At 65.5% G+C, this 115,343-nt stretch carries 98 protein-coding genes and 6 pseudogenes (1 of these 104 running past the window's edge); 42 read left to right on the forward strand and 62 right to left on the reverse strand.

The annotated features are described in order from the left end of the window. Window positions 1–105 precede the first annotated feature (105 nt). Window positions 106–1,203: a porin gene (locus ACOJB8_RS13215; protein ID WP_475012829.1), complete on the forward strand. Its 1,098-nt coding sequence runs from the start codon at window positions 106–108 to the stop codon at window positions 1,201–1,203. A gap of 284 nt (window positions 1,204–1,487) precedes the next feature. Here ACOJB8_RS13215 and ACOJB8_RS13220 read toward each other — a convergent pair whose 3' ends face one another. From ACOJB8_RS13220 to ACOJB8_RS13275, 12 genes and pseudogenes are all read right to left on the reverse strand, one after another. Next, the gene (locus ACOJB8_RS13220) at window positions 1,488–1,727 is read right to left on the reverse strand and encodes a hypothetical protein (protein ID WP_475012830.1); all 240 of its coding nucleotides are present in this window, start codon (window positions 1,725–1,727) and stop codon (window positions 1,488–1,490) included. Continuing rightward, on the reverse strand, window positions 1,697–1,870 hold the full coding sequence (locus tag ACOJB8_RS13225; protein ID WP_475012832.1) for a hypothetical protein: 174 nt from the start codon (window positions 1,868–1,870) through the stop codon (window positions 1,697–1,699). Before ACOJB8_RS13225 ends, ACOJB8_RS13220 begins: the two co-directional genes overlap by 31 nt. After that, complete coding sequence (locus tag ACOJB8_RS13230) at window positions 1,867–2,016, reverse strand: hypothetical protein (RefSeq protein ID WP_475012833.1); 150 nt, start codon at window positions 2,014–2,016, stop codon at window positions 1,867–1,869. The genes ACOJB8_RS13225 and ACOJB8_RS13230 overlap by 4 nt, the downstream gene beginning before the upstream one ends. 139 nt (window positions 2,017–2,155) lie before the next feature. Continuing rightward, window positions 2,156–3,523 (reverse strand): DUF1254 domain-containing protein, encoded by a 1,368-nt coding sequence (locus ACOJB8_RS13235; protein ID WP_342946142.1) that lies wholly within the window; start codon window positions 3,521–3,523, stop codon window positions 2,156–2,158. Between the two features lie 62 nt (window positions 3,524–3,585). After that, on the reverse strand, window positions 3,586–4,890 hold the full coding sequence (locus ACOJB8_RS13240; protein WP_342946141.1) for a DUF1254 domain-containing protein: 1,305 nt from the start codon (window positions 4,888–4,890) through the stop codon (window positions 3,586–3,588). Between the two features lie 67 nt (window positions 4,891–4,957). Continuing rightward, window positions 4,958–7,072 (reverse strand): acetate--CoA ligase family protein, encoded by a 2,115-nt coding sequence (locus ACOJB8_RS13245; protein WP_475012836.1) that lies wholly within the window; start codon window positions 7,070–7,072, stop codon window positions 4,958–4,960. A 38-nt stretch (window positions 7,073–7,110) separates the two neighbouring features. Beyond that, on the reverse strand, window positions 7,111–8,469 hold the full coding sequence (locus ACOJB8_RS13250; protein WP_342946139.1) for an MFS transporter: 1,359 nt from the start codon (window positions 8,467–8,469) through the stop codon (window positions 7,111–7,113). A 136-nt stretch (window positions 8,470–8,605) separates the two neighbouring features. Then, window positions 8,606–9,523, reverse strand: a complete 918-nt coding sequence (locus ACOJB8_RS13255) for a LysR family transcriptional regulator (RefSeq protein ID WP_342946138.1) — start codon at window positions 9,521–9,523, stop codon at window positions 8,606–8,608. A 241-nt stretch (window positions 9,524–9,764) separates the two neighbouring features. Continuing rightward, the gene (locus ACOJB8_RS13260) at window positions 9,765–10,709 is read right to left on the reverse strand and encodes a SphA family protein (protein WP_342946137.1); all 945 of its coding nucleotides are present in this window, start codon (window positions 10,707–10,709) and stop codon (window positions 9,765–9,767) included. 56 nt (window positions 10,710–10,765) lie between these two features. Continuing rightward, window positions 10,766–12,193 (reverse strand): DUF1254 domain-containing protein, encoded by a 1,428-nt coding sequence (locus ACOJB8_RS13265; RefSeq protein ID WP_342946136.1) that lies wholly within the window; start codon window positions 12,191–12,193, stop codon window positions 10,766–10,768. Window positions 12,194–12,380: 187 nt separating this feature from the next. Beyond that, window positions 12,381–13,853, reverse strand: a complete 1,473-nt coding sequence (locus ACOJB8_RS13270) for a DUF1254 domain-containing protein (protein ID WP_475012838.1) — start codon at window positions 13,851–13,853, stop codon at window positions 12,381–12,383. Between the two features lie 432 nt (window positions 13,854–14,285). Continuing rightward, a pseudogene (locus ACOJB8_RS13275) lies at window positions 14,286–14,689 on the reverse strand (transposase); the annotation flags it as partial. Window positions 14,690–14,922: 233 nt separating this feature from the next. Here ACOJB8_RS13275 and ACOJB8_RS13280 point away from each other — a divergent pair. After that, window positions 14,923–15,273: pseudogene (locus ACOJB8_RS13280) on the forward strand (IS6 family transposase); the annotation flags it as partial. 487 nt (window positions 15,274–15,760) lie between these two features. Further along, on the forward strand, window positions 15,761–15,904 hold the full coding sequence (locus ACOJB8_RS13285) for a hypothetical protein (RefSeq protein ID WP_342946133.1): 144 nt from the start codon (window positions 15,761–15,763) through the stop codon (window positions 15,902–15,904). 565 nt (window positions 15,905–16,469) lie between these two features. Here ACOJB8_RS13285 and ACOJB8_RS13290 read toward each other — a convergent pair. Both ACOJB8_RS13290 and bktB read right to left on the reverse strand, forming a co-directional pair. Beyond that, a complete protein-coding gene (locus ACOJB8_RS13290; protein ID WP_342946132.1) occupies window positions 16,470–17,321 on the reverse strand; it encodes a 3-hydroxybutyryl-CoA dehydrogenase in 852 nt (283 codons plus the stop codon). Window positions 17,322–17,355: 34 nt separating this feature from the next. Continuing rightward, window positions 17,356–18,543 carry a beta-ketothiolase BktB gene (gene bktB, locus ACOJB8_RS13295; RefSeq protein WP_475012840.1) on the reverse strand — a complete coding sequence of 396 codons (1,188 nt, stop codon included), beginning with the start codon at window positions 18,541–18,543 and terminating at the stop codon, window positions 17,356–17,358. Between the two features lie 316 nt (window positions 18,544–18,859). Between bktB and ACOJB8_RS13300 the strand changes: the two genes are divergently transcribed. Next, complete coding sequence (locus ACOJB8_RS13300) at window positions 18,860–19,462, forward strand: phosphatase PAP2 family protein (RefSeq protein WP_342946130.1); 603 nt, start codon at window positions 18,860–18,862, stop codon at window positions 19,460–19,462. Here ACOJB8_RS13300 and ACOJB8_RS13305 read toward each other — a convergent pair. Next, complete coding sequence (locus ACOJB8_RS13305) at window positions 19,451–19,834, reverse strand: carbonic anhydrase (RefSeq protein WP_475012841.1); 384 nt, start codon at window positions 19,832–19,834, stop codon at window positions 19,451–19,453. The two genes, ACOJB8_RS13300 and ACOJB8_RS13305, sit on opposite strands and share 12 nt — an antisense overlap. Before the next feature lie 118 nt (window positions 19,835–19,952). Between ACOJB8_RS13305 and ACOJB8_RS13310 the strand changes: the two genes are divergently transcribed. Next, the gene (locus ACOJB8_RS13310) at window positions 19,953–21,659 is read left to right on the forward strand and encodes a phage integrase family protein (protein WP_475012842.1); all 1,707 of its coding nucleotides are present in this window, start codon (window positions 19,953–19,955) and stop codon (window positions 21,657–21,659) included. Window positions 21,660–21,695: 36 nt separating this feature from the next. Here the strand turns inward: ACOJB8_RS13310 and ACOJB8_RS13315 are convergent. Next, window positions 21,696–22,328 (reverse strand): annotated as a pseudogene (locus ACOJB8_RS13315) (LysR substrate-binding domain-containing protein); the annotation flags it as partial. A 5-nt stretch (window positions 22,329–22,333) separates the two neighbouring features. Here ACOJB8_RS13315 and ACOJB8_RS13320 point away from each other — a divergent pair. Continuing rightward, window positions 22,334–22,408, forward strand: a pseudogene (locus ACOJB8_RS13320) (nuclear transport factor 2 family protein); the annotation flags it as partial. 85 nt (window positions 22,409–22,493) lie between these two features. Here ACOJB8_RS13320 and ACOJB8_RS13325 read toward each other — a convergent pair. From ACOJB8_RS13325 to bfr, 3 genes are all read right to left on the reverse strand, one after another. Next, window positions 22,494–24,245, reverse strand: a complete 1,752-nt coding sequence (locus ACOJB8_RS13325) for a thiamine pyrophosphate-binding protein (protein ID WP_475012844.1) — start codon at window positions 24,243–24,245, stop codon at window positions 22,494–22,496. Window positions 24,246–24,579: 334 nt separating this feature from the next. Further along, window positions 24,580–26,325, reverse strand: coding sequence for a methyl-accepting chemotaxis protein (locus ACOJB8_RS13330; protein ID WP_368728902.1), 1,746 nt, complete (start codon window positions 26,323–26,325; stop codon window positions 24,580–24,582). A 793-nt stretch (window positions 26,326–27,118) separates the two neighbouring features. Beyond that, window positions 27,119–27,595: a bacterioferritin gene (gene bfr, locus ACOJB8_RS13335; RefSeq protein WP_406953507.1), complete on the reverse strand. Its 477-nt coding sequence runs from the start codon at window positions 27,593–27,595 to the stop codon at window positions 27,119–27,121. Between the two features lie 259 nt (window positions 27,596–27,854). Between bfr and chrA the strand changes: the two genes are divergently transcribed. Then, entirely contained in the window at window positions 27,855–29,090 is a 1,236-nt protein-coding gene (chrA, locus tag ACOJB8_RS13340) for a chromate efflux transporter (protein ID WP_069261906.1), read from the forward strand. 10 nt (window positions 29,091–29,100) lie between these two features. Here the strand turns inward: chrA and ACOJB8_RS13345 are convergent, their stop codons facing one another. The 10 genes from ACOJB8_RS13345 to ACOJB8_RS13390 all read right to left on the reverse strand — a co-directional run bounded on the left by ACOJB8_RS13345 (window position 29,101) and on the right by ACOJB8_RS13390 (window position 39,326). Next, window positions 29,101–29,721, reverse strand: a complete 621-nt coding sequence (locus ACOJB8_RS13345; RefSeq protein ID WP_475012846.1) for a DAK2 domain-containing protein — start codon at window positions 29,719–29,721, stop codon at window positions 29,101–29,103. After that, window positions 29,718–30,746, reverse strand: a complete 1,029-nt coding sequence (locus tag ACOJB8_RS13350) for a dihydroxyacetone kinase subunit DhaK (RefSeq protein WP_475012848.1) — start codon at window positions 30,744–30,746, stop codon at window positions 29,718–29,720. Before ACOJB8_RS13350 ends, ACOJB8_RS13345 begins: the two co-directional genes overlap by 4 nt. Window positions 30,747–30,804: 58 nt before the next feature. Then, window positions 30,805–31,809 (reverse strand): ABC transporter permease, encoded by a 1,005-nt coding sequence (locus tag ACOJB8_RS13355; RefSeq protein WP_069261908.1) that lies wholly within the window; start codon window positions 31,807–31,809, stop codon window positions 30,805–30,807. After that, entirely contained in the window at window positions 31,806–33,344 is a 1,539-nt protein-coding gene (locus ACOJB8_RS13360) for a sugar ABC transporter ATP-binding protein (protein ID WP_368617999.1), read from the reverse strand. Before ACOJB8_RS13360 ends, ACOJB8_RS13355 begins: the two co-directional genes overlap by 4 nt. An 82-nt stretch (window positions 33,345–33,426) precedes the next feature. Then, the gene (locus ACOJB8_RS13365; protein ID WP_475012851.1) at window positions 33,427–34,542 is read right to left on the reverse strand and encodes a sugar ABC transporter substrate-binding protein; all 1,116 of its coding nucleotides are present in this window, start codon (window positions 34,540–34,542) and stop codon (window positions 33,427–33,429) included. Between the two features lie 124 nt (window positions 34,543–34,666). Continuing rightward, entirely contained in the window at window positions 34,667–35,302 is a 636-nt protein-coding gene (locus ACOJB8_RS13370) for a class II aldolase/adducin family protein (protein ID WP_342946120.1), read from the reverse strand. A gap of 71 nt (window positions 35,303–35,373) precedes the next feature. Continuing rightward, a complete protein-coding gene (mtnA, locus tag ACOJB8_RS13375; protein WP_368684224.1) occupies window positions 35,374–36,450 on the reverse strand; it encodes an S-methyl-5-thioribose-1-phosphate isomerase in 1,077 nt (358 codons plus the stop codon). Between the two features lie 60 nt (window positions 36,451–36,510). After that, window positions 36,511–37,770: an S-methyl-5-thioribose kinase gene (gene mtnK / locus ACOJB8_RS13380; protein WP_475012853.1), complete on the reverse strand. Its 1,260-nt coding sequence runs from the start codon at window positions 37,768–37,770 to the stop codon at window positions 36,511–36,513. 36 nt (window positions 37,771–37,806) lie between these two features. Beyond that, the gene (locus ACOJB8_RS13385) at window positions 37,807–38,496 is read right to left on the reverse strand and encodes a GntR family transcriptional regulator (protein ID WP_475012855.1); all 690 of its coding nucleotides are present in this window, start codon (window positions 38,494–38,496) and stop codon (window positions 37,807–37,809) included. A gap of 149 nt (window positions 38,497–38,645) precedes the next feature. Next, a complete protein-coding gene (locus tag ACOJB8_RS13390) occupies window positions 38,646–39,326 on the reverse strand; it encodes a MarC family protein (RefSeq protein WP_406953510.1) in 681 nt (226 codons plus the stop codon). A gap of 183 nt (window positions 39,327–39,509) precedes the next feature. Here ACOJB8_RS13390 and ACOJB8_RS13395 point away from each other — a divergent pair, with 183 nt between their 5' ends. Then, a complete protein-coding gene (locus ACOJB8_RS13395; protein ID WP_475012857.1) occupies window positions 39,510–40,613 on the forward strand; it encodes a serine hydrolase in 1,104 nt (367 codons plus the stop codon). 24 nt (window positions 40,614–40,637) lie between these two features. Here ACOJB8_RS13395 and ACOJB8_RS13400 read toward each other — a convergent pair whose 3' ends face one another. Next, on the reverse strand, window positions 40,638–41,255 hold the full coding sequence (locus ACOJB8_RS13400; RefSeq protein WP_133186972.1) for a histidine phosphatase family protein: 618 nt from the start codon (window positions 41,253–41,255) through the stop codon (window positions 40,638–40,640). A 152-nt stretch (window positions 41,256–41,407) separates the two neighbouring features. Then, window positions 41,408–41,608 (reverse strand): hypothetical protein, encoded by a 201-nt coding sequence (locus ACOJB8_RS13405; protein WP_475012859.1) that lies wholly within the window; start codon window positions 41,606–41,608, stop codon window positions 41,408–41,410. Here ACOJB8_RS13405 and ACOJB8_RS13410 point away from each other — a divergent pair. Continuing rightward, a complete protein-coding gene (locus ACOJB8_RS13410; protein ID WP_368617958.1) occupies window positions 41,597–42,016 on the forward strand; it encodes a response regulator transcription factor in 420 nt (139 codons plus the stop codon). The genes ACOJB8_RS13405 and ACOJB8_RS13410 overlap by 12 nt on opposite strands. A gap of 101 nt (window positions 42,017–42,117) precedes the next feature. Here ACOJB8_RS13410 and ACOJB8_RS13415 read toward each other — a convergent pair whose 3' ends face one another. The 5 genes from ACOJB8_RS13415 to cyoA all read right to left on the reverse strand — a co-directional run bounded on the left by ACOJB8_RS13415 (window position 42,118) and on the right by cyoA (window position 46,457). Further along, window positions 42,118–42,315 carry a CsbD family protein gene (locus ACOJB8_RS13415; protein ID WP_069261918.1) on the reverse strand — a complete coding sequence of 66 codons (198 nt, stop codon included), beginning with the start codon at window positions 42,313–42,315 and terminating at the stop codon, window positions 42,118–42,120. Window positions 42,316–42,419: 104 nt separating this feature from the next. Beyond that, window positions 42,420–42,794: a cytochrome o ubiquinol oxidase subunit IV gene (gene cyoD, locus ACOJB8_RS13420; RefSeq protein ID WP_368617957.1), complete on the reverse strand. Its 375-nt coding sequence runs from the start codon at window positions 42,792–42,794 to the stop codon at window positions 42,420–42,422. Then, window positions 42,791–43,402, reverse strand: coding sequence for a cytochrome o ubiquinol oxidase subunit III (cyoC, locus tag ACOJB8_RS13425; RefSeq protein WP_475012861.1), 612 nt, complete (start codon window positions 43,400–43,402; stop codon window positions 42,791–42,793). The genes cyoD and cyoC overlap by 4 nt, the downstream gene beginning before the upstream one ends. A 3-nt stretch (window positions 43,403–43,405) precedes the next feature. After that, window positions 43,406–45,415, reverse strand: coding sequence for a cytochrome o ubiquinol oxidase subunit I (gene cyoB, locus ACOJB8_RS13430; RefSeq protein ID WP_475012863.1), 2,010 nt, complete (start codon window positions 45,413–45,415; stop codon window positions 43,406–43,408). Window positions 45,416–45,422: 7 nt separating this feature from the next. Then, window positions 45,423–46,457 carry a ubiquinol oxidase subunit II gene (gene cyoA, locus ACOJB8_RS13435; protein WP_475012865.1) on the reverse strand — a complete coding sequence of 345 codons (1,035 nt, stop codon included), beginning with the start codon at window positions 46,455–46,457 and terminating at the stop codon, window positions 45,423–45,425. Between the two features lie 172 nt (window positions 46,458–46,629). On the opposite strand from cyoA, the gene ACOJB8_RS13440 reads away from it, so the two are divergent. The 3 genes from ACOJB8_RS13440 (at window position 46,630) to ACOJB8_RS13450 (ending at window position 50,003) form a co-directional block, all read left to right on the forward strand. Then, entirely contained in the window at window positions 46,630–48,024 is a 1,395-nt protein-coding gene (locus ACOJB8_RS13440; RefSeq protein WP_475012867.1) for an aminotransferase-like domain-containing protein, read from the forward strand. Window positions 48,025–48,221: 197 nt separating this feature from the next. Continuing rightward, a complete protein-coding gene (locus tag ACOJB8_RS13445) occupies window positions 48,222–49,118 on the forward strand; it encodes a fructose bisphosphate aldolase (RefSeq protein WP_342946106.1) in 897 nt (298 codons plus the stop codon). 147 nt (window positions 49,119–49,265) lie between these two features. Further along, complete coding sequence (locus ACOJB8_RS13450) at window positions 49,266–50,003, forward strand: transglycosylase SLT domain-containing protein (protein WP_368617952.1); 738 nt, start codon at window positions 49,266–49,268, stop codon at window positions 50,001–50,003. Between the two features lie 213 nt (window positions 50,004–50,216). On the opposite strand, the gene ACOJB8_RS13455 is transcribed toward ACOJB8_RS13450, so the two are convergent. Beyond that, window positions 50,217–51,167, reverse strand: coding sequence for a ProQ/FINO family protein (locus ACOJB8_RS13455; RefSeq protein ID WP_475012869.1), 951 nt, complete (start codon window positions 51,165–51,167; stop codon window positions 50,217–50,219). Between the two features lie 209 nt (window positions 51,168–51,376). On the opposite strand from ACOJB8_RS13455, the gene ACOJB8_RS13460 reads away from it, so the two are divergent. Then, complete coding sequence (locus tag ACOJB8_RS13460) at window positions 51,377–52,153, forward strand: SDR family oxidoreductase (protein ID WP_342946103.1); 777 nt, start codon at window positions 51,377–51,379, stop codon at window positions 52,151–52,153. Window positions 52,154–52,186: 33 nt separating this feature from the next. Here the strand turns inward: ACOJB8_RS13460 and opgC are convergent, their stop codons facing one another. Next, window positions 52,187–53,275 carry an OpgC domain-containing protein gene (opgC, locus tag ACOJB8_RS13465; RefSeq protein ID WP_069261926.1) on the reverse strand — a complete coding sequence of 363 codons (1,089 nt, stop codon included), beginning with the start codon at window positions 53,273–53,275 and terminating at the stop codon, window positions 52,187–52,189. A 577-nt stretch (window positions 53,276–53,852) separates the two neighbouring features. Between opgC and ACOJB8_RS13470 the strand changes: the two genes are divergently transcribed. From ACOJB8_RS13470 to ACOJB8_RS13510, 9 genes are all read left to right on the forward strand, one after another. After that, window positions 53,853–56,213, forward strand: coding sequence for a bifunctional salicylyl-CoA 5-hydroxylase/oxidoreductase (locus ACOJB8_RS13470; RefSeq protein WP_475012872.1), 2,361 nt, complete (start codon window positions 53,853–53,855; stop codon window positions 56,211–56,213). A 2-nt stretch (window positions 56,214–56,215) separates the two neighbouring features. Further along, window positions 56,216–56,995, forward strand: a complete 780-nt coding sequence (locus tag ACOJB8_RS13475) for an SDR family NAD(P)-dependent oxidoreductase (protein ID WP_475012874.1) — start codon at window positions 56,216–56,218, stop codon at window positions 56,993–56,995. Next, window positions 56,992–57,555, forward strand: coding sequence for a MarR family winged helix-turn-helix transcriptional regulator (locus tag ACOJB8_RS13480; RefSeq protein WP_475012875.1), 564 nt, complete (start codon window positions 56,992–56,994; stop codon window positions 57,553–57,555). Before ACOJB8_RS13475 ends, ACOJB8_RS13480 begins: the two co-directional genes overlap by 4 nt. A 35-nt stretch (window positions 57,556–57,590) precedes the next feature. Then, entirely contained in the window at window positions 57,591–58,445 is an 855-nt protein-coding gene (locus tag ACOJB8_RS13485) for an enoyl-CoA hydratase family protein (RefSeq protein WP_475012876.1), read from the forward strand. Between the two features lies 1 nt (window position 58,446). Next, window positions 58,447–59,634, forward strand: coding sequence for an acyl-CoA dehydrogenase family protein (locus ACOJB8_RS13490; protein ID WP_342946097.1), 1,188 nt, complete (start codon window positions 58,447–58,449; stop codon window positions 59,632–59,634). Window positions 59,635–59,675: 41 nt separating this feature from the next. Next, window positions 59,676–60,092 (forward strand): RidA family protein, encoded by a 417-nt coding sequence (locus tag ACOJB8_RS13495; RefSeq protein WP_368606852.1) that lies wholly within the window; start codon window positions 59,676–59,678, stop codon window positions 60,090–60,092. Window positions 60,093–60,144: 52 nt separating this feature from the next. Further along, window positions 60,145–61,782 (forward strand): AMP-binding protein, encoded by a 1,638-nt coding sequence (locus ACOJB8_RS13500; RefSeq protein ID WP_475012878.1) that lies wholly within the window; start codon window positions 60,145–60,147, stop codon window positions 61,780–61,782. Window positions 61,783–61,996: 214 nt separating this feature from the next. Continuing rightward, on the forward strand, window positions 61,997–62,275 hold the full coding sequence (locus ACOJB8_RS13505; RefSeq protein WP_069261934.1) for a helix-turn-helix domain-containing protein: 279 nt from the start codon (window positions 61,997–61,999) through the stop codon (window positions 62,273–62,275). Further along, window positions 62,272–63,507: a type II toxin-antitoxin system HipA family toxin gene (locus ACOJB8_RS13510; protein WP_475012880.1), complete on the forward strand. Its 1,236-nt coding sequence runs from the start codon at window positions 62,272–62,274 to the stop codon at window positions 63,505–63,507. Before ACOJB8_RS13505 ends, ACOJB8_RS13510 begins: the two co-directional genes overlap by 4 nt. 37 nt (window positions 63,508–63,544) lie before the next feature. On the opposite strand, the gene ACOJB8_RS13515 is transcribed toward ACOJB8_RS13510, so the two are convergent. Both ACOJB8_RS13515 and ydiK read right to left on the reverse strand, forming a co-directional pair. After that, a complete protein-coding gene (locus ACOJB8_RS13515; protein ID WP_475012882.1) occupies window positions 63,545–66,235 on the reverse strand; it encodes an ATP-dependent Clp protease ATP-binding subunit in 2,691 nt (896 codons plus the stop codon). Window positions 66,236–66,434: 199 nt separating this feature from the next. After that, the gene (gene ydiK, locus ACOJB8_RS13520; protein ID WP_406953528.1) at window positions 66,435–67,532 is read right to left on the reverse strand and encodes an AI-2E family transporter YdiK; all 1,098 of its coding nucleotides are present in this window, start codon (window positions 67,530–67,532) and stop codon (window positions 66,435–66,437) included. 157 nt (window positions 67,533–67,689) lie between these two features. Here ydiK and surE point away from each other — a divergent pair, with 157 nt between their 5' ends. Then, entirely contained in the window at window positions 67,690–68,478 is a 789-nt protein-coding gene (surE, locus tag ACOJB8_RS13525; RefSeq protein WP_069261937.1) for a 5'/3'-nucleotidase SurE, read from the forward strand. 14 nt (window positions 68,479–68,492) lie between these two features. Here surE and ACOJB8_RS13530 read toward each other — a convergent pair whose 3' ends face one another. Further along, window positions 68,493–68,930, reverse strand: coding sequence for an acyl-CoA thioesterase (locus tag ACOJB8_RS13530; RefSeq protein ID WP_028203609.1), 438 nt, complete (start codon window positions 68,928–68,930; stop codon window positions 68,493–68,495). Window positions 68,931–68,975: 45 nt separating this feature from the next. Next, entirely contained in the window at window positions 68,976–69,566 is a 591-nt protein-coding gene (locus tag ACOJB8_RS13535) for a BPSL1445 family SYLF domain-containing lipoprotein (protein ID WP_069261939.1), read from the reverse strand. Between the two features lie 373 nt (window positions 69,567–69,939). Here ACOJB8_RS13535 and ACOJB8_RS13540 point away from each other — a divergent pair, with 373 nt between their 5' ends. From ACOJB8_RS13540 to ACOJB8_RS13555, 4 genes are all read left to right on the forward strand, one after another. After that, window positions 69,940–70,311, forward strand: a complete 372-nt coding sequence (locus ACOJB8_RS13540) for a DUF2946 domain-containing protein (RefSeq protein WP_069261940.1) — start codon at window positions 69,940–69,942, stop codon at window positions 70,309–70,311. Window positions 70,312–70,505: 194 nt separating this feature from the next. After that, the gene (locus ACOJB8_RS13545) at window positions 70,506–72,809 is read left to right on the forward strand and encodes a TonB-dependent receptor (protein ID WP_428995929.1); all 2,304 of its coding nucleotides are present in this window, start codon (window positions 70,506–70,508) and stop codon (window positions 72,807–72,809) included. A 64-nt stretch (window positions 72,810–72,873) separates the two neighbouring features. Beyond that, entirely contained in the window at window positions 72,874–74,379 is a 1,506-nt protein-coding gene (locus ACOJB8_RS13550) for a PepSY-associated TM helix domain-containing protein (RefSeq protein ID WP_342946090.1), read from the forward strand. Between the two features lie 117 nt (window positions 74,380–74,496). After that, window positions 74,497–74,853 carry a hypothetical protein gene (locus ACOJB8_RS13555; RefSeq protein ID WP_342946089.1) on the forward strand — a complete coding sequence of 119 codons (357 nt, stop codon included), beginning with the start codon at window positions 74,497–74,499 and terminating at the stop codon, window positions 74,851–74,853. A 77-nt stretch (window positions 74,854–74,930) separates the two neighbouring features. Here the strand turns inward: ACOJB8_RS13555 and ACOJB8_RS13560 are convergent, their stop codons facing one another. Both ACOJB8_RS13560 and ACOJB8_RS13565 read right to left on the reverse strand, forming a co-directional pair. Then, complete coding sequence (locus ACOJB8_RS13560) at window positions 74,931–75,641, reverse strand: SDR family NAD(P)-dependent oxidoreductase (protein WP_342946088.1); 711 nt, start codon at window positions 75,639–75,641, stop codon at window positions 74,931–74,933. A gap of 90 nt (window positions 75,642–75,731) precedes the next feature. Continuing rightward, entirely contained in the window at window positions 75,732–76,673 is a 942-nt protein-coding gene (locus ACOJB8_RS13565; RefSeq protein WP_342946087.1) for a sterol desaturase family protein, read from the reverse strand. A 332-nt stretch (window positions 76,674–77,005) separates the two neighbouring features. Between ACOJB8_RS13565 and ACOJB8_RS13570 the strand changes: the two genes are divergently transcribed. The 5 genes from ACOJB8_RS13570 to ACOJB8_RS13590 all read left to right on the forward strand — a co-directional run bounded on the left by ACOJB8_RS13570 (window position 77,006) and on the right by ACOJB8_RS13590 (window position 81,475). Then, the gene (locus tag ACOJB8_RS13570) at window positions 77,006–77,983 is read left to right on the forward strand and encodes a hypothetical protein (protein ID WP_475012886.1); all 978 of its coding nucleotides are present in this window, start codon (window positions 77,006–77,008) and stop codon (window positions 77,981–77,983) included. A gap of 102 nt (window positions 77,984–78,085) precedes the next feature. Next, on the forward strand, window positions 78,086–78,391 hold the full coding sequence (locus tag ACOJB8_RS13575) for an EF-hand domain-containing protein (protein WP_069262388.1): 306 nt from the start codon (window positions 78,086–78,088) through the stop codon (window positions 78,389–78,391). A gap of 16 nt (window positions 78,392–78,407) precedes the next feature. Continuing rightward, the gene (locus tag ACOJB8_RS13580; protein WP_342946085.1) at window positions 78,408–79,121 is read left to right on the forward strand and encodes a response regulator; all 714 of its coding nucleotides are present in this window, start codon (window positions 78,408–78,410) and stop codon (window positions 79,119–79,121) included. After that, on the forward strand, window positions 79,121–80,518 hold the full coding sequence (locus ACOJB8_RS13585) for an ATP-binding protein (RefSeq protein WP_475012889.1): 1,398 nt from the start codon (window positions 79,121–79,123) through the stop codon (window positions 80,516–80,518). The genes ACOJB8_RS13580 and ACOJB8_RS13585 overlap by 1 nt, the downstream gene beginning before the upstream one ends. A gap of 189 nt (window positions 80,519–80,707) precedes the next feature. Beyond that, complete coding sequence (locus ACOJB8_RS13590; protein ID WP_368684195.1) at window positions 80,708–81,475, forward strand: DUF4410 domain-containing protein; 768 nt, start codon at window positions 80,708–80,710, stop codon at window positions 81,473–81,475. A gap of 78 nt (window positions 81,476–81,553) precedes the next feature. Here the strand turns inward: ACOJB8_RS13590 and ACOJB8_RS13595 are convergent. The 4 genes and pseudogenes from ACOJB8_RS13595 to ACOJB8_RS13610 all read right to left on the reverse strand — a co-directional run. After that, window positions 81,554–81,739, reverse strand: a pseudogene (locus ACOJB8_RS13595) (hypothetical protein); the annotation flags it as partial. A gap of 61 nt (window positions 81,740–81,800) precedes the next feature. Next, window positions 81,801–83,345 carry a hopanoid C-3 methylase HpnR gene (gene hpnR / locus ACOJB8_RS13600; protein ID WP_475012891.1) on the reverse strand — a complete coding sequence of 515 codons (1,545 nt, stop codon included), beginning with the start codon at window positions 83,343–83,345 and terminating at the stop codon, window positions 81,801–81,803. Between the two features lie 91 nt (window positions 83,346–83,436). Beyond that, the gene (locus ACOJB8_RS13605) at window positions 83,437–84,924 is read right to left on the reverse strand and encodes a GntP family permease (protein ID WP_475012893.1); all 1,488 of its coding nucleotides are present in this window, start codon (window positions 84,922–84,924) and stop codon (window positions 83,437–83,439) included. Then, complete coding sequence (locus ACOJB8_RS13610; protein WP_475012895.1) at window positions 84,921–85,979, reverse strand: patatin-like phospholipase family protein; 1,059 nt, start codon at window positions 85,977–85,979, stop codon at window positions 84,921–84,923. Before ACOJB8_RS13610 ends, ACOJB8_RS13605 begins: the two co-directional genes overlap by 4 nt. 193 nt (window positions 85,980–86,172) lie before the next feature. Here ACOJB8_RS13610 and ACOJB8_RS13615 point away from each other — a divergent pair. Both ACOJB8_RS13615 and ACOJB8_RS13620 read left to right on the forward strand, forming a co-directional pair. Further along, a pseudogene (locus ACOJB8_RS13615) lies at window positions 86,173–86,790 on the forward strand (uracil-DNA glycosylase family protein); the annotation flags it as partial. 42 nt (window positions 86,791–86,832) lie between these two features. Further along, on the forward strand, window positions 86,833–87,204 hold the full coding sequence (locus tag ACOJB8_RS13620; RefSeq protein WP_368617996.1) for a DUF488 domain-containing protein: 372 nt from the start codon (window positions 86,833–86,835) through the stop codon (window positions 87,202–87,204). A gap of 33 nt (window positions 87,205–87,237) precedes the next feature. On the opposite strand, the gene ACOJB8_RS13625 is transcribed toward ACOJB8_RS13620, so the two are convergent. After that, a complete protein-coding gene (locus ACOJB8_RS13625) occupies window positions 87,238–88,560 on the reverse strand; it encodes a TIGR00366 family protein (RefSeq protein ID WP_475012897.1) in 1,323 nt (440 codons plus the stop codon). Between the two features lie 289 nt (window positions 88,561–88,849). On the opposite strand from ACOJB8_RS13625, the gene ACOJB8_RS13630 reads away from it, so the two are divergent. Beyond that, window positions 88,850–89,686 carry an SH3 domain-containing protein gene (locus ACOJB8_RS13630; RefSeq protein WP_475012899.1) on the forward strand — a complete coding sequence of 279 codons (837 nt, stop codon included), beginning with the start codon at window positions 88,850–88,852 and terminating at the stop codon, window positions 89,684–89,686. A 66-nt stretch (window positions 89,687–89,752) separates the two neighbouring features. On the opposite strand, the gene ACOJB8_RS13635 is transcribed toward ACOJB8_RS13630, so the two are convergent. From ACOJB8_RS13635 to ACOJB8_RS13670, 8 genes are all read right to left on the reverse strand, one after another. Beyond that, window positions 89,753–90,742: a hypothetical protein gene (locus ACOJB8_RS13635; protein ID WP_475012901.1), complete on the reverse strand. Its 990-nt coding sequence runs from the start codon at window positions 90,740–90,742 to the stop codon at window positions 89,753–89,755. A 243-nt stretch (window positions 90,743–90,985) separates the two neighbouring features. Beyond that, window positions 90,986–91,147, reverse strand: a complete 162-nt coding sequence (locus tag ACOJB8_RS13640; protein ID WP_176732820.1) for a hypothetical protein — start codon at window positions 91,145–91,147, stop codon at window positions 90,986–90,988. 158 nt (window positions 91,148–91,305) lie between these two features. Beyond that, window positions 91,306–91,518, reverse strand: a complete 213-nt coding sequence (locus ACOJB8_RS13645; RefSeq protein ID WP_368684188.1) for a hypothetical protein — start codon at window positions 91,516–91,518, stop codon at window positions 91,306–91,308. Window positions 91,519–91,754: 236 nt separating this feature from the next. Then, window positions 91,755–92,186 (reverse strand): Hsp20/alpha crystallin family protein, encoded by a 432-nt coding sequence (locus ACOJB8_RS13650; protein ID WP_368684187.1) that lies wholly within the window; start codon window positions 92,184–92,186, stop codon window positions 91,755–91,757. Between the two features lie 251 nt (window positions 92,187–92,437). Beyond that, window positions 92,438–93,184: an acetoacetyl-CoA reductase gene (gene phbB, locus ACOJB8_RS13655; protein WP_475012904.1), complete on the reverse strand. Its 747-nt coding sequence runs from the start codon at window positions 93,182–93,184 to the stop codon at window positions 92,438–92,440. Next, a complete protein-coding gene (locus tag ACOJB8_RS13660; protein WP_342946076.1) occupies window positions 93,174–93,725 on the reverse strand; it encodes a hypothetical protein in 552 nt (183 codons plus the stop codon). The genes phbB and ACOJB8_RS13660 overlap by 11 nt, the downstream gene beginning before the upstream one ends. Window positions 93,726–94,113: 388 nt before the next feature. Next, window positions 94,114–94,575 (reverse strand): universal stress protein, encoded by a 462-nt coding sequence (locus tag ACOJB8_RS13665; protein WP_342946628.1) that lies wholly within the window; start codon window positions 94,573–94,575, stop codon window positions 94,114–94,116. A 153-nt stretch (window positions 94,576–94,728) separates the two neighbouring features. Continuing rightward, the gene (locus ACOJB8_RS13670) at window positions 94,729–95,715 is read right to left on the reverse strand and encodes a zinc-dependent alcohol dehydrogenase family protein (protein WP_475012905.1); all 987 of its coding nucleotides are present in this window, start codon (window positions 95,713–95,715) and stop codon (window positions 94,729–94,731) included. Window positions 95,716–96,042: 327 nt separating this feature from the next. Between ACOJB8_RS13670 and ACOJB8_RS13675 the strand changes: the two genes are divergently transcribed. Continuing rightward, window positions 96,043–98,478: a phosphoketolase family protein gene (locus ACOJB8_RS13675; protein ID WP_342946074.1), complete on the forward strand. Its 2,436-nt coding sequence runs from the start codon at window positions 96,043–96,045 to the stop codon at window positions 98,476–98,478. Window positions 98,479–98,494: 16 nt separating this feature from the next. Here the strand turns inward: ACOJB8_RS13675 and ACOJB8_RS13680 are convergent, their stop codons facing one another. After that, window positions 98,495–99,472: an acetyltransferase gene (locus tag ACOJB8_RS13680; protein WP_475012907.1), complete on the reverse strand. Its 978-nt coding sequence runs from the start codon at window positions 99,470–99,472 to the stop codon at window positions 98,495–98,497. Between the two features lie 205 nt (window positions 99,473–99,677). Between ACOJB8_RS13680 and ACOJB8_RS13685 the strand changes: the two genes are divergently transcribed. After that, window positions 99,678–101,351, forward strand: a complete 1,674-nt coding sequence (locus tag ACOJB8_RS13685) for a bifunctional aminoglycoside phosphotransferase/ATP-binding protein (RefSeq protein WP_475012909.1) — start codon at window positions 99,678–99,680, stop codon at window positions 101,349–101,351. Between the two features lie 49 nt (window positions 101,352–101,400). Here the strand turns inward: ACOJB8_RS13685 and ACOJB8_RS13690 are convergent, their stop codons facing one another. Beyond that, window positions 101,401–101,805, reverse strand: a complete 405-nt coding sequence (locus tag ACOJB8_RS13690; protein ID WP_083245038.1) for a transposase — start codon at window positions 101,803–101,805, stop codon at window positions 101,401–101,403. A 183-nt stretch (window positions 101,806–101,988) separates the two neighbouring features. On the opposite strand from ACOJB8_RS13690, the gene ACOJB8_RS13695 reads away from it, so the two are divergent. Together ACOJB8_RS13695 and ACOJB8_RS13700 are read left to right on the forward strand one after the other, a co-directional pair. After that, the gene (locus ACOJB8_RS13695) at window positions 101,989–102,816 is read left to right on the forward strand and encodes a DUF72 domain-containing protein (RefSeq protein WP_475012911.1); all 828 of its coding nucleotides are present in this window, start codon (window positions 101,989–101,991) and stop codon (window positions 102,814–102,816) included. Between the two features lie 177 nt (window positions 102,817–102,993). Further along, a complete protein-coding gene (locus ACOJB8_RS13700; RefSeq protein WP_475012913.1) occupies window positions 102,994–104,280 on the forward strand; it encodes a cation:proton antiporter in 1,287 nt (428 codons plus the stop codon). 159 nt (window positions 104,281–104,439) lie between these two features. Here ACOJB8_RS13700 and ACOJB8_RS13705 read toward each other — a convergent pair whose 3' ends face one another. Continuing rightward, window positions 104,440–105,972, reverse strand: coding sequence for an RNA polymerase factor sigma-54 (locus ACOJB8_RS13705; RefSeq protein WP_069261965.1), 1,533 nt, complete (start codon window positions 105,970–105,972; stop codon window positions 104,440–104,442). Window positions 105,973–106,308: 336 nt separating this feature from the next. Between ACOJB8_RS13705 and ACOJB8_RS13710 the strand changes: the two genes are divergently transcribed. Next, on the forward strand, window positions 106,309–106,656 hold the full coding sequence (locus tag ACOJB8_RS13710; protein WP_069261966.1) for a BON domain-containing protein: 348 nt from the start codon (window positions 106,309–106,311) through the stop codon (window positions 106,654–106,656). 106 nt (window positions 106,657–106,762) lie between these two features. On the opposite strand, the gene ACOJB8_RS13715 is transcribed toward ACOJB8_RS13710, so the two are convergent. After that, window positions 106,763–107,815 carry an aldo/keto reductase gene (locus ACOJB8_RS13715; protein WP_069261967.1) on the reverse strand — a complete coding sequence of 351 codons (1,053 nt, stop codon included), beginning with the start codon at window positions 107,813–107,815 and terminating at the stop codon, window positions 106,763–106,765. A 242-nt stretch (window positions 107,816–108,057) separates the two neighbouring features. Between ACOJB8_RS13715 and ACOJB8_RS13720 the strand changes: the two genes are divergently transcribed. Then, the gene (locus tag ACOJB8_RS13720; RefSeq protein ID WP_475012916.1) at window positions 108,058–112,680 is read left to right on the forward strand and encodes an Lhr family helicase; all 4,623 of its coding nucleotides are present in this window, start codon (window positions 108,058–108,060) and stop codon (window positions 112,678–112,680) included. A gap of 33 nt (window positions 112,681–112,713) precedes the next feature. Here the strand turns inward: ACOJB8_RS13720 and ACOJB8_RS13725 are convergent, their stop codons facing one another. After that, window positions 112,714–114,915, reverse strand: a complete 2,202-nt coding sequence (locus ACOJB8_RS13725; protein WP_475012918.1) for a heavy metal translocating P-type ATPase — start codon at window positions 114,913–114,915, stop codon at window positions 112,714–112,716. Between the two features lie 93 nt (window positions 114,916–115,008). Here ACOJB8_RS13725 and ACOJB8_RS13730 point away from each other — a divergent pair, with 93 nt between their 5' ends. After that, window positions 115,009–115,343: the 5' portion of a hypothetical protein gene (locus ACOJB8_RS13730; RefSeq protein ID WP_475012919.1), read on the forward strand. 28 nt of this gene lie beyond the right edge of the window; the window shows 335 of its 363 coding nt (coding positions 1–335); it begins with the start codon at window positions 115,009–115,011; its stop codon lies off the right edge, out of view.

Consider the following 115,343-nt stretch of genomic DNA (forward strand, 5'->3'; position numbering starts at 1 on the left):
ACTGCGAAACAACCACACCCAGAACCAACCTCAACCCCGACATCTGTATTTAGCCGGGACCCCGACATCTGAAAATGGCTTTGACAGCGCTTTCGCGTGCATGGAGTGTGCGGCATTGCACTGGCGCTTTCCGCCGGTGGCGCAGCGGCAGCCGATTCGAGCGTCACGTTGTACGGCGTCGCCGATACCTATCTGCAGTATCTCGGCAACGGCGGCACCCATACGTTCGCCATGAAGAGCGGCGGCTCCACCGGCTCGCTATTCGGCCTCAAGGGCGTAGAAGACCTTGGCGGCGGTCTGACGGCCCAGTTCACCGTCGAGTCAGGCTTCAACATCAACAACGGCGGCCTTTTCGCGGATACGAGCACATTGTTCTATCGTCAGTCGTGGGTAGGGCTCAAGGACGAGCGCTATGGCACGCTCACATTCGGGCGGCAGTATGACGCGAGCTTCCGCGTTGTTTACCCGACCGATCCGTTCAAGGTCGACGAGGCGCTCTCGCCGTTCGCCGCCTTCGTACTCACACCAGACCGCAACACGCTCTCCACGCAGTACGACAGCGGCCGCCTGAGCAACTCGATCCTCTATCAAACGCCCCGGCTTTACGGCGTGCAGGGCTATGCGATGTACGCCTTTGCCGCCACGGTCACGCAGCCCGTTCCGGCAACCACGGGCAACGCGCTGAATGTCGGACTCAACTACACCGGCGCAGGCCTTTACGCCGGATTGGCATACATGTACCAGCATCCGGGTACGGAAACGATTGCGGCACTCCCCGGCCCGCTCGCGCTACTCGGCACGGAGCATTTCATTGCCGCACTTGCTTACCGTATCGGGCCCGTCAATCTTCAAGCGAACTACTCGTATCAGCGTGCGAACGATCCGGCGCCACACACGCTTGCCGCCGTGGTCGGCACGGCGCATTCGGTGAGCATCGCTGAAGTCGGCGCGACGATTCAGGCCACCTCCGTCGACGAAATCCAGCTCGCCGCGCTCTATCGAAACGTACGCGGCGCGCACGACAACACGCCGGGCTTCCAGATTGGCGCCGATCACTGGATCTCCAAGCGAACGAGCTTCTACGTGCGCGCGGGCTACTTCAAGAACAACGGCAGCGCGACCACGAGTTGGCCCGGCGTTAGCGTGACCGAACCGGGCGCCAAACAGTACATGGCCGCGCTCGGAATGACGCACCGCTTCTAGGTTGCAATGTGAGGACAGTTGTGCGACGCGGGAACCGCTGCCGTCAGGCACCGTTCCCACGCTTTTTCCCGTTTACTCTGCTCACCGCAGTCATATTCAGCCGCGCCCCCCAACCTGTACCTCACGACGGGCGAAGGAGACGTCGTCGCAACGCGCTAGAAGCGCTTCTGCAAGCCGAGGCGTAGTGCAATCTGCTTGTCCGTGGCCGAAGGGCTGAAGCGCGTATTGAATGGCCGCGCCCGCGATTTGCGTGGTGCTCGCCGACACATAGCCGCATCGACCGGTTACGACTGCGGCGTGGTAGCCGAGCCGAACGATCCGAGGTTGTTGACCGTGGCGAGGCCCTTGTTCGGCGTGCTGCCGTAGAGCGAGACATTCGGATCGCGCGCGTTGATGTAGCCCGCCCATTGGCCCGTGGCCGTGAGTGGTTGCACGAAACCCGTATAGGTGTCGTACTGGCGGCCGAAGGTGAGGCTGCCCGCGTTCGCACTCGTTAGGCCCACGAATGCCTGGCGCCCGAACATCGCGCCACCCTGCCCCAGAATGCGTTGTTGACCCGGAATCCGTTTTCCAGCACGGAGAGCGCCTTGAGGCCGTCGCCCAGATCTTCGCTCACACGCACGCCCCAGCGGCTGCCCGCCACGCCGTTCGCGCTGCCGTCGCTCATGGCACGCTTGCGTGCACCGCCGTTTGCGTGTTGCTCGCATAGGTGAGACCGACGTCGATCAGCCCGTACAGCGTGACGCTGCTTTGCGCCTGAGTCGCCGTCCAGGCCAGTGCGAGCGCGCTCAATGCGAGATGCCGGCTTTTCACTCGATGCGCCTCTATTTTATATCGTTATCCTGATTATTATTCGCGGAAATGAGCCGCCGGATCGGCACCGGCGGGCATCGTGAAATCGAATAGCAATGCGGGTTGCGGCTTCCGGAGCGCATACTCCGGGCCCTTGCACTCAGGCGGCCTGGCGCGCGATCGGCGGATAGACAAAGGTGCGCGCGAGGTGGGTCTCGCGCGGCACATACAGTCGCAGCGCGAGATAGAAGCGGTCGTTCGGTGCTGGCAGCCAGTTGCGTCGCAGCGTCGGGTCTGATGGCATGTTCGCCGAAATGGCGATACGCAGACCGCCGTCGGCGTCGTACTCCAGGCCTCGCGTGCGGTCGCCGAGCGAGTAACGGCCGATGGCGTTTTCGGCCAGCATATACGTCGCCTTTTCGTAGGCGGTGAGTGACCAGAACGCGTCGACGGCCGGCAGGTTGCTCGGTGCGAAGTGCAGGACATAGGAGGCGTTGCCGTCGAGCGTAGCGCCATTTGCGTCGGTATCGGCGGTGATGTACATCGCTTCCTCGATACCGAGCGCGCCGATATAGCAGAGCGCAACCTGGGCACGCTCGCGGTAGTTTTCGCCGAAGGTTGCGCGCACATCGACTGGCAGCGCCCAACCTCCGCCCAGCGCGAGCGGCGGCTCGCCGGCAAGTTCGTGCGTAGCGTGAGCGAGCGCGCGTTCCAGCGCGTCGCGCTGCGCCGGGTCGAGCACGTTGTCCATGCATGGCGCGCCAATGCCGCATGCAGCAAAGCGCGCCACGACCGCTTGCGCCTCGCGCGGCGGCGGGTGGTCGGCCAGCAGCCGGTTGACGACTTGCGCGAAGCGCTCCGCGTTGCCGAGCATTTCGGTGGGCTGAACGCCGGCGTCGATCAGCTTGGGGATCTGTGCCGCGCTGCCCGGCGCGGGCTCGACCGTCAACTGATCCTGCAGGTGTACGCCCGCTGCGAGATCGGCTTCCCCGTCCACGAGAATGCGGCCGATGAGCCATACCGTATCGGTCGGACAAGCCATTGCGCGCATGCCCGCGGGTACCTCGCCGTGCCACTCGGGCCCGTGCAGGAAGAATGCGCCGGCCTCGTTGCCAGTGGTGCGGGTGCCGATATAGCCGAACGGGTTCGTGTAGAGGTCGAGCAGGCCGAGCACGTAGTACCGCGTGTTCATGGCAGGCACCCGGATCACGAGCGGGCCGTCGCTCAGGTCGAACCATGCGCTCGAATAGAGCGTGTCGTTGTTGGGCGTGACCACGCGACGGTGTTGCGGGCCGAGCAGCACGCGCGTATGGAACCATTCGTTGGCCCAGCGCTTGAGCGTTTCGGGCGAATCACCCGCGTAGCGCCCAGCATGGTCGACTCGCGGACAGGTGGCCGAGCGCATGCGCGCCATTTCGTAGAGCGGCAACGCGAACTGCACGGCTTCGACGGCGAGGTCGTAGTCGGCGTTCTCGGTGCCGGTGGCCGAATTGGCCGGCGTTTCAGGCGATTCGATGGAAGACGTCATGGATTGTACGGTTGGATCGGGTTGAGGGTCGCGCTGCGTGACGAGTGGGGGCGCGGCGCGGTTCAGGCGGCGACGGCGCGCACCGGCGGAATCACATAGCGTCCTTCGAGGAACGACGCCTGCGGATGGTAGAAGCGCAGAATCAGATAGAAGCTGCCGGCTGGCGCAGGCAGCCAGTTCGTTTGCGAGGCCGGCGCCTCATGCTGGATCTCGATGCGCAGGCCCCCGTGCTCGTCGTATTGCAGGCCGTGCGTGCGGTCGCCAATGGCGTAGCGGCGGACGGGGTTGTCGGCGAAATAACGGTCCGCTCCATAGAGCGAGAGCGACCAGAGCGCATGCACCGGCGGCAACTGGCCAGGCGGGAAATAAAGCTCGTAGCGGCGGCCACCGTCGAGGTTCTCACCCGCTTCGTCGAAGTCGGCTGTGGCGTAGACAGCTTCGTCGGCCGCGAGCGCGCCCAGTCCCTTCATGGCGATGCATGCGCGCAGCAGATGCCGGTGGCCGTAGCGGCCAAGGCCGAGGCTGTAGGTCCAGCTACGCCGGGTGCGGCTTGCCGTGAAGGCGACAATGAGGCGCTGCGCGTCGGCGTAAGCCTCGCGCAGGCCCTGCTGCACGGACTCGGGCAGCGCAGCCATGCTGCGCTCGCCCGGCGCGCGAATGCCCACGCGTTCGAGCGCGCTCACGAGCGCGGCTTCGTCATTGCACGGCGGCAGGTCCGCGAATGACTGAAAGACGTTCTGGAAGAAGTCGAGCGCGGCGTCGCCGCTGTCGTGCCATTGCCCCACGCAAACCGGGCCCGCACCGCGCGTGCCGTCGAGACGGAAGGCGCTGGCGGCCTGCTGCGCCTGCGCGAGATCGTCGTCGCCTTTCACGAGCACTCGGCCAAGCATCCACACGAGCTTCGTGGGGCATGCCACGGGCTTACCGTCGCTCGTTGGATGTTGCTCCGGCGTGTGCAGTACGAAGCGGCCGCCACGCGTGCCGGCGTTGCGCGGGCTGAGGTTCACGAAGTTGTTCGTGAAGGCGTCGAGCAGTTCGACCACGTAGTAGCGGTCGTCGTCCACTGCGGGAATGTCGAGCACCACCGGCCCGCCGGAAAGGTCGATCCAGGCGTTCAGGTAGAGAAAGTCGTTGGCCGGCGTGACGATATCGCGGTCTTCGTGCGTCCAGCGGTGCGTGCTCGCATGAATCGTATTGAAGGGCCGGCGCAGCGGGCTCGTGGAGTGCGGCAGCGTATGCAGCGCACAGGTGCGCACGACTTCCACGACAGGATAACGCGCAATGGCCAGCGGACCGGCGCACATGCGGACCAGGGTGACAACCGGGTCCTCACGCAGCTGGTTTGCCTCTGGTTCTACGACTGACATTGTTTGGTTGTACATAGTAATACTCACTGTAACGGATTGCGACAGGCTGAATGCGGAAGCGACGTTACTATGCGTCGCGTTCGAGCGTAATAACGGCGTCGGCGGCGATGAGCCCTTGCGGCGTCACGATGAACGGATTGATTTCGAGCGTTTCCAGCCGGTCGCCGATCGCCGCGCCCACGCGGGTCAGCGCCATCAGCGTGGCGGCGGCTTCGTCGAGCGAGAGGACCGGGTTGCCACGGTGTCCGCGAAAGAGCGCGGCCACGCCGCTCGCTTCGAGCATGGCCAGCGCCCGTTCGCGAGTGAGCGGCGCGAGGCCGAAGGCCACCTTGCGGCACAACTCGACGCCGGTGCCGCCAAGGCCCGTCATCGCGACAGGGCCGAACACCGGATCGCGCTTCACGCCCACGATCATCTCGCCCCACCCCTTTACCATCCGTGCGATCACCACGCCTTCGAATCCGCCCGGCAAGTCTGCCTGCGCGGCAGCGCTTGCGATGGCGTCGAAGCCCTGGCGCACGGCCGCTGCATCGCGCAGGTCGAGCCGCACGCCGCCAATATCGCTCTTGTGCAGCACGTGGCGCGAGCGCAGCTTGAGCGCGACCGGAAAGCCCACTTCCTGTGCCGCGTCGACAGCCTCGCTCGCGCAGCGCGCCACGCGATGCCGCGCGACAGGCACGCCAGCTCGGACAAGCAGTGCCATCGCTTCGGCTTCGTCGAGAGCGGCGGCATCGGGCGGCACGCTCGCGGGAAAGACCACGCGTGCGCTCTCGCCATCAATCGTTGTTGCATCGAGCGAGGCATTCGTCTCGCGCGCACGCAACAGCGCCGCCACCGATTCCATTGCGTGCACCGGCTCGCGGAAGACGAGCACGCCACGCGCTTCGAGCCAATGCCGATTGACATCGTCGACGAGACCCGAGAGCACGAGTGGCACGTTTGCGCCGCTGGTTGCGACACGCTCGACGGCCTGCTCGATCGCGGCCCACGCGGCCGGCGCATTGCCGCCGCCGGCGACGAATGCCACCACGCTGCCATAGGCGCCGCAAGTGACGGCGTCGACGAGCGTGTCGGCCAGCACGCCGGCCTGCGCGACGATCTGGCCCGTCACGTCGACAGGGTTGGCCGTGGAGGCAAACGCAATGCGCTCGCGCAGGCGTGCGCTGCATGCTTCGGGCAGCGGCGGCAGTTCGAGTCCGAGCGCTTCGGCGCGGTCGGCCATCATGATGCCAACGCCGCCCGAAACGGTAACGATGGCCGTGGCGGCCGACTGCGGCCGGCACCCTTTCGAAAGCGCATAGCCGAGGCGAAAGAAGCCGTCGAGCGTATCGGCGCGAAACACCCCGTATTCATCGAACACGGCCTGATACACGGCATCCTCGCCCGTGAGACTCGCTGTGTGCGACTGCGCGGCCCTTGCGCCTGTAGCCGTGGTGCCCACCTTGGTGATGACCACGGGCTTGCCGGCGGCGCGCGCGGCGGCAAGCGCCTGGCGCAGCCTGGGGCCGTCCGTGCAGCCCTCCAGATACGCGAGGATGACCGTCGTATCAGGATCGTTGGCGAGCCAGGCAATGGCGTCCGCGACCTGCACGCCGGCTTCGTTGCCGGTCGTGATCCAGTGGCTCAAGCCGAGCCCTGTTTCGCGGGCGAGCGCGAACGCATAAGCGCCGAACGCGCCGCTCTGGCTCACCAGCGCCACGTCGCCCACGGGCGGCGCACCGGCTAGTGCCACGGGCGAGAACGTCGCGTAGACGCGTTCGCGCAGGTTCATCAAGCCGAGGCAATTGGGGCCGAGCAGCGTGACACCGCCCTGCGCGGCCATGCGCGCGAGATTGCGCTGCACCGCGCGCCCGTCCTCGCCCATCTCCGCAAAGCCCGCCGTGAACAGCACGGCGGAGCGCGCCCGATTGCGCACGAGCTGCGCGATCACGTCGGGTGTGGCGTGCGCGGGCACGGCCACGATCGCGAGATCGACGGGCTCGGGCACAGCGTCGAGCGTGGCATGGGCAGTCATTCCCTGTACCTGGGCAGCCTTTCCGTTGATCGCATAGATGCGGCCCGCATAGCCATGTTCGCGCAGCAGTCGCAGCGGCATGCCGCCGACTTTGGCGGCATCGGCGGAAGCGCCGATTATGGCAATCGAGGCAGGACGCAGCAGTGGCGTGAGATCGATATTCCGCATGGACGTTAGCATTCCTTTTTATGCGATGATCGGGCAGCTCACTGCTCGCCCCGTGCGAGCGGAGGGACAAGACAAGCATCCTGCGCTACGAGCGCACGCGCCGCGAAGCGGCGGCGGTCGGAGGCCGGATCGATCAGGATGGCCGCGATAATGCCGGCCACAACCGAGAACACGCCGGCCAGCATCATGCCGGTGCGATACCCGTCGAGCTGGACTGCGGCATGGTCGATCACCTGGCCCATCACGGCGGGCGTGATGAGTCCGGCGAGCGTCGTGATGCAGATGTTGATGCCTAGCACTCCGCCGCGCTGCGCCGGCGGCACGATCTCGCCGGCGAGAGTCACGCCCGTTACGAACGTGAACGAAGCGAGCGAGAACGCGATCGTCACCGCGAACACGAGCAGTAGCCCGGCCGGGAGCAGCGGCATGAGGGCGAGCGCCACGCCAGATACCACCACGGCCGCCGCGCCCAGCGTGCCGCGCGCATGGCGGCTCGACACGCCGCGCGCCATCAGGCGCTGCGACCACCAGCTGAGCAGCGGCGAAGCCACCATCTGGCCGAATGCGGGCAGCACAACGATCCAGCCGACCTGCGTGAGCGAATAACCTGCCACGCGCACAAGATAGCTCGGCAGCCAGATCGTCGACATTGTGAGGATCACATAGGCGGCGAAGCCGCTGAGATCGCTGCCAATACAGGTTCGCGCGAGCAGCAACGCGGCGAGCGGAATGCGTTGCGGCAACTCAGGCACCGGTGAATGCACGCGCAGGGAATCGGCAGGGTTCGCGGGCCGCCCCCCCTGCGCGGCGTGTGAATCGAGTGCCCCCTCCTTGCCGATCCACAACCAGGCTATGCTCCAGACCACGCCAACCACGGCCAGCATGGCGAACGCAGCGTGCCAGCCGAAATGGACGATCACGGCAGTGATAACCGGCGCAATGAGGCCGGCGCCGAAGGATGCGCCGATCGTAAGTACTGCCGATGGAACCGTGCGCTCGTGGTCGGGAAACCACTTGTAGAGCGCATGCACGGCCACTGGATACGCGGGTCCCTCGCTCGCACCCAGAAGCACACGCGAGACAATCAGCGTAAGCGGCGTTGCGAATACGAGCAGCGGCACCTGCGAAAGCGACCACGTGAGCGCCATCGCCAGCAGCAGCCAGCGCGCCTTCACGCGGTTAGCGAGCAGACCGACGAGCAGCGCGGAAATCGAGAAGAACGTGAAGAAGCTCGCCGCGATGCGTCCGAATTGTGTGTGCGTGAGCCCGAGCTCGCGCATGATCGGTTCGGCGGCGAGACCGATCAGGGCCTTATCCGCAAAGTTGATGGCGAGGAAGAAAAACAGGCCGACGACGATTACCCATCGCTGACGCCTGTAACGTGTCTCTGATGTCATTGTGTCTCCATTTGCGGCTATTCCTTTGCGCGCCGGCGTGAAGCGGTCGCCCAAAATTGCCGTTTCGGGAGATTGAACGACGAAGAGACAAATAATACAACTGCATAATTTGCATTGTATCGATGCGATCAGTGCATTAATTGTCGTGCGGGTAGTGCGCTGCCGCAACCTCCTGAACAACGCGAATGGCCTGTTCCGCTGCGGGCGAAAGCGTGCGTCCGGCCAGATGGATGATGCAGAACTGGAGCCAGAGCGGCTTGCGCGAGGGCAGCGAGAGCGGCACGAGGTCCGCCATGCGCGACGCATTCGGGAACGCATGCGTGGTGAGCAACAACAGTGCGTCGGTCTTGCGCGCGTACTCCTGCAGCACATTCACATCGTTGCAGACGAGATGGAAGTCCAGTTCGTTGCCAGGCGCATAGCGCAGCCATTTGCGCAGCCCATCGCGCATTGCGTCGGGCAGCGGCACGGAGATAACCGGAAATGCCTGCAGCTGGTGGGTCTCCACAGTGGCCAGGCGCGCGAGCGGGTGGCCTTCACGTACGTACCAGCCCGCGCGATGCCTGGGCAGCGGGATTACATTGACCTCGCTGACGGTCGGCGCGCCGCGAATATCCACGATCAGAAAATCGAGTTCCTCGCTGTAGAGCGATTCGAGCGAATTTTTCCAGTTGTCGATGCGCGCGTCGATACGCATCTGCGGATGCTGCTGCGCGAGGTTGTCGAGCACCGCGGGCAGCAGCATGGCCGCCGGATACGGGCCTGCCCCGAAGCTCACCGAGCCGATACTGTGGTCGCGCAGCAAGTCCACGTCGCGCACCAGACAGCGCGCCTCGAACAGCACTTTCTTCGCTCGGCGCACCACGGTTTCGCCCGCGGACGTGATCTGCACGTCCCGGGTGGTGCGGTCGAAGAGCGCCATGCCGAGCTCTTCCTCGATGGACTGGATGCTACGGCTGAGAGCGGGTTGGCTTAGGTGCACGCGCTGTGCGGCGCGGGCGAAACTGCCCTCTTCCGCGAGGGCGACCACATGTTCGAGTTGGCGTAGGTTCATGGCGGACGCGACAGGCTAATCGGTCGGCGCAGGCAAGCCCTGCGCCGCGAAACAGCATAGCCTGGACGGGCACCGCACGGCACGTGTCTTCTGTCGCGGCTCTCTACAGTGTGAAAATACCCACGATCGGCCGTTGCTCCTTCGAGAACGGACGGCGATTCGCGTCTACGCACCAGACCGTTCGGCTGCACATCTGCACTCAAAACCGGACGGCATGTTACCTACGCCGCCACCGGCGGTCTCACTGAAAAGTCGCGTTGACAGTCAATTGGACAGCATTGCCCTTCGGGCGATTGCTCACGTTGAACTCGTTTACCCAACGCAGCGTCGCGGCAACCGGCGTCCTGTCGATCTTGCCAGTCCACGTCACCATCGGCCCGATGCCCACTGCGTGCCCCTGCGCGCCGCCAGTCAGTTGTGCGATTCCGCCCGTATCGTTGCCCACCTGCTGGATGTAACCGCCGATGATGCCGACACCCCAGCCGCCCGCAAAACGCTTGAGTGCCAGGACATCCAGCACGCTGACCGGTGCGTTGTGATATTGCGTGGCACCGTTGCGCGTATAGAACTCCAGTCCGTAGTTGAGCGAGAACTCGATGTTCGCCGCCGGGAAGAGGTGCGTGTATGCGATGGTCGGCGTGAACGTCCAGGTGTTCTGGCCGGCGTTGGCGAGGCGGTCAGGGCTGTAGGCACCCGTGGGCGCGTAGATTTGAACGCTCAGCGCAACGTGATCGAGTTTCGTCAGGTGGTAGCCGGCCACCACAGGCGAAAAGAACACGTCGGCAAACTGCGTACCGTGGTCGTTCGGCAAAAGACCATGGAACGAGGAAACGTCCGTATATTGCACGGGCACGCCGAACGACGTCGCGAAGTTCCAGCCGCCCGCGGTGATGCCCCATGTTTTCACCGCGTTGATCAGCGTGTATGAGATCGTGTAGTCGAGCCCCGCCGTCACCTTCCCCGCGATCGGCAGCGTTTTGCTCGCGCTCACTGAGCCCTCGTAGTAGATCGTGTTGAGCGAGACGATCCAGTCCGAGGTAGGCGGAACGATACCGGCATAGGGTGCGATCTGCATGCCGGTGATCGGGCGGCCGATACCGCCTTCAGTCGCGCCGGCATGAAACGAAGCGCCCAGCGCGCCGAAGCACGTCAGTGCGGCCAGTAGGCTTGTCGATGTTCTACGCACTTTGATCGTTGTTGCCCTGTTCGAATCCAACGTGATCGTGTAATGGCTTCCCGCGGCTAGGTGTTTGCCTGCGCAATGTCGGGCAAGCGCCAGCTACGGTCGAACCACGGCTGCAGCGGCCCGTACAGGCGGAAGATCGTGAACCACGACTTGCCAGGAATCGTCTGCACCCAGTTCGATTCGTGGCCCACCGGCGCACTCGGACCAAAAAACAGATCGACGGAACCGTCGGCGTTCTTTTGCAGACTCTGCTTTTCGCTCGACAGGCTCGGAAACCGCTGGTCGGTCTGCAGCATCGAGCGCGTCTGCGTGTCGTAGATCACCACCGACCAGAAGTCCTCCACGGGCACATTGGGCGGCACGCGCAGCACGTAGTGCTTCGCGCCGTCGAACGGCTTGCCGGCCGCGTCGACGTTCGCCGCCGCGTATTGCGAGCCGATGCCGGGCATGGCCACCGCCATCGCGGGGGTGTCGATGGTTGCGGCGTAGAAAAACATCGTGCGTGCGTCAAAATTGCGCGCGCCCTGGTTCAGCCATTCGTAACTGCCGCCGATGAACGGCGTTGTCCAGTGCCCGTCTGGATAAATCAGTGTGGCAGGATTGCGGTTCGCGAAGTCAATCGTGCGGGCGGTGGCATTGCCCACTGCAACGGCATCGGTCAGGATGGCCTTCGTGTGTGCGTCGGGCGCAAACGGCTTGCCCTTCACCATGCCGATCGAGGCAAACAGTCCCGTCATGTCGGGTCCATAGGCACCGGCCGGCTCTTCCTGAACGATCTGGTTGATCTCATCGTAGAACTCGATGTTGTTCGCATGGACCGTGTTCATGGTCTTGCCCGACAGGTCGATGAACCGCGTGGCGGGCGGATTCGCGGCCTGCGCGAGCGGATAAACACGCAACCCTGCCTTCAGGCTCGCCGCGCCTGGTTTCGGGTCGCCGTTCCTCATGAACGCGCGCCCGAACAGCAGGTTGCCGAAGGTCGGCGACTTCACGATGTAGTAGCCGCTCGACGGCAGCTTGCCCGTATAGTCCGGCGGCACGAACAGATACTTGCCGCCTTGCCCCTTGTCCGGGCCTGCGTTGCCCATGTCGGTGACGTAGCGGAACCAGAAATCATCGACCACGCCGAGGATGTTGGGCGGTGTTTCGACCACCATCGGGCCGTGTTTCAGGTCCATCCAGTTCCAGAAGTAGACAGTCTCCGAGTTCGGTGTCAGAAAGATCGATTTCGAATCCATCAACGACGCGAATACGCCGATAGTACTGCCGGTCGCGCCCGCGTCGCGCAACGCCTGGCGGATTGCCACCATCGACGCGCCTGGTATGCCGTTCAGGAACGCTTCGACGCCACGCATGAACACGAGGTTGTCGTACACCTTCTCGGCGGTTTTCGACGTGGGTACGCCGTCGAAGTACTCGAGCTTGCCGATACGCGTGTCGACCGTGGCTTGCGTGATGATCTGCTCAGGGATCGGAGTCGTCATCGTGTAGCTTGCCGGCGGTGCTGCGCTCGTGCATGCGGCAAGCGTGGCCGCGATGATGGACAGGGAAAACGAACGTGTCATTGCAGGAAGCATTGGATCTCCAGTTACGACAAACTACCTGGCGACGCGCTACGCGCTGCCACGAGAGATATCAGTCACGAAGGTAGAACCCCGTCGCCCGGCTTGTTCATTTCGCTGGCACGAAGTCGCCGGGCTTCCAGCTCTTGTCAAACGCGGCGGCCTCCGGACCATAGATCCGGATATAGGCGAACCAGCCTCTTCCTGGCACAGTCTTGATCCAGTGGTCCTCGTGCCCCTTCGGCGCGGCCGGGCCGAAGTACAGTGTTACTGGCTTGCTCTGATCCACGTCCTTCAGCTCGAACAGCGAGCGCAACGCGGCATTGTCCTGGTCGGTCTGAACCTGCGAGCGCGTAGCGGCGTCGTAAGCGGTTACGGACCAGAAGAGCTTGTCCGGCACAGGCTGCGGAATTACCAGCGTGTAGTTCTTGCCACCATCGAGATACGCGCCTTGAGCGTCTCGAGCGCCAAGCCAGTAGAGCGAGCCCGCCCCTGGGTCGCGCCGGAACATGGCGGGCGAGGTAACAATGGCCTGGGCAAACCAACGATCGCGAGCGTCGAGGTCGATCCCGCCAGGCGTTTCGAACTGGGCACTGCCCGGCACGAGCCCCACCCACTCCCACTGCCGGTCGGGCCAGGCTTTCCGGTCAGGGCGGTCGCTGTCGAATGCGGATACCAGCATCTGGCTGCGTCCCTTGCCCGCGGCATTTACAAGCACGGCCTTCAGCTTGTCGTCGGGATTGAATGGCTTACCCTTCTCGATGCCGAGTTGGGCGAGCAGTCCATACATGGGCAGGAAGGCAGGATTCTGCGGCTCTTCCTGAATGATCTTGTCGAGGACTTCCCAAAACTGAATATTGTCTTCCCAGCGAAGCGACGAACTGTCCATCGCGCGTTTCGTGGTGTCCACGGCCTCGAGCGCCGGGCTGCTGGCGCCGCCTTCGGACCAGCGCCGGATCTTGACGGCGCGCAGCGCATCCATTGCCTTCGGAATATCTCCGCCGACCGGCAATGCGCGAACAGCAAGTAGATTCTTCAGCGTCGGAGAACGGGCAACGTAGTAACCGTCGGGTACCGTGCCCTTCCATCCCGGCGGCAGGATCAGGTGCTTGCCGCCTTTGCCCGCGTCAGGACCAGGAAGGCCGAGGTCCTTGACCCAGCCCTGGTTGTGGTCGTTGACAAGACCAATGTACGGTCCAGGCGGCAAGTCGATCTCGATCGGCCCCTGTGACAAGTCCAGCACCGCTGAGCCGTACGGGGTATCCGAGTTCAGTGTGAAGCCCACTTGCCTTGGGCCCGCGGCCGCGATCCCCCACTCCTTGCCATCCTGAATGCCAGCCGTACGAGTGCCGTTAAATATGCCTTCCACCGATACCGTTGGATACCAGAAGCGATAGGTGACCACTGCCGTTTGCAGCACTTCGTCGGCACGCGTGCGCTCCGACGTTTGCGGCGTGGGATAGCCACGGTCGAAGTCGTATCCCATGTTGTCTTTCGCGTGGGCCGCCGTGCCGGCACAGGCGAGAAGCAGTGCAGCAATCAAGCGTCGATGCATAAAGGCTCCTGTAGGAAGGAAAAGCAATTACGCTGCGGTGCGCTGCAGATCATGCGGTTTTCAGCGTAGGCATTTCTTTATTCTTTGTTCCAGGCGGTTCTTCATGTCACAGGAAAACCCAGACTGCAAGATATGGAGGACGCGGACGGCCGTATTCGGTGCGACCGGATTCGTAGACATGCATCACGCATGTCGCTCGCGCTTTCGCTCGTAAGCCACTGCCGGGTAGCTTTTCAGGCCAATAGAAACTCGGTGGCAATTGTTTGCCCTCTCGGCTTCGTCCACCGATGATTTCCCCCTTTTCTCATAGCCCATTTTCGATGCTTTACTACTTTTAGATTGCCGACCATGCGGAATTTAGCTTTGACGCATCAAAAGAATATCAAGCATCTATAATTTTTGCATCAGTCATTGACTCAATAGTTGTCCCTGAACAATTCGTTTCTCGTGCCGTCGGCGTCACGCGGGGAAGTCGGCGGCAATGAAACAGTTGAACAAGGCAGCGAGAATTAAGGCACAAAGAAGCCGCAGGTTCCTGATCATGCGCAGGTTGTGACCTGCGCCGCACAGCACGGCGTGCATCGCATCGCCGAGCGCCCCCTTTAGCCGGTTCCGGTCGAGCTTCCCATCGGTCTTCATGTGGCCGATAGCTGGCTCGATCGCGCTGCGCCGTCTGATCATTGCGCGTAGTCCGCGTGTGATACCCGGTGGTAGATCTTCACGCCGTCGATGGCGACAACCTTGTAGCCGCGGTCGACGAAGGCGACTTCTGGCGTGGCGTCGCACAGGATTGCCGCCTTCTCCAGTGCTTCAGCCAGCATGTACCAATCATACGGATTGCCAGGCATCGAACGCACGCCAACGAACTAGCTATCGTAGAACTGTCGGTGGGATCGGGCTGGCCATTTCATTATGTCCGCTCTTGTTGAAGAACGAATGGAAGCGCTGGTACGTCGCCAACCTTTGATGGTCCGCGGCGTTTCACTGAAGACTCGCGACTTGCTGAACGATCTCCATCCGCCTTGGCAATCTATCTGGATCTGTCGCAATAAGGAGATCTGCTATGCCGACGGGCCCTGAATGCGTGGCGTGATCGATGAACCGGGAGCTGAGTCCCGCGGTAGCAAAAGTTCTCAAACAGTTGCATTATCCGCTGGACGTGACGTTACTCAGCGTTCGGTGGTACGTGGCATATCCGCTGAGCCTGCGTCATTTCGAACAGATGATGGCCGAGCGCGGGATTGTGATCGATCACTCGACGATTCATCGTTGGGCGCTCAAACTCTTGCCGGTCCTGGAGAAGGCGTTTCGACGGTGCAAACGGGCGGTCGGCAAGAGCTGGAGGATGGACGAGACCTACATTCGAATCAGGGGTGAGTGGCAGTATCTTTACCGGGCTGTCGATAAGGCTGGCAACACCGTCGATTTTCTGCTGCGAGCCCGACGGGGTCAGATGAACGACGGCCGTAAGGCACTCACTCCCGCGCAGCAATTCTATTCTCTCTCTGCATAAGCAATCCTCTGTATTTCAGCACTCTCGCCGGCCATCTTCCTTATTGCGACAGAACCCGATCAGCTTCTGCTGCCGTGGACTGGTCGGCCCATCAGCAAGCTGGCCTGGCTGCGGCAATCACCGGGGGAGCCGCGCGCAAAGGCCGTTCTGGCCCATATCGATCGTTTGCAGGCGATCCGCGCACTCGACTTGCCGCCGGACATCGGCCGCAACGTCCATCAGACCGGCTACTGCGTCTGGCGCGTGAAGGCGGACAGACCGCCGTCTATCAGATTGAGGAATATGAAACCGACCGGCGTCACGCCACCTTGATTGCGATCCTGCTCGACACGACCGCGACACTGACGGATGAAATTCTGAACCTCCACGATCGACTGATCGGCTCGTTCTTCACCAAAGCCAAGCACAAGTACGAGAAGCGTTGGCGGCCGAGGGCAACGCGGTCAATGACAAGGTGCGTCTCTACGCGAAGGTCGGCGCAGCATTGATCGCAGCGAAAGACGCGGGCGACGATCCGTTCCTGGCCCAGCCCTACGGCAGCAGCGCGAAATCGACGAAAGCCTGATCTCGCACGTCGCCCCGCTCGGCTGGAAGCCCATCGACCCGACCGGCGACTATGTATGGCATGCCAATAAGCGCGTCGCCAAAGGGCGATTCCGACCGCTGCGCGTCAGGAAATCGACCGGGGCGTCTTAACGTACAAAAAAGTACGTTTCTTGAGGGCACCCCGAATCGCGGCATCGAGGTGCGCCGGGCCGAACGCGTGCCGGGCACGAAGAAGCCACGCGAGTTCACGCAGGGGACATGGAAGCGGTGATCGTGAAGCTGGTGCAGCCCTCAAAACCAGAGTCAAAACCTGGCCGGCGGCGTGCCAGGGCCCGCTGAATGGACGTAAGCGCCCTGCTGCTTCAGACGCTATCCTTCAACACTAAGTGGAGATCGAACCCGGGAAAGACAGAAGCAAATCTCTCTAAAACCGGACATTTCTATTGAGCCGGAGATCGGACATCTGTATCTGGCCGGGACATTATAATGTTCGCAAACGACAAAACTCCTTGCATCCCATCCCATCTCACCGATCACCTTCAACGACCGCGGGCTTACCGCCCGCGGACCTCCGCCCAATCTTTCTAGCCGTAACGATAGACCCCGCGCCCAGTCTTCCGACCCAGACGTCCTGCGGCCACCAGTTCACGAAGCAGCGGGCACGCGCGGTATTTCGAATCGCCAAAGTCCTTGTAAAAGACGTCCATAACCGAAAGCACCACATCGAGTCCAACGAGATCGGCAAGCGCCAGCGGCCCGATCGGCTGATTCGCTCCGAGACGCATGCCGGTATCGATATCCTCGGCTGGCGCGACGCCTTCCGCGAGCAGGAAGAAAGCCTCGTTGATCATCGGCACCAGAATGCGGTTGACCACGAAGCCCGGCGAATTGCGCACGCTGATCGGCGACTTGCCGAGCCGCACCGTCAACTCGTGGACCGCCTCCGCTGCGGCGCTACCGGTTTCGAGGCCCCGGATGATCTCGACGAGCGGCATCAACGGCACCGGATTGAAGAAGTGCATGCCGACAAGGCGCGACGGGTCGGCAAGCGCAGCGCCAAGCGTGGTGATCGAGATTGAAGACGTATTGGAAGCGAGAATGGCGTCGGGACGCGCGACCGCTTCAATCTGCTTCAAGATGCGCAGCTTCAGATCGAGGTTTTCGGTGGCGGCTTCGATGATCAGCCCCGCAGCACCGAGGCGCTGATAATCGGTGCACGTCTCGATGCGGGCAAGCGCGGCCTCGCTCGCCGCCGCGTCCAGCTTGTCTTTCGCGATGAGCCGATCGAGGCTTCCCTTCAGCGCGGTAAGACCTTTGTCGAGCGCGGCTTCGCTGACGTCGACCACAATCACGCGCACGCCAGCGAGCGCGGCGACCTGCGCGATGCCGGAACCCATCGTCCCGGCGCCCACGATTCCCAATGTTTCGATTTGCATGGCTTTATTTGGCGCGCCCGAAGGCGCACTCAACTCACTGGACGTTTTCGAAAATGGCTGCGATCCCCTGCCCGCCGCCAATGCACATCGTGACGAGCGCGTAGCGGCCACCAATGCGCTTGAGTTCGTGCAGCGCCTTCACGGCGATCAGTGCGCCGGTCGCGCCAATGGGATGGCCGAGCGAAATACCCGAGCCATTGGGGTTCACCTTTTCCGGGTCCAGACCCAGCTCCTGCGTGACCGCGCATGCCTGGGCGGCAAAGGCCTCGTTCGATTCGATCACATCGAGGTCCGCGACGGACAGCCCCGCGCGCTGCAACGCAAGACGCGTAGCCGGCACCGGCCCGATGCCCATGTAAAGCGGATCGACGCCCGCATGTGCATATGCCACGAGTTTTGCCATCGGCGCGAGGCCGCGCGCCTCGGCCGCTTCGCGCGACATCAGCAGCATGGCTGCGCCTGCGTCGTTGATGCCGGAGGCGTTGCCCGCCGTGACCGTACCGTTCTCCTTCGCGAATACGGGCTTGAGCTTCGCGAAGTCGTCGATCGTGGCGTCGTGGCGCAAATGTTCGTCGGTGTCGAAGACGGTCTCGCGCCCTTTCACCGTGCGCTTGACCGGCACGATCTGGCTGGCGAAGCGGCCCTCGGCGATCGCTCGCGCTGCGCGGCGATGCGACTCGAGCGCAAGATTGTCCTGTTGCTCGCGCGTGATGCCGTAACGGCCCGCGACATTCTCGGCGGTCACGCCCATCGGCACGGTGTGAAAAGGATCATTGAGCGCGCCCAGCATCATGTCGATGAGGCGTGCGTCGCCCATACGTGCGCCGAAGCGCGCCTCGGTCGTGATGTACGGCGCGCGGCTCATGTTCTCGGCGCCAGCGCCGATCGCCACGTCAGCATCGCCGAGCAGAATGGTCTGCGCGGCGGAAACGATCGCCTGCAGGCCGGAACCACACAGCCGGTTGACGTTGAACGCGGGCGTCGATTCGGGAATGCCGGCATTGATCGCGGCGACGCGAGACAGGTAGAAATCCCGCGGCTCGGTGGCGATCACGTTGCCGAACACCACATGCCCCACGTCCTTTGCCTCGACGCGGCTTCGTGCGAGCAGTTCGCGCACGACGATTGAACCGAGTTCGGTTGGCGGCACATCTTTCAGGCTGCCGCCGAATTTGCCGATCGCGGTCCGCACACCGCCCATCACCACGACTTCCCTATTCATATAGATTCCTCAGTTATCTGCCTGCCGCCTGTGAAGCGCCGACGCAGCCTGTTTCTACCTCTGGTCCCGACCTGTTCAGGAAGTACCCAAGGCACGCCGTGGCAATCCTAGCGCCAACCGGCGCCTGACAGACTGATCAAACCGGCCGACATACTGACAAAACTGGCCATGTCATGCCGTCCACGGCGGCCGGACCGTGGAACGCGGTCGCCCCTGTTAAGGTTTTGTTAAGGGGCCGATGCGTAGAATCGCCTTTGACAACCGGAACCCCCTTCAAGTGTTAACGCAAGAACGGGCGTGAAAACAGAGGGCCCCCATGGACGCAGTCGAAACACTGAACCGAACGTTTTTTATCGCACTCAATGCCACACCCGCGACGCCGCATTGGCTCATTACCGCGGGCACGCTGATCGCGGACTATGCGATCCTGCTGGTCCCGGCCATGCTGGTGGCGCTATGGCTGACAGGCTCGGACGAACGCCGCGCGTTGGCGGTGCGCGCCTGCTTTGCCGGCTTGCTGGCTCTCGGCATCAACCAGTTGATCGGTCTGGCGTGGTATCACCCCCGTCCTTTCGTCAGCGCAACGGGCTATACGTTTCTCGCCCATGCGCCCGATTCTTCGTTTCCTAGCGATCATGTGACGCTGCTTTGCGCAGTCTCGTTCACCTTCCTGTACGGCGGGAGGCGGGGAATCGGCTTGCTTGCCTTGTTCGTCGATATCGCCGTTGCCTGGGCTCGCATCTTCGTCGGCGTGCACTGGCCATTCGACATGATCGGCGCGGCGATCGTCGCGTGGCTGGCCTGCATGATTGGTAGCCCGTTCTGGCGCCTCGCGGGCGTGGCTGCGACCGGCGCGTTGATCGCGCTTTACAGGAAGGTTCTCGCTGTACCGATTGGCTTGCGATGGTTACGGCCGTAGTGAGCCCACCATCTTCGCGTTTCCTTTGTTTTCCAGATCGGAGAGAATCGGACTCCCGCGGTGGATGGCGGCTATCGCACCTTGAATATTCGATCGCGCGACAGCAATTCCCATATCCAGAATGATCTCGGCCGGCGCGCGCGAGTCGATACAACTGAGGACGATTGCTGCAGGATACTGGCCGCTGGCGCTCGCCCTCTTCTGCGCGAGGCAGTCCTGCTTTTTCATTTTGCCGGTACGAAACCGCTCGTTGCCGGCTTTCATCATTTCGATAATCCGACCGGGAGTCAGCGCATTGCGCTGCGATTCGGACAATGCCGCCGCCCGGATATCGCCCGCCGTGAACGGCGGGCCGGCAACGAGCGTCGCCACACTTATGCCGGCCTGGCCAGCGTGAAAGAAACGTGAAGATGGTCAGACAGACCATATACAACTAGAAAGATAATCCTTCTTATCACTAGAGGCTCATTTCTACGCTAAACTTCGTCAGATGAAAACGCGTCACACACCCCTTGCCGCACCCGCTTCCACCGAGCCGCCCGGATTCCCCGACGCCGACGAACTCGCCATGCTGCGTGCGTGGTATGCAGGCCTCGCTGTGCGGCCCGCCGTCGAGCGTTATCTCCCCTCGGCGCTCGGCGACGGGAAATCGGCGCGTGGCGTGCTCGGACGCATCCGGCGCAGGCTCGTCGCCCTCGCGCGCGCGGCGCATCGCGACGATCTGGTGGCGCTGTTCGAACATCCCGTAGACGAACGCGAGCGGCACGCCAAGGCTGTCGCGCAGGCAATCGACAGCCTGCGCAACGCCCGCCCGCCCGAACCCCAGATTGCTGACGACATCGCGCAGTGGTTCACGCCGCGCGCCGTGCGGGTGCTGTACGCGCACGGCATCACCACGCTCGCGGACCTCACCGTGCGTATCCCGCGCCGCCGCCAGTGGTGGAAGGCCGTGCCGGGACTCGGTGTGGCGAGCGCCCGCGCGATCGAGGCGTTCTTTGCGGCCTGGCCAGCACTCACGGAAAAGGCGCGCGCGCTCATCGTGGCGAGCCAACGCGGCGACATCGCACCGTGGGAGTCACTCAAACTGCCGCACGAAGTCGACGGCTCCGAAGGCACTTTCCGTGCACCCCGCGCGACCTGCACGCTGGATGCGTCGAACGACTATGAAGCGATCCAGACCTGGCTCGCGCTGCACGAGTCGCCCGCCACGCAGCGTACCTACCGGAAGGAAGCCGAACGGCTGATCCTCTGGGCGATCGTCGAGCGGGGCCGCGCGCTCTCGTCGCTCTCGACCGAAGACGCCATCGCCTACCGCGCGTTCCTGCGCCATCCCTCTCCACGCGGACGCTGGGTCGGCCCCGTGCGGGCACGCACGTCGCCGGACTGGCGGCCGTTCAACGGCAGCCTCTCGGCGCGCTCGGTTGCGCATGCGCTATCGATCCTCGGCGCCCTGTTCCGCTGGCTCATCGAGCAGCGCTACGTGCTCGCCAATCCGTTTTCCGGCGTGAAAGTGCGCGGCGCGAGCGGCGCGCAAGCACTCGATACATCGCACGCATTCAGCGAAGGAGAATGGGCGCTCGTGCGCACGATCGCAGACGGCCTCGAGTGGTCGTACGGCTGGTCAGCGCCGGCGGCTCAGCGGCTGCGCTTCCTGCTCGATTTCGGCTACGCGACCGGCCTGCGCGCGAGCGAACTGGTTGGAGCCACGCTCGGCCACGTCGAAACAGATGCACGCGGCGATCACTGGCTGCGCGTGACGGGCAAGGGAAACAAGCTTGCGCGCGTCGCCTTGCCGCCGCTCGCGTGGGAGGCGCTCGCGCACTATCTGGCCGAACGTGACCTGCCGGTCGTGTCCGTGCGCTGGAATCCGGCGACGCCGGTCATCGGCAGTCTCGAGGCCGACAGCGACGCCGCGATCAGCAGCGTGCGTTTGTGGGGGGTGCTGCGGCGCTTCTTCCTGCTGGCCGCCAGAGCCATCGAGGCCGATCATGCGCCGCTCGCGGAAAAGCTGCGCCGCGCGAGTCCGCACTGGATGCGCCACACGCACGCCACCCACGCGCTCGGGCGCGGCGCCGAACTCACCACGGTGCGCGACAACCTGCGGCATGCTTCCGTTTCGACGACCTCGATCTATCTGCACAGCGACGAGGTCAAGCGCGCGCGGCAAATCGCGGACGCATTTGGCAAAGCGAAATGAATCCACGTCAGCCGAAGTTAGCGACCTGACAGCCGCTTATTGGGCCGGCTTAGTCGGGTCTTCCTGCGCGAGCCGGGTCAAGACGTCGGCGAGTGCGCGAATCCTGGCCTGTGCGGCGCGTTGCGAGGGATAGACGAGGAAATAGCCCAGTCCATTTTGCACAACCTCGCTGAACGGCATAACGAGTGCCCCCGCCTCAAGGCGCTCCTTCGCCATGCGAGGGTCGCCGATTGCGACGCCATGCCCCTGTGCCGCGGCGGTGAGCGTTAATTCGAGGGTATCGAACACGAGCCCGCCATCGGCGTCGCTCTGGGGCGCGCCAACATGATCGAACCAGCATCGCCACTCTCCATGACCGTGTCCCGGATGAAGCAATTTGACTCTGGTGAGATCCGCTGCGGATTTCAGCGATGCGGCCAGCTCGCTCGTGCACATCGGCGTCAAGCGCTCTTCAAACAACGGTATCGCGTCCATCCCCGCCCAATGTCCGGCTCCACGCACGACCACGGCGTCGACATCGGGCGTAGTGAAGTCCGGCGTATCGTCCGCCGATGTATAGATGCGCAACTCTGTGCGGGGCAGCGCGAGATTGATCGCCGACAGCCGCGGCAGCAACCAGCGAATCGCAAACGTGGACGGTAACCGCAAGGTGAGAACCGCCGCGGATTGAGTGCGGTCGCATCGAGCAGATGATCATCGTCTACGACACGCATCCCATACGCAACACGGTAGGCGACAAATACGCGTAGCAGCGGCGGAAGCTCTGCCGCGCGATGCAATAGTTGGATGATGCGCCGATGGCCGACTCGTTGTTGTTCGCCCCGTTGAAGTTGTTCAGGAACAGGCCCCCGCTTCCGAATAGTACCGGTTCGGCGCGGGAAAGACCCCTGTCATGACTTCAATCAGGAACGGGCCGTCATATCGACTTGCTTCACCAAGAACATCGTCCAGCTCGTCGATTCCGCTAACCACGCGTGCCGCCACACCAAACGACGATGCAAACGCGGTCCAGCTATGACGGGGCAGTCTGGTGAACTGCTCGGAAATCAGACCTCCCCTCATCGCATCGATGTGAATTGCACCGTGCGCAGAGTTGTTCAGGACGACGTAGATCACTTTGACGCCGTAGCGAGCTGCCGTCTGAATCTCCGTTCCGTGCATCATCATGCATCCGTCGCCTGTGACTACGACGCAAGGGCGTTCGGGGGACGCAAGCTTGACGCCAATTCCGGCTGCAATAGCCCAGCCCATCGGCGCGAGAGCGTTGGACGAAAAGTAGTTGCCCATACCCGACGACAGCCAGTAGTGGGCCATGAATATACGATGGGCACCGGAGTCCACCACGACGTTGCTGTTGCTGGGCAACAGTTTGCACAGGCGCTTGATGACGGCGCCAGGATAAAGCGATTCATTACCGCTGGAGGTCTGCTGCGCGGAAAAATCCTCGAATTGCCCGTCGTACAGGGGAGTCTGGCTGACCCCGGCGATCCATGCCCTCCTTCTTTCGAGCACTTTCTGGAAATCGTCGTTGGCGCCCGTGTTGATCCGGGCAAGCAACCGGAAGCTAGCCCCGATTCCCGAGAAAATGCTGCGCTGGGCAATGTGCCCCATCGGCGGCTGATCAAAGCCATCATCGAAGACAAGCAGATCCTTCCCCTCGGTCAGCTTCCTGCTCCAGTTCATGCTGTCGCGCTGGTTCAGATCGCTGCCAAATACAACGAGCGCGTCAAGCTCGTCCGAATTGATCACACGTGCGGCGCGCGAATGGCTTGAGAACCCGTAGATGCCCAGCGCGAGTTCGTGTCCCTCGGGAAAGGCACCCTTGCCTGCCAGCGTCGTCGCGACCGGAACGTGAAATTTCTCGGCAACCTCAAGAAGCGCCCTTGCAGTTTCCGCGTCATTCCCGCGACTACCAATCAGAAACGCGACTTTCTTCGACTGGAGCAGATAGAGGCGGCACAGGGCATCCAGCGCGGTACGGTCAGGGGGCGCTTCACCCAGATTGAACTCGTGCTGGGCGTAGGGTCGCCGTGCTACCTGCGGACCGGGAGGGACGTCCTGCTTTTGAACGTCAACAGGGATACTGATGAATGACCGCGCCCGACGCATCCAGTTCAGCCCGTCCGTCGCACGACGTAGCTCCGCCTGAACATTATCCTTGTTCTTCAGTTCGACCACGTCCGTCATCAGACCTCTGACCACGCCACTTTCATAGATGCCGCCTGATGTCGCATCCTGGAACGCCCCTTTACCCTCCGCTGTCGACGAAATCGCTCCCGCAATATAGAGCATCGGAATCCGGTCTGCCTGCGCGGCTGCCATGCCGGGCACGAAGTTCATGGTACCGGGACCGGAAATTCCTGCGCAAACGCCGAATTTGCGGCTAGCGCGCGCATAGCCATCGGCCATGAAAGCGCTGCCCGTCTCATGAGCGCCAACGATGCCGCGAATGGATGGTGAATCATCAATCGCAGCCAGAAGCGGGTAAATCAGCTTTCCGGGGACCAGAAACACGTGGTCTATTCCCGCGGACTCGAGCGACTTCACAACTACCTTCGATACGTTGGGGGAAGCGGAAGATCCCATGGTCTTTGATTGCGATCCGGACAGAAGTCAACATTCGGATCCTGCCGCTCTCCATCCCGGGGTAATGCACGGCTTTGCGGATTTGAAATGCACCGAAGCCGGCGACAACCGATGCCTGGAGACAGCAAGATGGCCTTTGACACACTGCACATGGTGCTGCAGTCGTGTCTCGCGCTACTTCAACGGGCCCGCTCGTAACGCGGCCCGCGTGTCTCCATCCGGGAGTTCCTCGTCGCCGGCTGCGGCAACATACGGCGAGCGTCATCGTGGCTCTTCGTCCACTCGACCTGCCTGCGCTCTGTTCTGAATCGCCGCCCAAACCTCGCAGCCCGGTTCAGAATGTCTGCCAGTCCGATGTGCCGGCAGCGGTGGCAGCCAGAACCTTACTCCCGCCCCCGGACGGCTCAGCCACCACGGCGACCTTTCTCGTTGTTGCCGGAGAGGACGTGAGGCGGTTCCGGGAGACGGTTTGCGAGGCCTTCTGCAGCTTCGTCGCCGGAGATGAAGTCGTTCCGTTGCCATTGAACCTGAAAAAGGCCACCGCTTTGCGTAGGCTCTCCGCCTGCTGCGCCATCGTCTGCGCGGCTGCCGAAGCCTCTTCCACGAGCGCGGCGTTCTGCTGCGTGACCTGGTCCATCTGGTTGACCGCCTGATTCACCTGCTCGATACCGGTGCTTTGCTCGCTCGATGCCGACGAGATTTCGCCGACGACGTCCGTCACGCGCTTCACCGATTGCACGACTTCCTTGATTGCGCCGCCTGCTTCTTCGACGAGCCTCGAGCCTGCTTCCACCCGGTGAACAGAGTCGGAAATCAGTTCCTTGATTTCCTTCGCGGCAGTCGCACTGCGCTGCGCGAGCGTGCGAACCTCGCCCGCTACGACGGCGAAGCCGCGCCCCTGCTCTCCAGCGCGCGCCGCCTCGACTGCTGCATTCAGTGCGAGGATGTTGGTCTGAAAGGCGATGCCCTCGATGACACCGATAATCTCGGACATTCGCGTCGAACTCGTCGAGATGTCGCGCATCGTCTCGACGACGCGACCAACGATCTCGCCGCCGCGCTGCGCCACACCCGAGGCTGTACCCGCGAGCGTGGCAGCCTGCGTTGCATTGTCCGTGTTGTGGCGGACCGCCGCGGTCAGTTGCTCCATGCTCGACGCGGTTTCTTCGAGCGACGCGGCCTGTTCTTCGGTGCGGCTCGACAGCTCGAGATTGCCTTGTGCGATCTGCGCGCTCGCAGTCGCGACACCTTCAGCGTTTTCGCGCACCTCCGACACGACCCGCATCAGGGCCTCGCACATGGACTTCAGCGATGCCATGAGGCTGTTTGTGTCGCCGGCGCGCAGGTCGATGCTCACGTTCAGGTCACCCGCGGCCACGCTTCTGGCCACGGCGGCGGCGGTTGCAGGCTCGGTACCCAGTTGCCGGGTGACGCTACGCATCATCCAGATGCCGATACCGAGGCCGATCGAGACGGACATCGCCACGAGGACAAGCATCAGATTGCGGCCTTCGCCGTACACGGCGTCGTTGGATTCCGCCGTCCTTTGCGCGTCGCCCTGTTTCAGGGTAACCAGATTGCCCATCAGGACGAGCGTCCTGAAACCCTTGTTGTGGTACTCACCCAGCATGTATTCAGTCAAGCCATCCCGGTCCTGTAACGCGGCAGAATTGATCTTGCCTTTCATTTCGTTGAAGGCCTGGATGTAGTCCTGCCAGCCCTGATCAAGCTCGCCGAAGGTCGCCTTCCCCTTGTCGGTATAGACGAGCGGTTCTGCCTGATTCAGGTGATCACGCGCCTGGGCCAGTGCCTTGTCGGCCTGGTCCAGCGAGCCAGCCCGCTGCTCGGCCGTTGTGGCCAGAACCGCATTGCGCAGATAAGTTCCGACTCGCAGTACGTCCGCGTTAGCCTGCTGGATCAGGTTCAGTCCAACAAGATCCTCTCGATACGTCTTGTCTGCATTTGCGCTGATTTGCGCCATGTTGCGCAGACCAATCCCGCTAACCGCAGCGCTGATCGCCGAAACGAGGATGAAAGCGCTGATCAGTTTGGTGCCGAGCTTCATGTTGCTGAAATTCATGATTCACTTTGGTGAGAATGAAAGAACCAGAATGCTTAAGCGAGTTCGTGCCCAGCTCGACGCGGTATCAACGTCGAAAAGTCCGGCAACGGTGTTTCGACTCAACGAACAAGCGCAAACGCCTGGCGTCCGTGACGCCTGACACCGGTGCACCGCCACACGAACACCGGAAGCAGCACGGGACATATCTGGGTTATCGGCGGCATTATTTATTTCTTCATACAAATCGTTCATCTGCCGGCGAGATTTTTATTACATTGCTGCACGGTCCTTACGGGCGCGTCCTGGGAGTCCGAAAACGTTTCCAGCAACACAGCTGTCATAGACTTGCCATCGATTTCATTACACAAATCTTTCATTATTGCCCGATGTAATTGCCGAAACATTTATCCTTAAGACGTTTTCCAGGGTTTGGGTATTGACGCTGCACGCGCCATTCTTCTTGCCGTCCGGCTGCCGGCATTCCAGGTGCTCGTTTCTCCAGGAGAACTCTCGCGGCGTGCGGGGTCGGTGGCAGCAGCGAGTCGACAACGTCCACCTCGACGGCCACTCCTTCGAGCATCGGCGGCACCGTAGCAGTGGCGACGCGCTAGCAGGTGCGAACGTCACGCTGATCGATTCGACGGGCAAGAGCGTCACGGCAACGAGCGACGCAGGTGGCAACGACTCGATGCCCTCACGAAGTACAACGACTAAACGTTGTCGACCACTGGTTTCCTGAAGCAGAGGTGCGTGGGTGCCCCGCAAGCGGCATCCACGCTTTTTCCCGGCATGCTCCACGCCGGATCGCGTATCAGCTGACCGAGCCCATCGCCGATTGCTGATAGTTTTCCAGGCCGATCTTGTCGATCAACCCGAGCTGGATTTCCAGCCAGTCGATGTGATCCTCGGTGTCGTCCAGGATCTCGACGAAAATTTCCCTTGAGACAAAGTCCCGAACGGATTCGCAGTAAGCAATGGCTTCCTTGCACTGTGCCTGCGCAGTGCGTTCGAGCTTGAGATCGCCCTCGAGCACTTCGCGAACGTCCTCGCCGATCAGAAGTTTGCCAAGGTCCTGCAGATTGGGCAGGCCATCGAGCATGAGTATCCGCTCGATCAGTTTGTCCGCGTGCTTCATCTCCTCGATCGACTCGTCGTATTCGTGTTTGCCGAGTCCTGCGAGACCCCAGTGTCCGTAAAGTCGTGCGTGCAAAAAGTACTGATTGATCGCCGTCAGCTCGTTCTTCAGTTCCGCATTGAGATATTCGATGACTTTCGGATCTGCTTGCATGACTCCCTCCGGGGCGCTGTGTCGGCACAATTACAACGAGCATAGACAGTTGACGCGCGCAGCGCACGAACGAGAGCATCGACGAGAAGAATTCAGCGTTTTACCGGCTCGATTTACGCAGAGGAATGACGCTTTAAACCGTGTTGTTTGCGAACCACCGGATCAACGCTGTGAAAGTCCCGGCCTGCGATCGTGCCAGCGGATCGGGTATGATCGCCGCAAAATCGATCTATGTTTGTATTCGTTACGACTGAGTTCCATGGAAACAGATATGTCGACGTCAGAGCCGGACCGTGCAGGCTCCGCGCTTGAAGTCCTGCGAGTCTTTCTGAAGCTGGGCCTGACGTCCTTTGGCGGTCCCATCGCCCATATCGGCTACTTCCGTCGCGAGTTCGTCGAGCGGCGTCGCTGGCTCGACGACGCAACCTTCACGGATCTGCTCGGTCTCTGCCAGTTTCTCCCCGGTCCCGCCAGTAGTCAGACCGGATTTTCGATCGGTCTGCTGCGCGCCGGCTGGCGAGGCGGCCTGGCAGCCTGGTGCGGCTTCACGTTGCCATCCGTTGCACTCCTGATCGCCTTTGCCATCGTCGCGCCTGAACTCGGCGGCCCCGTGGGGAACGGGCTGATTCACGGACTGAAACTCGTCGCCGTTGCCGTCGTCGCGCAAGCCGTATGGGACATGGCGCGCCGCCTGTGCCCCGACCACCGCCGCGCCGGCATCGCACTCATTGCGGTCGTGCTTCTCGCTGTCATGACGACGGCGTATGCACAGTTGATCGTCATCGTGCTGGGCGCCGCGCTCGGTATCGTGCTGTGCCGGTCCACGACTGCGGGAACCATCGCCGGCACGCGTCAGCATACGCAGCAGTTCCGCGTGTCGCGTACCGCCGGTCTGGTCGCGCTCGTCCTCTTTTGCGCCCTGCTTTTCGGGCTTCCGGCGCTTGCCGCATTCGACACGACGCATACCGTCCGCGTGTTCGACGCCTTCTACCGCTCGGGCGCCCTCGTGTTCGGCGGCGGTCACGTGGTGCTGCCGTTGCTGCAGCGTGAGACCGTGGCGACGGGATGGGTCTCGCCGAACGACTTTCTTGCCGGCTATGGAGCCGCCCAAGCGGTGCCCGGTCCGCTCTTCACGTTCGCGGCTTTCCTTGGATGGATCATGAGCGGCCCATCCAGTCATGCGCTGGGCGCCTTCGTGGCACTAGCAGGCATCTTTTTACCAGGCCTGCTTCTCGTGCTCGCCGCGCTGCCTTATTGGCAAGCGCTTCGCGCCCATCCCTCCATGGCGGCCATGCTGGCGGGCGTGAATGCAGCCGTGGTCGGGCTGCTCGCCATGGCGCTCTATTCGCCGGTGTGGACGAGCGCCGTCCAGTCACGGATCGACTTTGCGGTCGCGGTCATCGGTTTCTTTTTGCTCACGCGCTGGAAGGTGCCGCCGCTCGTTGTCGTCGTGTTTTTGGCGGCGGCCGGCGTGGCCGAGATGCTTGTTCGTTGAGTGGCGAAGCTCACCCTCGCCAGGCTTGAAGAAACCTGAGCCAGGCCGTTGCGCCGGGATCGGCGTGACCGATACTGCGTTCCTGCACCCACGCCGCGCGTCCCTTCTTCGACTGCAACGCGGCCGTGGCGAGCACCTGTCGCTCCGCCGTGTCGATCATCGCGTCGAGGAGCGTGCGCTCGTCGGCGCCCAATTCGAACGCTTCGAGCGTATCGAGACTCGGCACGAGTGCATCGAGCACCGTCTTGTCGCCGAGCTGCGACTTGCCCCGCTCGGCTATGCGCTCGGCCACCGCGCGACCCATCGCGAGCGCTTCGGCCCGGCCCGCTGCATGGCTGCCCGTCACGGTCTTCGCCGCAGCGAGCAGCCCGCCGCCCACGAGCGCGCCGAACGTCGAAGGGTTCGCCGTCGAAAACGCCTTGCCCGTGGCGATCAGCACGTCGCCCAGCGCAGCGTCGGGCGGCAGCTTCGCAATGGCATCGGCAGCCGCGTGCGAGCCCGCCTTCACGGTGACGCCCAGGTCGCCGTCGCCGAGCGCGGCGTCGAGTTCGCGCAGTTCCTCCGCGCTGGCGGGCATCGCGTTCAACGCATCGATGAGCCGCGCCCGGACTTCGCTGACCGAGAGACTCATCGCGCACCTCCCTCGTCCACGCCCCAGCCTTCGCGCCAGAACGGCGAGCGTACCGGCGCATCGAGCAGCGTGTCGAGTTCCTCGTCGAGTTGCATCACGGAGATCGAGGCGCCCGCCATTTCGAGGCTCGTCACGTACTCGCCTACATAAGCACGCGCCACGCGCAGCCCGGCGGCGGCAACGGCCTGCGCGGCGCGCCGGTACAGCAGATACAGTTCTTCGAGCGGCGTCGCGCCGAGCCCGTTGACGAGCAGCGCCACGCTCGCCCCCGCCTTGGCCTGCAAGTCGCCGATTATCGCGCCCGCAAGCCGTTCGGCGATGGCATCCGCGCTCTCCAGTTTGCCGCGGTGCGTGCCCGGCTCGCCATGAATGCCGATGCCGATCTCCATTTCGCCATCGGGCAGCGTGAACGTGGGCTTGCCTGCCGCCGGCAGGATCGTCGGCGAAAGGCCCACGCCCATCGTGCGCGTCGCGCCGTTCGCCTTCGTGGCAATGCGCGCGACTTCGTCGAGCGTGTCGCCGCGTTCGGCCGCCGCGCCCGCGCACTTGAAGCCGAACACCATGCCCGCTACGCCGCGGCGATCAGAAGCCCGCTCGGGCGGCGCGGAAGCGACATCGTCGGCAACGAGCACGGTGCGCGTCTCGATGCCGTCCGCGTCGGCCAGGTCCGCGGCGAGATCGAAGTTGAGGACGTCGCCGCCGTAGTTGCCGTACAGGTAGAGCACGCCCGCGCCGCCGTGCACCGCCTTGGTGGCCTCGTAGATCTGCTCCGACGATGGCGACGAAAACACGTTGCCCACTGCCACGCCGCTCGCGAGCCCCTTGCCCACGTAGCCGAGAAAGCCCGGCAGGTGCCCGGAGCCGCCGCCCGTCACGATGCCGACCTTGCCCGCGTTCGGCGCGTCGGCACGCACGAGCGCGCGGCGGTCGGCCGTGACCGGCTTGAGCCAGCCCGGATGGGCGAGCAGCAAGGCGTCGATCATCTCGTCGACAAATTGATCAGGATGATTAATGATCTTTTTCACGTGTCGCGTCTCCAGTAATGGGTGGCGTTCGCACCACCGCTCACGTTGACTTCTCCGTTCAAAGCTTGCGCCGTTGGCTCAGCGCGTCGAGCAAGACGGCCGCGAGAATCACGCCGCCCTGGATGAACTGCGTCCAGAACGGATTGACGCCGAGCAGCGAGAGCCCGACATTGATCACGCCGATCAGCACCACGCCAATGAACGTGCCGACGATCGAGCCGCGCCCGCCCGCGAGCGAGGTGCCGCCGATCACGACGCCTGCGATCACCTGCAGCTCGAGCCCGTTGGCCGCCGACGGCAACGCCGAATTGAGCCGCCCCGCGAGGACGATGCCCGCGATGGCAGCGGTCACGCCCGCTAACATGTAGGTAAGAAAGATCACGCGGCTCACCGGAATGCCCGCGAGCCGCGCCGCTTCCTTGTTGCCCCCCACCGCGAACACCTGGTGGCCGAATTCGGTCTTGCGCAGCAACACGTGGCCAATGACGAATACGGCCAGCATCACGAGCATCGGCGCGGGCAAGCCCGCAAACGTCTTCGCGCCGAATGCGGTAAACACGGTGGGAAAGTCGAATTTCGTGCGCCCATCCGAAATCGCGAGCGTAAGGCCGCGCCCCATTGCCATCATCGCGAGCGTGACGATGAACGGCACGAGCCGCAGCCACGCAATGCCAAAGCCGTTGAGCGCGCCCACCGCCGCGCCGGTGACGAGCGCGATCACGAGCCCTGCTACGCCGAGCCCGACCGCGTCCGGGCTCGCGCCGGCCATGACAGTCGCGGCCACCATGCCGCTCAGCGCGACGAGCGAGCCCACGGAAAGGTCGATGCCCGAGGTGATGATCACAAACGTGCCGCCCACTGCCGCGATGCCGACCACGGACACCTGCACCATGATGTTGGTGAGCGTGCTCGTGGTGAGAAATTCGGGCGACGCCAGCGAGAGCGCGATACAGATCAGCACGAGCGCCGCAATGAGCGGCCCCAGGCCGCTGCGCAACTGGCGCAGCACGCGCTGTTGCAGGGTTGGTGTTTCTTCACGCGGTCGAACCGTGGTGGACGTCATGCTGCAACTCCGGTGGTAGCCCATTGAATGATCGTCTCCGAGCTCGCGTGCTCACGCGCGACTTCGCCGACGATGCTGCCGCGATACATCACGAGCACGCGGTCCGACATGCCGAGCAGTTCGGGCAGTTCGGAGCTCACGAGCACGACGGCCGCGCCCGCGCGCGCCATCGCGACGATATGTGCATAGATCTCGGTCTTCGCGCCGACGTCGATGCCGCGCGTGGGCTCGTCGAGCAGGATCACAGCCGGCGAGGTCGCGCTCGCGCGCCCGAGAATCACCTTCTGCTGATTGCCGCCCGAAAGGTTGCCGGTGAGCGACGTGACCGAAGGCGCGCGCACCGCGAAGCGCTCGACCGCCTCGCGCGCGAGGCGGCGCTTTCTCGCCGCGCTCACGAAGCCGCCGCGCACCAGCGCCCGCAGGCTCGAAAGCGCGACGTTTTCTTCGATGCTCGCGTCGAGCACGAGCCCTTCGAGCTTGCGGTCCTCGGCGGTGTAGACAATGCCCGCGCGCATGCCTTGCGCGGGCGAGCGCAGCGCGAGCCTGCGCCCGCGCAGCCGCAGTTCGCCACGGGTAAGCGGGAGCGCGCCGCAAAGCGTCTTCAAAAGCTCGGTGCGCCCCGCGCCCGCAATGCCACCGATGCCCACGATCTCGCCCGCGCGAACGCTGAAACTCGCGTCGCGCAGCACGGGCTCGCTCGCCACGTTGTGCGCTTCCAGCACGACGTCGCCATAGGGCCGCGCCTCCCACGGATAGAACGAGTCGAGATTGCGCGCGACCATTGCCTGAACGAGCGCCGGTTCGTTCCACTCCGGCATGGGCCGCGCGCCGACCGTCGCGCCGTCGCGCATCACCACGGCCGAATCGGCCAGTTCGAACACTTCTTCGAGATGGTGCGAAATGAAGATGATGCCCATGCCCGCCGCCCGCAGTCGCCGCACGACGGCGTAGAGATGCTCGATGTCGTGATGCTGGAGCGCGGCCGTGGGCTCGTCCATCACGAGTATGCGGGCGTCGCGCGCGAGCGCCTTGGCGACCTCCACGAGTTGGCGCTTGTTGAGCGGCAGATCACCGAGGCGCATGGCGGGTGGCACGCCTTCCAGCCCGACCTGGGACAGCGCCTCGCGCGCCATGGCGTTGGCGCTGCGATGATCGACGAGGCCATAGCGCCGCGGCATGCGGCCAAGAAAGAGGTTTTCGGCCACCGTCATGTCGTTGACGAGCGAAAGCTCCTGATAGATCACGGCCACGCCCGCGTCGATCGCGGCCTGGGTGCCGCGCGCGAGTCGTACGCCGTCGATCTCGATCGTGCCTTCGTCCGGCTCGTAAGCCCCGGAGAGCGTCTTGATGAGCGACGACTTGCCCGCGCCATTCTCGCCGACGATCGCCATCACGTGCCCCGCATGCAGCTCGAGGCTCACGCCTCGCAGCGCCTTCACGCCGGGAAAGCTCTTCACGATGCCGTTCATGCGCAACAGCGGCGACGCGCCCCTCTCGCTGCCTGCGCCGGTGTTCTCCTGCTGCGATACGTCCATTGCCGAACCTGATTCGCGTTTCATCCGTTCATCCCTGGCGCCGGCGCACGCGTCACGCGCGGCCGGCGCTTAAGACCGCCCGTTACTGCTTGACTTCAAGGGCCCACAGACCGTATTGCTTCACGCCGTCCGAATCGATATTCGACTTGTCGATCAGATAGGTCGGCCACGCGTAGTTCCCGGGGACGTCCTTCTTCGCCTCGTAGTCGGTAATGAACGTCATCGCCTTGGCGGACATGCCGATCGGGTTCTGCGAGATCGTCGCGTCCTGCTTGCCCGCACGGATCGCAGACAGCGCCTGCGCCGTGCCGTCCGCGCCGATCACCATGATGTGGCCGGGGTCGCCGAGCGGCTTGTAGCGGCCCGCATTGTCGATGGCTTTTTCCGCGCCCACGGTGTTGTCGTCGTTGGCGCCGAATACCGCGTCGATCTGCGGATACTTCTGCAGAATGCTCGTCATCGCGTTGAGCGACTTCTCCTGGTCGAAGCCACCTTCCTGACGCGCGACGACCTTGATGTCGGGATACTTCGCGATCTCCTCCGAGAAGCCCTTCTCGCGATCGGTCGCCGCCGTCGTGCCGATGAGGCCGATCAGATCGACCACGTTGCCCTTGGGCGAGCCATAACGCTTGCTCAACTGGTCGGCGATCCACTTTGCGCCGGTGGCGCCGAGCGCTACGTTATCCGAAGCAACGAACGAGGTCACCTTGCCGCCGTCCGAGCCGCGGTCGAGCATGAAGACCGGCACGTTCATCGAATTGGCCTTCTCGACCGCCGGGATGATCGCCTTCGAATCGATCGGGTTGAGCACGATCGCCTGCACGCCCTGGCTCAGCAGATTGAGCGTGTCGTTGACCTGCTGCTGCGCGTCGCCGTTCGCGTTCGTTTGCACGAGATCGAAGCCCTGCTTATCCGCGCCGCGCTCCACACCATTCTTCAAGCCGACGAAGAACGCGTTATTGAGCGTGGCGATCGAAAAGCCTACCTTGATCTTCGTGACTGCCGGCGCCGCGGCCGCGGCCTGCGCCGGTGCACTCGCCGCGGCGGCGTCGGACGCAGCCGCGCTGGTCGAAGGCGACTCGCTCTTCGAGCAGCCTGCCAGCATTGCCGCGGCGGCGAACATCGTCACGCCGGCCGTAGCTCCCATGCGCGCGCTGCGCGCCACCCAACTGTCGAACCCTGCTGAACTCCACGCCATCACCGTCTCCTGTCTTTGATCTGCTGGTTTTTGACTGACCTGCGAACCGCCAACCGACTGCGTAATCGTTTGTACCGCGTGTGTTTTGCATTGCAACGACTGCCTGGACGCGCGCAAGCGCGTATTACTTGCGCGGGCCGTAGCCCTTGAACTTCTCGATGACTTCCTCCATTTGCGCATCGGAAAGCAACGGCGGCTCGCCGAGCTGGCAGGCCAGCAGATACTGCTTTGCGAGCACCTCCACTTCGTTCGCCAGCCACAACGCCCGCGCGAGATCGCGCCCGAGCGCGATGACGCCGTGATGCGCGAGCAGGCACGCGAGCCGCTCGTGCAGCGCTTCGAGCGCGTGATCGGAGAGCGCCTGGCTGCCGAAAGTCGCGTACGGCGCGCAGCGAATCGAATTGCCGCCCGCCGCGGCCACCATGTAGTGATGCGCGGGTATGCCGCGGCTGTGAATTGCGAGCGCCGTCGCGGCTTGTGAATGCGTATGGACCACGGCGTTCACGTCGGCGCGCGCGCGCAAGATGTCGCGATGAAAACGCCACTCCGACGACGGGCGTTGCGCTTCGAAGAGCGGATCGTCGTCGCGCACGTCGAGCGGCATCCAGACGATGCGCTCGCGCGTGAGCGCGGCGCTCGGCACGCCGCTCGGGGTAACCAGAAGTCCGTCATGCCAACGCGCGCTCACGTTGCCCGAGGTGCCCTGATTGATGCCGAGACGCTCCATTTCGCGCGCGGTATCGACGATCTGCTGGCGCATTTCGGTTTCCGCCCGCACATCGCGCGCACGTTCCGCCGTTTCGCCCGCACGACGCCCTTCGCTCGCGCCGCTCACGCTGCGGCTCCGTTAGCGAAGAGTGCGGCGAGGCTCTCCTCGAACGGCGCGCGCACGATGCCGCGCTCCGTCACGATGCCGGTCACGAGTGTATGGGGCGTGACATCGAACGCGGGGTTGCGCACCTGAATGCCTTCAGGCGCGGTGCGCTGTCCCGCGAGATGCGTCACTTCCGCCGCTCCGCGCTCCTCGATCACGATGTCCGCGCCGCTGGAGGTGCGCAGATCCAGCGTGGACGAAGGACACGCCACATAAAACGGAATGCCGAAATGCTTCGCCGCGATCGCCACGCCGAGCGTGCCGATCTTGTTCGCGACGTCGCCGTTCGCGGCCACGCGATCCGTGCCGACGATCACGAGATCGATGAGTCCCTGGGCCATCAGGGTCGGCGCCATGCTGTCGGTAATCAGCGTGACGTCGAGCCCCGCCTGCTGCAGTTCGTAAGCGGTGAGCCGCGCGCCTTGCAGGAGCGGCCGCGTCTCGTCTGCGTAGACGCGAAACGCGACGCCGTCGCGGTGCGCGCAATAGAGGGGCGCAGTCGCCGTGCCGATACCCGCCGTGGCCAGTGCACCGGCATTGCAGTGCGTGAGCACGCCGCTGCCGGGTGCGATGAGCGCACGTCCGGCTTCGCCGATCCGCGCGCACAATTCGATATCTTCTTGATGAATGCGCTTAGCCTCGGCAACGAGCGCTTCATAAAGCGCGGCGCCCGTCGCACTGGACTCGGCGCGTGCGCGCGAGAGCATCCGCTCCAGCGCCCAGCGCAAATTCACAGCAGTGGGCCGCGCGCTGTCCAGAAACGCGGCGTGCGCTTCGAGACGCGCGAGGAACGTATCGCGCGGATCGGTTGGCTCGTGCCGCATCGCCACACACAGGCCATAGGCGGCCGCCACACCGATCGCAGGCGCGCCGCGAACGCGCAGCTCGTGTATCGCGCGCCAGACCGCCTCGACACTGCCCACGGCTTCGACCACACATTCGCGCGGCAAACGCGTCTGGTCGAGCAGATAAAGGGTGCCGTCGCGCCACTCGATGGTGGGCGGAAGACTTGATTGTTGCGCCTGCAACGTCATACGTTCTCCGTCGATGCCGGTTGTCCGGGCTCTGCCGCTCATGCGGCAGCCTGTATTCGATTACGCCGATTCGGTGAGGACCTGTACGGCCAGCGCCGTGACCGCCTCGATCGACACCAACTCGCGGCGCCGTGTCAGCAGCGCTTCGGCGAGCTTCAGGCAGCGCACTTCCACGCGCGCGCGCACCGTATCGTCCTCGATACTCGTAATTTCCGCCACCTTCGCCATGCCGACGATGCGGCGGATCATCTTGCAGCCCGCAAAGCCGAGCGTATCGGCGAAGAGGCGTTTGATGAAATCGTCGCGGAAGGCCTCCGCCGCACGCGTGCCCGCCGGCCCGCCAATGTACGCGTGGCCGGTCTCGCGCTCGTGCAGCCGCCAGATCTGCGCGAACTTCTTCGCGAAGGCGTTCCACACAGCCTCGACCTGTTCGAGCAGCCAGCCCTGGTAGGCGGCCGGGTCGCGTCCCGCCTCGCGGTCGTGCCAGTCGCGCGCGTAATACGCGAGCAGCAGGTTCGCAATGAACGCGCCCGTGTCGAAGCCCATCGGTCCATAGAACGCGAACTCGGGGTCGATCACATACGTCTCATGCTCGTTCGCCATGATCGAGCCGGTATGCAGGTCGCCGTGCACGAGCGTTTCCGCATGGTTCATAAAGGCCCACTTCATCTCGCCTGCCGCGAGCCTCAGCGGCTCGTGCGTGCGCAGCCGTTCGATTGCAGCAACCGGCAGCGCGGGGCTGTAGACATTCGAGGGATGATCTTCGAACGGAAACGTGAAGACGAGTTCCTCGGTAATCTTGCACAATTCCGTGTTGATGTCGCCGCCGACGGCCGCTTTCTTGGCATCCGGCGCCAGATAGAGATCGGACCCGTGAAAGAGCGTGCGGGCCAGAAACGTGGAAACGTGATCGGCGAGCCGCGGATATACGATGCCGTCTATCAGCCCCCCGCGCAGCACGCGATGCGAATCGAGCCGCTGCATCACCATCAGGAACTTCTCGCTATCCGCGTGAAAGACGCTCGGCACGTGCTCGGGGCACAACGCGCCGAAGCGGCGCAACGCCGCCACTTCGCGCTCCATGCGCTCGCGCGGCAAGGGCCACGCTTCGCCAACCAGCCGCAGGTACGGCGGCGCCTGCTTCACGACGACGCTCAAACGCGGGTCACGCGTGCTGCTCACGAAGTAGACGTAGTTCAGGTTGCCGTCGCCCACTTCGACGACCTGCAATTCCCTGTCGTCGCCAAGCCTTGCGCAAACGGCCGGAATGCCCAGCAGATACTCGGTCAATTCGGCAGAGCTGAAAGCTTCGAAGTGCATACGTTCTTCCTGTCCGGAAATGGGCCGCTGGCCCGCCTAACGTCGCTTGCGCACGAGATCGAACTTGAAAATGCTGGCGTTGTAGTAGTCGTTGCTGTAGCAGACCGCGCGGCCGGTCTCGTCGAAATCCACTTCGTCGATCAGCAGGAACATGCCGATGTTCTCCTGCAATTCCGGCAAATCCCGCGGGGTGAGAACGGTCGGCTGGATCGAACTATGGGTGTGGGAGAGCCGAACGCCCGCGCGCTCCAGCGTGCCGAACAGCGACTCGCCCAGTTCCTGCCCTTCGAGCAGCGCCTTGGGCACGATGTCGATGCAGTAAGCGGCGATTGCATCGTCGGCGCGCCGCACGCGCTCGAAGCGCATGCAGGGATCGCCTTCGGCGATGCCGAGCTTTTGCGCGAGGCTGCCGGAAGCCGCGATCGTCCTCACCTGCAGACGGCTCGTGGAAGGCACCGCACCGACACTGCGTATCATGTCCGTCACAGACATCAGATCATCCAGACCGCCTTGCAGCTTGAGCGTGATTTGTCTGACGAAGGTCCCCTTGCCGTGCACGCGGGTGAGCAGACCGTGGGAAATCATCTGCGCGACCGCCTCCCGCAGGCTCGAGCGGCCCACGCCCAACAGCTCGCAAAGTTCGGGCTCCGGTGGGATTTGATCGCCCGGCTTGAGCGAGCGCTCGCGGATCATTTCCAGCAGCGAATCCTGGATTCGCTCGCACATCGACTGATCGACGCTCAGGCGCATGGCTTCCGCAAGATGGCGTGGGTTGGCGACATTGGGCTCCAATCTACATCAGACGTCTGATGTTATGGGCTCGTGGTTTTCCCTTTCATGCGGCGCAACACGACGAGAAGTGTGGGCGCGCTGCGCTATTTGACGCTCACCGAAAGCGGCACCGACTCGAGCAGATCCTCGATCCCGAGCCACAAGATCTGCAGGCCGATGCACAGCAGCACAAACGCGAGCAAGCGCATGAGCACTTCAGTCCCGACCGGTCCGAGCCGCTTGCCGACATGCCCCGCGAAGCGCACACACAGATAGATGCAGCCGCAAAGAACGACCAGGGCGAGCAGCACGCCGACGACATTGACGAGTTGCACGTGACCGCGCGGCCGACCCGTACCAAGCGCAATCGCGACCGCAATCGACCCCGGTCCGACAGTGACCGGCAGCGTGAGCGGATAAAACGCCATGGCGCGCAGCGTCGCCTGGCGCGCCGAATCCGGCGGCGCCTGCGAGTGTGCCGCCTCAGCGCCATCGCGCGATTTGTGAAGCAGGTTCCAGCCGGCGAACGCGATGACCAGCCCGCCCGCAACCCGCAACACGGGTATCGATATGCCGAAGAACGAGAGCACATAGGCGCCCATGAGCAGCGCCCCGAGCAGAATGAACAGGCTGTTGATGGCAATGATCCGCGCGAGAAATGCGCGTTCGCCGGCCGTCGCATGCGGCAGCATGCTCAGCACGATGAACCCCGCCGCGGGCGGATTGATCACGGGAAAGAGTCCCGCGAAGACGAGCAGGAAGGTGTCGGAGAGTTGATTGAGCATCCCTGTTCCCCCTTGGCATGACGGAGTATACGGACCCGCTCGCCGCCCGTTCAATACGACGATGATCCCACTGAATGACGATTATGGAACCGGAATGGAACTTCATCGGTCGATCCCGCTCGAACAATGCCGCCAAAATCTCGACGCGCACAGCGCAGACCCAACGTTCAAGCCCATCCGTCGATGCCTTTCGCTTCCCGACTTCGATTGCTGCCCAGCCTGCTCGCCCTGATTGTCGCGGCCCTCGCGGCAGGCGCAGTTCCAGCCAGCGCCCATGCCGCCGCTCATCGCAGCGTGGCCGAAAGACCCCACCACGCAACGGCCACGAAGAAGAAGAGAGTCGCGCACAAGACGAAGCCCGCACATCGTTCGATGCCCGCCGATGCGCCCTCCACCAAACTCTCCGGGCCGAAGCGCCGCACCAAACGCGCGAAGCCCAGACATGGCCCGCCGCCCGCGCCGCAACACGCCGTGCACGCGAGCGCCAAAAACGCGCACGCTCCTCGCCTGCTCGCCCGCTGCGGCTTTACGCCGGCGTCGCGCAAGCAGCTCTTTTCGCATGCCGTCTACGTTGTGGACGAAAACACCCACACGCCGCTCTACGCGCGCCATGCCGACACGGTGGCGCCCATCGCATCGGTGTCGAAGCTCATGACGGCCATCGTCTGGCTCGATAGTGCGCATGCGCCCCTGCAACAGCGGCTCTCAGTCACGGCCGCCGATCTCGACACGCTCAAATTCACGCATTCGCGCCTCGGCGTGGGCGCGTCGCTCACGCGCGCGAATATGCTGCACGTTGCGCTGATGTCGTCGGAAAACCGTGCGGCTTCGGCGCTCAGCCGCGATTATCCAGGCGGCCAGCCTGCGTTTATCGCGGCAATGAACGCGAAAGCGCAGCGCCTCGGCATGAAGCACACGCATTTCGTCAATGCGACGGGGCTCTCGCCGCAGAACGTTTCAACCGCGCGCGAACTGGCGAGCCTCGTGCGCGCAGCCGATGGCTACCCGCTCATTCGCCGCTATTCGATCGATCATCAGGAACGCGTGGCCACGGGCCACGGGCAGTTGCAGTATGTGAACACCAATCGGCTGGTGCGCTACGGGCAGGTGCGCGCGAGCGTGCAGAAAACGGGCTTCATCAACGAGTCCGGCCACAACATGGTGATGCGCGTGATGGTGCACGGCCGGCGGCCCGTGATCGTCACAATGCTAGGGAGCGCCACGCCCGAGGGTTCTCGTCTGGACGGCGTGCGCATCGCGCACTGGCTGTCGTGCTCCTTGCGCTGAGCGAGCGCGCGCGTCAGGAATTCTTTACATCAACGCCCTGCGCTCGCCGAGCGCATTCCAGCGGCGGATGGCGCGGCTTTCGTGGTCGAAGCCGAGAATGCTCACCGAAGCCGTGTCGAGATACAGATGCTCGCCGAGCGCCGCCGAACCGGAAGCCCAGCAGCCCCCCAACGCGCGCAGGAAATGCGCGTGTGAAAAGAGTGCCACGCGGCCCCGCATGGCCAGCAGGCCCTCGATTACCGACGCCGCCCGCGCCTGAACCCGCGCGAGATCCTCGCCATGCGCGATGGGCGAATGCCACACGCTCCAGTCGGGTTCAGTCTTGCGGATATCCGCTGTCTTGAGGCCTTCGTAAATCCCATAGTCCCACTCGTGCAAGTCGGCCGAAATCGTCATCTGGTCGCCGAGGCCCGCGAGCTGGCAGGTCTCGATGGCCCGCGCCATCGGGCTGCAAAGCACCGCGTCGAAGTGCTGTGCGGCGAGCGACGGCGCCAGCGAGCGCGCCTGCTCGCGTCCGTGACCGGTGAGCGCGATATCGGTGCGGCCGGTGTGCTGCCCGGAGAGGCTCCATTCCGTTTCACCATGACGGATCAACCAGACTTCGCGCAGTCCGGAGGACACACTGGCAGGATTGGCAGACATCGGGAGCTCCACGTTCGTGCCCCGCGCGGAACACACGGGATGCCTGCAGCATACCTGTTCTGAGGGCTTTTCGCCGTGCCGCTATCCTCCTGTTGCACATGGCAAAATGAAGGCAGATCGAAAGCGACGAGGCTGTCATGCCGCGCCGCTATTTATTTGCACTCCGTAGTAATGTGATTCAGAAAAGATGCGAGATGCCAAGCAACGGCAAGCGTTTGCGAAGAATGCGGGGTCGTGACGGAAATGCCGGGCCAGCTCATCATCGCCTGGCCGGTCAGCACCGTGGCGCTGCCGAAGTGCGAGCGCAGCACACGCCAGCCGGGCGTGACCGCGCGCGGGGCATGGCGAGCCACGAAGGCTTCGTGCGCGCGTTCCTCGATGAAGGTGAAGCATTGATGCGCCTGCTTGGCGCATGGGCCGAGCGCGGTCCCACGCAAATCGGCTCGCTAGGCGTGGTGCCCGCGTTCGTCGCGCAGTTGCTGGACGGCGTGGCGCCCGCCCGCGCGCGCATGGCGGACTCAACGGGTGCCGCCGATCTTTCGCCCTACGCCGCGGACTCTCCCGCCGACGCGCTCACGGCGCGCGAACTGGACGTGCTAAGGATGCTTTCGGCCGGCCACCGCAACCGCGTGATCGCGGAGAAGCTGTTCGTCTCCGAGCTGACGGTGAAGTCGCATCTTCGAAAGATCAGCGCCAAGCTCGGCGCGGGCAATCGTACCCAGGCAGTCGCCATCGGCCGTGCGAAAGGGCTGATTCCTTGATTGTGGATCTCGCCGGCCTGAGCGCCGAACGCGCCACGCGCGGACAGCATGACGCCGCCGCCCCTTTCGAGGCGGCGGCGCGGTGGGTTAGCGATCGTTTATCAGTGATGGCGCTTCGTGTCCTTCTCCACGTCCTTTGCGGCCTCCTTCATGTCACCAACGTTCTTGCGTGCCTGGCCAGCTCCCTGCTGGAGGTCCCCCTTCACTTCGCGCGCCGGGTTGTCGGTTGCGCGGCCTACGGCCTCATTGACCTTGCCCTTCATCTTTTCAGCCGTGCCCTTCACCTGGTCCTTGTTCATGGTCACACTCCACGTAAAAGCGACGGTGTGTCGCGACGCTTCACATAGCGCATGCACCGTGCCCGCGGTTCCGGCGCCAGTATTCGGGGACGCAACGTCACACGTCAGTCGTGCGCCATGGCGCGGTCGATCGAGATCTGCGTGGGCATCATGTTGATGTTTGCGTTGTGCATGACCCACAGCGAAAGCCCGACGATCACCGCGATCAGGAACGCCGTGCAGATGAAGATGCCCGTGTTGGCGCGCTGGCTGCGCGATGCGCCGATATGCAGGAAATACACGAGTTGCACGACGAGCTGCGCGATGCAGAGCACGACGATGGCCGCAAGCCCGAAGGCCGGCGAAACGACTCGAAACATCACCACGCCGAACGACGCGAGCGTCAGCACGAGCGAGAGCACCGTGCCGATCATGTAGCCCTTGAAACTGCCGTGCGACGCGTCATGCACGGCGTGGTGGGTGGCATGGGACTGGCTCACAGGAAACCTCGCAGGTAAACAAACGTAAATACACAGATCCACACGAGATCGAGAAAGTGCCAAAAGAGGCTCAGGCAGGCGAGGCGGCGGCGGACCGTGCCGGTCAGACCGAACTTGAAGGTCTGGTGCATCATGATCGCGATCCACAACAGACCAGCCGTGACGTGCAGCCCGTGCGTGCCGACCAGTGTGAAGTACGCCGAAAGGTAGGCGCTCGTCCCGGGCCCCGCCCCATCGGCGATGAGCTTGCCGAACTCGTTCACCTCCATCGCGACGAAGCCCGCGCCGAACAGGAACGTGATGGCGAGCCACACGATCACCTGGCCGCGCCGCTGCGCGTAGAGATTCAGCATGGCCATGCCGAAGGTGACGCTGCTCGCAAGCAGCAGCAGCGTTTCACCGAGCACGTAGGGCAGTTCGAATAGTTCCTTCGCGCCCGGACCGCCTGCCGTCGCATTCGCGAGCACGCCGAACGTGGCGAAGAGCGTCGCGAAGATGAGGCAGTCGCTCATCAGGTAGATCCAGAAGCCCAGCGTGGTTCTGGTGCTGTCGTCGTGATCGTGACCATGAGCATGACCATGGGCGTGAGTAGTAGCAGCGTGAGCCATGGTTTATGCCATCTCCTCGATGTGCTCGGATTGATCGAAACGCTGGATGCCGAGTTGCCTGAAGCGCGCGTTCTCGATGCGCTCGACCTCGGCGGCCGGAACCCAGTAATCCACGTCCTGGTTGTACGTGCGCGCGATGAACGTGACGATCATGCCGATGAGTCCCGCCGCCGCGAACAGCCACATGTGCCACACGATCGCAAAGCCGAACAGCAGGCTGAACGCAGCGATGATGAAGCCCGCGCCGGTGTTGCGCGGCATATGGATATCCTCGTACTTCGCCGGCTGCACGTAGGCGCGGCCCGCTTCCTTGTTGTCCCAGTGCTGCTCCATCGAAGTGATCTCCGGCAGCACGGCGAAGTTGTAGAACGGCGCAGGCGAAGCGGTCGACCACTCGAGGCTGCGGCCATCCCACGGGTCGCCGGTCACGTCGCGGTTGGCCTCGCGATCGCGCAGGCTCACCACGATCTGCACGATGAACGAGAGAATGCCGAGGCCCACGAACACCGCGCCCACGAGCGCCACCACGAGCCACGGATGCCACTCGGCCACCTCATAATGATTCATGCGGCGCGTCATGCCTTCGAAGCCGAGGATGTAGAGCGGCGTGAACGCGAGCCAGTAGCCAATCAGCCAGCACCAGAACGACACCTTGCCCCAGAACTCGTTGAGCGTGAAGCCGAACACCTTGGGGAACCAGAAGCTCACGCCCGCCAGACAGCCGAATACCACCCCGCCGATGATCACGTTATGGAAGTGCGCAACGAGAAAGAGCGAGTTGTGCAGCACGAAGTCCGCGCCCGGCACGGCCAGCAGCACGCCGGTCATGCCGCCCACGGCGAACGTCACCATGAAGCCGATGGTCCAGAGCGTGGCGCTGTGATAGCGGATGCGCCCGCGATACATCGTGAAGAGCCAGTTGAAGAGCTTCACGCCGGTCGGGATCGAAATGACCGTGGTCATGATGCCGAAGAACGCATTGACGTTCGCGCCCGAGCCCATCGTGAAGAAGTGGTGCAGCCACACGAAGAACGAGAGGATGCCGATCGACGACGTGGCGTAGACCATCGACTTGTAGCCGAACAGCGGCTTGCCCGAGAACGTCGCGATGATTTCCGAGTACGCACCGAACGCAGGCAGGATGAGGATGTAGACCTCCGGGTGACCCCAGACCCAGATCAGGTTGATGTACATCATCGCGTTGCCGCCCAGCTCGTTCGTGAAGAAGTGCATGTCGAAGTAGCGGTCCATCGTGAGCAGCGCGAGCGTGGCGGTGAGCACCGGGAACACCGCGACGATCAGGATGTTGGTGATGAACGCCGTCCACACGAACACCGGCATCTGCATCATCTTCATGCCCGGCGCGCGCATGCGCAGGATCGTGACGATGAAGTTGATGCCCGAGAGCGTGGTGCCGAGACCCGATAGCTGCAGCGACCATATGTAGTAGTCCATACCGACTGTCGGACTATAGCCAAGCTCCGATAGCGGCGGATACGCCACCCAGCCCGTGGCCGCGAAATCGCCCACGAACATGGAGACCATCACGAGCACCGCGCCCACGACCGAAAGCCAGAAGGAGAGCGAGTTGACGAACGGATAGGCCACGTCGCGCGCGCCGATCTGCAGGGGCACGACCACGTTCATCAAGCCGAGAATGAGCGGCGTCGCCACGAAGAAGATCATGATGACGCCGTGCGCCGTGAAGATCTGGTCGTAGTGATGCGGCGGCAGATAGCCCGCGGCGTCGCCATACGCGAGCGCCTGTTGCGCGCGCATCATGATCGCATCGGCGAAACCGCGCAGCAGCATGACGACCGCGAGAATGATGTACATGACACCGATGCGCTTGTGATCGACCGACGTGATCCACTCGCGCCACAAATAGCCCCACTTGCCCGCGATCGTGATCGCGGCGAGCAAGGCGAGGCCGCCGAGCGCCACGACGGCGCCCGTGCCCATGATGATCGGCTCGTGCCAGGGAACGGCGTCGAGCGTGAGTTTTCCGAACATGGTGTGATTACTCCGCTGCCAGAATGGCGCTACGGTTGAGCGTGAGCGCCGAGGCGCCTGTGCCAGGGACTGCGCTGGGGGCTGTGCCCGGGACCGCGGGGACCGTGCCGCAAATCGGGTTGCCGTGCACGTCCCGCATGTACTTGCCGACCACGCCGTCGAACAGGCCCGGCGCGACGTTCGAATAGAGCGTCACTGGGGTCTTTTCGCCGGGCAACGCGAGCTGTTCGTAGGCCGCCCGGCTCAGCATCGTGGGCGACGCCTTCGCCTGCGCGATCCAGGCGTCGAAGTCGGCGCGGCTCTTGGCCAGCGTTTCGAAATGCATGTCGGAGAAGCCCGGGCCGCTGAATGCCGCCGACCGGCCCGCATAGATGCCGGGCTCGTTCGCGATGAGATGCAGCTTCGTCTGCATGGCCGGCATCGCATACACCTGACTGCCCAGCTGCGGGATGAAGAACGAATTCATCAGCGACTCGGCGGTGAGGTTGAACTCGACGGGCGTATCCACGGGAATCGCCAGCTGGTTCACAGAGGCCACGCCGTAATCCGGATAGATGAAGAGCCACTTCCAGTTGAGCGCAACCACGTCCACGCGCACGGGTTTCGTCTGCGATTCGATCGGGCGATACGGGTCGAGTGAATGCGTCGTGCGCCAGATCAGCACGGCGAGCGTGAGCACGATCACGCAGGGAATCGTCCACACCACTACTTCGATGACCGTGGAATGCGACCAGCGCGGCGCGTAAGTCGCGTTCGGGTTGGAGGCGCGGTAGCGCCACGCGAACCACAGCGTGAGCACGATCACTGGGATCACGACGAGCAGCATCAACCCGAGCGCGATCAGGATCAGGTTCTTTTCCTGCACGCCGATGTCGCCCTTCGGGGCGAGCAGCGCCATGTTGCAGCCGCTGAGCAGCACGAGCGGGATGCCCGCCGCGCTGAGAGCGGCGCGCCGCAGAAAGCGGGTAACGAAGAGTGGACGGGATGAAGAAGGCGGGCCGGCGGTAGCGGCCCGCCCCGAGCGAGGGTCTGGATTGCGCATGTCTGGTTCCAAGGTTGACGTTCGCGCAAACCCATCCATACGTGCTCACTCTGCTGCCGCACGAGCGGCCTTGGAGGGCCGCCGCAGAAGCCATACATAGCCTACATGTATGGATTTACGCGCTTCATGCACGCATGCTAGAGTAAGACATGACGCATACATCCGCGACAGAATGACACACGACCAACCTGCTGAAAGCGCCGGAGATATCAATGCATGGGCCACGGCGATGCAGTCCGGCAACGGCCCGCGCTACCTGCGGCTGGCCGATTTCATCGAAGCCGCGGTGGCGCATGGCACGCTGCGCCCCGGCGAGCGCGTGCCCGCGCAGCGCAGTCTCGCCACCCTGCTTGCGGTCGATCTGACCACCGTCACGCGCGGCTTCAACGAAGCCCGGCGGCGCGGCCTGATCGAGGCGCGCGGGCCGCTGGGCACCTTCATCGCCGCGCCGCGCGCCGAGCTGCTCCAACGCGTGGACCTCAGCATGAACATCCCGCCTGCGCCCGCCGACCTCGACATGAACGCGCTGCTGCGCGAAGGCATGGCGCGCGTGCTGGTGCGCAGCGACGCCGATCTGCTCATGACTTACCACATGGGCGGCGGCGGCCGCGCCGACTGGCAGGCGGGCGCGAAGTGGCTGCAGCCCGTGCTCGGCCACGTCGCGCCCGATCGCGTGGTGGTCTGTCCCGGCGCGCAGGCGGCGCTGGCCGCGCTGATCCTTGCGTTCACGCAGCCGGGCGAGGTCATCCTCGCCGAGCCGCTGCTCTATCCGGGCCTGCCGCACGCGGCGGCGCAACTGGGCCGCCGCATCGCCCCCGTTGCCGTGGATGACCACGGCATGCGCCCCGACGCGCTCGAAGCGGCTTGCCGCAAGCACGCGGCGCGTTTCATCTACGTGAACCCCACGTTGCAGAACCCGACGACGGCGACCATGCCGGAGCCACGCCGCCTGGAAATCCTGCGGGTGGCGCAGCGCTGCGGCGCGTTGATCGTCGAAGACGATCCTTACTGGCGTTTCGCGCCCGATGCGCCAGCGCCATTTGCCCGGCTCGCGCCCGCTCAGGTCTGCTATCTCGCGACGCTTTCCAAGACGCTCTCGCCCGGCCTGCGCACGGCTTATCTCGCGCTGCCCGACGAAGACGCGCACACCCGCCTCGTGACCGCGCTGCGCACGTTCTCGCTGATGGCCGCGCCGCTCACCAACGCGCTCGCCACACACTGGATCGAGGAAGGCGTGGCCGAGCAGATCTTCGCGGACGTGAAGGCCGAAGCGCGCGAGCGCCAGCGCATCGCGGCGCATACGCTGGGATCGTCGGCGGGCGCGGGCATTCACCTCTGGTACACGCTGCCCCGCTACTGGCAGGCGCGCGAGCTGGCCGCGGCCGCGAGCACCGAAGGCCTCGCCGTGGCGCCCTCCACGGCTTTCCAGCAAGGCCCGGAGACCGCGAACGCGATCCGCATTTCTCTGGGCGCGACGGGCGGGCGCGAACAATTGCAGGCCGCGCTGCGCAAGCTCTCGGCGCTGCTCGCGAACGACCGCAGCGCGCAGGCGCAAGTCATCGTGTGACGGCGCTTGCCGCGATCTTCCCTGGCACCGTAATTGCTGCGGTGTATCGTTTCCCCTGCTTCAGCGCGGCTGCGCGGCCATGCCCACATAATGGCAAAGACGCGGCGCAGCGGCGCAAGTACACTCGTCGCAGCAGGCGGCGACCCGATTCGAGTAACCGCGCCCGCAAGGGCGCCCCAAATACGGGAGATACGACGATGGCAAACGAGCAAATGCTTGCGCAGATGCGCGACAAACCGGGCTTCATCGCCGCGCTGGACCAGAGCGGCGGTTCGACGCCTGGCGCGCTGCGCCAGTACGGCATCCCCGAAAGCGCGTATAGCGGCGACGCCGAAATGTTCCGCCTCATCCACGAAATGCGGGTGCGCATCGTCAGCGCCCCCGCATTCACGGGCGAGAAGGTGATTGGCGCGATCCTGTTCGAGGCGACCATGGACGGCCAGGCGCAAGGCAAGCCGGTGCCCGACTTCCTCTGGAACGAACGCCGCGTCGTGCCCTTCCTCAAGGTCGACAAGGGGCTGGAGGCCGAGTCCGACGGCGTGCGCCTCATGAAGCCGATTCCGGGCCTCGACGCCCTGCTCGAACGTGCGGTGACGGCCGGCATTTTCGGCACCAAGATGCGCTCGGTGATCGAGCACGCCTCGCCTTCCGGCATCGCTTCCATCGCCGCGCAGCAGTTCGCATTCGGCGCGCAGATTTCCGCGCACGGACTCGTGCCGATCCTCGAGCCCGAAGTCTCCATCAAGGCCCCCGACAAGGCCAAGGCCGAGAAGCTGTTGCGCGACGAACTGCTCAAAGGACTCGACGCGCTGCCCGCCTCGCAGAACGTGATGATCAAGCTCACGATTCCCGATACGCCCGACTTCTACCTGCCGCTCATCGAACATCCGCGCGTGGTGCGCGTGGTGGCGCTCTCGGGCGGCTACTCGCGTACTGACGCGTGCGAGCGTCTCGCCAAAAACCATCGCATGATTGCAAGCTTTTCGCGCGCGCTGATCAACGACCTCACGAAGTCGATGAGCGACGCCGAGTTCGATGCCGCGCTCGCCGCGAGCATCGACGAAATCTGGAAGGCTTCGGTGCGGAAGGACTGAACCCGGCCTGAACTCGGCCTCAAGCGGTGCCGGGCGCCGCGCCCGGCACGACACCGGTCAGGGATGTGAAAACGGGATGACACGCAGCCGGCCTCATTAATCGGGGCCGGTTATACTTGCGCCTTCTTTTTCTCCTATGCACCGGCCATGAGGCAGTTCCTCTGCCTGCTCGTCCTGTTGCCGGGCCTCGTGCAGACCGCGGCCGCGCAGGCGCAGCAGCAGGCGCCCGCTAGCGACGTCGTCAGCGCATCGGCTGCGAGCGAGGTTGCTCCCGCAAGCTCCAGCGCCATGTCCGGCGCGGTTTCGAAATACCTCACGCAAAAGTTCGGTATCGCGAAAGGGAAAGCGGCGCAAATCTCGCAAGCCGTCACGGGCGCCGCCGAGAAATATTCGCTGCCGCCTGCAGTGCTGCTCGCCATCATCTCGATCGAGTCGCGCTTTCGCGAGAAGGCGCACGGCGCGAATGGCGCGACCGGACTCATGCAGGTCGTGCCGTCGGCGCATCGCAATCTCCTGCACAACAAGGATCTCACCGACCCCGAGGTCAACATCGACGTGGGCTCGTCGATCCTCTATGGCTACCAGCGGGCTGCCGGCGGCGACCTCAATGCCGCGATGAAGAACTATGGCGGATCGAAGGCCTATGCGGAAAAGATCCGCACGCGCGCCGTGGAGTTCAGCCGGGTGCTCGACACCGCTAGCACGCCGGCCGCGAGCGATGCGCGGGCGAGCGTCGGGCTGGCGGCATCGGCGGCTTCCGCCTTTGCGGCTGCGGCGGCAACGGCCGCGATCGGCGCATCCGGCCCTGCTGCAGCACCCTCCGCGACATCGGCGGCCTCCGCGCAGGCTGCCGCGCAAGGCACCGCTTCGGCCAGCGCGCGCTAACACTGCTACCTGCTTCGCTCAGGCTGCCTCGCGTGCGATCGGCGGCCATGCGATGCGCATCGAAAGCACCCGAGTTCCCGATACGAAGGCCGACGTGCGCGCCGAAGGTTGCGCGCGCATCGATCGGCAGCGCCTCGCCAGACGTGCGAACGCCCCTCGCGCGGCGGTGCCGCGAGAGGGGCGTTTCGACGAGGGAACTTCCGGCGCGCGGGCTCAGGCGCCGCTTGCGGGCGTCTCGCCGTTTTCCGGTTGCTGTACCGCGGCTTCCGGCGCGCTGGACGGGCCTTGCGGCTCTACGCTCTGGGCTTCGAGCTGGGGCGCGGGTTCGGTCTTCGCCTCGGCATTGGCCTCTGTCTTGACCTCCGGCTGGGCGTTGCCCTCTTCGCGCGCCTTGGCTTGCGCCTCGGCCTTGGCCTTCTGGCGCGCCAGCGCCGCATTTGCGCGGCCGACGTGCGACGGGTCGATGCCCGGACCTTCCGAAGCCGTGCCGTCGAGTTCGTAGCGCGAGCCGCCTGCGGCCACGCGCTCGTGATAGCGCGGATGGTTCACATGGCGCTTGAGCACGGCGACGATCATCGTGCGCTCGTACTCGGGGTGACGCGCGACGAGGTCCTCGGCCACGCCGATCTTGAGCGGCAAACGGTCGCGGAAAGCCGGGTAGTGCTTCGCGAACACATTCCAGACCGTGTTCAACTGGCGATTGCGCTCGATGCGCGCCTTTTCGGCCTCGCTCAGATTCGCGGCCGGCGGCTGCTGGGGACGCGCCGGACGGCGGCGTTGCTGCTGCCCGGAACGCTCGGCCGCCTCAGGTCCGCGGGCCGGCTTCGGCTGCTGCGGCCGGCGCGGTTGCTGCGCGCGCTGCCCCTGCTCACCTTGATTCTGCTCCTGCGCTCGCGCGCCCTGAGGCCGGCCATGGCGCGAGCGCGCACGCTCGTCCTTGCCGCCGGCTGCGCCAGCAGCCGCCGAACCCTCTCTCGGCGCACGCGGGCCCTTCGGGGCGTGCGAGCCGCCATGGCCCTTCGCGCCCTTGTGAGCGGGCTTGCCTTGCGATTTTTGCGCCTGTTCTTCGGCTGGCTGGCCTGAGCCGCCCCCCATGCTCTTCTTGATCTCAAGAAGACCTTCCTTGAAGCTCAGGGTACGGCGTTGTTGCGATGCGGCTTTCACGTCCAGATCTCTTCCATATGGAACCGGACGCTATGATACCGAAAACACGGCCGATCCAACCGGGCAATCGTTTGTTGCGCCCCGTTTCGCGTCCGCCGTCGTGTGCCGCACCACACCGCGACTACATGCGGCGCGCGGCAAAATCCCTCGATTTCATGCATCGACACCTTGCGCACGCAAGGATCGCATCCCTTTATCATCACGACACCATGACGATTTCGACATCCGCCCCCCGTTCCACCATTCGCGCCATCGTGACCGGCCATACGCGCGGATTGGGTGCGGCGCTCGCGCAATCGCTGCTGCAACGGGACATCGAGGTGCTCGGCCTCGGCCGTGGCGCGCATGCGGAACTGGCTTCCCGCCATCCGGAACGGTTCGCCGAGGCCGTCGTGGACCTCGCCGATCCCGCCGCACTCGAACGCTGGCTGGCGGGCGACACGCTCGATGCGTTCGCGCTCGGCGCGCAGTGCGTGCTGCTCTTCAACAACGCGGGCAGCGTCGAGCCGATTGCCCCGCTCGGCGCGCAGGACCCGCTCGCCATCGCGCGCGCCGTGACGCTCAACGTGGCAGCGCCGTTGATGCTCGCGAATGCGCTCGCCGCCACGTCTGCGCCCGGCGCGAGCGCATCACGACGCATCGTGCATATTTCGAGCGGCGCCGCGCGCAACGCGTATGCGGGCTGGAGCGTGTATTGCGCGACCAAGGCCGCGCTCGACCACCACGCGCGCGCCGTCGCCCTCGATGCGCCGGCCGGCCTGCGCATTTGCAGCATCGCACCTGGCGTGATCGATACCGGCATGCAGAAGATGATCCGCGCGACGAGCGTCGACCAGTTCCCGATGCGCGAGCGCTTCGAACAGCTCAAGCAGAACGGTTTGCTGTCCACGCCCGAAGCGGCCGCGCAACAATTGATCGACTATGCGTTGAGCGATGCCTTCGGCTCGTTGCCCGTCACTGATGTGCGCGAACCTGGCAAGGCGTGAGCGCGTCGTGCGTTGAATCGTTGCCGTCGCGCTTCACGTAAGCGCGACGCGCGGCCGTACCGCTTTCAGGCGCCGCATGCCACCCGCGAGCGCGAGCAATGCGCCGACCGCGAGCACGTCGCCCGCGAGCCGTGCGGGCAACGAAGCGGTGACATGCGTTGCACGCAGCAGCGTGTCGATGACGTTCGAAGCCACCGCGCCCCCCACGAAACAGACGAGGCCCTGCTGCCCCACGGTGACGACGGCCGGCAGCCGCTGCGCAAGCCACGCTATCCAGCCCTTGCGCACCGCCTGCGCGGCGAGCCACGCCACGGCGGCGAAGTTCACGATGCGCACGCTCGCGAGATTCTGCTTCATGTAGCCAGGCTGAGGGTCCAGATCGGCGAACAACTGGATGAACGCGAACGTGGCGACGAGCACCAGCGCGAACGCTGTCAACGCGCGGCCCGTCCAGGAGACCTGGAACGCACGCGACACCGGATAGATGCGGCACAGCAGCCCCAGCATGAACATGGCCTGCCAGGCAAACGGGTTGAACGGCCAGATGGCGCCGGGCGCGGTAGGCAAATACCCCACGAGCCAGCACCCGCCGAACCACAGCACGAAGCTGCCCACGAGCACGAGATCGGGCGAGCGGCGCGCAAGCGGCATCACGAATGGCAGGAGCATCACGAGCACGATGTACATGGGCAAGACGCCGGCCAGATACGGCTGGTCGCGAAACACCGCGATATTGGCGAGCATCGTGAACGGCTGCGCGGCGAAGCGCAGATAACCCGACTCTGCGACCAGCGGCGAATCCACCCGCATCGTTACCGCGGCGGCGCCCGACAGCAGCATGAGCGCAGCGGTGCACAGGTAGGCGGCGTAGATCTCGCGCCCGCGACGCCAGAAGCGCCGGTTGGCCGCGCCCTCGCCCTTGCGTCCGGCAATGGCGAGCCAACTCGCCGCGCATACATAGCCGCTCACGAACACGAACACTTCCGCGGAGTCGCAGAACGCGAAGTTGTGCAGCATCGCATGCGAAAGCACACTGGAAGGAATGTGATCGAGCGCGATGGAAATCAAAGCGAAACCCCGGAAAAAGTCGATTTCGATCGATCGCTTCGCTGTCTGACTCATGGGTGACGACTCCCGTTCGTGTCGAAGATTACGATTGAAGGGGTGCGCGACTTCGATTCAATGAAGCTGTCAGCTTTACGGCTATTTTTGTAAGGATGCCTGATCGATTCATGGCCACACGCGCAACGCATGAAAGGGTTCCGTAAAAGGCTGCACCGGAGCGCCGCCTCACCAAGCGACTTTAATGCCAGCTCCACGCGCAATGCGCCAGCGTGACCCATGGTAAGCATTTCGCCCGCTTCACGGTTGCACGCAGTCGCGCGCGCAGCGCCGGACGGTGCGCGCCATGCACACGGAATCGGCATCCGCCCGTTTCTGGTGCCACATCCTATGGCGTCCCGGCGTCCGCCCCGTCGCGGCATTTGGGCCGTCGCGTCTCGTGGAAAGGCGCACGAAAGCCTGCGTGTTCCCTTTGCTTGCGTCATGGCGAGTTGACGCCGCGCCGCACCAAGGGTTCCACAAATATTCAGATGTTTCGCCGCCGCGCCCAGGGTCATCCCGCCCTCGCTCGCAAATTACTTGACACCTAAAGTAATTGAACCTACATTGACCTTGCAGACTGAACGAAGGAGCGAGCATGCGCATTGTTTGCATGGGTGGCGGGCCCGCAGGCCTCTATTTCGGCCTTTTGATGAAGCGCCGTCACCCCGACTACGAAATCGCCGTAATCGAACGGAACCGCCCGTACGACACGTTCGGCTGGGGCGTGGTGTTCTCGGACCAGACGCTGGGCAACCTGCGCGCGGCCGACCCCGAAAGCGCGGACGAAATTCTCGACGCCTTCAATCATTGGGACGACATCGAGATTCACTTTCGCGGCAGCGCAATCCGCTCGTCGGGCCATGGCTTCTGCGGCATTGGCCGCAAGCGTCTGCTCAACATCTTGCAGGCGCGCTGCGAGGCGCTCGGTGTGAAGCTCGTATTCGAATCGCAGATCACCGACGACGACGTCGCCCACGCGGACCTCATCATTGCGAGCGACGGCCTGAACAGCGCCACGCGCCAGAAGTACGCCGCCACGTATCAGCCAGATATCGATTTGCGCAACTGCCGCTTTGTCTGGCTCGGCACATCGAAACTCTTCGACGCGTTCACGTTCGCGTTCGAAGAAACCGAATGGGGCTGGTTCCAGGCGCACGCCTACCGCTTCGACGACAACACGTCGACGTTCATCGTCGAAACGCCCGATCAGGTGTGGCGCGCAGCCGGCCTCGACACCATGAGCAAGGAAGACAGCATCGCGTTCTGCGAGAAGCTGTTCGCGCGTTATCTCGACGGCCACGCGCTGCGCTCGAACGCGTCGCATCTGCGCGGCTCGTCGCAATGGATCCGCTTTCCACGCGTGGTCAATCGCGAATGGGTGCACTGGAAAACCGCGGCCGACGGTAAGCAAACGCCTGTCGTGCTGATGGGCGACGCGGCGCACACCGCGCACTTCTCGATCGGCTCAGGCACGAAGCTCGCGCTCGAAGACGCGATCGAACTCGCCAACAGCATGCAAGCGCATCCCGGCGATCTGCGCGCGGCGCTCACGCACTACACGAACGTGCGTAGCGTGGACGTCCTGCGCATTCAGAACGCCGCGCGCAATTCCACGGAGTGGTTCGAGCACGTGGACCGCTACGCGAAGTTCGATCCGGAGCAGTTCGCCTATTCGCTGCTCACGCGCTCGCAGCGCATCTCGCACGAGAATCTGCGCGAGCGCGACGCGCATTATCTGTCCGGCTTCGAAACGTGGCTCGCGCAGCGCGCGGGTGGCGTGGCGCGCGCCGTGCCGCCCATGTTCACGCCTTATACGGTGCGTGGCGTGACGTTGAAAAACCGCGTGATCGTCTCGCCGATGGCGCAGTACTCCGCCCATGACGGCGTGGCCGGCGACTATCACCTCATGCATCTGGGCGCGCGCGCCATGGGCGGCGCCGCGCTCGTGATGACCGAAATGACCTGCGTCTCGCCCGAGGCCCGCATCACGCCCGCGTGCCCCGGCATGTATGCGCCCGAGCATCTGCAGGCGTGGAAGCGCATCGTCGACTTCGTGCACACGAACTCGGACGCGAAAATAGGTATGCAGCTCGGCCATTCCGGCGCCAAGGGCTCGACGCGCGTGGCATGGGAAGGCATCGACCAGCCGCTCGACGACGGCAACTGGCCGCTCGTCTCCGCTTCGCCGCAGCAATATCTGCGCGGTGTGAGCCAGTGGTCGCATGAAGCGAGCACCCGGGAACTGCGCGACATCGAGGCGCAATTCGTACAAGCTACGCAAATGGCAGACGAAGCGGGCTTCGACTGGCTCGAATTGCACTGCGCGCACGGCTATCTGCTTTCCAGCTTCCTCTCGCCGCTCACGAACCAGCGCACCGACGAGTACGGCGGATCGATCGAAAACCGGCTGCGTTATCCGCTCGAGGTTTTCAAGGCGATGCGCGCGGTCTGGCCGGAAAACAAGCCCATTTCAGTACGCGTCTCGGCACACGACTGGGTGGAAGGCGGCAACACGCCCGACGACGCCATCGAAATCGCGCGCGCGTTCAAGGCGGCAGGCGCGGACATGATCGACGTTTCGTCGGGCCAGGTGAGCAAGGAAGAAAAACCCGTCTTCGGCCGCATGTTCCAGACGCCTTTCGCCGACCGCATCCGCAACGAAGCGGGCATCGCGACGATCGCCGTCGGGGCGATTTCCGAAGCGGATCACGTGAACGGCATCATCGCTGCCGGTCGCGCCGACCTGTGCGCCGTGGCGCGGCCGCACCTGGCCAACCCCTCGTGGACGCTCACCGAAGCGGCGCGCATCGGCTATCTCGACATCAAGTGGCCGAACCAGTACATGGCGGCCAAGACCCAACTCGAACGCAACATCGAGCGCGAACGCGCCGCAGCGGCAGCCGCGGCCGGCCTGTCGCCGATCGAGCGTGCGCAACGCGCCGAAGGAACCGTGTGAGCATGAACCAGGCAATCCTGAACGATCGTCATGCCGTCGTGACCGGCGGCGGCAGCGGCATCGGCGCGGCGACTGCCGCCGCGCTCCTGCATGCCGGTGCGCGCGTCACACTGATGGGCCGTGACGCCACGCGGCTCGACGCCCAGCGTGCCGCGCTCGGCGGCGGCGAGAACGTGGCTTGCGTGAGCGTCGATATCACCGACGAAGACGCCGTAAACGCCGCGTTCGTGCATGCGGCGCAAACGCTCGGCGCCGTCGATATCCTCGTGAACAACGCGGGCCAGGCTCAGGCCGCGCCGTTCACGCAAACCGACCTCGCGCTGTGGAAGCGCATGCTCGACGTGAATCTCACCGGCGCGTTTCTGTGCACGCGCGCGGTGCTGCCCGGCATGCTCGCGCGCAAAGCCGGACGCATCGTCAATGTCGCGAGCACGGCGGGCCAGGTCGGCTATCCGTATGTCGCCGCCTATTGCGCCTCGAAACATGGCGTGATCGGCTTGACGCGCGCGCTTGCGCTCGAAGTGGCCACCCAGGGCGTAACCGTGAACGCCGTGTGCCCCGGCTATACGGAAACGGAACTGCTGCAGGCGTCGCTCGAACAGATCACGCGCAAGACTTCGCGCAGCGAAGCCGAGGCGCGCAGCATTCTCGTGCGCCACAACCCGCAGAAGCGTTTCGTCACGCCGGAAGAAGTCGCCAACGCCGTGCTGTGGCTTTGCGCGCCTGGATCGTCCGCGATCACGGGCCAGTCCCTATCCGTTTCCGGTGGAGAAATCACATGACATCGCCCGCATCCACGCGCAAGAACGCCACCGCGAAAGCCGCAACGAAAGCGCCGCGCAAGGGCGTCGAAAAGCCGGCGGAGAATGTCGTCGACATGGAAATGAGCACGGGCGCCGACAGCCACATGGGCCTGCGCCTGTGGCTGCGCCTGCTCACCACGACGAACCTCGTGCAGGCCGAATTGCGCCGCCGCCTGCGCGTCGAGTTCGACACGACGCTGCCGCGCTTCGACCTGATGGCGCAGCTCGAGCGCCACCCCGAAGGTCTGCGCATGACGGAACTCTCGCGCCGCCTGATGGTGACGGGCGGCAACGTCACGGGCATTACCGATCAGCTCGAAAAGGAAGGCCTCGTCGCGCGCGACGTCGCCCCCGACGACCGGCGCGCCTTCGTAGTGCGCCTCACGCCCGAGGGCCGCGCCCTGTTCGACCGCATGGCGGCCGCGCACGAGCAATGGGTGGTGGAACTGTTCGGCGGCCTCTCGCTCGACGAGAAGTCGAAGATGCACGAGCGCCTCGGCAAGCTCAAACAGCATCTGCGCAACGGGCTCGAAAGCTGAACACACTGAAATTGCAAAGATCCGGGAGACATATCTTGACGACACGTTCCAGCGCCGAAGCACTCTTCGCGGGCAACCGCGTCACGCTTGCCGGTTATGAAGCGCAACATTTCGGCTGGTCGGTTCAAGGCCGCGTCGCAACCATCACGCTGAACCGCCCCGAACGCAAGAATCCGCTCACGTTCGAATCGTATGCGGAACTACGCGATCTGTTTCGCCAGCTCGCCTATGCGACGGACGTGAAGGCCATCGTGCTGCATGGCGCGGGCGAAAACTTCTGCTCGGGCGGCGACGTACACGACATCATCGCGCCGCTCATCGATCTGCCGATGCTCGAACTGCTGATGTTCACGCGCATGACCGGCGACCTCGTGAAAGCCATGCGCCACTGCCCGCAGCCGATCATCGCCGCCGTGGACGGCGTCTGCGCCGGAGCGGGCGCGATTCTCGCCATGGCCTCCGACATGCGCTACGCCACCGCGCGCAGCAAGCTCGCGTTCCTTTTCACGCGCGTGGGGCTCGCGGGCTGCGACATGGGCGCGTGCGCGATCCTGCCACGCATCATCGGTCAGGGCCGCGCAGCCGAGCTGCTTTACACGGGCCGCTCCGCGAGCGGAGAAGAAGGCCACGCATGGGGCTTCTACAACCGCATCTGCGAGCCCGAAATGCTGCTCGCCGATGCACAGAAACTCGCCGCCGATCTCGCCTCCGGTCCGACCTTTGCGCACGGCATCACCAAGACGATGCTGCATCAGGAATGGACCATGAGCATCGACGAGGCCATCGAGTCCGAAGCGCAGGCGCAGGCGATCTGCATGGCCACGCGCGATTTCGGCCGCGCCTATGAGGCGTTCGCGGCCAAAACGCGCCCGGTTTTCGAAGGGGATTGAATTGAACGCTGCCGTTGAAACGAATCTCCACGACGCACTCGCGTGGCCGTTCTTCGAAGATCGCCATCGCGCGCTCGGCGCGGGAATCGAAGCATGGGCGCGTGAGCATCTCGTGCACGTGCCGCACGACGACGTCGATGCGACCTGCCGCGCGCTCGTGCGCAAGCTGGGCGAAGCCGGCTGGCTGCGCTACGGCGTGGGCGGCACCGCTTATGGCGGCCATGGCGACACGATCGACACGCGCGCCGTCTGCCTGCTGCGCGAAACGCTCGCGAAACACTCGGGTCTCGCCGACTTCGCGCTCGCCATGCAGGGCCTCGGTTCCGGCGCGATCTCGCTGGCTGGCAACGAAGCGCAAAAGTCGCGCTATCTGCCGCGCGTCGCGCGCGGCGAGGCCATCGCCGCGTTTGCGCTCTCCGAACCCGAAGCAGGCTCCGACGTCGCCGCGATGGCGCTCGCCGCACGCGCCGAGGGCGACGACTACGTGCTCGACGGCGAAAAAACATGGATCTCGAACGGCGGCATCGCCGACTTCTACGTGGTATTCGCCCGCACCGGCGAGGCGCCGGGCTCGCGCGGCATCAGCGCATTCGTGGTCGATGCCGACACACCGGGGCTCGAAATCGCCGAACGCATCGACGTGATCGCGCCGCATCCGCTCGCGCGCCTGCGCTTTACCGGCGCGCGCGTGAAGCGCAGCCAGATGCTCGGCGCGCCGGGGGAAGGCTTCAAGATCGCCATGCGCACACTCGATATTTTCCGCACCTCGGTCGCCGCGGCTTCGCTCGGCTTCGCACGCCGCGCGATGGCCGAAGGGCTCGCGCGCGCCGCTTCGCGCAAGATGTTCGGCCAGACGCTCGGCGATTTTCAGCTGACCCAGGCAAAACTAGCGCAGATGGCGCTCACGATCGACAGCAGCGCCCTGCTCGTCTATCGCGCGGCGTGGCTGCGCGACCAGGGCGAAAGCGTGACGCGCGAAGCCGCCATGGCGAAGTGGCATGCAAGCGAAGGCGCGCAGCAGGTGATCGATGCGGCCGTGCAGCTTTGGGGCGGCATGGGCGTGCAAAGCGGCAACATCGTCGAGTCGCTCTACCGCGAGATTCGCTCGCTGCGCATTTACGAAGGCGCGACCGAGGTGCAGCAGCTCATTGTCGGGCGTGACTTGCTCAAGGCATACAACGCCGCGTAAGCGCCTGCTGCGCGACGCTTCACTACGGAACCGGACCAAACATGAAACGAGCCCTTCTTCCCGCAGGCTGGGTCAAGCCGCGCGGTTATGCCAACGGCGTCGCCGCTGCCGGCACGCAGGTCTATATCGCCGGCCAGATCGGCTGGGACGGGAACGCGCGCTTCACGAGCCGCGAATTCGGCGCCCAGGCCGTGCAGGCGCTACGCAATATCGTTGCCGTTCTCGAAACCGCGGGCGGCAAGCCCGAGCACCTCGTGCGCATGACCTGGTACGTCACCGACAAGAAGGAGTACCTGGCATCGCTGAAGGAAATTGGCGCTGCGTTTCGCGAGCTGATCGGCGACTACGACATCGCCATGAGCGCGGTGCAGGTGGTGGCCCTCATGGAAGACGACGCCAAAGTGGAAATCGAAGCGACGGCCGTGATTCCCGACGACGCGCGTCTCTCGCGCCAGTAGACCGGCGCCCGCGCAACAGCACGATCAGCTCATACAGACAGCCGGAGACGCCATGCAACCCACCGCCCATGTCGATACGTTCGCACGCGATCATCTGCCGCCCGAGTCGCAGTGGCCCGACATGCTGCTCGACAATCCCGATGTTGCCTACCCTGCGCGCATGAATTGCGCGGTCGAGTTGCTTGACCGCGCGATCGAGGCGGGACACGGCGAACGCCCGGCCATCTGGTCGGATATCGATGGCAAGCCAAAAGCCACCACGTACGCCGAACTGCTCGCGCTCGTCAATCGCAGCGCCCGCGTGCTGGTGGAAGACATGGGACTGAAGCCGGGCAACCGCGTCCTGTTACGCGGGCCGAACACATTGCAAATGGCGGTGGCGTTTCTCGCGTCGCTCAAGGCGGGGCTCGTGGTGATTCCCACCATGCCGCTCTTGCGTGCAAAGGAACTCAAGCAGATCGCAGACAAGGCGCAGGTTTGCGCGGCGCTGTGCGACGTGCGGCTCACTGAAGAGCTCGCGCGCTGCATGGACCCCGCCGACGAGTTCTTTTGCGAAGGCATCAAGCAGGTCTGCTACTTTCACGACACCGCGCCGGGCACGATGGAAGCGCTCGCGGCAGACAAGCCCGCCGACTTCATGGCCTGCGACACGGCCAGCGACGACGTCTGCCTGATTGCCTTCACGAGCGGTACGACGGGCACGCCCAAGGGCTGCATGCACTTTCACCGCGACGTGATCGCCATGTGCGACCTGTTCCCGCGCCACATTCTGAAGCCCACGGCCGAGGACGTGTTCTGCGGCACGCCGCCGCTCGCGTTTACGTTCGGGCTGGGCGGGCTGCTGTGTTTTCCGCTGCGCGTCGGCGCGTCGACGGTGCTGATCGAAAAGCTCACGCCGGCGCTGCTGCTCGACACGATCCAGCGTTTTCACGCGACGATCGTCTTCACCGCGCCCACGTTCTACCGGCAGATGGCGGCGCTCGTCACGCAGTACGACCTGGCCAGCCTGCGCAAGACGGTATCCGCCGGAGAAGCGCTGCCGCAGGCCACGCGCGATCTATGGCGCGACGCGACGGGCATCGAGATGATCGACGGGATTGGCGGCACGGAGCTGATTCATATTTTCGTGTCGTCCGCCGGCGCCGATGTGCGCCCCGGCTCGATCGGCCGCGCGGTGCCTGGCTACGTGGTGCAGGCGCTGGACAATGACCTGCAGCCGGTGGCGCCCGGCGTGACGGGCAATCTCGCCGTGCGCGGCCCGACCGGCTGCCGTTATCTCGCCGACGAACGCCAGGCCGTGTTCGTGCGCGGCGGCTGGAACCTGCCCGGCGACGCCGTATCCATCGACGCCGACGGCTATGTGTTCTACCAGGCCCGCTCCGACGACATGATCGTTTCGTCGGGCTACAACATCGCGGGTCCCGAAGTCGAGACGGTGCTCATGCAGCACCCCGCCGTGGCCGAGTGCGGCGTAACGGGCGTGCCCGACGAAGTGCGTGGCCAGGTGGTGAAGGCGTTCGTCGTCTTGCGCCCGGGCTTCAGCGCCGGCGACGCCCTGGTCGCCGAGTTGCAGAACTTCGTGAAGAACGCGGTGGCGGCGTACAAATATCCGCGCCTGATCGCCTTTATCGACGCATTGCCGCGCACCGAGACCGGCAAGCTCAAGCGCTCGGCGCTGCGGTCGATGTGAAGCGGCCCCTGGCGGGAAAATACGACGTAAACCGTTGAATCTTCAACGAACACGCATTGACCCCTGAAACGCCGATATGCGCACGATATTGCGCATATCGGCGTTTTATCCACCATGTTGCGCAAAATTGCGCGCATTTTCCGCCACGAATCCCGATTGATTGGATGCGCAGAATTCTGCGCAAGCTGTTGGATAACGACCTATAATACGCACTATGATGCGCAAAAAACCCGCGAACCTCTCGATCTCCAACGCCGAGCGCCTGGCAGAAGGCCTGCGCGCGACGCGCCGCGAGCGCAAGCTGACCCAGCAGGCCCTGGCGGAGCAGGCCGGCGTCGCCCGTCGCACCGTCACGAACGCCGAACACGCAGGCAACGTCGGCGTACGCGAACTCTGCCGGCTCGTGAACGCGCTCGGCTATGAAGTCGTGCTTCGCCCCATGGATACCGTCATCCTCGAGGACCTGAACGACATATTCAGGGACGACGAATGACTGCGAGCGCCTCATTCGACCTCGAGCGGCTCCTGCGCGAAATCCGCAACCTGGAAGTCCATACGCCGCAGGGACCGAGCGGTCTGCTGGCGCGCGAGAGCCGCTTCGTCTTCAATTACGGCGACGCGCCCGACATGGCCGCCGTATCACTCACCATGCCCGTGCGGCGCCAGAGTTACGCGAGCGGCGACCTGATGGGCATCTTCGCGATGAACCGGCCAGAGGGCTACCTGCGTTTCGTCATCGAGGAACGGCTCGCGCGTTACGGTGCGCCGAGCGACATGTTTCTGCTCTTTCTCGCCGGCACCAATCAAATCGGGCGGCTCACCTATTCCGTGCCGGGAGAGCGGGTGCCGCAGAGCGACGGCGAACGTCTGGACGAATTGCTTTCCTCGCCGTCGGGCCGGCTGTTCGAGCGCCTGATCGACCGCTATGCACTCGGCTCGGGCATCTCCGGCGTGCAGCCGAAGGCGGTCGTCCCGCTCGCCGCAGAAAACGCCCCGCGCCCCGCCGAACACACGGCGCTGCCCCTGCGCACGGTGATCGTGAAGGCCGAAGGCGACGACTTCCCCGGGCTCGCGCGCAACGAATACTTCTGCATGTCGGTGGCGAAAGAAGCCGCGCTCGAAGTCCCGGACTTCTGGCTCTCCGACGACGGCAAGCTCTTCGTCATGTCACGCTTCGACCGCGAGGCGGACGGCACGCCCATCGGATTCGAAGACATGAGCGTGCTCACCGGCAAGGCGAAATACGAGGGCAGCTACGAGATGATCGCCAAGGCCGTGGACATCTATACACGATCGGACCCGGCGCAGAAACGCCGCCTGTTCGAGCGCATCGCCCTCTCGTGCCTGTTGCGCGACGGCGACGCCCACATGAAGAACCTGGGAATCCTTTATATCGACCCGACCGGACCGCGCCGGCTCGCTCCGGTGTTCGACGTGGTCTGCACGGACATCTATCCGGATCTCGATGGGCGCATGGCGCTCAGCCTCAACCGGAGCAAGGCGTTCCCGCTGCCGGCGGAACTCCATGCCTTCGCGCGGCGCCTCGGCCTGCGGCAGTCCGAAGGCGAGGAAATCATGAGCCGCCTGCACGGCGCCTATCTCACGGTCGCCGAGCGTTTTGCGCAGGACCGGCGATTCCACGAGGGCGACCTGCTCGCCAGGATCCGGCGGGCCGTCGAACGTCCGGGCGTCAAACCCGTCTCGCGCCCGAAGCTGGTGCGTTAGGCGCGCGAGCACGGGCAACGCCGCCCGGCCGCCTGCATCAGCTTGCGGCCGCCCCCTGCAACGCGAATGCCATGCGTTTGCCCGCCGCGTCGTAACGGCATACGACTTTGGCGCCCTCTTTCACGCCGCCCTTGAGCATTTCCTTCGCCAGCTCGTTCTCCACCGCCTGCTGCATCTTGCGCTTCAACTCGCGCGCGCCGAATTCCGGCCGATATCCCTCCGCCGCGAGGTAATCGATCACGCTGTCGTCGAACGTCAGGTCGATGTCCTGGCTGTGTGCCATCCGCCGGACCTGTTCGAGCTGCAGCCGCACGATCGAGCGCAGTTCGTCGCTCGTGAGCGGCTGGAACATGATGATCTCGTCGATGCGATTCAGGAACTCGGGCCGGAAATGCTGGCGCAGCTCGCCCATCACCGCGCCTTGCATCGACCCTTCTGCGCTCGACAGAAAACCCGGCCCCGAGCGCTTTTGCCCGGAGACCACGTCGGAGCCGAGATTGCTCGTCGCGATCACGACCGTATTGCTGAAGTCGACCACGCGCCCCTTGCCGTCGGTGAGCCGGCCGTCGTCGAACACCTGCAGCAGCACGTTGTAGACGTCGGCGTGTGCTTTCTCGATTTCGTCGAGCAGGATCACGCAATAGGGTCGGCGGCGCACCTTCTCGGTCAACTGGCCGCCTTCGTCATAGCCGACGTAACCCGGCGGCGAGCCGATCAGCCGCGACACCGCGTGGCGCTCCATGTACTCGCTCATGTCGATGCGCACGATGGCGTCTTCGTCGCCGAACACCACTTCGGCCAGCGCCTTCGCAAGCTCCGTCTTGCCCACGCCGGTCGGCCCGAGGAACAGGAAGACTGCCGTGGGCCGCCGGCCGCGCCGCAGCCCGGCGCGCGAACGGCGCACCGCGTCGCTGACCGCGACGATGGCCTGTTCCTGCCCGATCACACGCTCATGCAGCCGCGCTTCCATTTCGAGCAGCCGCGTGCGCTCCTCGGCGGTCAATTGCGTGACCGGCACGCCCGTGAGCTTCGAGACGATCTCCGCGACGTCTTCGCTCGTCACGTCCGAGGTCACGGTGCCGAGCTGACCTTTCCAGTCGTTGGTGGCCTGCGTGAGCGCCTTTTCCTTGTCGGCGATCGGCTCGTCCAGCGTATGGGCGCGCTCGAAATTTTTGCGCGTCGCCGCGTAGTCCTGCTCGCGCCGCAATTGCGCCAGCTCCGCCTCGAGTTCGAGGATCGCCGCAGGTCGCGAGGTGGCCGAAAGATGCACGCGTGCCGCCGCCTGGTCGACGAGATCGATCGCCTTGTCGGGCAGGAAGCGCCCCATCACGTAGCGGTCCGAGAGCTCGGCCGCCGAAACGAGCGCGTCGTCGCGAATGGTGACGTGGTGATGCACCTCGAGCTTGTCGCGCAAGCCGCGCAGGATGTTGATCGTCTGATCGACGCTGGGCTCGGAGACGAACACGGGCTGAAAGCGCCGCTCGAGCGCCGCGTCCTTCTCGATGTACTTCTGGTACTCGGAGAGCGTCGTGGCGCCGATCAGGTTCAGTTCGCCGCGCGCCATCGCGGGCTTGAAGACATTGGCGATATCGAGCCCGCCCTCGCCGCCGCCCTGGCCCGCGCCGACGATCATGTGCACTTCGTCGATGAAGAGCACGAGGCTTTCGCGCTGCGCCGAGATTTCCTCCATCACGCCTTTCACGCGCTCTTCGAATTCGCCGCGATACTTCGCGCCCGCGATCAGCCCGTTGACGTTCAGCTCGACGAGGCGCCGCCCGCGCAGCGATTCGGGCACGTCGCCGTTGAGCATGCGTTGCGCGAGGCCTTCGGCGATCGCGGTCTTGCCCACCCCCGGTTCGCCGATCAGCACCGGATTGTTCTTGCGCCGGCGCGCGAGCACTTCCACCACGGTCTCGATCTCGCTCGAACGGCCGATCACGGGGTCGAGCTTGCCCTCGCTCGCGAGCGCGGTGAGATCGCGGCTGTATTGGTCGAGCTGCGGCGTCGCGCTCGGCCCCTTCGCGGCGGGTCGCTCGCGTTTGTCGCCTTGGGCCTCCACGAGCCGCTGCAACACCTTCTGGGGCGTGACGCCGTAGCGGCCCAGCAGATGGCCCGCAAAACTTTCCGGCACCTGCGTGAGCCCGAAGAGCAGATGCTCGGGCGCGACGTAGCTGTGACCCAGTTCGCGCGAGACGAGAAACGCACGGTCGAGCGCGCCCTTCAGGCGCGGGGAGACGCCGATACGGCCGTCCTCCCGCGCGGGCGCGCCTTCGCGCTTTTGCGCGTTGGCGTCGATGAACGCGCGCACATCGTCGGGCTGAATGCCGAGGCGCTTGAGGATCGCCGCGCCCGCGTCGTTGCCCGCGAGTTCGTAAAGCAGATGCTCGGTGTCGACTTCGCGCCGCCCGAACTGCACCGCCCGCTCCGCCGCGCGCTGGAGCAATTCACGCGCCACGTCGCTGAAATAGCGTTCGACGATGGCGCCGTCGCCCGCTTCCATGGCCTGTGGCGTAGGTTGAGCCGCCGGGCCGCCCGCATCGTCCGTGCCGTCACCCTGCTGCGAGGCGCGAAACAGCGCCTCCAGCGGGCTCAAGGTCCGTTGATGCCGCGTGAGTTGCGCGTAGTGATAGTCGCAGACATCGAGAAAGCGCCGCCTGCCGTCCTGCAACACGGCGACCCGCACCGTCGCGGGGCGCACGCCGCAGATATCGCAGTTGAACTGAGCCATTTCGTCTCCTTGGAAGCGATGCGCGGTGCGCGCGGTGCGCTGCCCGCGACCAGGAACGGCACGAGGCATGCCCACGCGAGCACCGCATGAATGCTCTAACGAATGCCGAAGCGAAGTTCAGACGTCATCGTAACGTCGAATCGAACTGCGCGTCGGCAAGAGGAGACGTTTGCTAATCGATGGTGTTGGGTGCGCGGCGTCAAACGTCCTGATGGGCGGCCGAACTGGACGCCCCGTGGGCTTGCGCCGCCGGGTCGCGTATCCAGGCGCTCAGCAAGGTGGACGAAACGGCGAGGATCACCGGCCCGATGAAGAGCCCGACGATGCCGAAGGCGAACAGGCCGCCGAGCACGCCGGAGAGAATGAGCAGCATCGGCAGATTGACGCCGCGCCGGATCAGCACCGGACGCACGAGGTTGTCGAGCATGGCGACCATCACCGACCACACCGCGAGCAGGATCGCCGTGACATGCGCGTCGTGCACGAACAGCCAGATCACGCCGCCGAGTAGCGGCAACGTCGGGCCGATCTGCGCGAGACACAGCATGAGCATAACGGCCGTGAGCACGCCCGCGCCCGGCACACCCGCCACCCACAGACCGATGCCGCCCAGCGCCGACTGCAGGACCGCCGTCACGACGATGCCGAGCGCCACTGCGCGGACCGAAGCGCCCGCGAGCTTGACGGCCTGCTCGCCATAAGCGGGAGCCACGCGAATGGCGAAGCGGGTGACATAGTCGGCGGCCTGCTCGCCGTTGCTGTACAGAATGCCCGTGATGATGACGGTGATGAACATGTGCATGACGAACACGCCCACCGAAGCGGCGTGGCCGATCAACCAGTGCGCCGCGATCGAAACGTACGGTTCGAGCTGCGCGAGCAGACCGCCGGGGCCGGCGTCCGAAAACTCCTGCCACTTGGCGGCAATGCGCGAGCCAACCACGGGAATGTCGCTGACCCACTGCGGCGGCGCGGTCAACGCATAGTCGGGCAATTTGCGGATCAGCTCCATGATCTCGCCGCCGTGCACCGCGAGCGTCGAGATGGCTTCATAGAGCGGCAGCACGATCACGACCAGAAGGATCAGCAGCATGATGAGCGTGGCGAGCCAGCGGCGGTTGCCGCAGCGCCTCTCGATGGCTTTCATGGCGGGCCAGGTCGCGACGACGATGGTCGTGGCCCAGATCAGCCCCGGGAGGAACGGGCGCATGACATAGAGGCTGCCGATCGTCAGCGCGCAGAGTATGGCAACAACGAACAGGATGCGGGCCAGGTCCGGCAGGGCTTGCGGCTTCACGTACTTCTCCTCGATGCAGGGCGCGCCTCATGGCGCCGACGCGCTAGTCTATATCGGATAGGCTACGAATCCGTTTCAAAAGTCCCGCACGGCAGCACGGAACGCACTCTGGAATAATGCCCCTTTCCCCCGACCTTGCCACGAAGAAGAGCCAGCCATGACCGCAACCGATACGAAACTGCCCTGCGTGCTCCTCACCAACGACGACGGCATCGATGCGCCCGGCCTCGCCGTACTCGAAGCCGTGGCCGCCGACCTCGCGCACGAAGTCTGGGTCGTCGCGCCCGAACACGACCAGAGCGGCACCTCGCACTCGATCAGCCTGCATACGCCGCTGCGCGTGAGCCGGCGCGGCGCGCGGCGCTTCGGGGTGCTCGGCACGCCCGGCGATTGCGTGGTGATGGCGGTGCGCCAGCTGATGGGCGACGTGCGCCCTTCGCTCGTGCTCTCGGGCATCAACCGCGGCGGCAACCTCGGCGTGGAGACGATGTTCTCGGGCACGGTGGGCGCAGCCATGACGGGCCTGTTGCTCGGCCTGCCGTCCATCGCCTTGAGCCAGACCTTCCGCGACCGCGAGCGGGTGCGCTGGGACACCGCCCGCGCGCTCGCGCCGGACGTGATTCGCCGCCTCGCCGCCGTCGCGCATGACGCGCCGGTCTGCCTGAACGTGAATTTTCCCGATATCGACGCCAGCGCCGCAGGCCCGCTCACGGTCACGCGCCAGGGCGTCGGGCTCGTGCAGGGCATCGACGTCGTGCCGCAGATCGACCCGCGCGGCATGGACTACCACTGGCTGCGCTTCAATCGCGGCCCGCGCGAAAACGGGCCCGACAGCGAAACGGCCGTGGTGAACTCCGGCCGCGTTTCGGTCACGCCGCTGCATTTCGAACGCACCGACGAAAAAACGTTTGTCACGTTGCAAGCGGCGCTGGGCGCTGCCGCCTGAACGTGGTCCAATGATCAATCGCGCGCGGCGGCCGTCATCGCCCGCGCGATCGCATCGCGAATATCCTCAGGAATGCCAATCGACTTGTGAGTGTCGAGCGAGGTGGTCACGATGGTCTGGCGTGCCGCCATACGCAGCACGCCGTCCACGCCCGTGCAGGCCCACGCGAGCGTGAGCGACGCCCCGCCCAGGCGCTCGACGTCGAGCGAGAGCCAGACCTCGTCGCCCATCTTGCTGACCGCCTTGAAATCCACTTCGAGCCGCACGGTCGGCATGCCCACGCGGCGAGCGCCTATCACGCCGTGATAGCCCTCCTGCGGCAACAACTCGTCGATCCACGATTCGACGAGATCGTTGAAGAGGACGAAATACTGCGGATAGAACACGATCCCGGCGGGATCGCACTCCGAGAAGTGAATCTTGTGTTTGCGGCGGTACGTGGGCGTCGCCATGCGTGTGTCTCCTTTCATGCCAACTCGTCACTGCGCGCGGCAGCGTCAAATGACGAGCCGCGACACCTTCACGCCTTCCAGCGACACCCCGGCCATGAGGCCCGCGTTGGTCAGCACGAACGCTTCCACGGGGCTCGTCGCGGTCGAGGTATCGACATTGCCGTTCGCGCCCACCGTGACGAGCGCAACCGTGGCGTCCGCACCTGCCGACCACCCCTGGCTGCTCGTGAAATCGTTGAGCGCGACCGGGTTCATGAACGCGAAGATGATGGCTTTGGACTGCGCGCCGATCTGCAGGCCGAACGAGCCCGCAATGGTGCTGTAGTAGCCCGTCGTGCGGCCATCCACGCGCAGCGCGCCGGTCCCGTACTGACCGCCGATCCAGAAACCTGCCGAAAGCACCTGCGGAAAGACGAGCACGCCGCTCGCCTTCGAGACCAGCTCCTGCGACCCGCTCACCGTGCTGAAGAGGCGCGAGAGCGTGGCGTCGACGCCTGCGTCGATCGAATTGCGCTTCGCCGTGTTTTGCGAAGCGCTGTTCTGCGTGCCGAGCGGCGTTGTCGTGCAGCCGGCAAGCGCGAGGCCGCTGGCGGCGAGAGCGGCGCTGGAGCTGAGAAGAAATTGACGTCGGCGCATTGCGTGGTTTTCCTGTGCAAATGGGGCTTCGGGTGCCCGCGCCGGCCCGATCGTGGACATCCGGGCCGTGCGCAAAGCGCTACAGGATAGCGCGCATGGCCGTCGCCGGGGCAAACCCGCAATCCGGCGCGTGGGCACCGGCCGCCCGCGGCGGCCATGACCGCTCATCCTTGGGGGTATAGGACCATGCAGCGGGCATCGAGTTCGCGCGAAGAGGTAAGGAAGTCCCCAGCCGCGGGCGTTTCGATGCCACGCAACGGCGTCGACGGACGCGACATCGCACCGCGCTTATTGCCATCCTCAGGGCCGCGGGCGCGCGTGCGCAAACGCGAAAGGCCGTGTTAGACTCCGCCGCGCAATCATTCTCATTCTCATGAATTCACGCAAGCATTCACTGCTGACCGCATGGCTTGGCCTCGTCGCCATGTGGCTCATCGTGCTTGCGCCGCTCGTGAGCCAGCTCGTCGCCGCGCAGCACGCGCATGAGCCGGACGCCACGCTCTGCTCGGCCGTGCAGCCGGTGCAGTCCGGTAGCGCGCCGCATCTTTCGCACGACGACGCATTCGGCGCCTGCGGCTACTGCCATCTGCTCGAGCATCATGTGGCGATGGCTTCGGTCGCCGCGCCCGCTCCGCTTGCCGCCCTCGTGCTCGCCCGCGAGACGATCGCGCCGCCCGTCACCCACGACCTCCCCTTAGGCGCCTTCCCTTCGGGCAGGCCGCGCGCCCCACCCGTCCTTTCCTGAGTTACGCCTTTACCAGCCGGTCGACCGCGATCTGATCGCGTGCCCAACGAGCACGCACGACACGCGCGACTGCTCGATTCCCGTTTCCAGGAAAGCATTTCATGTCCACGCTCACCACGCGTGGCGCTGGCGTTCGCTCGCGCGAACGCGCAACGCCGCGCGCGCTGCAGCATGCCGGGCGCCTCGCGCTCGCCATGCTGCCGCGCGTCTTGCCGCTGCCTCTCGTTGCACCCATCGTCTTTCATGCAGCCCATGCTGCCGAGGCGCAAGCCGCCGATGCCGCCTCGGCCACCACGCTGCCCACCGTCACGGTCAGCGCCGCCGCTGGCAGCGCCGCGGCGCCCGCCGTCGATCCCCACCTGCCCGCGACGGTGGAAACCGTCACGCCCGCGCAATTCGCGAACTGGAACGTCGTCAACACGGAGGACGTGCTCAAGTACCTGCCCAATCTCGCGGTACGCAAGCGCTACGTGGGCGATCTGAACTCGATCATCGCCGTGCGCGGCACGAGCAATACGCAAAGCGCGCGCGGTCTCGTCTATGCCGACGGCCTGCTGCTCTCGAACCTGCTCGGCAACAGTTACAGTTTCCCGCCACGCTGGTCGATGGTGTTCCCCGACCAGATCCAGCAAGTGGATGTGATCTACGGGCCGTATTCCGCGCTCTATCCCGGCAACTCGCTCGGCGCCACTGTGCTCATCACCACGCGCATGCCGAAGGCGTTCGAAGCGACCGCGGACGTAAAGGCGTTCACCCAGCATTTCAGCCTCTTCGGCGTAAACCAGAACTTCAACGGCAGCGAGATGAGCGCTTCGATCGGCGACCGCATCGGCAAGTTCTCGTATCTGCTTGGCGTGAACCACCTGGAGAACACGAGCCAGCCGCTGCAGTTCGCCACGCTTGCGCAGTCGACGAAGCCCGCGCAACCGGGCGACGTGCCCGTGCGTGGCGCGTACTTCTACAACAACCAGACCAACACGCCCACGGTCGTGCTCGGCGTGAACGGCGAAGGCATGCAGCACACGGTGCAGGACCAGTTCAAGCTGCGCATGCAGTACGACTTCACGCCCACCGTGCAAGGCGGCGTGACGCTCGGCTACTGGCACCAGACCTACAACAACGCCACCTCGACCTTCCTTTACGACGCGAACGGCAACCCCGTGTACAGCGGCAAGGTGTCGATCAACGGCTACGAGTACACCATTCCCGCCGCCGCGTTCGCACCGAGCCGCGGCTGGAGCGAAAACTGGCTGTATGGCGCGACGCTGCGCACCCATCAGGCGACCGGCTGGAACGCTGAAGCCATTGCCTCGTACTACGACGTAAGCAACAGCGTGGCGCGCACGGCGAATGCGGGCGGACCCGGCAACGGTCCCGGCGTCATGACGCTGGGCGACGGCACCGGCTGGAAGACGCTCGACCTCAAGACGACGTGGACGCCGGCCACACCCGACGCCGGACTCGCCGCCCACTGGCTCACCTTCGGCTATCACTATGACGATTACGCGCTCGACAACCGCACGTACAACACGCTCGCGTGGCGCGACGGCGGTGCGAACAGTTTCGCCAACGCCTTCGCGGGCAAGACCGAAATGCAGGCGCTCTATGCACAGGACGCCTGGCGCTTCCTGCCACGCTGGAAGCTCGTGTACGGGGTGCGCTACGAGAATTGGCGCGCCTTCGACGGCTATCAGGCGCTCGGCAGTGTGAACGTGCCTTATGCGAACGCGGGCGACCATCACTTGTCGCCGAAAGCTTCGCTCTCGTTCGACGTGACCGACGACCTCACGCTGCGTGCATCGATTGCGCGCGCCTACCGCTTCCCGACTGTGAGCGAGTTGTTCCAGGGGCAGGTGAACGGCTCGTCCATCGTCAACAACAATCCGAACCTGCGCCCCGAGGACGATCTCTCGAAGGAACTGAGCGCCGAATGGGCGCACTGGAACGGCCTGTTCCGCCTGACGCTCTTTCAGGACGACGTAAAGAACACGATCTTCAGCCAGACCGATACGACGGTCATTCCGAACGTCACGAACTTCCAGAACATCGGCAAGGTGCGCTCGCGCGGCGTGGAAACGAGCTATCAGGGAGAAGACGTCATCGTGCGCGGGCTCGATCTCGCGGCGAGCGTGGCCTATACGCAGTCGAAGATCCTGGAGAACGCGCAGAATCCGGCGAGCGTCGGCAAGTACTTCTATCGCATTCCGCTGTGGCGCGCGAATCTCGTCGCGACCTACCGGTTCGACGCGCGCTCCGCGCTCACGCTCGCCGCGCGCTACTCGGGGCGCCAGTACAACACGCTCACGAACACGGACACGAACCCGAACGTATTCGGCGGCACGAGCACCTACACGGTCGCCGACGTGAAGTACACCTTCCGGCCGACGAAGAAGAGCGAGATAGGCGTGGGCATCGACAACCTGTTCGACGCGCGCTACTTCGTCTATCACCCGTATCCCGGCCGTACCTACTACCTCGAAGCGAAGCTCGACATTTGAGCGGCTCGTTTTCGTTTGAATCATCCATGCATTCGAGCCGTGCCGGCTCGACAGGGAGTCCCCGATGTCCACGATATCCGACCCGGTCAGCGCACCGCCTGCCCACGCGGCGCAGTCCGGCTACCGCACGCTGTGGCGCTGGCATTTTTACGCCGGCCTCTTCGTCATGCCCTTGCTGCTCGTGCTCGCCATTACGGGCACGATCTACTGTTTCCAGCCGCAGATCGAACCGCTGCTTTACCCGCATCGGCTGGTGGTCGCGCCGGCGGCGACACCGCGCCTGCCCGTGGATACGCTGCTGGCCCGCGCGCGAGCCGCGCTGCCGCCCGACGCGCGGGCGCTGCGCGCGCACGTCGAATCGAATCCCGCACGCAGCGCCGAATTCGTTTTCGCGCTGCCCGGCGGGACCAAAGAGAGCGTCTACGTGAATCCCTATGATGGCGCGGTGCTCGGCACGCTCGACGTCGATCGCCGCTTCATGCAGGTCGACCGCATGCTGCATCGCAAGCTCTTGCTCGGCAAGCCCGGCGAGCTGCTGATGGAACTGGCCGCCTGCTGGACGCTGGTGATGATCGCCACCGGCATTGCGCTCTGGTGGCCGCGCGCGGGTGCGTCGTGGCGCGCCGCGCTGCTGCCTCGCTTCGCCGCGCGCGGGCGGCCGTTCTGGAAGAGCGTGCACGCGAGCGTCGGCATCTGGCTCGCCGTGGGCGCGCTCGCGTTCGTGTTGAGCGGCTTGCCGTGGACCGGCTCGTGGGGCAAGCAGTTCAAGGCGCTCGCCACGCGCGCGAGCCTCGGCGCGCCGCGCGGCGCGTGGGGCGGCGGTCTCGCGCTGAAGTCGGCCTTGCCGGGTGGGCCGGCAGCAGCAGCTAGCGGCGCAGCGGCGAATCCTCCCGCAAGCCACGCCGATCGACAAGAACACAGCGGAGAGCACGCGGGGCACGACATGGCGTCGATGCCAGGCATGGTGATGGACGACATGCCGCTCCCGCTCGTGCCCTGGGCCGTCGGCGCGGTTCCCGTGCCGCACTCGCCCGACGCGTCCGGCGCATCGCAACACTGGACGCTTGCCCAGGTCGTCGCCCAGATGCGCGATCTCGGCGTGCGCGACGGTTACGACATCGTGCTGCCCGCCACGCCCGATGGCGTCTACACGGTCTCGTACTTTCCGCCCGATCCGAAAGCGGAACGCACCGTGTATATCGACCAATACAGCGGCGCCGTGCTCAAGGACATTCGCTATGACGATTACGGCGCAGTTTCGAAGGCCATTTCATATGGCACATCGCTGCACATGGGCCGCTACTTTGGCCTCGCCAACCAGTTGATCTGCGCGGCGATTTCGCTGGGCCTCGGCGCGCTCGCGGTGACGGGATTCGTGATGTGGTGGCTACGCCGCCCCGCCCGCGCGAAGGGCGCATCGATGTTGGCGGCGCCCTCACGCGAGCGCGCCGCGCCCCCGCTGCGCGCCTGGAAGACCGGTCTCGTGCTGCTCGGCATCGTGTTTCCGCTGATGGGCGCGACGCTCGTGGCGGTCTGGCTGTTCGACCGCGCAGCCTTCCGACGCGCCTAGAAGCTGCCGTCGTGCCGGCGTCGGCGGCCGCGGCGGCCCTGCGGTAATCTGCGGACACAAATACGTCTGAACCTGGCTGCGCCAAATGGTTTCAAACGTAGATATGCGGAGATTATCGTGTTGCGGCGAATTTCAGCGCTCGGCGCGGCCGCGGTGCTTGCGGGCTGCGCGGTCGCGCCCTATCCCGGTTACCCCGGGTACTACGGCTATGACTACGGCTACCCGTACGACTCGGGCTATCCGTACGCCTACGGTTACGACTACTACCCCGGCTATTTCGGCGGCGGCTATGGCGGCATCGCCGTCTGGGGCGGTGGCGGCGGATGCTGCTATCACCACGGCTGGCACGGCGGTGGCCATGGCGGCGGCTGGCACGGTGGCGGTGGACACGGCGGCGGCTGGCATGGAGGCGGTGGCGGCACGTGGCAAGGCGGCGGCGGTGGCAGGGGGGCCGGCGGCGGCCACGGCCACTAACCCGTCACAGCGCGACCACAGCGGGACCACTCTGTTGAAGCGGTCCGTATACCGTGCGTGTCAGCGCGGCGCCGCGCTTATACGCGCCCGTTCACCGGAATCAGCGCCCCCGTAATCGCCTGCGCGTCCTCGCTCAGCAAGAACGCGATCACCGTAGCGATCTCGCGCGGCTGCACCCAGCGCGTGAAATCGGCGTCCGGCATGTCGGCGCGGTTTTGCGGCGTGTCGATGATGCTCGGCAAGATCGCGTTCACCGTCACACCCTTGTCCTTCAGCTCTTCCGCGAGCGCTTCCGTCAAGCGCGCCACGCCCGCCTTCGACGCCGAATACGCGCCCATGCCGAGCCCCGCCTTGAGTCCCGCGCCCGCGCCGATGTTGACCACACGCCCCGCGCCGCTCTTCACGAGATGAGGCAGCGCGGCCTTCGAGGCATTGAGCGCCGTCTTCACGTTCAAATCGAACATCAAATCCCACGTGCGCGCGTCGCCGTCGCCGATAGTCTCCCACCGGAACGCGCCCGCCACGTTGACGAGCGCGTCGAGCCCGCCGAGTCTCTCCTGCAATGCGCCGAAGGCAGTCTGGGCCGCCTTCGCGTCGACGAGATCGACGCCGCCCATGCGCAGCGCGTTCGCGAGCGCGGCGGGCAGCGCCGCCGCTTCGGGGGCCGCGCCGCGGCCGATCAGCGCCACGCGGGCGCCGCGTTCGGCCAGCAATTGCGCCGTCGCCAGACCCAGGCTGCCGAAGCCGCCCGTCACCGCGACCACTTTGCCGTTCAGACCATTTTCCATGCTCTTATTCCTTTGCTAACCTGAATTCGATGCAGCCCGCGATCGATGCGGGCGCCGCTGGCGCCACGTTACGCGAGCCGCGGCCTTCCATCAACCGGCGCGCGGGCGTCCGCGTGAAACCTCCGCGCGTACCGTGGCGAGCGCGTGCTGCTTGCGCAGGTTCTCCGTGGTGTCGCCGCCGCCGTCCGCGCGCCAGCCCGGCGGCAGGAAAACATAGCGCACGGCGGTCCAGATGTCCTTCGCCATCACGACGTCGCGTGCGAGCGTCTCCCAGTGTTCCAGTTCGACGACGAACGGATTGCGCGAGCGCACGGGCGTCACGAGCCCGTAGCGGCAAGGCTCTTCGGCACGTTCCGGCACGTAGGTACCGAACAGGCGGTCGAAAATGATCAGGACTCCGCCATAGTTGGCATCGAGATAGTCGACGTTCGAAGCGTGGTGCACGCGGTGGTTGGACGGCGTGTTGAACACGTACTCGAGCCAGCCGAGTTTCGGAATCCACGTGTTGTGCAGCCAGAACTGATAGAGCAGGTTGAGCGAGAGGATGGCGAGCACGACTTCGGGCCGCACGCCGAGCCACACGAGCGGACCGAAGAACATGGCCGGGCCGGTCAGCTTGCCGGTCCAGCCCAGCCGGTAGGCAGACGAAAGCGTCAACTGGTTCGGCGAATGGTGCACGGCATGCGTGGCCCAGAAGAAGCGGATGCGGTGCGAAGCGCGGTGATACCAGTAATAGCAGAACTCCTGACCGATGAAGACCAGCAGCACGAGCGCAACCGTGTCGATATTCAGTGTGAAGAGCCGATGCTCCCACGCGAAATCCAGGATCGGCGCGGCGAGAGAAAGCGGCAGGAACGCGAGGAGCTTGCGGCCCGCGAGGTCGGCGAGCGAAAGCCCAACCTCAGACCAATCGAATGCGGCCTCGCCCGCCGCTTCGCGGCGCTTCCTGAACGTGAGCACGCACGCCTCGATCAGCGAGACGGCAACGACGAACAGCGTGACATAGAACGCGAGTTTTCCTGTAGTGAGCATGATGGATCGTGTGCATTGAGCGCGTCTTGCGCGGTGAAGAAAGACGCGTGTTGCACGCAGGAGTCGCGGCGTCGCGTCGGATGAAGGGCACTGTAGTGGCGCCCAACGGGAAAAACCACGCGCAAAGTATGTCGGGATATGTCACGCGCCACGCGCGCGAAACACCTCGATACGCCCGCCGCGCCGCGTGCGCGGGGAGGGCGCGCCAGCGGCCCCGCGACGTGTAACACCGTGACATGGTTTACGACGCGACTTGCGCCTGGCCCAGCCCTATAGTTCGTTCCGCTGACACGCCGCAGCGTGCCTCCCGAAACGAACCGCAAGGACCTCTGATGAAAACGCTCCCCCTCGTCGTCGCCGCGCTTATCGGCTTCGCCAGCGCCCCCGCTTTCGCCGGCTGGTCCGGCCACGGCACGGCATACACGCCGCACGGCACGTACAACGGCGCGCACTACGGTTCCTGCAGCGGCGGCACCTGCTCGCATGCGGGCGGCGTGGCCGGTCCCTGGGGCGGCGTCGCCACCAACAGCGGCTCCGTCGCCCGCACCGCGCCGGGCCAGTTCAGCAACAGCGGCACGGCCTACGGTCCGAACGGCCGCTCGGTCCAGCATTCGGGCGATACGAGCTGCGCGGGCGGCACCTGCTCGCACACCGGCTCGCTCGACGGCTCGGATGGCCGCAGCGCGAGCACCGCGGGCAGCGTGACGCGCACGGCGCCGGGCCAGTACTCGTCGACGGGCACGGTCACGACGGGCAACGGCAACACCTACGGGCACTCGGCATCCACGAACTGTGCGGGCAACACGTGCAATCGCTCGGGCACCGTCACCGGCACGCAGGGCGGCAGCGTCTACCACTCGGGCAGCGCCACGGGCGTCGGAACCGGCGTGGTGACCACGGGCGGCGGCACGACCGTTGTCCATGGCGGCACCGTGACCACCGGCACGGTAACGACCTCGGGCACGACGGTCGCCGTCGTGGGCGCCCCGGTCCCCGTGCCCGCGCCGGTCGTCGTCACGCCGCCGCCGCCCAGCACCACGGTGTATGTCGCCCCGCCGCCGCCCGCCCCCAAGACGGTCGTCGTCGCGCCCGCACCTGCACCGCAGACGGTTTATGTCGCGACTCCTGCACCGAAGACCGTCTATGTCGCGCCTCCCGCACCGAAGGTCGTCTACGTGGCGCCGCCGGCACCCAAGGTCGTCTATGTGGGCCAGCCGCTGCCGCGCGCCGTGTACATCGCCCCGCGCCCCGCCGTGTGGATTCCCGGCCACTGGGTCGGCCGCGTGTGGGTCCCGGCTCACTGGGCCTGAACCATCACCGGCGGCTGCGGATTCGCATGACCCGCAGCCGCCCGCCTCATTCGCTTGATCAACCGGCCGGCGAGCTTCGTCGGCCACCTCACGGAGAACACCATGAAGAAGATGATCGCTGCCCTCGTTTTGTGTATCGTTTCAGCAGCGGTTTGCGTGCCGGCATCGGCTCAGGCCTTGCCAGACGGCTCAGGCGACAGCGCGCGCGTCGAACGCATGATGGCGCAGCTGCAAGGGCGTTTCGCCGCCGCGAACACGACGCACGACGGCAAGCTCACGCGCGAGCAGGCGCAGGCGGGTATGCCGAAGGTCGCGCAGCACTTCGACGAAATCGACACGCAAAAAGCCGGCTTCGTCACCCTCGCGCAGATCGAGGACTTCATGCGAGCGCGCGCAGCAGCCCGATGAACGCCGGAGGCGTCACATGGAGCAGGCAAACAGGATCATCGTGCTCGACGACGAAGCCGAACTGCGCAACATGCTGCAGCGCTTTCTCACGAGCCAGGGTTTCGAGGTACGCGCCGTCGCCGACGGCAAGCGCCTCGACCGCCTGCTCCAGCGTGAGCCCTACGACCTGCTGGTGCTCGATCTCATGATGGAGCCCGAAGACGGCCTCACCGTATGCCGACGCCTGCGCGCCGAAGGCCAGACGCTGCCGATCCTCATGCTCACCGCGAAAGGCGATGCCGCCGACAAGGTGATCGGCCTCGAAACCGGCGCCGACGACTATCTCGCCAAGCCGTTTCTCCCCGACGAACTGGTCGCGCGCATTCGCGCCCTGTTGCGTCGCCAGAAGATGGCCTCGGGCGAGCCCACGGTCACCTCGCAAATGCTGCGCTTCGGCGACTTTCAGTTCGACGTTGGCAAACAAACGCTCTACCGCGACGGCACGCCCATCGAAGTCCACTCGGCGCAGATGCTGCTGCTTCACGCGCTCGGCTCGTCGCCGAATCGCGCTGTGAGCCGCGAGAACCTGCTCGCCCGCGCGCGCGGACGCGACCACAGCGCGCTCGACCGCAGCGTGGACGTGCAGATCCTGCGCCTGCGCCAGATCGTCGAGGACGATCCCGCCAAGCCGCGCTTCATCAAGACCGTCTGGGGCATCGGCTACATGCTGGTGGCCGGCGTCGAATCGTAATGCGCTTGCGGCTGCCGCGCTCGCTGCTCTCGCGCAACATCGCGCTGCTGGTGGCGCTCGTCGCGCTCTCGCAGATCTGCTCGCTCGTCGTCCTGCTGCACTTCGTGCAGCGCCCGCGCATCGAACGCGCCTCGATCATCTTCGCCGATTACGTCAAGCTGCTCGACACCACGCTCGCGTCCATGCCACCCGACGAAGGGCGCGCGGCGGCCGCGCGGTTCGATGCGCGCCGTGCGGCGCCGCCACAAGCGTCGAGCGAGGCGCAGCCGAGTCTCGTCGACTTTTTCCGCACCTGGCAGCGCGACGTGTTCGTCGAAGCGCTGCAAAGCCATCTGCCGCCCGAGTTGCTGGTGCGCTGGGACGCGAGTCACGACGAGACCGTACCCGCCGCGGCTGGCGAAGCCGCGCAGGAGCGCCTGTGGATCCGCCTTCACGCAGCGGGCGAACCGGTCTGGATCGCCCTGCCGGTGACCGCCGACGCGCGAGCGAGCGGCATCACTACGGCGTTGATCCTCTCCGCCGCGCTCGCGCTGCTCGCCGCGCTCACCGGCTACCTGTTGCAGCGCCACATCAACCGCCCGCTGCGCAAACTCGCGCGCGCGGCGCGGCGCGTGAGCGCAGGCGAAACGCCGCCGCCACTGCCGACCAACGGCCCGACCGAAATCGCCCAGGTGAGCCGCGCCTTCAACCAGATGACCGAAGCGCTGAAGCAGGCTGAGGCCACGCGCGCGCTGATGCTGGCCGGCGTCTCGCACGACATCCGCACGCCACTCACGAAACTGCGCCTCGCGATCGCGATGGCCCTGCCGCGCGGCAGCAACGATGCGCTCGTGGCCTCGTCCGAGAGCTATCTGGACCAGATCGACACGATCCTCCAGCAGTTCATGGACTACGCAGGCAGCGGCGAGCGCGAAGCGCCGCAACCAGGCGACCTCAACGCGCTCGCGGGCCAACTCGTTGCCGACTTCGCGGGGCTCGGGCATGAATTCGATTTCGACGAGGGTGAATTGCCGGTTTTCGCGTTCCGGCCCATCGCGGTTATGCGTCTGCTGATGAATCTCATGCAGAACGCCGCGAACTATGGCCGCACAGGTCTGACGATTCGCACGTGGCGCGACGACGACACCGCCTGCGTGATCGTTGCCGACCGTGGCAACGGCATCCGCGCCGAGGAACTGGAGCGCCTCAAATCGCCCTTCAGCCGCGGCGCGAACGCCCGTACTCATTCGGGCGGATCGGGCCTCGGGCTTGCCATCGTCGAGCGGATCGCGCGGCTGCACGGCGGCTCGCTCACCTTCCGCGACCGCGAAGGCGGCGGCCTCGAAGCCGTCGTGCGCCTGCCGCTGAACCGTCCCTCGTCGAGTCGGAACGGCGCGCCGCGGGCCGTGCGCCCATGACATGACTCGACATAATTTGCGCGTGGATTTCGTGCGCCCTTCCCCCCATACTTGCGCCTGAGCCTGAGCAACGGAGCAGAACAAACCGAAGCCCAGACGCCGAAGCACCCTGGTCGATAGTTCGCCATCCTGAATAAATTGCGAGTATCGGCAGAAACGAGACACTCTTTCAGGTAAAAGGACATCGACATGCAAACGATCATCAACTTCCTCGTCAACAAGGCCAAGCGCATCGCGGGCACCACGTTCCTCGCCGGCGCGCTGTTCGCGAGCGGCTGCGCGTCGGCCGCGCCGGTCGTGCAGACGAACGGCCCGCTCCCGCAACTGCACGCCGACGTCGTCTACGTCTACACGTTCGACGCCGCCGCCGACCAGGTGAAGCTCGACAGCACCGGCATGCTGCACAAGCTCAAGACGATGACGAGCGGCGAGTCGTCGGCGCAGCAGCAACAGCAGGCCGCGCTGCAAACGCGCGAGCATCTCGCCGATCAGCTCGTGAGCGAACTTCAGAAAATGGGCCTGCCCGCCGTGCGCATGGACGGTCCCGCACCCGCTGGCCACAACGCGTTGATCGTGGAAGGCCGCATCGACACGATGGACGCGGGCAGCAGCCGCCGCCGCATGCTGATTGGTCTCGGCGCGGGCAAGAGCGAAGTGGGCGCGACGATCGCGGTGCTGTTCCAGCCCGCCAACGGCGGCGAACCGCAACCGCTCCTGAGCTTCCAGACGAAGGCGGATAGCGGCCATATGCCTGGCATGGCCGAGACGGCGGGCGTGGGCGCGGCGGCTGGCCATGTGGCGACGGCCGCGGTGGTGGGCGGCGGTCTGCACGGCGCCTCGGAGGCGAAGCGCGACACGCTCTCGTCGGATGCCGGCAAGCTGGCCCGCTCGATTGCGAAGGAAATCACGCAGATCAGCACGCAGAACGGCTGGATGGCAACGACGACGAAGAGCTGATACGGAGGAAGCGCGCTGCGCAGCGCAAGGGTACGTGCCCTTTACGGCGACGGTTCGATACCGCCGCCGTCTTTTTGTTTACTGGACTAGCGGTTCGCGCTGCGCCTGCGGCTCACGATATCGCGCGAACTTCGACGTATGGCCGATGCCGGGATTGAAGCAGTTGCATGGATCGAGCGTTTCGTAAAACGACTTCAGCGCAGGCTTCGCATCGTAGAGACGGCCGACGTTGTGCTCAGCGGGCTATTCGGCGCCGCGCGCGTCGAACCTCGACGGCAGGACGCGCGCGCAACCGGTGTACGTCAAGACGGCGCCGGCCGAACAATCAGCCGAGACCCATGCGTGTCTCGTCGACGAACTTCTCCGTGGCGTCGTCGATCTTGCGGCCCTTGCGGCCGGAGGGGCCATGAATGTAGACGGTCTTCATATCGACCTGCGGCGCGCCGCTCATGCCGGGCGGCGGCGTCATCTCGTAGTGGACTTCGCGCGCGTGGTCGGCCATTTGCAGGCGCGGATCGAACACCGAGTTGAAACGCCACAGCATGCGCACGAAATTGGTCTGGCCGTGCAATAGCAGATGCGTGGCCTGCCCCGCCGCGCCGCGCAGCGCGGTCCAGCCCATGTGCTTGCGATTGAGCACCTGCTGCGTGCGCACGAGTTCCGCGTAGAACTCGGGCAGCGGAAGTTTCGTCGGCACGACGGCGTGCTGGATGTCATAAAGGCGATAGTCGAGGCTCGTGAGGCGCCGCGCCTCGCGCTGCCAGTTCTCCGTGCCCGGATATGGCGTATTCACGCTGATATTGACGATCTCGGGAATCTCCAGGCACCACTGGCGGATCGTCTCGAAGCGTTCGCGGTCCCAGTCCGGATCGGCAATCAGGTTGATCGCGACGGTAATCCCCAACGAACGCGCGAATTCGAGCGCCTCGAAATTCTTGTCAAGGCTGATCCGTTTGCGAAACGCCTTGAGCCCCGCCTCGTCGATCGCCTCCAGACCGAGGAACATGTACTTCAGGCCAATGGACTGCCACAGACGGAACACGTCCTTGTTGCGCAGAAGCACGTCGCCACGCGTTTCCAGGTAGTAGCGCTTGTCGATGCCGCGCCGCTTGATCGCCTCGCCGATCGCCATGCCGTGTTCGGCATGCACGAACGCCACGTCATCGACGATGAATACGCCCGGCTCGCGCAACGCCGCCAGTTCGTCCACGACGACTTCGGGGCTGCGCGTGCGGTAGCTGCGTCCGTAGAACGTCCATGCGCTGCAGAACGTGCAGTCCCACGGGCAGCCACGCGCGAACTCGATGGAGGCGCAGGGATCGAGCGTGCCGATGAAATACTTGCGGCGATGGCGTAGCAGGTCGCGCGCGGGCCGCACCGGATCGAGATTCTCGACGAAGCCTGGCGGCGGACCCGATCCGTGGCTCGTGAGGACGCCGGGCACCTCGAGCAGGTCGGCGCGGCGCGACACCGCTTCGAGCAGTTCGTTCACCGAAGCTTCACCCTCGCCGCGCAGCACGCAATCGATCGCGCCGTCGGCATGGCGCAGCAGATCGTGTGCGGTGAACGACACGCTGTGGCCCCCGACGAAGACGAAACACGAGGGAAGCGCGGCCTTCACGGCCTTCGAGAGATCGATGATCTCGGGAATGTTGGCCAGATAGTTGCCCGAGAAGCAGAGCGCCTCGGGCTGCCAGTCACGCACCATGCGCATGAGGTCACGGTGTGTCTCGACCTGCAGATCGAGCAGGCGCACGTCATGGCCCGCATCGCGCGCCGTACCGGCTACGGATTCGAGACCCAGCGGCTCGAGCCGCAGGAACACGCGCGTATACATCAGTCCGCTCGGGTGGACAGCAAGCAATTTCATGAAGCCTCCTTGCGAAGGGCCGCCGCTTCGCGAGAGTCTACGCGCGTTGGCGGATCGCTGCCCCGCGGCGTGTTTCGCGCAGGAACGCCAGTCAGAAACTGCCGAACAGCGACCCGAGCACGATCACGACGGCGAGCGCGATGAGCGCGCCGACGATGCTCACCACCACGAGGTCGCGGTAGCTTTCGCGATGCGTCGAGCCGCACACGGCCAGCAGCGTGACGACGGCGCCGTTGTGCGGCAGGCTGTCGAGCGTGCCCGACGACATCACGGCGACGCGGTGCAGCAAAGCGGGATCGATGCCATGCTGGGCAGCGAGCTGCATGTAGGTGCCACCGAGCGCGTCGAGCGCGATGGTCAACCCGCCCGAGGCCGAGCCCGTGAGCCCGGCGAGCAGGTTCGTGGCCACGGCGAGCGAGACGAGCGGGCCGCCGCCGATGCCGAGCACCCAGTCGCGCACGGCCTCGAACGCGGGCAATGCGGCAATCACGGCGCCGTAGCCCACGAGGCTGCCCACGCTCAGCACCGGCAACACCGACGCGTTGGCGCCCGCATCGACGCTCTCGCGTAGCGCGCCGAGCCGCCCGCGATTGAGCGCCACCAGCACGATGATGCCGAGCGCGAGCGCAACCGAGACACCCCACACGCCCGCCACCGCCGAAAGCGTGGTCGAACCCCAGCGCGGTTCGGCGAGATACGACGCGTCGATGCGCGGGAACACCACGACGTTCATCACGAAGTTCATCGCCACGACGACCACGAGCGGCGCGAGCGCGACGAAGGGCGACGGCGGCCCCGCATGGTCCGGTACAGCCGCGCCGCCGATCTCGGCGGGATCGAAGGCTTGGGCGAGACTCGCGCGCTCGCGCACGAGCGAGGACTTGCCGCGCTCTTCGTCATCGGCGCCGCCGTTATCGGGCTCGACAAAGCCCTCGCCGTTGCGCCGCGCCGCCGCCGCCGCGCGCCCGAGCCACCAGAGGCCGAAGCCCGCCATCACGAGGCTCGCGATCACGCCAAGGCCCGGCGCCGCGAACGGCGTCGTGCCGAAGAACGGCATCGGAATGGCGTTTTGCAGCGCGGGCGTGCCGGGCAGCGCCGACATCGTGAAGGTCGCCGTGCCGAGCATGATCGCAGCGGGCATCAGGCGGCGCGGGATATCGGCAGAGCGAAACAGCGCCTGCGCCATGGGGGCGAGCACGAAGAACGCGACGAACAGGCTCACGCCGCCATAGGTGACGAGCGCGCCGCCCAGCACCACGGCCACGAGTGCGTGACGCGTGCCTAACTTGTCGATCATGAGGCGCGCCACGGCGTCCACCGAGCCGCTGTCTTCCATCAGCTTGCCGAACAGCGAGCCGAGCAGGAAGAGCGGAAAGAACTGGGCGAGAAAACGGCCCGTGCTCGACATGAATGTTTGCGTCCAATGCGCGAGCACCGGCTCGCCGGAAATGAGCGCGGCCAGCATGGCGCACAGCGGCGCGAGCAGCAGCACGCTCCAGCCGCGATACGCGAGCCAGATCAGCAGCGCGAGACTCGCGAGCATGCCCCCGAGGCCGATAACGAGCGCGCCCGCGCTCATTGCAGCACCCCTTCGAGCAGCGCTTCGAAATTGAACGTGGATGCCACGCCGAGCTGCGCACCGTGTTGCGCCAGGAATTCATCGGCGGTGTGGCGGCCTTCGTCGCGCAGCATCGTGATGAACGACCACTCTGCGTTGAGCTTCGACGACGCGCCCAGCGTGACGAGCTTCGCGCTATGCACGCGATGCAGGCGCATATGCGCCCAGCGGCGGCCCTCCTCGCTGCCTGCGTCGGCGACCTTGTGCAGCAGCGCCATCATGCGCAGCTCCTTGATTAGCGGCGAGTTGAACGCGATCTCGTTCACGCGGTTGATGATGTCGCGCGCCGAGCGCGGCGTGCCCGCGCGCTCCACGGGGTTCACCTGCACGAGGATCGTGTCGATCGAATCGGTCTCGCGAATCAGCGGCGTAATCGTCGGATTGCCCGCGTAACCGCCGTCCCAGTAGGCCTCACCGTCTATCTCGACGGCCTGAAAGAGCGTAGGCAGACAGGCCGAGGCGAGCAGCGCGTCGGGCGTGACATCGGCATTGCGGAACACGCGCGCCTGCCCGTTGGAAACGCGCGTGGCCGTGACGAAGAGCTTGATGCGCGAGCGGCGCAACGCGTCGAAGTCGATGGTGTCGGCGAGGATCGTGCGCAACGGGTTCACGCGCCCCGGATTCAGGTCGTACGGGGAGACGACGCGCGCCATCATGTCGAGCGCGACGAACACGGGTGAATGATCGAGCGTCCAGCGCCCGAGCAGGATGTCGACGGGGCCGCGCCGGAACGGGCTGAAGCGCGCGGCGTCGGCCACGCGGCGCCAAAAGCGTTCGAGCGCCTCGCGCGCGCCGGCCGCGCCGCCCAACGCATGGCCGCTCGCGAGCACGGCGGCGTTCATCGCGCCCGCCGAGGTGCCCGAAATGCCTTCGATCTGCAGCCACGACTCTTCGAGCAGGCGGTCCAGCACACCCCATGTGTATGCGCCATGGGAGCCGCCGCCTTGCAGTGCGAGATCGACGAGCAAGGGCTCGGTGGGGGTCGTGCGGGTTGACGTCTCGGCTTCGGCAGGCATTGCGGCTCCGTTCCAGACAGACCACGGGCGAGATTACAGGAAAAGCGTAAATGGCCGCACGAGAATGACGCAGCGCGCAATCTGGCTCGAACGCGCTGGAGTCGCGCTGCGATCAGCGCGCGGCGGCCCGGTCGCAGTGGCGCACCAGGGCGTTTGGTAGACTGGATCTCCCGCCACACCTTCCTGCCTTGCCGTGTCGAATGTCCATCCGCTTCGCGGGCCGGTTTCGCTATCGGGCCCGCTTCCCGCGCTGCTCGCCGAAATCCGCGCCTGCCATGCCTGCGCCGACGCGCTGCCGCTCGGGCCGCGCCCTGTGCTGCAGGCAAGCGATACGGCAAGCCTGCTGATCGTCGGCCAGGCGCCGGGCGCGAAGGTCCACGCCTCGGGCGTGCCGTGGGACGACGCGAGCGGTAAACGGCTGCGCGCGTGGCTCGGCATCGACAGCGAAACGTTCTACGACGCCGCCCAGGTCGCGCTCGTGCCGATGGGCTTTTGCTACCCCGGCCGCGGCGGCGGCGGAGACAACCCGCCGCGCCCGGAATGCGCCCCACTGTGGCACGCGCGGCTCATCGAGCAGTTGCGCGGCGTGCGCCTGACCCTGCTCGTCGGCCAGTATGCCCAGCGCTATTTTCTCGGCAGCGAGCGCCGCGGCTCGCTCACCGAGACGGTGGCGGCCTGGCGCGACTATGCACCCAATTTCGTGCCGCTGCCGCATCCGTCGCCACGCAATCAGGCGTGGTTCAAGCGCCACCCGTGGTTCGAACTCGACGTCCTGCCCGCGCTGCAGGCGCGCGTAAAAGCATTGCTGGCACCTGAAGGCCGCCACGCGCACACCACTAAAAAGGAGCCGACGATGACGAACCCGGCAATCGATATCCAGCGTGTCTACGAACCGCTGCCCGAGCAGGGACACCACTGCTATCTGGTGGATCGGCTGTGGCCGCGCGGCCTGAGCAAGGAAAAGCTCGCGAACGTGGAATGGCTGAAGGAGGTGGCGCCGAGCACCGAACTGCGCCAATGGTTCCACAAGGACCCGGAGCAGTGGACCGAATTCAGGAAGCGCTATCTGGCCGAGCTGAACGCCAATCCGGACGCCTGGCGGCCGCTCGCCGAAGCGGCCGGGAACGGGCACATCACCCTGCTCTATGGCTCCCACGACACGCAGCGCAATCACGCAATCGTGCTGCGCGACTTTCTGGCGAAGCACGCCACCGGGCACAAATGACCGGACGGGGCTCGCGCCCCGCCCGTTTCACGCTCAGAAGAGATACATCCCCGCGACGAATACGACGCCCGAGAACAGCAACGTGGTCACGCAGTAACCCATGATGTCACGCACGCCGAGGCCGGCGATCGCGAACGCGGGCAGCGCCCAGAACGGCTGCGCCATGTTGGTCCATGCCTCGCCGTAAGCGATCGCCATCGCCGACTTGCCGAGGTCCGCGCCCAGCGCCTGCGCCGCCGGCATCACGAACGGCCCCTGCACGACCCAGTGGCCGCCGCCCGAAGGCACCGCGAAGTTGATCACCGCCGAGCTGAGAAACACGAGCAGCGGAAACGTGTGCACGTTCGCGATATCGACGAACCACTTCGTAATGACGCCCGCGAGACCCGAGTGGTCCATGAGCGCCTGAATGCCCGCGTAGAACGGGAACTGGATCATGATGCCCGAGGCGCCCCTTGCGGCGCCGGCCACGGCGCGCGCGTAGGCCATCGGCGTTTTGTGCAGCACGAGGCCCGCCGCGAGAAACACGAGGTTCACGGTGTCGATGTCGAGCGCAAAGCCCTTCGTGTGAAAGCGGAAGCCGAGGAACACGAAGCACAGTGCCGCCACCAGCAGCGCGAGCGCGCGGCTTTCCTCGATGCGCTCGGCGAAAGTCGCATCCGGGCCGAGCTTGCGCTCGACGCTCGGCGGGTCTTCGAGCAGCGCGGGGTCGACCGAGACGACATCTTCGGGCTTCGGCATCATGAGACGCACGAGAATCGGCAGCAGCACGATCAGTCCGATCGTGATGAACGCGTTATAGCCCGTGAAGATGGTCTGCGAGACCGGGATCAGGCCGACGGCCTTTTCCATCGGATTGCCCTTCGTGGCCGCGACGAGCGGCACCGAGCCGGAAAGGCCGCCGTGCCACGTGAGAAAGCCCATGTACGCGGCGGCAACGAGCAACCGATAATCCGCGCCGCGCACTCGCCGGGCCACTTCGCGCGAGAACATCGCGCCGAGCACGAGCCCGAAGCCCCAGTTGATCGCGCAGGCAATTGCGCCCACGAATGCCACCAGCATCACGCCCTGGCCCGGCGTGCGCGCGCAACTCGCCAGCGCGACCAGCATGCGCTTGACCGGGCCGGAGCTGGCAAGCGCGTGGCCGGTGACGAGAATCAGGACCATCTGCATCGCGAACGCGAGCAGGTTCCAGAAGCCCGAACCCCACATCAAGACGAGCGCTTCAGGCGGCTGCGGCGTGAGCGCGAACGCCAGCACGAAGGTCACGACGGTGAGGAGAATGGCGAAGATGAGCGGGTCCGGCAGGATCCGATGCACTACGCCGGTAAAGAAGTGGGAAATACGCTGAATCACGGTGGTCTGCTCCTCGTCTGCTGATACGGAATCGGCCGCCTGTTTTCTTCTTTGCGAACCGAGGCCGCGATTTTTGCACAGCGCGGCATACTGCGTGCGCCACGCCGGCAATTGGCCGAATGCGTGCTGAACGCGCTGAACGCGCTGAACGCCGCGCCTGACCGGTGCGCGCGCACGCGCACGAAATAAGCCGTTACATGCCTCGACGCGCCCTAAAAGCCTTATCTGCTACCGTTATGGTTGCTATCTCAATAAATGTCCGGGTGATTCCACCCAGCGGGAGGCAGCAATGCGCAAGCAGTTTCTCGGTGTCGTGCTCGCCGCGCTAGCCGGCTTATTCGTGGCTACTCCGCCCGCGCACGCCCAGTCGCAGGCATTCACGAATCAGACCGTCAACATCTACGCAGGACCCGCAGCCGACTTTCCGATCGTCGCGCAGATTCCGGGTGGCGTGGCAGTGACGGTATGGGGCTGCGTCGCGGGCTTTAGCTGGTGCGACATCGGTTTTCCGGGCCTGCGAGGCTGGGTCTACGGCACCTTCATCAGCTATCCGTGGCAAGGACAACGCGTGCCGGTGATGAACTATGGCCCGCGCATCGGTCTGCCTATCGTGACGTTCTCGCTCGGCGCGTACTGGGGCATGCACTACCGCGACCGGCCGTGGTACTCCAATCAATCGCGCTGGGCGCGCCATCCAGGGCCACGACCTCTGCCGCCGCCGCCCGTGCGGCCGCGTCCGCCCGTCGGTCGTCCGCCGGGCGGCACACGGCCGCCCAACCAGGGCGGCGGGAATCGGCCGCCCAACAACAACGCGGGACAGGGAAACCGGCCACCCGGCGCGGGCCCCGGCAATAACAACGCGCGGCCGCCCGGACAAGGGCACGCGCGGCCGCCGGGACAAGGAAATGCCCGTCCGCCTGATCAAGGGAATGCCCGTCCGCCCGGCCAGGGCGGCGGCCGGCCTCAGGGGCAAGGCGGTGGGCGGCCGTCCGGCGGCGGGAATAATCGACCGCAGGGAGGTGGCGGCGGTGGCGGCGGTGGTGGTGGCGGACCGGGAGGCGGTGGCGGACCTGGCGGCGGTGGCGGGCCTGGCGGCGGCGGTGGCCGTCCGCCTCAGGGTAGCTAACGTCGCGACTAGCGGGCAAGTCCATGCCGACGCAAGGCGTGCCCGCGCTGGCTACTTCACCATCGCTCAGAACCGGTAGCCGATACCACCCAGGATCACGTCCGTATCGCGGCTATAGCGCGTGACCACGCGGTTCCAGGTGACGCGCGCCGCCCAGTGCTGCGTCAAGCGATAGGAAGCCGAAACGGAGACGAGCCCCGAGAGAATCCCGTCGCCGGTATCACGCTCGTCGGGGTGCTCACCGTGATGGATCGCCGCGTAGAGGCCCGCGCCGAACCCGAGCGTGAGACGCTCGTCGAAGAACGCGCGCGTGAGCCAGATTTGCGCCGTCGCGCCATCGCGCCGCGCCGAGATGCCATTGCCCTCGTGCAGATATCCCACCGTGGCGTCGAGAAAGGAATTGATGCCGCGCCGGTACTCGATTGCCTCGGCCGCCGATGTCTGCGATTCGAGGCTGTTGAGGATCGTCTCGCCCGCCATCAGCGTGATCTCGTTGTTCGTCACTTTCTGCGTGCGCGGCAGCGCGAAATCGCGCGGCCCTGGCGTGCCGGGCGCGTCGAGCTGATAGCCCACGCCCAGCATGAGCGATGTCGTCGATGGCCCGCGCGACACTTGCACGCGGTTGAGCTGCAGGTTCGCTGTCCAGCGATGCGTGGAGTACCACGTGGCGCGCGCACTGTAGAGCACGCCCCAGCCGTGCGTATCGGACCAGCCCTGGCCTTGTGACGCGGCCTCGGTATCGAAATAGCGATACGGCCCGACACCCAGCGCGAATACGAAGCGGCGCTGCGCGAGCGGCAAACGCGCCCACGCCTGGATGGCCTGGCCGTCGCGGTGATGATCCGGAATATGGCCTTCGTTGAGCCAGGCAATGCTGCCGGCAAAATACTGGCCGAAACCCTCCGTGTAATCCATTTGCCGCGAATAGGTATGATCGGCGCCGCTTTTGAGCGGCCCTGTGTAGAGCGTGAATTCCTGCGCGCAAACTGACCCCGAAGCCAAGGCGAGCGCGCTGCCGACAACACCGGCTGCGGCTAGCGACGTGATGTTTTTCATTGCGTGCGTTTGGCCTTGCGGTTGGGATGACGTGACTCGCTGCAAGGAAAACGTATGCAACGGAACGCGGAGCATACCGCGACGAGGCATATTTTGTGCAAACCCACTCTTTCAATTAATTACGACATGACGTAGCACAAATTTCTGATATTTATTTTGCCATCCTAATTACATGAATAAAAAAGAAACGCCGCACAAAAAGTGCGGCGTCTTCCTGCATTCAGCTTTGCAAGCGGTGCAATATCAGCGCACGTGATGACAGACGCGCTCAGCGTGATGGTGGACGTGCTCGACGTGACATACCTCGTGGTGATACGGTTGGGCGACAGCAGCGAGCGGCGCGAAAAGCGCGGCGCAGGAAATCAGGGCAAACAGGCGGACAGCGGGCTTGGTAACGGCGTTCATGAGTCGGCTCTTGCGTATGAAAACAGCGTGGTGGGAATCAAAAGCCAGCACTGTATCGCAGAGCGTTCCGCGACGTATTACACGGTTGTAACGGGCGTAGCGCTCGATGAAACGCTCTTGACACGCCTTGCTACGCAAGAGCCGCTCGCGGCGGCCGCTCAAGTAGTGGGCTCGCCGCCCTCGTCGTGGGTGAGTCGCCGCAGCAGTTCGCGACCGCGGGTGGTGAGGCGCAGCGTGGGGTCGCCGCCCGCCTCGTCCATTTCGACGAGACGATAGCGCTGCAGCGCAAGGAAATCGGAATCGATCATTTGAATCGGGGCGTCCGCATCACGGATCAGCAGCAGGGTCGCTAGTTCGTGGTGACTGAGCATCAGGTCTCTCCAGTTGTTGGCCGGAGTCGAGGCGCAAGCGCCGATTCCAGCCACATGCCCGAAAAAGCAATCGACCGAAGGGCCGTGGGCTTGAGTCACCCCAGCATAGCGAGTTAATCGTACAGTTTCGCTACAGCCATGTTTCGCTGTGTTACGCGCCGGTGTCTGAAGCAAGAAAGCGGCGCGCAGCTGCACGATATGCAGTCTGCGCGCCGCCCGCTTACAGCCTCTCGCCCTTAGTTGATTTCGAGGCGCTTACTGGCGCTTGCGGCCCGCTTCGGTAGCGTCAGCGTCAGCACGCCATCCTTGTATTGCGCGGCCGCCTTTGCATCGTCGATTTCCGCGGCGAGCGTGAACGCGCGGCTCACGCTGCCCGCATAACGCTCGCGACGCACCACGCGCTCACCTTCCTTCAGTTCGCTGCCGCGCTCGACTTTCGCGGCAATCGAAACGAGATTGCCATCGATTTTCACGTCGATGTCTTTCCGGTCGACGCCGGGCATTTCAGCCTTCACCGTGAAACCAGCCTCGTCTTCCGTCACGTCGATCCGGATACTGGCCGCTTGCCCTTCCGCGCCGCTCGTAGCACGCAACGGCCGGAACAGCCCGTGAAACAGATCGGGCACACCTTCCATCGAAAACGGATCGTAACGCGAGATAGTGCTCATTGATGCCTCCATGGCAGAACGTTTTTCGTGTCCACACAACGACGGCGTTGCGTCGGATTCCTAAGTTCCCCCATCAACTCGCACAGGCGCATGACACCTCTGCGGCCGACGTCCGGGAATCGCCTGCAACGAAGCGCGCCGCTCGCGCGGCGCGGTCGCTGCCGCTTACCGTTCCAACATGAAGGCGCCTCGCGCGTTTGCAAGACCCGTTTTTTGCCGCGCCCGAAATTTTTGTGTCGCCGCGCGGCGCGTCATTGCATGTGCATGCCGCCGTTGATCGCGATATCGGCGCCGGTGATGAACGCCGCATCGTCCGAACAGAGGAACGCCACGAGTGCCGCGACCTCGTTCGGTTGCCCGAGACGGCCTACTGGAATCTGCGGGAGGATGCGCGCATCCAGCACATCTTTCGGTACGGCTTCCACCATTTGCGTGGCGAGGTAGCCCGGCGACACGGTGTTCACCGTCACGCCTTTCTTCGCCACTTCCAGTGCGAGCGCCTTCGTGAAGCCATGCATGCCCGCTTTCGCCGCCGAATAGTTGGTCTGCCCGAAAGCGCCGCGCGAGCCGTTGACCGAGCCGATATTGATGATGCGCCCGAAGCCGCGCTCGATCATGCCGGGCAGGAACGGCTTCGTCACGTTGAAGAGCGCGTCGAGATCGGTGCGCAGCACGGAGTCCCAATCGGATTTCGACATCTTCACGAAGCTGCGGTCGCACGTAATGCCCGCATTGTTGATGAGCACGTCCACCTGGCCGAGATCGTCGAGCGCTTGCTGCGCCGCGCGCTCGCAGGCCTCGTAGTCGGCGACGTTCATGTGGTGGCAGCCGAAGTCACGGCCCGCCGCGCGTTCGGCGGCAAGCCAGGCATCGGCGCGCGTGTTCGCCGCCGAGCAAGAGACGGCGACGGTCATGCCCGCATCGTGCAGGCGCCGGCTGATCGCCTCGCCGAGTCCGCCCATGCCGCCCGTGACGAAAGCAACGCGCTTAGTGGCCATGCTGGCCTCCGCCCGCGCTGGCGCCCTGCGCACGGCCTGCGCCCGCCGCCTTGCCCGGATGCACTGCACCATTGGCGGCGCTGCTCATTGCGCGCTCGAAGGCGTTCATCCACTCGCGCATCGGCAACGCACCCGGCACCTTGGCTGCGCTGGCTTGCGCGCCCGCACAGGCCTCCTGCCACTGCTGCGTGAAGTCGCGCGCACTGTCGGACCACGTGCTCGCGCTCTGCATCGCCGCCGCGACGCCCTCTTGCCAGAGCGTGGTGCTCGCGCCGAGATAGTCGCGCCAGACTGATTGCGTGGCGACCGCGAAATCGGTCCAGTCGCGCGCGGTGCGCAGCGATTCGAGCAGGCCCTCGACCGCCTCGCGGTCGCGCGCGATGCGGCGCTGCTCCAGCTTCAGCAACTGCTCGCGCCATTGCTGCTGCCCGACGAGCAGGCGCAACGCGGCCGACGTGTTGGCACGGTACGTGTCGAATGAGACGCCCATCGCGTTGCCGGGCGAGGCGGCGTCGAATGAGGGATGGGAAGCGGTTGCCATGGTCAATCTCCTCCTTATGTAGCTTTCGCCCGGCGCGGCCGGATGCGTTTGCTGCCAAAGAGACCGCGGTGGACCGCGACGGGACGCGGGCTGCGGCGAGCGAAATGAAAGCGCTTCACGCGCGACGATGGGGAACGGGATGCTTCGGAGTGCCGTATGTTCGCAAGACGGCCGACTCAAGCCAACATCATAGGCAGGAAGACGGCGTCCCGCGCGACGAATGGGCGATTTGTCGCTTGATCGACGTCACATTTCGAGATACTTGATGCGCAGCGAGTCAACACCAGGCTTGTCATCGCGGGTATTTCGCGACGGACTGTAAGGGCGGGAACGCTGCCCGGCCGATCGCGCCCTCGACCCGAACCGGCCGGTGGAACCGGGCAACCGGTCAGTTGGCCGGCAGCTCTTCGTCGCGCACCAGCATCACCGGCCGGTCCGCCATGCGCAGGAACGACTCGGCCACGCTGCCGAGCAACAGGCGCTTCATGCCCGACAAGCCACGCGTACCCATCACGACGAGGTCCGCGCCGTCCTCGGCGGCGATGCGCGAGATCACTGCGGCGATCTCCTCGCCGCTTGCGTCGGCCGCGCGCGTTGAGCCCGGCACCTGAGCCTGCGCGAACACCAGTTTCGCCTCTTCGAGCGCCGCCGTTGCCGCGTCGTTTTCCGCCGAGTGGCGCGCCTGTTCCTCGGCGAAGCCCGTACTGACGTCCACGAGCCGCGCCGGATGCCGCACGACATACAGCGCCTGAACGGCGGCGCCAGTCGCTTTTGCGACCTTCACGGCCTCCTCGAGCGCGCGCCGGCCGCTGCGGCTGCCATCGACCGCTACCAGAATCTGCTTGTACATCATGGACCTCCCGGGCGTCGCCCATGTTGCGCACCGGCTCCCGGCGCGCTATCTAGATAAAGATCGTTGTAGCGCATTCAGGTACGGATGCGCGCCCCGGCCAGTGCGACCCGTTGTCTCTACTGCGTCACCATCGTGATCCACCTGACCGGCTCAGCGCATCGTCAACACCGCCGCGCCCGTGAGCCGTCCCTCGCGCAAATCGGCCAGCGCCTCGTTCGCGCGCGCGAGCGGGTACGGCGTGGTTTCGATTTCGAGCTTGTGCCGCGCAGCGATCGCCATGAACGTCGCCCCGTCCTCGCGCGTGAGATTCGCCACCGAAACGATGCGCCGCTCTTCCCACAGCCATGCGTAAGGAAACGAGGGAATGTCGCTCATGTGGATGCCGCCGCACACGACCGTGCCGCCCTTCGTCAGCGCCCGCAGCGCAGCGGGCACGAGCGCGCCGACCGGCGCGAACAGCAGTGCCGCGTCGAGTTCCTCGGGCGCGCGCTCGTCGCTGCCGCCGGCCCACGTCGCACCGAGGCGCCGCGCGAACTGCTGCGCTGCGACATCGCCCGGACGCGTGAACGCGTAGACGGTGCGCCCCTGGTGGCGCGCGACCTGCGCGACGATATGCGCCGCGGCGCCGAAGCCGTAGATGCCGATGCGCCGTGCATCGCCCGCCAGCGCGAGCGAGCGATAGCCGATGAGTCCCGCGCAGAGGAGCGGCGCGGCCTCGAGGTCGCTGTACTGGCGCGGCAGATGAAAGCTATAGCGGGCGTCGGCGACGGTGCGCGTGGCGTAGCCGCCGTCGATCGTGTAGCCCGTGAAGCCGGGTGCGTCGCAGAGGTTCTCGCGCCCGTCGGCGCAGAAACGGCAATGGCCGCAGGTGCGGCCGAGCCACGGCACGCCCACGCGGTCGCCGGGCGCGAAACCCGTCACGCCGGCCCCGAGCGCCGCGACCGTGCCGACGATCTCGTGACCGGGAACGAGCGGTCTTTTCGGGTGAGCGAGATCGCCGTCCACGACGTGCAGGTCGGTGCGGCATACGCCGCACGCATGCACGTCGATCAGCAGTTCGCCCGCGCCCGGTGCCGGGTCGGGTAGATCGGCTTCGCGCAGCCGCGGATTCTCGCCGTCGAACAGCATTGCCCGCATCGCTATCCTCCTCGCCAGAACGCGGCAGACGCGCCGCATCGATCACCATAAAACCATGTTATGCAATCGGACCGCGCGCTGTCGTGCATTGCGCGCTGCGGCGCAGCTACCCCGATGCGACTCGCCGCCACAGGACATCCACGCGTGGCGCGCCGCGCGATCGTGGCACCATAAGACGAATCCCACAGGACCACGAGGGCCGCAGCCCGGCCTGGCGCGCGGAGTCCGTCCGCCGTGCGGGCCGTCGGCTCGCGCCACGCACGCCGCCGCGCCGCGCACGCAGTCCGCCTCGGTCCGCCTTCCGCCGCCGCGCAACCGGAGCCCCGCATGAACGCCACCGACACCCCTGCCTACCCGCCGCTCTCCGACGACCTGCTGCGCCGCATGGACGCCTGGTGGCGCGCGGCCAACTACCTCTCGGTTGGCCAGATCTATCTGCTCGCCAATCCGCTCTTGCGCGAGCCGCTGCAACTCGCGCACGTGAAGCCGCGCCTGCTCGGCCACTGGGGCACGACGCCGGGCCTGAACTTCCTCTACACGCACCTGAATCGCATCATCAACGCGCGCGATCTCGACGTGCTGTTTCTCGCGGGGCCGGGCCACGGCGGCCCCGCCGTCGTCGCGAACACCTGGCTCGAAGGCACCTACAGCGAGACCTGGCCGAACGTGCCGCTGGATGTCGAAGGCATGGCCGTGCTCTTCAAGCAGTTCAGTTTTCCGGGCGGCATTCCGAGCCATGTCGCGCCGCAAACGCCGGGATCGATCCACGAAGGCGGCGAACTCGGCTACGCGCTCTCGCACGCCTACGGCGCGGTGTTCGACAACCCGGATCTGGTCGTCGCCTGCGTGGTGGGCGACGGCGAAGCCGAAACGGGCCCGCTCGCCACCGCCTGGCACTCGAACAAGTTTCTCAATCCCGCCACCGACGGCGCGGTGCTGCCCATCCTCCATCTGAACGGCTACAAGATCGCGGGACCGACCGTGCTCGCGCGCATAGGCGACGACGAACTCGCCTCGCTGATGAAGGGTTATGGCCACGAGCCGATCTTCGTGGAGGCCGAGGAACCGGACGTGGCGCATCGCTTGATGGCCGCCGCGCTCGACACGGCATTCGACGAAATCGCCCGCATCCAGAAGACTGCGCGCGAACTCGCGGACGAACACGGCAACCTGCCGTCCGGCTATGTGCGCCCGCGCTGGCCGATGATCGTCATGCGCACGCCCAAAGGCTGGACGGGCCCGAAGACCGTGGATGGCCAGAAAACCGAAGGCTCGTGGCGCTCGCACCAGGTGCCGCTCGCCAACATTTCGAAGCCGGGGCACCTCGCGCTGCTGGAAGGCTGGATGCGCAGCTACAAGCCCGAGGAACTGTTCGACGCACAAGGCCGCCTCGTGCCCGACATCGCCGCGCTCGCGCCGCAAGGCGAAAAGCGCATGAGCGCGAACCCGCGTTCGAACGGCGGCGGCCGCGTGCGCGAACTGCGCGTGCCACCCTTCGAGCACCACGCCGTGGCTGTGCCCGCACCGGGCCAGGTGGACGCCGAAGCCACGCGCGTGATGGGCGCGTTCCTGCGCGAAGTGATGCGCGTGAACGACGCCACGCGCAACTTCCGCATCTTCGGGCCCGACGAAACTGCGTCGAACCGCTGGGGCGACGTATTTGACGTGACGTCGCGCACCTGGCTCGCGGAGGTCACGCCCGACGACGTCCAGCTCGCCACCAACGGCCGCGTGATGGAAATCCTCTCCGAGCACACCTGCCAGGGCTGGCTGGAAGGCTATCTGCTCACGGGCCGCCACGGTTTCATGTCGTGCTACGAGGCGTTCATCCACATCATCGATTCGATGTTCAACCAGCATGCGAAGTGGCTGCAGGTGATCCGCGAGATTCCGTGGCGGCGGCCACTGCCCTCGCTCAACTATCTGCTCACCTCGCACGTGTGGCGCCAGGACCATAACGGATTCAGCCATCAGGACCCGGGCTTCATCGATTATGCGGTGAACAAGAAGGCGGACACGGTGCGCGTGTATCTGCCGCCCGACGCCAATACGCTGCTCGCCGTGACGGACCATGTGCTGCGCACCTGGAACCGTATCAATATCATCGTGGCGGGCAAGCAGCCGCAGGCGCAATGGCTCGACATGGACGCAGCCATTCGCCACTGCGCGGACGGCATTGGCATCTGGCAATGGGCGAGCAACGACGACGACGGCGAGCCCGACGTCGTGATGGCCTGCGCCGGCGACGTGCCGACCATGGAGACGCTAGCCGCCGTGGATCTGCTGCGCACCTGCCTGCCCGACCTGAAGATCCGCGTGGTGAACGTGGTGGACCTGATGACACTCCAACCCGCCGACCGTCACCCGCACGGTCTGCCCGACGCCGATTTCAACGCGCTGTTCACGACCGACAGGCCCGTGATCTTCGCGCACCATAGCTATCCGACGCTGATCCACAAGCTCACGTACCGGCGCGCCAATCACGCGAACATTCACGTGCACGGCTTCATCGAGGAAGGCACGACGACCACGCCATTCGACATGACGGTGCTCAACCGGCTCGACCGCTACCACCTGTGCGAAGCCGTGATCGACCGCGTGGACGGCCTCGCGCAACGCGCGGCGCATCTGCGCCAGACCCTGCATGACAAGCTGGCCGCGCACCGCCGCTACGTGGACGAGTACGGCGACGACATGCCCGAAATCCGCGACTGGCGCTGGCCGGCGGCGCGCGCCGCGCAGGGCTCAGGTGACACGGCTTAGTTGCGCCTTGCGCCGCTCAGGCCGAAGCCGGCTTCGTGCGCCCGAACACGCGCGCGAACGCGGTGACAAAGGCGTCGAGCCGGTCCGATTCGAGACGATCGATGCCCGCCGCGCCGACCCGGCCGTTTCCGCCGGGGAACGCGCGGCAGAGTTCATCCGCGCCGCGCGGTTCCGTGAGCGGCGCGCGCACGCTCACCGCATAGTTGCCGTCCGCGTTCACGCTCAGCACCGCGTGCGCGCGCGAGGGCTCCTCGTTCGCGAGCACATTGGCGAACACGCCGCGCACGCGGCGCGCCCACGGCTCGTCGGGCAACACGCAAACGCTGCCGTACTGGAGCGCGACGAGCGGCGCGATGGCCTGGGCCAGTTCGAGATCGCCGTGACGGCAACGGGCGAGCTGTCCGACGATGGGCTCCGAGGCGATGAAATCGAACGGATCGGCATAAGGCTTCAGCGCCGCGTACAGATCGAGCGGCGCAATCATGAGATCTTCGACGCAGTCGCCGTAAGCGTTGTAGTTGATCGACTCGCCAAGCTCGCGCAGCTGCACGGCCTGCCCGGCATCGAGCCCGGCCTGCTGGGCAAGCGCCTGCGCCGTGTCGGGCAGGTTGTCGCCCCAGGCCGCCGCGATCGCCCACGGCCGGTAGCGGCCGGCGAGATGGCGGTCCACGAGCACGCTCGTGCAGACCTGCGCCGTCGTGTCGATATGCGCGACGAGATTCCTGTTCACAGGCAGGTCGCCCGCGTGGTGATGATCGAAATATTCGATCACGACGTCTTTCGCAAGTAGCGCGGTGAGCGCCTTGCGATTCACATCGAACGAAATGTCGAGAACCGTTAGCGAGTCGCCCGGCTTGGCGGGCACGCGCTCGACGAGTGCGATGTCGCGCTTCGCGCCGGTGATGAGCGTCGCCTCGCGCGGCCTTGCGAGCCGCAGTTGATGCAGCGCGCAGATGCCGTCTGCGTCGCCGTTGAATACGTCGAAATGCGCCATGTATCCGGAATTCCGTTGGGTTGAACTAGACAGTATCGCGCAGCCTCCCCCGATTGCACAAAAGGTACAAGACGCCGATGCCCATGCAGACCGTTTCGACCAAGGCATTGACATGCCGCGCAACGGCCTTCCCGAGCTGGCTCGCGCTATGCTGGTTCTGACGCTTGTCGCCCCGTTGCCCTCTTTTCCCACGACAGCCACGCCGATGTCCGACACGCCTATCTCACGCCATGTCCCCAATCGCCAGCGCGTAGCGCGCCGCCACAGCCGCCTCGTGGACGCCGCGCTCTCGCGCGCCTCCACGTATGCGCACCCGGCCGGGCGCATCGTGCGCATCGAAACGCATATTTCCGTGGTGTATCTCGCCGGGCGGTACGCGTACAAGATCATGAAGCCCGTCGATTTCGGCTTCGTCAATTTTGTGCGGCTCGATGCCCGGCTCCGCTGCTGCGAAGCTGAGATTCGTCTGAATGCGCCCTTCGCCGGACCGATTTATCGCGACACAGGCGAACTATTTCTCGACGGTCGGCGTTGCAGGCTCAGGTCCAGACGCGGCGTGCGCGGCAACGTAAAGGTCATCGACTATGCGGTACGTATGCGCCGCTTCGATCAGCGTCTGCTGTTTTCGAACCTGCTCGCGCACGGTGAACTGGGCACGGACGATATCGATGCAGCCGCAACCAGCCTCGCCGCGAGCCATCGGCATGCGCACCGGGCCGGACGCGGGCCGATGGCGCCCGCAGCGCGCCTCGGCTCGGCAGCACTGCTGCGCGAACAGGTGCTCGCGGCGCTCGCGCCCCTCGAAGCGGATCCGCGCACCGCGCATGCAGTGACACGCGCCGGGTTGCGCGAGACGTGCGAAAGCGAACTCGCACGTCTTGCGCAGCACCTGGACGGCCGCCGCACGAACGGATTCGTGCGCGCCTGCCACGGCGATCTGCATCTCGACAACATCGTGCGGTACGGGCGGCACGCGCTGATGTTCGATTGCATCGAGTTCAGCGACGAACTGCGCTGGATCGACGTGACCTGCGATCTTGCGTTCCTGCTGATGGATCTGCGCGCGCATGGCCGCTCCGCCTATGCCCACCGTCTGCTCAATCGCTACCTCGAAGCGACAGGCGATTTCGCGGGGCTCGCGGCGTTGCGGCTCCATATCGTTTATCGCGCGCTGGTACGGGCATTGGTAGCGACGCTCAAGGCGGGATCGCCCGCGCGGTCCGATGCGCAAGCCCGCGCAGGCGTCGCCTCGCGCTACCTGGCGCTCGCGGCCAGCGAAGCGCGCGCCATGCGCGAGCCCGCACCCTGGCTTCTGCTCTGCCACGGCTTTTCGGGGTCGGGAAAGTCGGTCGCGAGCCGCGCGCTCGCCGAATTGAGCGGGGCGATCCGTGTGTCGAGCGATCTCGAACGCAAGCGGCTCGAACCCTTCGCCCCGCCCTCGCTCGAGGCGCTGCCGGCAAGCGCCTACACACATGCCGCGCTCGATGCGCTTTACGAACGCCTCGTCGCCCATGTGCGCGACGTGCTGAACGCGGGCTACACGGCGCTAGTCGATGCGACGTTTCTCAAGGCAACGCATCGCGCACGTTTTGCAGCGCTCGCGCGTGAGCTGAACCGGCCAATGCTGATCCTGAACTTCCACGCGCCGCAAGTGCGGCTCGCCGAGCGTGTGAACGCTCGCGCGCATGGGCCGCGCGACGCTTCCGACGCCGGCGCCGACGTGCTCGCCGCACAATTGGCGCAAGCGGACCCACTCGATGCGCGCGAACGGCAGCGCACCGTTGATCTCAATACCGACGTGGAAATCGCGGCATTCTCGCGCGAACCCTGGTGGGCGCCGCTGTTCGCACGCATGCGAGCGGAGGATGGGGGAATTTGATGCTGCGGCGGACTGATGATCCGCCGCAGAATACCTGCGCGCTGCCCGCTCATCGCTCCACGAAAGGCCGCGAGAGCGGCCAGCGCAGCGAGGACGCCACCGGAAAGCGCGGCTTGCGGCCGGCCGGCGAGCGCCACGGCTGCATGCGTGCGGCCATGGCCGCGCACAGGGCGAGGCCTTCCTCGCCGTGCAGACGCTCCATGGCGTGATGCACGAGACCGGCGTCGAACCACAGCTTGAAGCGGCGATGGCAGGTGCGGAAATCGGGATACTGCTCGGGCAGCTTCGACCAGACCGAGCCGGTGGCCAGTACCCAAAGGATTCCCGCGAAAACGCGACGAGGATTGTGCGCCGGGCGCCCGCGGCGGCGACCTTCAACACGGATTTCGTGAAACATGGGCGCGATGCTGCGCCACTGCACATCGGTAAGTTCCGGAGATATACGGGAAGACATCTGATGGCCCCTGTGAAGTTATCTGACACAACTGGACTAAAGTAGCCTCACAGCGGACAGGAAAATATCGGACTATGCCTAAAAATCGGGATGAACTCGGCGGTTCAGATCGGCACGCTAACCAGCGGCCGCGGCCAGTGCTGCGCTACACTGCGCCATCCCGGCTTCGCTGACGGATTTCCAATGGCGCCTTCATCCACTTCAAAAGCCCGGCACGGCCGGATTCGCGTCGGCGTGGGCGGCTGGATCTATGCCCCGTGGCGTGGCACGTTCTATCCCGACGGCCTTGCGCAGCGCCGCGAGCTGGAATATGCGAGCCGTCATCTCTCGACGCTGGAAATCAACAGCACGTATTACGGCGCGCAGCGCCCCGAAAGCTTCACGCGCTGGCACGATGAAACCCCGGAAGACTTCGTGTTCTCGCTGAAAGCCCCGCGCTTCGCGATGAATCGCCGTGTGCTGGCCGAAGCCGGGGCCACGATCGAGCGCTTCCTGAGCGGCGGCGTGCTGAACCTGCGCGACAAACTCGGGCCGATCAACTGGCAGATCACGCCGGGCAAGCGCTTCGATCCCGAGGACTACGCACGATTTCTCGAACTGCTGCCGGACGAGGCCGAAGGCCGCCCGCTGCGCCACGCGCTCGAAGTGCGCGACGAGAGTTTTTGCACGCCGGAATTCGTCGCACTCGCGCGCAAGCACAAGGCGGCGATCGTCATCAGCGGCGATTCGGACTATCCGCTGATCGGCGATACGAGCGCGCCGTTCGTCTATGCCCGCATCATGGGAACCGCGCAGAATCGCCCGCAGGGCTATGCTCCCGCCGATCTCGACCTCTGGGCGAAGCGCGCGCTCGCCTGGTCGCGCGGCGAAACACCCGACGACCTCGCCACCTACGCGAAGCCGCTCGCCGCGAAGGCCGGCCGCGACGTGTATCTATACGTCATCAGCGGCTTCAAGGAGCGCAACCCGGCGGCAGCGGTGGCGCTGATCGAGCGCGTCGGTGCAAGCTAGCCGCGCTCGGCGAATCTCATCTGACACGTAAAAGACCGTAATGCCGCCGTCATGACCTGGTCAGCAGCGAGTTGATATGGGTCAACATGCAAAGTTGCAACGCAGCGAGATACTGAATCGATGCGTTGCGGGTACTGCCGCTCCCGCCGCCCAACCGCACCACGGAGTGTCCTGCCTTTGCAAACTGCAATCGAATTCACCATCCGCGCCGGTATCCTGCTACTCATCATTGCGCTCTGCCACGCCGCTGCACAGCGTTTTCGTCTCTCCGATTCGTTCGGCCTGACCAGCGCCGGCGTGCTGCTCGGCGCGGGCTACCTCGCCTTGCAACAGTTCGCCCCGGCCTTCACCGCTTCGACTGTCGTACCCTTGCTCACGACATCGCTTCCGCCCGAGGCGTATCTCTGGATATTTCTGCCGCCCATCCTCTTCGAAGCGGCGTTGCAGGTCGATACGCGCGGTCTTTTCGCCGATCTCGCGCCCATCCTTCTGCTCGCGATCGGCGCGGTGGTGGCCGCTGCGGCAGGCGTTGGCCTCGCCACGTGGATCAGCAGCGGCGAGAGCCTGATCGTCTGCCTGCTGCTCGGCGCAATCGTCAGCACGACGGATCCTTCCACCGTGATCGCGCTCTTTCGCAATAGCGGCGCGCCCGAACGCCTGATCCGGCTGATCGAGGGCGAAAGCCTGCTCAACGATGCCGCCGCTATCACCATCTCCACGCTCCTCACGAGTGCACTGGTGCTGGCGCCGACCGCTGCGCACAACCACGGCTATCCGCTCGCATCGTTCCTCGTTTCGCTCGTCGGCGGCTGCACGTTTGGGGCGCTCGCGGGAGCGCTTTTCGTGGCGACGTCGAGCGCGCTGCGCCGCCTGCCTTTTTCCGAGTACGCGCTGTCGCTCGCGCTGCCCACGCTGCTCTATCCGACCGCGGAACACGGGCTTCACGTTTCCGGCGTGGCCGCAGTGGTGTGTGCGGGTCTCGCGGCCAGCCAGCTCATGCGGACACGCCCGCGCGCCGCGAGCCAGGGGCTGTTTCGCCAGCTTTCGGCGTACCAGGCTGGCATCGCCTCCGCCGCTGTCTTTCTGCTCGCGTCAGCGCACGTGCCCGGTCTGGTGCATACGCTGCATCTGCGCGACGCCCTCCCGCTCGGGCTGGCGCTGGTGGCCGCCACTCTGAGCCGATTCGGCATCCTCACGATCTTCGTGCCGCTGCTGAGCCGCTTTGGCATCTGCAAGCCGCTGCCGCGCGCGCATCAATGGCTGATCGCATGGGGCGGCGTGCGCGGGCCCGTCACGCTCACGCTCGCGATTTGCGTCGCGCGCAACGACGCGCTTTCGCCCGACACGCGCGCGTTCGCGGCCGCGATGGCCGCTGCCTTCGTGCTGTTGAATCTGCTCTGCAACGGCCTCACGTTAGGACGTGTGGCGCGATGGCTCGGCATTGCGCCGCACACTTCCGGCTGACGCGCGCGGCGCTTCGCCCTGCGCTGGGTGCGCCACAAATCGCCGATCGCGGCGCGCGTAACGTCACATGCGGTCCACGCGCTACCACACGTGTCGTTACGCCGGTCACGCGCCGCTGACCTCCCCCCGTCTTCCGGCACGCGGAAGAAACCGCATGCCTCAAATCTGCCGGCGCATCTCAGCCGCTGGCAGCTTCATCATCTGCCGATACTTCGTGACCGTGCGGCGCGCCACCTGCACGCCCTGCTTTTCGAGTTCCTGCGTGAGGATGACGTCGGAAAGCGGGTCGCGCGGATCTTCGGCGTCGATCATTTCCTTGATGAGCGCGCGCACCGCAGCCGCCGAGCACGTGCCACCCGTGCGCGTCTCCAGCTCGCGCGGGAAGAAGCGCTTGAACTCGAAGATGCCGCGCGGCGTGGCCATGTACTTGTTGCCCGTGGCGCGCGAGACGGTCGACTCGTGCAGACCTAATTCGTCGGCGACGTCGCGCAGCAGCATAGGCCGCAGCGCGATTTCGCCGTACTGGAAGAACGCCTTCTGACGCGCGACGATGCACTCGCCCACGCGCAGGATCGTCTCGCAGCGCTTGTGCGCGTTGCGGATCAGCCAGCGCGCTTCCTGCAGCTGCTGAGCGAGCGGCGAGCGGCTCGTCTGATCCGAGCGCGCGAACATTTCCGCATAGAGCTTGTGGATGCGCGCGCGCGGCTCGATGGCCGGGTTCACGCTCACCACCCACTTGCCGCGCACCTGGCGCACGATCACGTCAGGAATGACGTAGCCGCCGTCCGCGCGGCCATAGTGGTTGCCCGGTTTCGGATCGAGGCGGCGCACGAGCGCACTCGCGGCCTGCAGCGAGGCGGCGTCGCAGCCGAGCTGGCGCTGTAGCTCCCCGTGCTCGCGGCGCGCGAGGCGTTCGAGATGCTGCGAGACGATCTGCAAGGCCAGTTCGCGATGCGGGGTGTCGTGAGGCATCGCCTCGAGCTGAAGCACGAGGCATTCGGAGAGCGAGCGCGCACCGATGCCGGGGCGATCGAGCGTCTGCACCACCCGCAGCGCCACGCGCAGACGGTCCTCGTCGAGCGCGTCGCCCGCGCCCTCCACATCGGCGAGATCGGCGAGGTCCTGACGCAGGTAGCCGTCGTCGTCGAGTGCCTCGATCACGATCTGCGTTGCGATCCGGTCAAGGTCGTCGAGCGGCGAGAGGCGCAGCGCCTCATGCAACTGCTCGCGCAGCGTAACCGGCACGCGCACCCAGTCGGAGGCCTCGGAATCGCCATCCTCGCCGCCGCGATAGCTCGACGTGCGCAACGCGCCGGGCGTTGGCATCTCGGCGGTGTAGCCCGAGCCTTCGTCGCTGTAGCTGGCCTCGGCGTACGAGGTCTCGGCGTAGGGGGACGCTTCCTGCGCCATGCCGGCATCGAGGCCGGACTCGCCGGCGCCTTCGGTCGCCATGGCGGGAACTTCGGCCGCGGGCGCCGCCGCGGAGCCGATGCCCGCTGCGCCGTCGGCCGCTTCGGCAGCCTCGCCGGTCTCCGAAGCGGGCGGGACATATTCGAGGAACGGATTGGTGTCGAGCGCCTCGCGCAGCTCCTGCTGGAATTCGAGCGATGACAGTTGCAGCAGCCTCACCGCCTGCTGAAGACGCGGCGTGAGCGCCAGATGCTGGCGCGCGTGTAACGCGATGGAAGGCATGGCAATCCCGTTTTGTTGAATTGAGTGGTAACACCGCTCATGCAACAGCCATGCCAGTTTTTACAACGCACTGTTTTGAAACGGGATCGGCACTTGCAACGCTTACGACGCGAGCCTTTTTCCGACCCCACCGTGGAGATTTTTACAACGGTGCGGAAAAATTTGTGCGCGCGCCGGTCGGGGAAACCGGGTCGCGTGAATCGGCCGCAATCCCGCATAGTGGGCTGTGCAGACGGCTTCCAGCAGGCTTTCAACGGCGTGCGCAGCGAGCGCCGGCGCGGCGAGGCACGCACCTTGCGGAGGGAAGCTGCGACCACAACCAGAAAGGGAGTAGCCATGAAGCGCATCCTGATCCTCAAGACCGCGGCTGGCGCCGCTTGCATGACGTTCGCACTTCTCGCCGGTGCGCAGACCACGACGAACAGCTCCGCGCCCGCGGCCAGTTCGGAGTCCATGGGCCAGCACGTCGACGACGCAACCATCACGACCAAGGTCAAGGCCGAACTGCTCGGCGCGAAGAACGTGAAGTCCGAGCACATCCACGTGAAGACGCGTAAGGGTGTGGTCTCGCTCACCGGCACCGTGCCGAGCGCCGAGGACCGCGACAACGCCAGGCAGGTCGTGGAAGGCGTCTCGGGCGTGACCTCGGTGAAGAACCATCTGAAGGTCTCGGCGGCGAGCTGACCGATCGTCCGGGCAACCGGATCGACCCAGTTTCAGGCCAGACCGCGCCGGCGGCTTCCACCGCCGGCGCTTTTCATTCCAGCTTCGTTCCCGCGTCATTCCCGCGTCATTCCTCTTCCTGCCGCGATTGCCGCAGCTGCGCGCGCCGCTGCTCGCCCTGACGCGCGAGCATCCAGCCCGGATACTCGGCGGGCAGTCCGCTCGCCTCGCCCAGCACGCCTAGCTCCTCGACACTGAGCTTCACTTTCGTGGCCGCGATGTTGTCGTCGAGCTGGTCCACGCGTTTCGCGCCGATGATCACCGATGTCACCGCCTTCTGATGCAGCAGCCACGCAAGCGCGATCTGCGCGACCGACACGCCTTTGGCCTGCGCGATAGGCCGCATCGCGTCCACGCAGTCCCATGCGCGCTCGCGGTTCACCGGCGGAAAATCGAAGGTCGTGCGGCGGCTGCCCGCCTCGCCTTGCTGGTCGCGCCCATACTTGCCGCTCAGGAGCCCGCCCGCGAGCGGACTCCAGACCATCAGTCCGAGCCCCTCGCTCTCCAGCATCGGCACGAGCTCGCGTTCGAGATCGCGCCCTGCGATCGTGTAGTAAGCCTGCAGCGACTCGAAGCGCGCGAGCCCTTCGCGCTGCGCAATGCCCAGCGCCTTCACGATCTGCCAGGCGGCCCAGTTCGAAACGCCGGCGTAGCGCACATGCCCCTGCTGCACGAGCGTATCGAGCGCGCGCACCGTTTCCTCGATCGGGGTGACGGGGTCGAAGGCGTGAATCTGATACAGGTCGATGTGGTCGAGCTGCAGTCGCTTCAGGCTCGCCTTCACGCCGTCCATGATGTGATAGCGCGTGGCGCCGCGCTCGTTCGGCGACGAGCCCATTTCGCCGAACACCTTGGTCGCGATCACCACCTGCTCGCGCGGGATCTTGAGGTTCTTGAGCGCCTGGCCGGTGATCTGCTCGGAAACGCCTTGCGAGTAGACGTCGGCGGTATCGATGAAATTGACGCCCGCGTCCAGCGCGCGGCCAACGAGCCGTTCGGCGTCGGACTGCTGGAGATCGCCGATCTGGTTCCAGATGCCGGTGCCGCCGCCGAAGGTCATCGTGCCGAGGCAGAGTTCTGAAACGAACAGGCCGGTGCGGCCCAGGGGGTTGTAACGCATGGTGTGACTCCGTCGTGGGTTCGAGGGAAAGTCCAACGCGGCGAGGATACTGCGTTCGGGCCGCGCCTGCCGGATGGCCGTCACGGCTTGAAACGCAGCAAGGCGGCCGTACATTCCAGCCTGCACCCTGCAACGCCAGCAGCCGCATCGACCCGCGCCAGGCAGGCGCGCACGAAAGCTGCGAGACTGGCAGACGTGCAATGCCGCCGCCTCTGCCGCTTTTCTTGCCGCACATCGCCCGCATGACAACGCCTTCGCCCGTATCCGATCCGCACGCCCCGGCAGCCGCCGCCAGTCAAGACGGCGAGCAAAGCGACGTGCTCGCGCGCTTTCATCCGGCTGTGGCCGGCTGGTTCCGGCGCAGCTTCGACGCGCCCACTGCCGCGCAACGCGCCGCATGGCCGTTAATTGCGAGCCGGCGCGCGACGCTGGTGGCCGCCCCGACCGGCTCGGGCAAGACGCTCACCGCCTTTCTCGCTGCGCTCGACGAACTCGTGCGCGATGGCCTCGCGAACGGTGGCGCACTGCCCGACACGACGCTTGTCGTCTACGTGTCGCCGCTCAAGGCGCTTTCCAACGACATCCGGCTCAATCTGGAACGGCCGCTCGAAGGTATCGGCGAGGAACTCGCGCGGCTTGGCTTGCCCCCGATCGACATCCGTACCGCGGTACGCACCGGCGATACGCCGCAGCCCGAGCGTGCGGCGCTGCGCAAACGCGCGCCGCACATCCTCGTCACGACGCCCGAATCGCTCTACGTGCTGCTCGGCTCCGAATCGGGCCGCCGCATGCTGGCGAGCGCGCGCAGCGTGATTGTCGACGAGATTCACGCGCTCGCGGGCAACAAGCGCGGCTGCCATCTCGCGCTGAGCCTCGAGCGGCTCGATGCGTTGTGCGGCGCGCGTCTGCTGCGCATCGGGCTGTCGGCCACGCAAAAGCCGATCGAAACCGTCGCGCGCTTTCTGGTGGGCATGGGCGACGCGGCGCAAGATCCGAACGCAAACCCGCCCGCGTGCGAGATCGTCGATGTGGGCCATACGCGCAAGCGCGATCTTGCGATAGAAATGCCACCCGTGCCGCTCGAAGCCGTGATGGCAAACGACGTGTGGGAGCGCGTGTACGACCGCATGGCCGAACTCGTCGCCATGCACCGCACGACGCTCGTGTTCGTCAACACGCGCCGCATGGCCGAGCGCGTGGCGCGCCATCTCACCGACCGTCTGGGCGCCGAAGCCGTGGCCGCGCACCACGGCAGCCTCGCGCGCGAGCATCGGTTTCTCGCCGAGCAGCGGCTCAAGAGCGGCGATCTGCGCGTGCTTGTGGCGACGGCGTCGCTCGAACTGGGCATCGATATCGGCGACGTCGATCTCGTGTGCCAGATCGGCTCGCCGCGCTCGATCGCGGGCTTCCTGCAGCGCGTCGGGCGCTCGGGCCACCAGGTCGGCGGCGTGCCGAAGGGACGGATCTTCCCCACGTCGCGCGACGACCTGATCGAATGTGCGGCGCTGCTGGATAGCGTGAGGCGCGGCGAACTTGACCGCCTCGCGCTGCCGCAAGCGCCGCTCGATGTGCTCGCGCAGCAGATCGTCGCCGAAGTGGCCTGCGAGGCCTGGGAAGAAGACGCGCTCTATGCGCTCGTGCGGCGCGCCACGCCATGGGCGGCGCTCGAGCGCGCGCAGTTCGACGCCGTGCTGCGCATGCTCGCCGAAGGTTACACGAGCCGCCACGGGCCGCGCGCCGCCTACCTGCATCGCGACGTGGTGAGCCACACACTGCGTGCGCGGCGCGGTGCTCGGCTCGTCGCGCTCACGTCGGGCGGCACGATTCCCGACAACGCCGACTACTCGGTGCTGCTCGAACCGCAGGGCGTGCAGATCGGCACCGTCAACGAGGACTTCGCCGTCGAAAGCCTCGCGGGCGACGTGTTCCAGCTCGGCAACGCGTCGTACCGGATCCTGCGCATCGAGGCGGGCCGCGTGCGCGTGGAAGACGCCCAAGGGCAGCCGCCCAGCATTCCGTTCTGGCTAGGCGAGGCGCCAGGTCGCAGCGACGAGCTTTCGTTCGCGATTTCGCGGCTGCGCAAGCAGGTGGAAGCCGCGCTGATCGATGCGAGCGCGAGCGCTGGCGCGACGGACGACGCCGCGTCGCCCGCCGTGGTCGATCGCGCCACGGCGGCGCTCGCCACATCGCTCGAGATCGACGATGCCGCCGCGCGCCAGATCGTCGAATATCTCGCGCGCGCCCGCGCCGCGCTCACGGTGTTGCCCACCCAGGACACGCTCGTCATGGAGCGCTTCTTCGACGAGGCGGGCGGCACGCAGCTCGTGATTCATACCCCGTTCGGCAGCCGCCTGAACCGCGCGTGGGGTCTCGCGCTGCGCAAGCGTTTTTGCCGCCAGTTCAACTTCGAGCTGCAGGCCGCCGCGACCGAGGACGCCATCATCCTCTCGCTCACCGGTGCGCACAGCTTCGCGCTGGACGAGGTATGGCGCTATCTCCATTCGAATTCCGCAGAACATCTGCTCGTGCAGGCGCTGCTCGAGGCGCCGCTGTTCGGCGTGCGCTGGCGCTGGAATGCGACCACGTCGCTCGCGCTGCCGCGTCAGACCAGCGGACGCAAGACGCCGCCGCAGATCCAGCGCATGCGCAGCGAAGACCTGCTCGCGGCCGTGTTTCCCGACCAGGTGGCGTGCGTCGAAAACATTGCGGGCGAGCGTGAAGTACCGCGCCATCCGCTCGTCGACCAGACGCTCGACGACTGCCTCCATGATGCTATGGATACCGAAGCATGGATCGCGCTGCTGCGGCGCATCGAGGCAGGCGACCTGAAGCTCGTGGTGCGCGAACTGCCCGCGCCCTCTGCGCTCGCTGCCGAAATCCTCACCGCGCGCCCCTATGCGTTCCTCGACGACGCCCCGATCGAAGAGCGGCGTACTCAGGCCGTGCTGTCGCGCCGGTGGAGCGACCCAGAATCCACCGACGATCTCGGCGCGCTCGACCCCGAAGCGATTGCGAGCGTGCGCGAAGAAGCCTGGCCGCAAGTGCGAGACGCCGACGAAATGCACGACGCCCTCACGAGCCTCGGCGTTCTCGCCGAAAGCGAGGCGCAGCAGGCGCCGCAGTGGCTCGCATGGCTCGCCGATCTGGCGGCGGCGGGCCGCGCAACGCGGCTACCGGTCTCGGATCACGACGCGCTGTGGGTGGGCATCGAGCGGCTTGCGTGTGTGCAGGCCATCTATCCCCAGGCGCAGTGCGAGCCGCCGCTCACGCCGCCGCCTGAATACGCGGATACGTGGACCGAAGACGCGGCGCTCGTCGAGATCGTGCGCGCACGGCTGTCGGGCTTCGGACCGCTCACGATCGCGCAGGTGGCGCGGCCGCTCGCGCTGGAGGCGAGCGTGGCGGCGCTCGCGCTCACGCGCCTCGAAACCGAAGGCACCGTGATGCGCGGGCGCTTCACGCCGCAAGCGATGGGCGGCGGCCAGGAGGAATGGTGCGAACGCCATCTGCTCGCGCGTATCCACCGCTACACGGTGCGCAAGCTGCGGCGCGAAATCGAGCCGGTCGAGCGTCACGACTTCATGCGCTTCCTGTTCGAATGGCAACGCGTGGCCCCCGGCTCGCGCGGCTCTGGCCGCGACGCGCTCGCCGCCGTGCTCGACCAGCTCGAAGGCTGGGAAGCGTCGGCACTCGCATGGGAGGACGAAATCCTGCCGGCGCGTATCGACGATTACACGCCCATGCTGCTCGACGAGCTGTGCCGTTCGGGGCGGCTTGCCTGGGCGCGGCTGCCCGCGCGTGCGGCGGCCGCTTCGACGGTACGCAGCACGCCGGTCGTGCTGCTCGCGCGCCGCGAGCTGGCGCGCTGGATGGCGCTCGTCGAAACGACCGACACGGGCGGCCTGTCGGCGCGCGCGCAGCGCGTGTACGAGGCGCTGCTGCGGCACGGCGCGATGTTCTTCGACGAACTCGCTGCCGACGCGCACCTGCTCGGCGTCGAACTGGAGAACGCGCTCGGCGAACTGGTGGCGGCAGGCCTCGTCAACGCAGACAGCTTTGCCGGGCTGCGCGCGCTCGTAAAGCCGGCGGCGCAGCGCAGCGCGCATCACGGCAGACGCCGGCCGCGCGGCTTCGGGCCGCTCGCCGGCGGCATGGCCGACGCGGGGCGCTGGGCGACGCTGCGGCGTGTTGCGTTGGCCGATGCGTCGAGCGCTCCGGTTGCGGATCTGGACGATGAAGCCGCGCTTGTCGCGACGGAACCGACTGGACCGACTGGACCGACTGGACCGACTGGACCGACTGGACCGATTTCGAGCGCAGCAGCGGGCCTGCGTTCGCAGGCGCTTGCGCGTGCAAGGCAAACGACCGCCAGCACCGCGCGCCGGCCGCCCGCTGACCCGGATCTGCTGGAGCACGTCGCCAACGTGCTGCTGCGCCGTTACGGCGTGGTCAGTTGGCACCTGCTCGGACGCGAGGCTGCGTGGCTGCCGCCGTGGCGCGATCTGCTGCGCGTGCTGCATCGCCTGGAGGCGCGCGGCGAGGTACGAGGTGGACGCTTCGTCACCGGGATTTCGGGCGAACAGTTCGCACTGCCCGAAGCCGTGGCGCTCCTGCGCGACGTGCGGCGGCGTGCAGCAGCGCAAGGCGGAGGCGGCGCGCTCGTCTGCGTGAGCGCCGCCGATCCCCTCAATCTTCTCGGCACGCTGCTGCCTGGCGAGAAGGTGCCCGCGCTCGCCGGCAACCGTATCGTGTTCCGCGACGGCGTGCCGGCCGCCACCCTGATTGCCGGCCGCTTCGGCTTTCTCGGCGAGTTCGACGAAAGCGCCCGCGCCGAACTCCGCGCCCGCCTCGCGAAGCCTTGGTGAGGCGCGCTGGGCGCGCGCGGGCGGGACTGACTGTTAGTTGCGTTGCTCTGCCTGCGCGCAAGGCTTCAGCACGTTGCGCGTGCCGTCGAAATGCCGGCGCACGCGCAGACCGTTCGCCACGACGAGCAGACTCGCGCCCACGTCGGCGAACACGGCCATCCAGAGCGTGGCCTCGCCCGCCATCGCGAGCACGAGAAACACGGCCTTGATGCCGAGCGCAAGCGCGATGTTTTGCTTGAGCACGCTCGCGGTCTTGCGCGAGAGGCCGATGAACGCGGCGATTTTGCGCGGATCGTCGTCCATGATCGCGACGTCGGCGGTTTCGAGTGCGGTCGCGGTGCCCGCCGCGCCCATCGCGAAGCCGATGTCGGCGCGTGCGAGCGCGGGCGCGTCGTTCACGCCATCGCCGACCATTGCCGCCATCCCGTACTGCTTCGAGAGAGCGGCGATCGCGTCCTGCTTGTCCTGCGGCAGCAGATTGCCGCGCGCGTCGTCGATGCCGAGTTGATCGGCGATCGCCCGCGCGGTCGACGCGTTGTCGCCGGTCAGCATGACGGGCGTCACGCCGAGCGCGCGCAAGGCGCGCACGGCCGGTGCGCTTTCCGTACGCAGCGCGTCGGCCACGGCGAACACGGCGACGGCCTCCTGCGGCGCGCACAGCACGATCGCCGTCTTGCCCGCTATTTCCAGCGCGGCCAGCTGCGCTTCGAGTTCGGGCGAGCACAAGCCGAGCTCCTCCACCAGACGGTGATTGCCGAGGCGCCAGAGCGTGCCGTCGACGCGGCCCTGCACGCCGCGACCGTTCAGCACCGCGAACTGATCGACGGCGAGCAGGCGTGCCTCCGGCTGTCGCGCCCGCCAGCCTTCGACCACCGCGCGGGCGACGGGGTGCGTACTCGCATCGTCCAGGCTCGCGGCAATGCGCAGTGCTTGTTCTGTTGAAAGCGGCGGTTCGCTGGACTCCCCTGCGCCGACCAGCGCCCGAATCGGCGCCTTGAGCGCATCGGTCAGGACAGGTTCGCCGCGTGTGAGCGTGCCGGTCTTGTCGAGCGCGACGGCCTTGAGCAGCCGGCCGCGTTCGAGCCACACGCCGCCCTTCACGAGCATGCCGTGGCGCGCGGCGGCGGCGAGGCCGCTCACGACCGTCACCGGCGTCGAGACGACGAGCGCGCACGGGCAGGCGATCACGAGCAGAACGAGCGCCTTGTAGAGCCATGCACTCCACGCGCCACCGAAGACGAGCGGCCCGGCCAGCGCCAGCACCACGGCAAGCACGACCACGGCCGGCGTGTAGTAGCGCGCGAACTGGTCGACGAAGCGCTGCGTGGGCGCGCGCTGCGCCTGCGCCTCCTGCACCGCCGCGGCGATGCGAGCGAGCGTGCTGTCCTTCGCGGGCGCGGTGACGAGCGCTTCGACCACACCATCGACGACGATGCTGCCCGCGTAAAGCACCGCGCCGGTTTCCTTGTCGACAGGCAGGCTTTCGCCCGTGATCGGCGCCTGATCGAGCGCGGCTCGGCCGGCGATCACGCGCGCGTCGAGCGGCACGCGCTGGCCTGTACGTACACGAACACGGCTGCCGACAGCCACATCGCCCACCGCGCACTCGCACCATTCGCCTTGTCCGGATGCGCCCTCGCTGGGTTGCCAGACTTCGGCGGTCTCAGGCGCGAGCGCGGTCAGCGCACGGATGGCCTGACGGGCGCGTTCGAGCGACAGCGCCTCGATTTCCTCCGCAAGGGCGAACAGGAACACCACCATCGCCGCTTCCGGCCACTTGCCGATCGCAATGGCGCCGATCAACGCCAGCGACATCAGGAAATAAATGTTGATTGTGAAGTTGCGCAGCGCGATCCAGCCCTTGCGCAGCGTGGGCAGACCCGCGCACACGATCGAGATGGCTGCGCAAGCGAGTACGAGCAGGCTGGTTTCCCGGCCGGTGCGCCAGGCGAGCACCTCGGCGCCTGCGGCTGCCACGCCGCTCACCGCCAGCAGCAGCTTCTGGCGCAGTACGAGACCGACCGGCGCAGGCGGGGCGTCTTGCGCGGACGCGCTTTCATCCAACTCACGCGGCGCCATGTCGAGTGCGCGCAGCGCGGCGACGACCGGCTGTGTATCGTCGAGCCGATGATGGACAGTCAGCTCGCGCGCGAGCAGGTCGAAATCGAGGCGCACGACGCCCGGCAGGGGTTCGAGCCGGATGCGGATCAGGCGCTCTTCGGTCGGGCAATCCATGTTTTGGATGCGCCAGCGAGCGCGGCGCGTGCCTTCGGGCGCCGGAGCCGTGTTGCGCTGACTTTGCGGCGGCGTGCTGTGCGCAGTGTCGCCGTGACAGCAGCTATGGGCGTGCGCGTGGCTGTTCGGCTCGGTTTGTCCGTGGCCGTGCTCGTTGTCGTGGTCATGGTTGTGGCCGTGACCGCGGCCCTGATCGTTGTCGTGGCCGTGCGCATGGCCTTGGTCGTGGGCGTGCTCGTGACCATGGGCACGATCATGGTCTTGTCCTTGATCCTGGTCGTGCCTATGCCCGTGGCCGCCGCACGCGCCGCCCACGCCGCCAGACCCGTGAGCGCCGCCCACCGTCCGTTCCTCATCACGCGCGCGAAGGCGTTGCGCAATGCCGAGCCGCGACACGTAGCTCTGGTTCATAGCCGGTTTCTCCCAAA

The sequence above is a fragment of the Paraburkholderia sp. BR10141 genome (assembly GCF_056155635.1).

Coding starts and splice junctions, on each gene's coding strand:
- ACOJB8_RS13630 (WP_475012899.1), top strand. CDS start 88,850: ATGCGCAAGCAGTTTCTCGGTGTCGTGCTCGCCGCGCTAGCCGGCTTA.
- cyoA (WP_475012865.1), bottom strand. CDS start 46,457: ATGCGCAATCCAGACCCTCGCTCGGGGCGGGCCGCTACCGCCGGCCCG.
- ACOJB8_RS13395 (WP_475012857.1), top strand. CDS start 39,510: ATGCCTTTCGCTTCCCGACTTCGATTGCTGCCCAGCCTGCTCGCCCTG.
- ACOJB8_RS13235 (WP_342946142.1), bottom strand. CDS start 3,523: ATGACGTCTTCCATCGAATCGCCTGAAACGCCGGCCAATTCGGCCACC.
- mtnA (WP_368684224.1), bottom strand. CDS start 36,450: ATGACGTTGCAGGCGCAACAATCAAGTCTTCCGCCCACCATCGAGTGG.
- ACOJB8_RS13530 (WP_028203609.1), bottom strand. CDS start 68,930: ATGGCGACGCCCACGTACCGCCGCAAACACAAGATTCACTTCTCGGAG.
- ACOJB8_RS13605 (WP_475012893.1), bottom strand. CDS start 84,924: ATGAGCGCGGGCGCGCTCGTTATCGGCCTCGGGGGCATGCTCGCGAGT.
- ACOJB8_RS13620 (WP_368617996.1), top strand. CDS start 86,833: ATGACGAACCCGGCAATCGATATCCAGCGTGTCTACGAACCGCTGCCC.
- ACOJB8_RS13250 (WP_342946139.1), bottom strand. CDS start 8,469: ATGACATCAGAGACACGTTACAGGCGTCAGCGATGGGTAATCGTCGTC.
- bfr (WP_406953507.1), bottom strand. CDS start 27,595: ATGCAAGCAGATCCGAAAGTCATCGAATATCTCAATGCGGAACTGAAG.
- ACOJB8_RS13410 (WP_368617958.1), top strand. CDS start 41,597: ATGGCGAGCCACGAAGGCTTCGTGCGCGCGTTCCTCGATGAAGGTGAA.
- ACOJB8_RS13255 (WP_342946138.1), bottom strand. CDS start 9,523: ATGAACCTACGCCAACTCGAACATGTGGTCGCCCTCGCGGAAGAGGGC.
- ACOJB8_RS13575 (WP_069262388.1), top strand. CDS start 78,086: ATGAAGAAGATGATCGCTGCCCTCGTTTTGTGTATCGTTTCAGCAGCG.
- ACOJB8_RS13690 (WP_083245038.1), bottom strand. CDS start 101,805: ATGTCTTCCCGTATATCTCCGGAACTTACCGATGTGCAGTGGCGCAGC.
- ACOJB8_RS13515 (WP_475012882.1), bottom strand. CDS start 66,235: ATGGCTCAGTTCAACTGCGATATCTGCGGCGTGCGCCCCGCGACGGTG.
- ACOJB8_RS13325 (WP_475012844.1), bottom strand. CDS start 24,245: ATGGGATCTTCCGCTTCCCCCAACGTATCGAAGGTAGTTGTGAAGTCG.
- ACOJB8_RS13665 (WP_342946628.1), bottom strand. CDS start 94,575: ATGTACAAGCAGATTCTGGTAGCGGTCGATGGCAGCCGCAGCGGCCGG.
- ACOJB8_RS13725 (WP_475012918.1), bottom strand. CDS start 114,915: ATGGATTGCCCGACCGAAGAGCGCCTGATCCGCATCCGGCTCGAACCC.
- ACOJB8_RS13660 (WP_342946076.1), bottom strand. CDS start 93,725: ATGGCAACCGCTTCCCATCCCTCATTCGACGCCGCCTCGCCCGGCAAC.
- ACOJB8_RS13505 (WP_069261934.1), top strand. CDS start 61,997: ATGATGCGCAAAAAACCCGCGAACCTCTCGATCTCCAACGCCGAGCGC.
- ACOJB8_RS13645 (WP_368684188.1), bottom strand. CDS start 91,518: ATGCTCAGTCACCACGAACTAGCGACCCTGCTGCTGATCCGTGATGCG.
- ACOJB8_RS13640 (WP_176732820.1), bottom strand. CDS start 91,147: ATGAACGCCGTTACCAAGCCCGCTGTCCGCCTGTTTGCCCTGATTTCC.
- ACOJB8_RS13290 (WP_342946132.1), bottom strand. CDS start 17,321: ATGCAAATCGAAACATTGGGAATCGTGGGCGCCGGGACGATGGGTTCC.
- ACOJB8_RS13540 (WP_069261940.1), top strand. CDS start 69,940: ATGAATTCACGCAAGCATTCACTGCTGACCGCATGGCTTGGCCTCGTC.
- ACOJB8_RS13565 (WP_342946087.1), bottom strand. CDS start 76,673: ATGCTCACTACAGGAAAACTCGCGTTCTATGTCACGCTGTTCGTCGTT.
- ACOJB8_RS13650 (WP_368684187.1), bottom strand. CDS start 92,186: ATGAGCACTATCTCGCGTTACGATCCGTTTTCGATGGAAGGTGTGCCC.
- ACOJB8_RS13450 (WP_368617952.1), top strand. CDS start 49,266: ATGAGGCAGTTCCTCTGCCTGCTCGTCCTGTTGCCGGGCCTCGTGCAG.
- ACOJB8_RS13585 (WP_475012889.1), top strand. CDS start 79,121: ATGCGCTTGCGGCTGCCGCGCTCGCTGCTCTCGCGCAACATCGCGCTG.
- ACOJB8_RS13675 (WP_342946074.1), top strand. CDS start 96,043: ATGAACGCCACCGACACCCCTGCCTACCCGCCGCTCTCCGACGACCTG.
- ACOJB8_RS13355 (WP_069261908.1), bottom strand. CDS start 31,809: ATGACGTCCACCACGGTTCGACCGCGTGAAGAAACACCAACCCTGCAA.
- ACOJB8_RS13580 (WP_342946085.1), top strand. CDS start 78,408: ATGGAGCAGGCAAACAGGATCATCGTGCTCGACGACGAAGCCGAACTG.
- bktB (WP_475012840.1), bottom strand. CDS start 18,543: ATGAATAGGGAAGTCGTGGTGATGGGCGGTGTGCGGACCGCGATCGGC.
- ACOJB8_RS13495 (WP_368606852.1), top strand. CDS start 59,676: ATGAAACGAGCCCTTCTTCCCGCAGGCTGGGTCAAGCCGCGCGGTTAT.
- ACOJB8_RS13345 (WP_475012846.1), bottom strand. CDS start 29,721: ATGAGTCTCTCGGTCAGCGAAGTCCGGGCGCGGCTCATCGATGCGTTG.
- surE (WP_069261937.1), top strand. CDS start 67,690: ATGACCGCAACCGATACGAAACTGCCCTGCGTGCTCCTCACCAACGAC.
- ACOJB8_RS13670 (WP_475012905.1), bottom strand. CDS start 95,715: ATGCGGGCAATGCTGTTCGACGGCGAGAATCCGCGGCTGCGCGAAGCC.
- ACOJB8_RS13695 (WP_475012911.1), top strand. CDS start 101,989: ATGGCGCCTTCATCCACTTCAAAAGCCCGGCACGGCCGGATTCGCGTC.
- ACOJB8_RS13265 (WP_342946136.1), bottom strand. CDS start 12,193: ATGACGACTCCGATCCCTGAGCAGATCATCACGCAAGCCACGGTCGAC.
- ACOJB8_RS13610 (WP_475012895.1), bottom strand. CDS start 85,979: ATGCCTGCCGAAGCCGAGACGTCAACCCGCACGACCCCCACCGAGCCC.
- ACOJB8_RS13385 (WP_475012855.1), bottom strand. CDS start 38,496: ATGTGCGAGCGAATCCAGGATTCGCTGCTGGAAATGATCCGCGAGCGC.
- ACOJB8_RS13535 (WP_069261939.1), bottom strand. CDS start 69,566: ATGCGCCGACGTCAATTTCTTCTCAGCTCCAGCGCCGCTCTCGCCGCC.
- ACOJB8_RS13500 (WP_475012878.1), top strand. CDS start 60,145: ATGCAACCCACCGCCCATGTCGATACGTTCGCACGCGATCATCTGCCG.
- ACOJB8_RS13245 (WP_475012836.1), bottom strand. CDS start 7,072: ATGCGGAATATCGATCTCACGCCACTGCTGCGTCCTGCCTCGATTGCC.
- ACOJB8_RS13545 (WP_428995929.1), top strand. CDS start 70,506: ATGCTGCCGCGCGTCTTGCCGCTGCCTCTCGTTGCACCCATCGTCTTT.
- mtnK (WP_475012853.1), bottom strand. CDS start 37,770: ATGCACTTCGAAGCTTTCAGCTCTGCCGAATTGACCGAGTATCTGCTG.
- hpnR (WP_475012891.1), bottom strand. CDS start 83,345: ATGAAATTGCTTGCTGTCCACCCGAGCGGACTGATGTATACGCGCGTG.
- ACOJB8_RS13445 (WP_342946106.1), top strand. CDS start 48,222: ATGGCAAACGAGCAAATGCTTGCGCAGATGCGCGACAAACCGGGCTTC.
- ACOJB8_RS13720 (WP_475012916.1), top strand. CDS start 108,058: ATGACAACGCCTTCGCCCGTATCCGATCCGCACGCCCCGGCAGCCGCC.
- ACOJB8_RS13440 (WP_475012867.1), top strand. CDS start 46,630: ATGACACACGACCAACCTGCTGAAAGCGCCGGAGATATCAATGCATGG.
- ACOJB8_RS13560 (WP_342946088.1), bottom strand. CDS start 75,641: ATGGAAAATGGTCTGAACGGCAAAGTGGTCGCGGTGACGGGCGGCTTC.
- cyoB (WP_475012863.1), bottom strand. CDS start 45,415: ATGTTCGGAAAACTCACGCTCGACGCCGTTCCCTGGCACGAGCCGATC.
- ACOJB8_RS13710 (WP_069261966.1), top strand. CDS start 106,309: ATGAAGCGCATCCTGATCCTCAAGACCGCGGCTGGCGCCGCTTGCATG.
- ACOJB8_RS13370 (WP_342946120.1), bottom strand. CDS start 35,302: ATGCGCCAGCAGATCGTCGATACCGCGCGCGAAATGGAGCGTCTCGGC.
- ACOJB8_RS13590 (WP_368684195.1), top strand. CDS start 80,708: ATGCAAACGATCATCAACTTCCTCGTCAACAAGGCCAAGCGCATCGCG.
- ACOJB8_RS13360 (WP_368617999.1), bottom strand. CDS start 33,344: ATGGACGTATCGCAGCAGGAGAACACCGGCGCAGGCAGCGAGAGGGGC.
- ACOJB8_RS13570 (WP_475012886.1), top strand. CDS start 77,006: ATGAAAACGCTCCCCCTCGTCGTCGCCGCGCTTATCGGCTTCGCCAGC.
- ACOJB8_RS13510 (WP_475012880.1), top strand. CDS start 62,272: ATGACTGCGAGCGCCTCATTCGACCTCGAGCGGCTCCTGCGCGAAATC.
- ACOJB8_RS13310 (WP_475012842.1), top strand. CDS start 19,953: ATGAAAACGCGTCACACACCCCTTGCCGCACCCGCTTCCACCGAGCCG.
- ACOJB8_RS13550 (WP_342946090.1), top strand. CDS start 72,874: ATGTCCACGATATCCGACCCGGTCAGCGCACCGCCTGCCCACGCGGCG.
- opgC (WP_069261926.1), bottom strand. CDS start 53,275: ATGAGTCAGACAGCGAAGCGATCGATCGAAATCGACTTTTTCCGGGGT.
- ACOJB8_RS13415 (WP_069261918.1), bottom strand. CDS start 42,315: ATGAACAAGGACCAGGTGAAGGGCACGGCTGAAAAGATGAAGGGCAAG.
- ACOJB8_RS13715 (WP_069261967.1), bottom strand. CDS start 107,815: ATGCGTTACAACCCCCTGGGCCGCACCGGCCTGTTCGTTTCAGAACTC.
- ACOJB8_RS13300 (WP_342946130.1), top strand. CDS start 18,860: ATGGACGCAGTCGAAACACTGAACCGAACGTTTTTTATCGCACTCAAT.
- ACOJB8_RS13470 (WP_475012872.1), top strand. CDS start 53,853: ATGCGCATTGTTTGCATGGGTGGCGGGCCCGCAGGCCTCTATTTCGGC.
- cyoC (WP_475012861.1), bottom strand. CDS start 43,402: ATGGCTCACGCTGCTACTACTCACGCCCATGGTCATGCTCATGGTCAC.
- ACOJB8_RS13390 (WP_406953510.1), bottom strand. CDS start 39,326: ATGCTCAATCAACTCTCCGACACCTTCCTGCTCGTCTTCGCGGGACTC.
- ACOJB8_RS13705 (WP_069261965.1), bottom strand. CDS start 105,972: ATGCCTTCCATCGCGTTACACGCGCGCCAGCATCTGGCGCTCACGCCG.
- ACOJB8_RS13635 (WP_475012901.1), bottom strand. CDS start 90,742: ATGAAAAACATCACGTCGCTAGCCGCAGCCGGTGTTGTCGGCAGCGCG.
- ACOJB8_RS13475 (WP_475012874.1), top strand. CDS start 56,216: ATGAACCAGGCAATCCTGAACGATCGTCATGCCGTCGTGACCGGCGGC.
- ACOJB8_RS13240 (WP_342946141.1), bottom strand. CDS start 4,890: ATGTCAGTCGTAGAACCAGAGGCAAACCAGCTGCGTGAGGACCCGGTT.
- ACOJB8_RS13225 (WP_475012832.1), bottom strand. CDS start 1,870: ATGAGCGACGGCAGCGCGAACGGCGTGGCGGGCAGCCGCTGGGGCGTG.
- ACOJB8_RS13685 (WP_475012909.1), top strand. CDS start 99,678: ATGTCCGACACGCCTATCTCACGCCATGTCCCCAATCGCCAGCGCGTA.
- ACOJB8_RS13365 (WP_475012851.1), bottom strand. CDS start 34,542: ATGGCGTGGAGTTCAGCAGGGTTCGACAGTTGGGTGGCGCGCAGCGCG.
- phbB (WP_475012904.1), bottom strand. CDS start 93,184: ATGGCCACTAAGCGCGTTGCTTTCGTCACGGGCGGCATGGGCGGACTC.
- chrA (WP_069261906.1), top strand. CDS start 27,855: ATGGAAACAGATATGTCGACGTCAGAGCCGGACCGTGCAGGCTCCGCG.
- ACOJB8_RS13680 (WP_475012907.1), bottom strand. CDS start 99,472: ATGGCGCATTTCGACGTATTCAACGGCGACGCAGACGGCATCTGCGCG.
- ACOJB8_RS13460 (WP_342946103.1), top strand. CDS start 51,377: ATGACGATTTCGACATCCGCCCCCCGTTCCACCATTCGCGCCATCGTG.
- ACOJB8_RS13480 (WP_475012875.1), top strand. CDS start 56,992: ATGACATCGCCCGCATCCACGCGCAAGAACGCCACCGCGAAAGCCGCA.
- ACOJB8_RS13220 (WP_475012830.1), bottom strand. CDS start 1,727: ATGTTCGGGCGCCAGGCATTCGTGGGCCTAACGAGTGCGAACGCGGGC.
- ACOJB8_RS13400 (WP_133186972.1), bottom strand. CDS start 41,255: ATGTCTGCCAATCCTGCCAGTGTGTCCTCCGGACTGCGCGAAGTCTGG.
- ACOJB8_RS13330 (WP_368728902.1), bottom strand. CDS start 26,325: ATGAATTTCAGCAACATGAAGCTCGGCACCAAACTGATCAGCGCTTTC.